This window comes from Campylobacter sp. BCW_4341, assembly GCF_001764255.1.
Classification (GTDB): domain Bacteria; phylum Campylobacterota; class Campylobacteria; order Campylobacterales; family Campylobacteraceae; genus Campylobacter_D; species Campylobacter_D jejuni.
Genome location: NZ_MKAH01000052.1, coordinates 57,672 through 144,485 on the forward strand (window position 1 = coordinate 57,672; position 86,814 = coordinate 144,485).

At 31.1% G+C, this 86,814-nt stretch carries 82 protein-coding genes, 3 tRNA genes and 2 pseudogenes (1 of these 87 cut by a window edge); 46 read left to right on the forward strand and 41 right to left on the reverse strand.

Going from position 1 to position 86,814, the window contains the following annotated elements; genetic code table 11:
* Positions 1 to 271 carry the 5' end (the start) of a riboflavin synthase gene (locus tag AJN70_RS08740; protein WP_070295707.1) on the reverse strand. It extends 341 nt beyond the left edge of the window, so 271 of the gene's 612 nt are visible here — the first part of the coding sequence; it begins with the start codon at positions 269 to 271; its stop codon lies off the left edge, out of view.
* Between the two features lie 9 nt (positions 272 to 280).
* Positions 281 to 2,821, reverse strand: a complete 2,541-nt coding sequence (locus AJN70_RS08745) for a hypothetical protein (RefSeq protein WP_070295708.1) — start codon at positions 2,819 to 2,821, stop codon at positions 281 to 283.
* Between the two features lie 161 nt (positions 2,822 to 2,982).
* On the opposite strand from AJN70_RS08745, the gene groES reads away from it, so the two are divergent.
* Positions 2,983 to 3,243, forward strand: coding sequence for a co-chaperone GroES (gene groES / locus AJN70_RS08750; protein WP_002825273.1), 261 nt, complete (start codon positions 2,983 to 2,985; stop codon positions 3,241 to 3,243).
* Between the two features lie 19 nt (positions 3,244 to 3,262).
* The gene (groL, locus tag AJN70_RS08755) at positions 3,263 to 4,900 is read left to right on the forward strand and encodes a chaperonin GroEL (protein ID WP_002853460.1); all 1,638 of its coding nucleotides are present in this window, start codon (positions 3,263 to 3,265) and stop codon (positions 4,898 to 4,900) included.
* Positions 4,901 to 4,941: 41 nt separating this feature from the next.
* Here the strand turns inward: groL and dccS are convergent, their stop codons facing one another.
* Both dccS and dccR read right to left on the reverse strand, forming a co-directional pair.
* A complete protein-coding gene (dccS, locus tag AJN70_RS08760; protein ID WP_044779060.1) occupies positions 4,942 to 6,132 on the reverse strand; it encodes a two-component system sensor histidine kinase DccS in 1,191 nt (396 codons plus the stop codon).
* On the reverse strand, positions 6,125 to 6,790 hold the full coding sequence (gene dccR, locus AJN70_RS08765) for a two-component system response regulator DccR (protein WP_002870842.1): 666 nt from the start codon (positions 6,788 to 6,790) through the stop codon (positions 6,125 to 6,127). Before dccR ends, dccS begins: the two co-directional genes overlap by 8 nt.
* A gap of 148 nt (positions 6,791 to 6,938) precedes the next feature.
* On the opposite strand from dccR, the gene AJN70_RS08770 reads away from it, so the two are divergent.
* From AJN70_RS08770 to AJN70_RS10085, 3 genes and pseudogenes are all read left to right on the forward strand, one after another.
* A complete protein-coding gene (locus AJN70_RS08770; protein WP_002861919.1) occupies positions 6,939 to 7,538 on the forward strand; it encodes a bacteriohemerythrin in 600 nt (199 codons plus the stop codon).
* A gap of 10 nt (positions 7,539 to 7,548) precedes the next feature.
* A pseudogene (locus AJN70_RS09955) lies at positions 7,549 to 7,788 on the forward strand (ribbon-helix-helix domain-containing protein); the annotation flags it as partial.
* Positions 7,789 to 7,833: 45 nt separating this feature from the next.
* Positions 7,834 to 7,920, forward strand: a pseudogene (locus tag AJN70_RS10085) (CopG family transcriptional regulator); the annotation flags it as partial.
* A gap of 87 nt (positions 7,921 to 8,007) precedes the next feature.
* On the opposite strand, the gene AJN70_RS08780 reads toward AJN70_RS10085, so the two are convergent.
* The 4 genes from AJN70_RS08780 to htrA all read right to left on the reverse strand — a co-directional run bounded on the left by AJN70_RS08780 (position 8,008) and on the right by htrA (position 11,586).
* Positions 8,008 to 8,082, reverse strand: a tRNA-Asn gene (locus AJN70_RS08780).
* Positions 8,083 to 8,173: 91 nt separating this feature from the next.
* Positions 8,174 to 9,421, reverse strand: coding sequence for an ArsS family sensor histidine kinase (locus AJN70_RS08785; RefSeq protein ID WP_004305599.1), 1,248 nt, complete (start codon positions 9,419 to 9,421; stop codon positions 8,174 to 8,176).
* Complete coding sequence (locus AJN70_RS08790; protein WP_002777451.1) at positions 9,418 to 10,092, reverse strand: response regulator transcription factor; 675 nt, start codon at positions 10,090 to 10,092, stop codon at positions 9,418 to 9,420. The genes AJN70_RS08785 and AJN70_RS08790 overlap by 4 nt, the downstream gene beginning before the upstream one ends.
* A gap of 75 nt (positions 10,093 to 10,167) precedes the next feature.
* Entirely contained in the window at positions 10,168 to 11,586 is a 1,419-nt protein-coding gene (htrA, locus tag AJN70_RS08795; RefSeq protein WP_070295709.1) for a serine protease HtrA, read from the reverse strand.
* A 199-nt stretch (positions 11,587 to 11,785) separates the two neighbouring features.
* Here htrA and AJN70_RS08800 point away from each other — a divergent pair, with 199 nt between their 5' ends.
* The 8 genes from AJN70_RS08800 to AJN70_RS08835 are packed head-to-tail and all read left to right on the forward strand — an operon-like array spanning position 11,786 to position 19,475.
* Positions 11,786 to 12,679, forward strand: a complete 894-nt coding sequence (locus AJN70_RS08800) for a DnaJ C-terminal domain-containing protein (RefSeq protein WP_070295710.1) — start codon at positions 11,786 to 11,788, stop codon at positions 12,677 to 12,679.
* Between the two features lie 15 nt (positions 12,680 to 12,694).
* A complete protein-coding gene (gene hspR / locus AJN70_RS08805; RefSeq protein ID WP_002861924.1) occupies positions 12,695 to 13,069 on the forward strand; it encodes a heat shock transcriptional regulator HspR in 375 nt (124 codons plus the stop codon).
* A 6-nt stretch (positions 13,070 to 13,075) separates the two neighbouring features.
* Complete coding sequence (locus AJN70_RS08810; protein ID WP_002859297.1) at positions 13,076 to 14,701, forward strand: cation:proton antiporter; 1,626 nt, start codon at positions 13,076 to 13,078, stop codon at positions 14,699 to 14,701.
* 9 nt (positions 14,702 to 14,710) lie between these two features.
* Entirely contained in the window at positions 14,711 to 15,043 is a 333-nt protein-coding gene (locus AJN70_RS08815; RefSeq protein ID WP_002853180.1) for a hypothetical protein, read from the forward strand.
* Positions 15,040 to 15,660, forward strand: a complete 621-nt coding sequence (locus tag AJN70_RS08820) for an HAD family hydrolase (protein WP_044779052.1) — start codon at positions 15,040 to 15,042, stop codon at positions 15,658 to 15,660. Before AJN70_RS08815 ends, AJN70_RS08820 begins: the two co-directional genes overlap by 4 nt.
* Positions 15,661 to 15,715: 55 nt before the next feature.
* Complete coding sequence (gene glyS, locus AJN70_RS08825; protein ID WP_070295711.1) at positions 15,716 to 17,710, forward strand: glycine--tRNA ligase subunit beta; 1,995 nt, start codon at positions 15,716 to 15,718, stop codon at positions 17,708 to 17,710.
* Positions 17,707 to 18,528, forward strand: coding sequence for a M23 family metallopeptidase (locus AJN70_RS08830; protein WP_070295712.1), 822 nt, complete (start codon positions 17,707 to 17,709; stop codon positions 18,526 to 18,528). The genes glyS and AJN70_RS08830 overlap by 4 nt, the downstream gene beginning before the upstream one ends.
* A complete protein-coding gene (locus tag AJN70_RS08835) occupies positions 18,525 to 19,475 on the forward strand; it encodes an SAM-dependent methyltransferase (RefSeq protein WP_070295713.1) in 951 nt (316 codons plus the stop codon). Before AJN70_RS08830 ends, AJN70_RS08835 begins: the two co-directional genes overlap by 4 nt.
* Here the strand turns inward: AJN70_RS08835 and AJN70_RS08840 are convergent.
* A complete protein-coding gene (locus AJN70_RS08840) occupies positions 19,472 to 20,446 on the reverse strand; it encodes an exopolyphosphatase (protein ID WP_070295714.1) in 975 nt (324 codons plus the stop codon). The genes AJN70_RS08835 and AJN70_RS08840 overlap by 4 nt on opposite strands.
* Before the next feature lie 55 nt (positions 20,447 to 20,501).
* Between AJN70_RS08840 and AJN70_RS08845 the strand changes: the two genes are divergently transcribed.
* On the forward strand, positions 20,502 to 21,290 hold the full coding sequence (locus AJN70_RS08845) for a pyridoxine 5'-phosphate synthase (protein WP_070295715.1): 789 nt from the start codon (positions 20,502 to 20,504) through the stop codon (positions 21,288 to 21,290).
* Entirely contained in the window at positions 21,271 to 22,365 is a 1,095-nt protein-coding gene (gene pdxA / locus AJN70_RS08850) for a 4-hydroxythreonine-4-phosphate dehydrogenase (RefSeq protein ID WP_070295716.1), read from the forward strand. Before AJN70_RS08845 ends, pdxA begins: the two co-directional genes overlap by 20 nt.
* Here the strand turns inward: pdxA and AJN70_RS08855 are convergent.
* A complete protein-coding gene (locus AJN70_RS08855; RefSeq protein ID WP_070295717.1) occupies positions 22,355 to 22,957 on the reverse strand; it encodes a hypothetical protein in 603 nt (200 codons plus the stop codon). The genes pdxA and AJN70_RS08855 overlap by 11 nt on opposite strands.
* A gap of 111 nt (positions 22,958 to 23,068) precedes the next feature.
* Between AJN70_RS08855 and AJN70_RS08860 the strand changes: the two genes are divergently transcribed.
* The 4 genes from AJN70_RS08860 (at position 23,069) to AJN70_RS08875 (ending at position 26,744) form a co-directional block, all read left to right on the forward strand.
* On the forward strand, positions 23,069 to 24,268 hold the full coding sequence (locus AJN70_RS08860) for an MFS transporter (protein ID WP_070295718.1): 1,200 nt from the start codon (positions 23,069 to 23,071) through the stop codon (positions 24,266 to 24,268).
* Between the two features lie 55 nt (positions 24,269 to 24,323).
* A complete protein-coding gene (gene ciaC / locus AJN70_RS08865) occupies positions 24,324 to 24,644 on the forward strand; it encodes an invasion antigen CiaC (RefSeq protein WP_004305615.1) in 321 nt (106 codons plus the stop codon).
* Positions 24,645 to 24,822: 178 nt separating this feature from the next.
* Positions 24,823 to 25,845, forward strand: a complete 1,023-nt coding sequence (gene hemE, locus AJN70_RS08870) for a uroporphyrinogen decarboxylase (protein ID WP_070276689.1) — start codon at positions 24,823 to 24,825, stop codon at positions 25,843 to 25,845.
* Entirely contained in the window at positions 25,842 to 26,744 is a 903-nt protein-coding gene (locus AJN70_RS08875; RefSeq protein ID WP_070295719.1) for a radical SAM protein, read from the forward strand. Before hemE ends, AJN70_RS08875 begins: the two co-directional genes overlap by 4 nt.
* On the opposite strand, the gene AJN70_RS08880 is transcribed toward AJN70_RS08875, so the two are convergent.
* The 3 genes from AJN70_RS08880 to AJN70_RS08890 are packed head-to-tail and all read right to left on the reverse strand — an operon-like array spanning position 26,741 to position 30,228.
* Positions 26,741 to 27,937, reverse strand: a complete 1,197-nt coding sequence (locus AJN70_RS08880) for a hypothetical protein (protein ID WP_070295720.1) — start codon at positions 27,935 to 27,937, stop codon at positions 26,741 to 26,743. The two genes, AJN70_RS08875 and AJN70_RS08880, sit on opposite strands and share 4 nt — an antisense overlap.
* Position 27,938: 1 nt before the next feature.
* Positions 27,939 to 29,741 (reverse strand): excinuclease ABC subunit UvrC, encoded by a 1,803-nt coding sequence (gene uvrC, locus AJN70_RS08885; protein WP_070295721.1) that lies wholly within the window; start codon positions 29,739 to 29,741, stop codon positions 27,939 to 27,941.
* On the reverse strand, positions 29,734 to 30,228 hold the full coding sequence (locus AJN70_RS08890) for a hypothetical protein (protein WP_004305626.1): 495 nt from the start codon (positions 30,226 to 30,228) through the stop codon (positions 29,734 to 29,736). The genes uvrC and AJN70_RS08890 overlap by 8 nt, the downstream gene beginning before the upstream one ends.
* Positions 30,229 to 30,366: 138 nt before the next feature.
* On the opposite strand from AJN70_RS08890, the gene guaA reads away from it, so the two are divergent.
* The 7 genes from guaA to AJN70_RS08925 all read left to right on the forward strand — a co-directional run bounded on the left by guaA (position 30,367) and on the right by AJN70_RS08925 (position 40,133).
* Positions 30,367 to 31,902 carry a glutamine-hydrolyzing GMP synthase gene (gene guaA, locus AJN70_RS08895; RefSeq protein WP_044779041.1) on the forward strand — a complete coding sequence of 512 codons (1,536 nt, stop codon included), beginning with the start codon at positions 30,367 to 30,369 and terminating at the stop codon, positions 31,900 to 31,902.
* Positions 31,903 to 31,987: 85 nt separating this feature from the next.
* The gene (locus AJN70_RS08900) at positions 31,988 to 33,448 is read left to right on the forward strand and encodes a hypothetical protein (RefSeq protein WP_070295722.1); all 1,461 of its coding nucleotides are present in this window, start codon (positions 31,988 to 31,990) and stop codon (positions 33,446 to 33,448) included.
* Positions 33,449 to 33,687: 239 nt separating this feature from the next.
* Positions 33,688 to 34,938, forward strand: coding sequence for a phosphoribosylamine--glycine ligase (purD, locus tag AJN70_RS08905; RefSeq protein WP_002861945.1), 1,251 nt, complete (start codon positions 33,688 to 33,690; stop codon positions 34,936 to 34,938).
* Positions 34,935 to 35,387, forward strand: a complete 453-nt coding sequence (locus tag AJN70_RS08910) for an RDD family protein (RefSeq protein WP_002871012.1) — start codon at positions 34,935 to 34,937, stop codon at positions 35,385 to 35,387. The genes purD and AJN70_RS08910 overlap by 4 nt, the downstream gene beginning before the upstream one ends.
* The gene (locus AJN70_RS08915; RefSeq protein WP_070295723.1) at positions 35,377 to 37,425 is read left to right on the forward strand and encodes an LPS-assembly protein LptD; all 2,049 of its coding nucleotides are present in this window, start codon (positions 35,377 to 35,379) and stop codon (positions 37,423 to 37,425) included. The genes AJN70_RS08910 and AJN70_RS08915 overlap by 11 nt, the downstream gene beginning before the upstream one ends.
* Positions 37,426 to 37,494: 69 nt before the next feature.
* A complete protein-coding gene (locus AJN70_RS08920) occupies positions 37,495 to 39,654 on the forward strand; it encodes a polyribonucleotide nucleotidyltransferase (protein WP_044779118.1) in 2,160 nt (719 codons plus the stop codon).
* On the forward strand, positions 39,651 to 40,133 hold the full coding sequence (locus AJN70_RS08925) for a DNA-deoxyinosine glycosylase (protein ID WP_070233571.1): 483 nt from the start codon (positions 39,651 to 39,653) through the stop codon (positions 40,131 to 40,133). The genes AJN70_RS08920 and AJN70_RS08925 overlap by 4 nt, the downstream gene beginning before the upstream one ends.
* A gap of 35 nt (positions 40,134 to 40,168) precedes the next feature.
* On the opposite strand, the gene AJN70_RS08930 is transcribed toward AJN70_RS08925, so the two are convergent.
* On the reverse strand, positions 40,169 to 40,831 hold the full coding sequence (locus AJN70_RS08930; protein ID WP_070210324.1) for a DUF4230 domain-containing protein: 663 nt from the start codon (positions 40,829 to 40,831) through the stop codon (positions 40,169 to 40,171).
* 17 nt (positions 40,832 to 40,848) lie between these two features.
* Positions 40,849 to 42,033 carry an MFS transporter gene (locus AJN70_RS08935; RefSeq protein ID WP_070295724.1) on the reverse strand — a complete coding sequence of 395 codons (1,185 nt, stop codon included), beginning with the start codon at positions 42,031 to 42,033 and terminating at the stop codon, positions 40,849 to 40,851.
* A gap of 53 nt (positions 42,034 to 42,086) precedes the next feature.
* Between AJN70_RS08935 and AJN70_RS08940 the strand changes: the two genes are divergently transcribed.
* On the forward strand, positions 42,087 to 42,542 hold the full coding sequence (locus AJN70_RS08940; protein ID WP_002871664.1) for a low molecular weight protein-tyrosine-phosphatase: 456 nt from the start codon (positions 42,087 to 42,089) through the stop codon (positions 42,540 to 42,542).
* Between the two features lie 251 nt (positions 42,543 to 42,793).
* Entirely contained in the window at positions 42,794 to 44,071 is a 1,278-nt protein-coding gene (gene porA, locus AJN70_RS08945; protein WP_070295725.1) for a group 1 major outer membrane porin protein PorA, read from the forward strand.
* 115 nt (positions 44,072 to 44,186) lie between these two features.
* Here porA and dnaJ read toward each other — a convergent pair whose 3' ends face one another.
* The gene (gene dnaJ / locus AJN70_RS08950) at positions 44,187 to 45,311 is read right to left on the reverse strand and encodes a molecular chaperone DnaJ (RefSeq protein ID WP_070295726.1); all 1,125 of its coding nucleotides are present in this window, start codon (positions 45,309 to 45,311) and stop codon (positions 44,187 to 44,189) included.
* A 154-nt stretch (positions 45,312 to 45,465) separates the two neighbouring features.
* Here dnaJ and AJN70_RS08955 point away from each other — a divergent pair, with 154 nt between their 5' ends.
* Genes AJN70_RS08955 through recR form a run of 3 tightly spaced genes read left to right on the forward strand, consistent with a single transcriptional unit; the run spans position 45,466 to position 47,941 of the window.
* Positions 45,466 to 46,137, forward strand: a complete 672-nt coding sequence (locus AJN70_RS08955) for a response regulator transcription factor (RefSeq protein WP_002861955.1) — start codon at positions 45,466 to 45,468, stop codon at positions 46,135 to 46,137.
* Positions 46,134 to 47,369, forward strand: a complete 1,236-nt coding sequence (locus AJN70_RS08960) for an ArsS family sensor histidine kinase (RefSeq protein WP_002861956.1) — start codon at positions 46,134 to 46,136, stop codon at positions 47,367 to 47,369. The genes AJN70_RS08955 and AJN70_RS08960 overlap by 4 nt, the downstream gene beginning before the upstream one ends.
* The gene (gene recR / locus AJN70_RS08965; protein ID WP_002861957.1) at positions 47,369 to 47,941 is read left to right on the forward strand and encodes a recombination mediator RecR; all 573 of its coding nucleotides are present in this window, start codon (positions 47,369 to 47,371) and stop codon (positions 47,939 to 47,941) included. The genes AJN70_RS08960 and recR overlap by 1 nt, the downstream gene beginning before the upstream one ends.
* Here the strand turns inward: recR and AJN70_RS08970 are convergent.
* The 17 genes from AJN70_RS08970 to AJN70_RS09050 all read right to left on the reverse strand — a co-directional run bounded on the left by AJN70_RS08970 (position 47,938) and on the right by AJN70_RS09050 (position 67,502).
* Positions 47,938 to 48,474: a HyaD/HybD family hydrogenase maturation endopeptidase gene (locus tag AJN70_RS08970; RefSeq protein ID WP_070261352.1), complete on the reverse strand. Its 537-nt coding sequence runs from the start codon at positions 48,472 to 48,474 to the stop codon at positions 47,938 to 47,940. The two genes, recR and AJN70_RS08970, sit on opposite strands and share 4 nt — an antisense overlap.
* A complete protein-coding gene (gene cybH / locus AJN70_RS08975) occupies positions 48,471 to 49,163 on the reverse strand; it encodes a Ni/Fe-hydrogenase, b-type cytochrome subunit (RefSeq protein WP_052794882.1) in 693 nt (230 codons plus the stop codon). The genes AJN70_RS08970 and cybH overlap by 4 nt, the downstream gene beginning before the upstream one ends.
* 10 nt (positions 49,164 to 49,173) lie before the next feature.
* Entirely contained in the window at positions 49,174 to 50,889 is a 1,716-nt protein-coding gene (locus AJN70_RS08980; protein WP_052794883.1) for a nickel-dependent hydrogenase large subunit, read from the reverse strand.
* 2 nt (positions 50,890 to 50,891) lie between these two features.
* The gene (locus tag AJN70_RS08985; RefSeq protein WP_052794884.1) at positions 50,892 to 52,031 is read right to left on the reverse strand and encodes a hydrogenase small subunit; all 1,140 of its coding nucleotides are present in this window, start codon (positions 52,029 to 52,031) and stop codon (positions 50,892 to 50,894) included.
* 119 nt (positions 52,032 to 52,150) lie between these two features.
* The gene (gene mnmC / locus AJN70_RS08990) at positions 52,151 to 53,992 is read right to left on the reverse strand and encodes a bifunctional tRNA (5-methylaminomethyl-2-thiouridine)(34)-methyltransferase MnmD/FAD-dependent 5-carboxymethylaminomethyl-2-thiouridine(34) oxidoreductase MnmC (RefSeq protein WP_070295727.1); all 1,842 of its coding nucleotides are present in this window, start codon (positions 53,990 to 53,992) and stop codon (positions 52,151 to 52,153) included.
* Positions 53,989 to 55,968, reverse strand: a complete 1,980-nt coding sequence (locus AJN70_RS08995) for an N-acetylmuramoyl-L-alanine amidase (protein ID WP_070295728.1) — start codon at positions 55,966 to 55,968, stop codon at positions 53,989 to 53,991. The genes mnmC and AJN70_RS08995 overlap by 4 nt, the downstream gene beginning before the upstream one ends.
* Positions 55,968 to 57,059 carry a nitronate monooxygenase gene (locus tag AJN70_RS09000; RefSeq protein ID WP_070295729.1) on the reverse strand — a complete coding sequence of 364 codons (1,092 nt, stop codon included), beginning with the start codon at positions 57,057 to 57,059 and terminating at the stop codon, positions 55,968 to 55,970. Before AJN70_RS09000 ends, AJN70_RS08995 begins: the two co-directional genes overlap by 1 nt.
* Complete coding sequence (gene tyrS, locus AJN70_RS09005) at positions 57,056 to 58,261, reverse strand: tyrosine--tRNA ligase (protein ID WP_002881322.1); 1,206 nt, start codon at positions 58,259 to 58,261, stop codon at positions 57,056 to 57,058. Before tyrS ends, AJN70_RS09000 begins: the two co-directional genes overlap by 4 nt.
* An 11-nt stretch (positions 58,262 to 58,272) precedes the next feature.
* The gene (locus AJN70_RS09010; protein WP_070295730.1) at positions 58,273 to 60,468 is read right to left on the reverse strand and encodes a RelA/SpoT family protein; all 2,196 of its coding nucleotides are present in this window, start codon (positions 60,466 to 60,468) and stop codon (positions 58,273 to 58,275) included.
* Positions 60,452 to 60,676: a DNA-directed RNA polymerase subunit omega gene (locus tag AJN70_RS09015; RefSeq protein WP_002853464.1), complete on the reverse strand. Its 225-nt coding sequence runs from the start codon at positions 60,674 to 60,676 to the stop codon at positions 60,452 to 60,454. The genes AJN70_RS09010 and AJN70_RS09015 overlap by 17 nt, the downstream gene beginning before the upstream one ends.
* A gap of 10 nt (positions 60,677 to 60,686) precedes the next feature.
* The gene (pyrH, locus tag AJN70_RS09020; protein WP_002871033.1) at positions 60,687 to 61,406 is read right to left on the reverse strand and encodes a UMP kinase; all 720 of its coding nucleotides are present in this window, start codon (positions 61,404 to 61,406) and stop codon (positions 60,687 to 60,689) included.
* A gap of 51 nt (positions 61,407 to 61,457) precedes the next feature.
* Positions 61,458 to 62,651 carry a murein hydrolase activator EnvC family protein gene (locus AJN70_RS09025; RefSeq protein ID WP_070242765.1) on the reverse strand — a complete coding sequence of 398 codons (1,194 nt, stop codon included), beginning with the start codon at positions 62,649 to 62,651 and terminating at the stop codon, positions 61,458 to 61,460.
* Positions 62,648 to 63,454: an ABC transporter permease gene (locus tag AJN70_RS09030; RefSeq protein WP_002860478.1), complete on the reverse strand. Its 807-nt coding sequence runs from the start codon at positions 63,452 to 63,454 to the stop codon at positions 62,648 to 62,650. The genes AJN70_RS09025 and AJN70_RS09030 overlap by 4 nt, the downstream gene beginning before the upstream one ends.
* Entirely contained in the window at positions 63,441 to 64,106 is a 666-nt protein-coding gene (locus tag AJN70_RS09035; RefSeq protein ID WP_002856386.1) for a cell division ATP-binding protein FtsE, read from the reverse strand. Before AJN70_RS09035 ends, AJN70_RS09030 begins: the two co-directional genes overlap by 14 nt.
* A gap of 69 nt (positions 64,107 to 64,175) precedes the next feature.
* A complete protein-coding gene (gene trmB / locus AJN70_RS09040) occupies positions 64,176 to 65,354 on the reverse strand; it encodes a tRNA (guanosine(46)-N7)-methyltransferase TrmB (RefSeq protein WP_053872704.1) in 1,179 nt (392 codons plus the stop codon).
* The gene (locus AJN70_RS09045; protein ID WP_074470159.1) at positions 65,354 to 66,589 is read right to left on the reverse strand and encodes a fibronectin type III domain-containing protein; all 1,236 of its coding nucleotides are present in this window, start codon (positions 66,587 to 66,589) and stop codon (positions 65,354 to 65,356) included. Before AJN70_RS09045 ends, trmB begins: the two co-directional genes overlap by 1 nt.
* The gene (locus AJN70_RS09050; protein ID WP_070275058.1) at positions 66,534 to 67,502 is read right to left on the reverse strand and encodes an RluA family pseudouridine synthase; all 969 of its coding nucleotides are present in this window, start codon (positions 67,500 to 67,502) and stop codon (positions 66,534 to 66,536) included. The genes AJN70_RS09045 and AJN70_RS09050 overlap by 56 nt, the downstream gene beginning before the upstream one ends.
* 77 nt (positions 67,503 to 67,579) lie before the next feature.
* On the opposite strand from AJN70_RS09050, the gene AJN70_RS09055 reads away from it, so the two are divergent.
* Together AJN70_RS09055 and AJN70_RS09060 are read left to right on the forward strand one after the other, a co-directional pair.
* Entirely contained in the window at positions 67,580 to 68,680 is a 1,101-nt protein-coding gene (locus tag AJN70_RS09055) for an FtsW/RodA/SpoVE family cell cycle protein (protein ID WP_044780131.1), read from the forward strand.
* 53 nt (positions 68,681 to 68,733) lie between these two features.
* Positions 68,734 to 68,810 (forward strand) — tRNA-Ile (locus AJN70_RS09060).
* A gap of 107 nt (positions 68,811 to 68,917) precedes the next feature.
* On the opposite strand, the gene AJN70_RS09065 is transcribed toward AJN70_RS09060, so the two are convergent.
* A tRNA-Phe gene (locus AJN70_RS09065) sits at positions 68,918 to 68,993 on the reverse strand.
* Between the two features lie 140 nt (positions 68,994 to 69,133).
* Here AJN70_RS09065 and AJN70_RS09070 point away from each other — a divergent pair.
* Both AJN70_RS09070 and AJN70_RS09075 read left to right on the forward strand, forming a co-directional pair.
* The gene (locus tag AJN70_RS09070; RefSeq protein WP_044778992.1) at positions 69,134 to 70,477 is read left to right on the forward strand and encodes a TrkH family potassium uptake protein; all 1,344 of its coding nucleotides are present in this window, start codon (positions 69,134 to 69,136) and stop codon (positions 70,475 to 70,477) included.
* A gap of 10 nt (positions 70,478 to 70,487) precedes the next feature.
* Positions 70,488 to 71,138: a potassium channel family protein gene (locus AJN70_RS09075; RefSeq protein WP_002861975.1), complete on the forward strand. Its 651-nt coding sequence runs from the start codon at positions 70,488 to 70,490 to the stop codon at positions 71,136 to 71,138.
* Here the strand turns inward: AJN70_RS09075 and AJN70_RS09080 are convergent.
* The 4 genes from AJN70_RS09080 to gltX are packed head-to-tail and all read right to left on the reverse strand — an operon-like array spanning position 71,135 to position 75,063.
* Positions 71,135 to 71,806, reverse strand: a complete 672-nt coding sequence (locus AJN70_RS09080; RefSeq protein ID WP_070285136.1) for a menaquinone biosynthetic enzyme MqnA/MqnD family protein — start codon at positions 71,804 to 71,806, stop codon at positions 71,135 to 71,137. The genes AJN70_RS09075 and AJN70_RS09080 overlap by 4 nt on opposite strands.
* 5 nt (positions 71,807 to 71,811) lie before the next feature.
* A complete protein-coding gene (gene upp / locus AJN70_RS09085; protein WP_002861977.1) occupies positions 71,812 to 72,438 on the reverse strand; it encodes a uracil phosphoribosyltransferase in 627 nt (208 codons plus the stop codon).
* Positions 72,435 to 73,670: a malic enzyme-like NAD(P)-binding protein gene (locus AJN70_RS09090; protein WP_070287542.1), complete on the reverse strand. Its 1,236-nt coding sequence runs from the start codon at positions 73,668 to 73,670 to the stop codon at positions 72,435 to 72,437. Before AJN70_RS09090 ends, upp begins: the two co-directional genes overlap by 4 nt.
* A 1-nt stretch (position 73,671) precedes the next feature.
* Complete coding sequence (gene gltX, locus AJN70_RS09095; protein ID WP_044780588.1) at positions 73,672 to 75,063, reverse strand: glutamate--tRNA ligase; 1,392 nt, start codon at positions 75,061 to 75,063, stop codon at positions 73,672 to 73,674.
* A gap of 64 nt (positions 75,064 to 75,127) precedes the next feature.
* On the opposite strand from gltX, the gene salC reads away from it, so the two are divergent.
* Entirely contained in the window at positions 75,128 to 75,943 is an 816-nt protein-coding gene (gene salC, locus AJN70_RS09100) for a peptidylprolyl isomerase SalC (protein WP_070295731.1), read from the forward strand.
* 36 nt (positions 75,944 to 75,979) lie between these two features.
* Here salC and AJN70_RS09105 read toward each other — a convergent pair whose 3' ends face one another.
* Together AJN70_RS09105 and accB are read right to left on the reverse strand one after the other, a co-directional pair.
* A complete protein-coding gene (locus AJN70_RS09105) occupies positions 75,980 to 77,311 on the reverse strand; it encodes an acetyl-CoA carboxylase biotin carboxylase subunit (RefSeq protein ID WP_002854112.1) in 1,332 nt (443 codons plus the stop codon).
* Between the two features lies 1 nt (position 77,312).
* Complete coding sequence (gene accB / locus AJN70_RS09110) at positions 77,313 to 77,768, reverse strand: acetyl-CoA carboxylase biotin carboxyl carrier protein (RefSeq protein WP_002861982.1); 456 nt, start codon at positions 77,766 to 77,768, stop codon at positions 77,313 to 77,315.
* 145 nt (positions 77,769 to 77,913) lie between these two features.
* On the opposite strand from accB, the gene dcd reads away from it, so the two are divergent.
* The 10 genes from dcd to AJN70_RS09160 are packed head-to-tail and all read left to right on the forward strand — an operon-like array spanning position 77,914 to position 86,704.
* Complete coding sequence (dcd, locus tag AJN70_RS09115) at positions 77,914 to 78,474, forward strand: dCTP deaminase (RefSeq protein ID WP_002861983.1); 561 nt, start codon at positions 77,914 to 77,916, stop codon at positions 78,472 to 78,474.
* Between the two features lie 49 nt (positions 78,475 to 78,523).
* Positions 78,524 to 79,528 carry a UDP-N-acetylglucosamine 4,6-dehydratase (inverting) gene (pseB, locus tag AJN70_RS09120; RefSeq protein WP_070295732.1) on the forward strand — a complete coding sequence of 335 codons (1,005 nt, stop codon included), beginning with the start codon at positions 78,524 to 78,526 and terminating at the stop codon, positions 79,526 to 79,528.
* Between the two features lies 1 nt (position 79,529).
* Complete coding sequence (gene pseC / locus AJN70_RS09125) at positions 79,530 to 80,660, forward strand: UDP-4-amino-4,6-dideoxy-N-acetyl-beta-L-altrosamine transaminase (RefSeq protein WP_002861985.1); 1,131 nt, start codon at positions 79,530 to 79,532, stop codon at positions 80,658 to 80,660.
* On the forward strand, positions 80,653 to 81,963 hold the full coding sequence (locus AJN70_RS09130; protein WP_070295735.1) for a DUF4910 domain-containing protein: 1,311 nt from the start codon (positions 80,653 to 80,655) through the stop codon (positions 81,961 to 81,963). The genes pseC and AJN70_RS09130 overlap by 8 nt, the downstream gene beginning before the upstream one ends.
* The gene (locus AJN70_RS09135; RefSeq protein ID WP_070292653.1) at positions 81,960 to 82,742 is read left to right on the forward strand and encodes an AAC(3) family N-acetyltransferase; all 783 of its coding nucleotides are present in this window, start codon (positions 81,960 to 81,962) and stop codon (positions 82,740 to 82,742) included. Before AJN70_RS09130 ends, AJN70_RS09135 begins: the two co-directional genes overlap by 4 nt.
* A 1-nt stretch (position 82,743) precedes the next feature.
* Positions 82,744 to 82,968 (forward strand): acyl carrier protein, encoded by a 225-nt coding sequence (locus AJN70_RS09140; RefSeq protein ID WP_002793953.1) that lies wholly within the window; start codon positions 82,744 to 82,746, stop codon positions 82,966 to 82,968.
* Entirely contained in the window at positions 82,962 to 83,870 is a 909-nt protein-coding gene (locus tag AJN70_RS09145) for a class I SAM-dependent methyltransferase (RefSeq protein WP_002788411.1), read from the forward strand. The genes AJN70_RS09140 and AJN70_RS09145 overlap by 7 nt, the downstream gene beginning before the upstream one ends.
* The gene (locus AJN70_RS09150; protein ID WP_070295733.1) at positions 83,870 to 85,432 is read left to right on the forward strand and encodes an HAD family hydrolase; all 1,563 of its coding nucleotides are present in this window, start codon (positions 83,870 to 83,872) and stop codon (positions 85,430 to 85,432) included. The genes AJN70_RS09145 and AJN70_RS09150 overlap by 1 nt, the downstream gene beginning before the upstream one ends.
* A complete protein-coding gene (locus AJN70_RS09155; protein WP_070295734.1) occupies positions 85,422 to 86,483 on the forward strand; it encodes a beta-ketoacyl-ACP synthase III in 1,062 nt (353 codons plus the stop codon). The genes AJN70_RS09150 and AJN70_RS09155 overlap by 11 nt, the downstream gene beginning before the upstream one ends.
* The gene (locus tag AJN70_RS09160; RefSeq protein ID WP_002786077.1) at positions 86,483 to 86,704 is read left to right on the forward strand and encodes an acyl carrier protein; all 222 of its coding nucleotides are present in this window, start codon (positions 86,483 to 86,485) and stop codon (positions 86,702 to 86,704) included. The genes AJN70_RS09155 and AJN70_RS09160 overlap by 1 nt, the downstream gene beginning before the upstream one ends.
* A gap of 13 nt (positions 86,705 to 86,717) precedes the next feature.
* On the opposite strand, the gene AJN70_RS09960 is transcribed toward AJN70_RS09160, so the two are convergent.
* Positions 86,718 to 86,814: DUF2920 family protein (locus AJN70_RS09960; RefSeq protein WP_261670036.1), on the reverse strand; the 97-nt coding region annotated here is incomplete at its 5' end.

Genomic DNA, 86,814 nt, shown 5'->3' on the forward strand with positions numbered 1-86,814 from the left:
CTTGCATAAGATGTCCATCAATTCTATCGCCATATCTTAAAGCAGGTTCTATATGAACTTTATCTTTTAAATTTTCTATAGCTATATGAGTGCGACTTTCACGAGAAAGCTCCACTTCAAAACCTCCCTCATAAAGTTTTGTCACACTCAAACAAGCTCCATTCACGGCTATACTATCGCCAAGATTTGGGCGATATTTTGCTTTTAAACTTAAAGTATTGTTTTGATAAGATTGAACTTTAGCAATTTCTCTTATGAGTCCATTAAACATTTTTTTACCTTAAAAAATCTTATTTAATAATTTATTCACCGCTTTATCTACTTTATCGCCTGTACTTTTAGCACCATCACTCACACCACCACCTACTACATTTTTAATAGAATTTAACACACTTCCTGCATTTAAATTTACTTTAGGATTTTCCGTAGTTCCCGTAATACTTCCTTTAAAATTGGCTCTATCGAGTTTAATATCAAAAGGCAAATTTAAAGCTCCACTTTTAGAATTTAAAGCTCCTGATTGTACTAAAATATAAGAACGATCTGCTTGCATATTAAGATCAAGTTTGATATTTTCTTTTTTAATCAAAGCTTTAGCATTAGCAGTGCGATAAACATCATTTGTAATATCTTTTAGCGTTAAAATTTTTAAAGCATTGGTAATAAGATTTGGTTTTAATTTACCCTCTTTCATATCCAAATTAACCTCGCCTTCTTCGCTTAAAAGATTGTAATTTGCCTTCACATCTGCCTTGCCTTGATAAACATCCATAAAGTCCAAACTTTGAGCTAGACTACTTAAATCCACTCCATTTAAATCAGCAAGCAAAAGGTTATTTTTAAGTGTGCTTTGAAACTTCCCTTCAAATAAATTTGGACTATTTACAACAAAATTTAAACTCTTATCAAAACCTACCTTTCCATTAAATTCTGCCTTACCTTTAAGTTTTCTATCCAACAAAAAGCCTAGTTTTGAAAAATCATTTATCTTTAGACTAAAATCCGAATTTAAAAGCATTTTGCTTATATCAAAACTTCCTTGTAGTTTTGCAAGATCAGCTAAAGATGAATTTAAAACGGAATCAAATTGAGCGATATTTTTTTTAAAATTAATTTTGGTATTTAAATCATAACTTGTATTGTTTGGAAAATTTTTATTTAAAATATTACTTAAAGTTGCAGCATTTAAAATACCTTTAGCTTCTAAATTTGCTTTACCATTAAGGTTGTTAAAATCGATATTATCTAAATTAACTTTTGCATTAACAATCCCACTGGCATAATTTGGCATACCTACTATAACAAAAAGTTTAGATAAATCAAGTTTATCAATGTTTAAATCAAGTTTTTTACCATTTGAATCAACCTTGATTACACCATCTGCCAAATTTGCATTTGCATTTAAATTTTGTATTTGAGTGCCTATAATATGAGCTTTTGCAGTAAGATCTGCCTTACCTTGTAATTTTTGTCCTGCTATAGCACTAAACTGAGACAAGTCATCAATAAAAGCATTTAAATTTGTATTTAACTCACTATTTTTTAAATTATAAGTTCCTTGAAGTTTTTTAATATTAAGCAAATTTGAAGCAAGTAAAGCATTGTAAGAAATATTGCTATTTTTTGCATTTGCTTTAGCATCAAGACTAAAAATTGTATTTGGAAGTTCTATTTTGGCTATTTTTTTAAGCTCATTGGTGTTAATCTTTGCATTGTTTATTTTTGCTTCAAGATCGAAATTAGAAAAATCTAAATCCGCATTTAGAAGTTTAGCATTTAAATTTCCAGAAACCAAAGCTCCGTATCCTGCAAGAGCTAATAATTTTTCCAAACTTGCTTCATTAATATCTGCAAAAATTTTATTATTTTTCAAACTTGCCTTTACCTCTCCACCAAGTCCGATAACTTGAGCATTTAAACTTGATAAGGCATTATTTACAACACTTGTTTGACCTATCACACCCAAACTACCATTTAGTCTAGTTTTTGTAAGTTTTTCAAGCTTTGCAAGAGAAGGAATACTTAAATTAAAATCAGTACTTAAAACATTCTTGCTAATATCATAAAAAGTTTTTTGGGTTTGTAAATTAAGATAATCATTGTAAATTTTACTTACAGCATAAATCTTATCTTCTTTAACATTGGCCAAAATTTCTGCTTTAGGATTAGAATTTAAAGGCAAATCTAAAGAAAAATCTTTTTTTATCGCCTCATAGTTTATATAACTTGTATCAAGTTTTATGATGATATTTCCATCAGGTTTTAAATTCTGTGCTGAAATTTTTGCTTGAGCATTTAAAAAACCTTTAGCGTAACTAGGGTAAGATAAAAGATGAAGTATTTCTTCTACCTTAAGATTTTGTGCATCTAAATTTAAAGCAATAGGATTGTAATTATACATTCTTGCATTTAAAAGTACATTTGAACCTAATAAATAACCTTTTCCATCTAAAGTAAAATCACTTGCTTTACCTTGAATCTTACCGCCAAAAGAAAGGTTTTGATTTAAATTTAAACCTAAATTTTTAGCATAATTTTGATTTAAAGAAATAAGATAGTCAAGATCAAATCCAAGCTTAAAAGGACTCAAAGCTCCCTTAAGATTAAAATCTGCCATATTTGCGATATTTGCTTGCAGTTCAAGACTTGAAAAACGCAAATTAAAATGCGTGATATTTACATCTAATCCCGCACTTTCTTTGATCTTTTTTTGCGCTATATTTACCACTATATTATTACCAAAACTTGTGAAAAGTATGGTATAAATAGCAATTAAAAGCACAACAACAAAAGCTATAACTCCATAAAAAATCTTTTTCATTTTTATCCTTTAGTTTATTTTATAAAATAACTTTAGTCTATAAAACTAAACTTTTATAAATATTTTAATTTAAAGTATTGACAAAATTCATTTTTTATAGTATGATTTTATCACTCTAAATAAAAGAGTGCTAAAATCAATATTTTTAAGGATGGACAAAAATGAATTTTCAACCTTTAGGAAAGCGTGTTCTAGTTAAACGCGTTGAAGAAACCAAAACAACAGCCTCAGGCATAATTATACCAGATAATGCTAAAGAAAAGCCTTTAATGGGTGAAGTAGTGGCAGTAAGTAAAGAAATCACTGACATTGCAAATGGTGATAAAATCGTGTTTGCTAAATACGGTGGAACAGAAATTAAACTTGATAATAATGAATATTTAGTTTTAAATTTAGATGATATCTTAGGAATTTTAAAATAATTTATAAAAAGGATAAAAAATGGCAAAAGAAATTATTTTTTCAGATGAAGCAAGAAATAAACTTTATGAGGGCGTTAAAAAACTTAATGACGCGGTAAAAGTAACTATGGGGCCAAGAGGACGCAATGTTTTAATCCAAAAAAGCTTTGGTGCTCCAAGCATTACTAAAGATGGCGTAAGTGTTGCTAAAGAAGTAGAACTTAAAGACAGTCTTGAAAATATGGGTGCTTCACTTGTAAGAGAAGTAGCAAGCAAAACAGCTGATCAAGCAGGGGATGGAACAACTACTGCAACGGTTTTAGCTCATGCAATTTTCAAAGAAGGTTTAAGAAATATCACAGCAGGTGCAAATCCTATTGAAGTAAAACGCGGTATGGATAAGGCTTGCGAAGCTATAGTAGGTGAACTTAAAAAACTTTCTCGCGAAGTAAAAGATAAAAAAGAAATTGCACAAGTTGCTACAATCTCAGCCAACTCTGATGAAAAAATCGGAAATTTAATCGCTGATGCTATGGAAAAAGTAGGCAAAGATGGTGTTATCACTGTTGAAGAGGCAAAATCAATCAATGATGAATTAAATGTAGTTGAAGGTATGCAATTTGACAGAGGTTATTTAAGCCCTTATTTTATCACTAATGCAGAAAAAATGACCGTAGAGCTTTCAAGCCCTTATATCCTGCTTTTTGATAAAAAAATTGCAAATTTAAAAGATTTATTACCGGTTTTAGAACAAATTCAAAAAACAGGCAAACCACTTTTAATTATCGCTGAAGATATTGAAGGTGAAGCGCTTGCAACTTTAGTTGTAAATAAACTTCGCGGTGTTCTTAATATTTCAGCCGTAAAAGCTCCAGGTTTTGGCGATAGAAGAAAAGCTATGCTTGAAGATATAGCAATTTTAACAGGCGGAGAAGTGATTTCTGAAGAACTTGGAAGAACTCTTGAAAGTGCGACCATACAAGATCTTGGACAAGCTTCTAGCGTAATCATCGATAAAGACAATACAACCATAGTAAATGGCGCAGGTGAAAAAGCAAATATCGATGCAAGAGTAAATCAAATCAAAGCACAAATTGCTGAAACAACTTCAGATTATGACAGAGAAAAATTGCAAGAAAGACTTGCAAAATTAAGTGGCGGTGTTGCAGTTATTAAAGTAGGTGCAGCAACTGAAACTGAAATGAAAGAGAAAAAAGATCGTGTTGATGATGCTTTAAGTGCTACTAAAGCAGCAGTGGAAGAAGGTATAGTAATCGGTGGTGGTGCAGCACTTATCAAAGCAAAAGCTAAAATCAAACTTGATCTACAAGGTGATGAAGCAATCGGCGCAGCTATCGTTGAAAGAGCTTTAAGAGCACCTTTAAGACAAATTGCTGAAAATGCAGGCTTTGATGCAGGTGTGGTTGTAAATAGCGTAGAAAATGCTAAAGATGAAAACACAGGATTTGATGCTGCAAAAGGTGAATATGTTAATATGCTTGAAAGTGGAATTATTGACCCTGTTAAAGTAGAAAGAGTAGCTTTACTCAATGCAGTTTCTGTAGCTAGTATGCTTTTAACTACTGAAGCAACAATTAGTGAAATTAAAGAAGATAAACCTGCTATGCCAGATATGAGCGGTATGGGAGGAATGGGTGGCATGGGCGGAATGATGTAATGTCCTACCCACCTCTTATCAGCAAGGAAAATCCTTGCTGATTACCAATTTAATTTAAAAACACTCCCTTGATTTTCTACAGATTCACAAATAATTTTAATATCATTATCATCACAAACTTTTTTTACTAAAGAAAGTCCTATACCAAATCCTCCTTGATCGGTATTAAATCTTGTATATCTATCAAAAATTTGATTTAAATTGGACTTTGAAATTCCACAACCTGTATCCGCAATACTTAAAAAATTGGCTTTCAAAATTATAGAAATTACTCCACCTTTTTTATTGTATTTAATAGCATTGCTTATAAGATTATCAATCAATTTAGAAATTTGATTTTTAGGGGCAAAAATATTTGCTTGATTTAAATCAAGCTTTAGTGTAATTTTTTTTTGCTCAAAAAATACTTTAAAATATTCCAATCTTTCTTCAAGTAGCATTCTTAAATCAAATTTTTGTTTTTCTGTTTCTAAGGTATTAGGAAAATTATAAAAAACAAGATCAGAATACACTTGAGACAAACTTTTTGCAGCAAGCTTAATCCTTGTAAATTTAGCATTATCTCCTAAATTTTGATGATCAAGTTGTTCTATACTCATCAAAATAATACTTAATGGGGTATTGAGTTCATGAGTTGAATCTTTAATAAAACGATTTAGTGTGCTGATTTTATCCTCTAAAGGCTTTAGAGCAATTTTTACTAGAATATAAGATATTAAGCCCAATATGAAAAAAGCCATAATAGCAAAACCAAAAACTTTCGTTCTAATCCAAAAAAGATCTTTACCAACATCTTCACCCTGTATTAAAATTTGCAAACCATCGTTAGTATTTACTTCTTCATTGCTAGCATGTCTTAAAAAATAATGATCTGCACTCATAGGAGCAAGAAAAAAAACCTTATTATCACAAATACCTCTACCTTTAAGCTCTATCTTTGCCTTTCTTAAATCAAAATCTATATTACTAAAAACAATCTTTTTAGCATCAAATATAGCAAATTTTAATGCTGTGCTTTGAGCAATATTTTTTGCACTTATATCTATAGGGGTAAAACGAGAATTTAAGATGCTTATAACAATATTTCTATGATTTTCTCTCAAAGTGGCACCCTTTAAAACAACCAATTCTTCATATAATTTTTGATACCATAATGCAAAAAAAATAGTTAAAAAAATACCTGTAGTTGTTAGATAGATTAATAAAATTTGCCTAATGACTTTTTTAGCCATAGCAATATCCCCTGCCTCTTTGATTTATAATTTTTTCTTTTCCTAAAATTTTACGTAAATTTTTCACATAAGCCCTTAAACTTAGCTCACTAGGCTCTTCATCATAATCCCAGAGTTCTTCAAAAATTCTCTCTGTGCTTAAAAAGTTGTTTTTATTTTTAAGCAATAAAGACAAAAGCTTAATTTCTTTACTCGGTAAAGTCAAGGCTTTATTATTATAGTAAAGAATTTGTGTAGTAAATTCAAATCTAAATCCATCCCCTAAATCTTCAAAATCTTCATTTTTATGTGAAAAAGCTCTTTTAAGCAAAGCTTTAACCCTAATAGATAGCTCAGCAAGTTCAAAAGGTTTTTTTATATAATCGTCACAACCTGCATCAAAACCTTGTTTTAAATCGTTTGTTGTGTTTAAAGAAGTCATGAAAATTGCTGGGGTTTGCTTTCCGCTTTTTCTTAATTCTTTAAGCAATGAAAATCCATCTCCTAAAGGAACTTTTACATCTAAAATCCAAAGATCAAAATATCTTTCATAAGCTATATCTAAAGCTTCTTGCGCATTATCGCATAAAAATACTTCATATCCTTCATCATTTAAAAACTCTTCAATGATCTCACTCAAACTCAAATCATCTTCTAAAAGTAAAATTTTAGCAGCCATAATTTAAATCTTTCTAACTTCAAATCTCTTAAAATATATATCATTGTATCAAAATTCTTATCAATTATTTAATAAAATTTCATTTTTATTTAATTTATTTTTATCTATAATCCTTTTATATAAATAAATTTTTCCTTAAGGAGTTAAAATGCTTCCAAAATGGGATAATAGCTATAGTGTGCACAATGCTAAAATTGACGAGCAACATAAAAAGCTTTTTGAACTTGCTGCAAAAGTTGAAGTTGTATCAGATAGATCTGTAAGTAAAAATGAAGTCAAAGAACTTTTGGCTGAATTTTTTAATTATATGAAAGATCACTTTAATGATGAAGAAAAATACATGCAGCTAATAGGCTATCCAAATTTAGAAGAACATCGAAAAATACATAAAGAAATCATCCAAACCATGATTAATTTAATTAAAGATATCAAATCAACCAATGATCTTAAAGAAAAACTTTATATAGTGGCTAAAAAGTGGCTTTTAGAACACATACTATACGAAGACATGAAAGTTGAAAAATGGAGAAGTTCTTCTTTATCTACAGATGATGGCAGTGATATTAGCTTTGAAGCAGCAGAAGATGAAGATAATGAGCATCCACAATTTTATCTTTATATCTGTAATTGTCCTGGTAAAATTCACGATGTTCCTTATAATATTCATCAAAAAATAGAACTACAAGGTCACAAATTTACCTGCAAAACTTGTAAGCAAATTATAAAATTTTACAAAAAACATTCTTAAGGAGGATAAAATGAAACACAATGTAAAAACTTATTCTTTTAGAATGCCTTTAGAGCTTAAGGAGCGTTTGGATAATTTAAGTAAAAATCTTTCTAAGCCAAAATCAGCTATAGTAAAAGAAGCTATAGAAGCTTATCTTAATGAAGTTGAAGATTTTTCTTTTGCTGTTAATGCCCTAGAAGAACTTAAAGATGGGGATTATCAAAAGGCAAGTAAAAAAATAGATAAAATTGTCAAAAATCTTCAAGAAGATTCTAATGATAACGAACTTGGTGATTTTGATTTTGCTATTGAAGCTTTAGAAGAACTTAAAGATGGGGATTATCAAAAGGCGAGTAAAAAAATAGATAAAATTGTCAAAAATCTTAAACAAACAAAATAAAAACTTTATCACAATTTTTTGTGATAAAGACTTATTAATTTTTTATGTTAAAATACATTTATGAATATTAAAAATGGAGTTAAAAAGTGGCTCCGGATGTAGGATTCGAACCTACGACCAATCGGTTAACAGCCGACTACTCTACCGCTGAGCTAATCCGGAATATTTAAAAGTAAAATGTAATTATAGTGAAATTAAAAAACTTTGTCAAGGGTTTTTACATAAAAATGCATTTTTTATGCAAAAAATTAATTTACTCCTTAACAATAACACTTTTTAAATTTCTAAAATAAAACAAATTTACCCCATCTTCATATAAATAATCAAGCTTCATTCCATGTGTTTCTAAAATAGTATTTACAATATAAAGCCCTAATCCAAAACTTGATTTTTGTTTTGATCCTTGAGTAAAAGCTTGAGTATAATATTCTAAAGTATTGTTAAGCTCAGGACCACGATTTTTAAAACAAATATAATCGTCTATAATATCAATTTGCACAAACCCATCTTCAGAATGTTTAATACCATTATCTATCATATTTTTAATCGCTGTAGTAAAAAGTTTAAAATCCACATTTACAAAAAAACTTTCTTCCATAAAAATACGTATATTGCTATCATCTCGCATTGCAATTTCTTTGGCTTCATCTAAAACATCTAAAATATTGTATTTTTTTCTATTTATAAAAGCAGCCCCTGAAGTAATTTGCTCAATAGCAGCAAATTCATTAATTAAAATTTCAAGTCTAGTAAAAACCCCATTTAAGCGCTCTTTATATTTATTATCTTCTATCATTTCTAACGTTAATAGCCCTTTAGTAATAGGAGTTTTGAGTTCATGCATAATATTTCTTAAAAAAAACTGACGAGATTGATTTAGCTTTCGAATTTGAACAATGGCTTGATAAAAAGCTTCACTTACTTGTGAAATTTCATCCACTCCAGTGCTTACATCTTCTATATCACTAAGCTTTCCTTGGGCAAATTTATCAATTTGTTTTTTAAGTCTTTTGAGTGGTTTTAATTTTTTAAATATATAAATATAAAGTAATACAAGAATACAAATCACAGCTACAGCTATAGCTTTGATAATAAAATACCTATAGGTTTGATAATCTTGATCCTTATAAAGATAAACCTTTCCATCATAAATAATATTTAAATATACCTGTCTATTATAAGAAATAATCTCGATTAAGCCATTATTAACCTCAACTCTAGCTAAAACATCACCTCTAAAAAGAATTTTACGGATCTGCTTTGCTTCTGTTATCTCATCCATTTTATTATAATTTTTTGTCTGCTCTTCAAATTCTTTTTCACTGATAACTCCTGCAAAATTTAAGAGCCTTGCATTAGCTATTAAAGAATATTTTGTATTTAATTCTCTAGTATAATTTTGCTGATCGTATTCTATAAGCCACAAAAAGCCAAGTATAACACTAACCCCAGCAAAAATAAAAATAAAAGTTATAGTATAAAAAATCGAAGATTTATTCATTGAGTAAGCTTATAACCTATTCCACGTATAGAGTGAATATATTTTGGAGTTTTTGGATCATCTCCCATCTTTTGACGAATTCTACTGATAATAACATCTATACTTTTATTGCTAGAATCCTCACTAATAGAAGAACAATTATAAACAAGCTCTTCGCGACTTACCACTCCACCCTCTTTTTTAATCAAATAGCTTAAAATATCAAATTCAGCATTAGTTAAAGTAAGCTCTTGTCCTTTCATGGTAATAATATGCTTATATTGATCATAAACAAGATCTTTTACACTTTTTGCTATGGCGCTTTTTGTATTTGAAATACGTCTTAAATGACTTTTAATACGTGCTTGTAATTCTTTTGGATTATAAGGTTTTGGTAGGTAATCATCTGCTCCAAGCTCTAAAGCATTAACCTTATCTGTAATATCATGTCTTGCACTTGAAATAATAATAGGCGTATCATACTTTTTACGAATTTCTTCACACACTTCAAGCCCATCAAGACCTGGTAAAGAAAGGTCTAAAATGATAAGCTGATACTCTTTTAATGCAAGCTTAGAAAGACCTATATAAGGCTCATGAGCTATATCAACCTTCATATCAAATTTTTCCAAATATTCAGCTGTAATTTCTGCTAATTCTAAATCGTCTTCTATCATAAGAATATTTGTCATAGTTTTCCTTTATTTTAAACTTAATTTTAATTTTAAACTAAAATTTATAACGAAAGGAAAATCCTTCCGTTATTTTTATTTAAGCACAAGCAAAGTCGCAAAACCATTGCGATATACCCAAACTTTAGTAAATTCTTTTTTATTAACTTGTTTTAAAGCTTGTTCTAAATCTTTTAAATTTCTAATTTCACTTTGTCCAACACCTATGATAATATCACCCTCTTGGAAACCAGAATTTTTTCCTTTGCTCTTTTCTTTAACACTATCCACCAAAACACCATTAACATCTTTTGGAATTTGCAAACGATCCTTAAGTCTTGGATCTAAATTTCTCAAACTCAAACCATCAATCAAATCGCTTTGTACGCCTTTAGGATTTTCTTTTTCACCTTTAAGAGTAAAATTTGCTTGCTTATTTTCTCCATCTCTTTCGTAACTTAATGAAATTTTTTGACCAATCTCTAAAGTTCCTATATAATTTTTAAGATCAATAGGACTTTTTATAATCTTATCATTAACTTTAGTAACTAAATCTCCACGCTTAAGCCCTGCTTCATCAGCACTTGAACCTTTTTGAACATCAGTGATTAAAGCTCCTTCTTGATTTTTGTAAGCTTTTTTAGTATCACCTTGCAAAGCTGAAATAGTCACACCCAAAAATCCTCTATCAATCTTGCCTTTTTCAATAAGTTTTTTAGCTATATCTTTAACCATATTTGAAGGTATAGCAAAACCTATGCCGTTGTTTCCACCTCCGCGAGAAAGAATAGCTGAATTAATACCTACTAAATATCCACGACTATCCACCAAAGCTCCACCTGAATTTCCTGGATTGATAGAAGCATCTGTTTGTATAAAATTTTCATATTGATTTAAACCTATATTGTCTTTGTTTAAAGCAGATATTATTCCACTTGTAACACTAAAACCGACTCCAAAAGGATTTCCAAGTGCAAAAACAACATCTCCTTCCATTAAATCATCAGAATTTGTAAAAGTAATAGCTGAAAGATTATTAGCCTCTATTTTTATAACAGCCAAATCTGTTTTTGGATCTTTACCTATAAGTTTTGCTTTATATTCTGTATCGCTTCCTGGTAAATTCACTGTAATCGTATCAGCATCATCTACAACGTGATTATTTGTTACTATATAACCATCTTTTGAAATAATCACCCCTGATCCCAAAGAACTCACCACTTCTTTATCATTTTTTCCTTTTCTTTGAGGAAAATCAAAATCAAAAAATTGTTTAAAATAAGGATCATTAAAAAAATCATCCAAAGGGCTTGGACGATTTGCTCTTGTAATAGTTTTTGAGGTGGAAATATTAACCACTGATTTTTTTGCATCTTTAATAGAATCATGATAAGAAAGCACTGCATTTCCAGCAGCAGGATTCACACGATTAACCGTTGTAGTTGATTCGTTAAAATTAATACTTGCAGCAAATAAAGCACTTGCTAAACTTAATGATAAAAAAATCTTTTTCATTTCATTTCCTTTTGTTCTTAAAGATAAATTATCTTGTAAAATATTTTACTGTCTTCATAGTATAAAACCGAAAATTTACAAAATTGTAAATAAAACCTTGAGTGATAAAAATTTATAAAACTTGATTGACTTAGGCTAAAGTTTATGTTATAATTTAATCCTTTATATAATCAAGTAAAAATTTTTAAGGAAATATAACATGAATAGTTTATACGAAACTCTTGGAATTAGCAAAAACGCTAGTGCGGATGAAATAAAAAAAGCTTATCGTCGCCTAGCTAGAAAATATCATCCTGATATCAATAAAGAAAAAGGTGCAGAAGAAAAATTTAAAGAAATTAATGCTGCTTATGAAATTTTAAGTGACGAAAAAAAACGAGCTCAGTATGACCAATACGGCGATTCTATGTTTGGTGGACAAAGTTTTCATGATTTTTCAAGAAATGCTGGTGGGGTAAATTTAGACGATATTTTAAAAGATCTCTTTGGAGGAGGCTTTGGTGGACGCTCAAGAGGAGGTTTTAACGGCTTTTCTTCAAAAGGCTTTAGCAGTGGTTTTGGAGGATTTGGAGGTTTTGAAGAAGAAAATTTAGACAGCAATCTAGAGCTTCACATTCCTTTCGAAAAAGCTGTTAAAGGCGGGGAACATAGTTTTAATTTTCAAGGCGAAACCATTAAATTTAAAATTCCACACGGTATAAAAGAAGGCGAGAAACTAAGAATTCGCTCTAAAGGAAAACAAAGCAGAAATGGAGCTAGGGGCGATTTAATCATTATTGTAAAAATAGAAGAAAGTCCTATTTACACAAGAGAAGATGATGATTTATATCAAAAGGTTGATATTTCTTTAAAAACTGCACTTTTTGGTGGAAAAATAAATATAAAAACACTCAAAGAAGGCAAGGAAGAAGCGACAATTAACATAACGCCTAATTCAAAAAATAACCAAAAAATTCGTTTAAAAGGTTATGGGGTGCAAAATAGAAAAAGTGATATTTATGGGGATATGTATTTGATTTTAAATGTTGTTTTGCCAAATTTAGATACCCTTGATGAAAAATTTATAGAACTCTTAAAAGAAAAATTACCTTAAAGAAAGGAATAAAATATGGAACACCATTATGATGAACCTGTATATTTAATCAGTGTTGTGGCTAAAGTTTTAAGCATACATCCACAAACCTTAAGGCAATACGAAAGAGAAGGATTGATAGAGCCAAGTAGAACCGATGGCAAAATAAGACTTTATTCTCAAAGGGATATTGACCGTATTAAACTTATATTGCGTTTAACAAGAGACATGGGAATCAATCTTGCTGGAGTAGATGTTATCTTAAAATTGAAAAACCAACTTCACGAATTTGAAAATTTAATTGATGAACTACGCTTAGAATTAAGCAAACAACAAGATAAAGAAGCGGCTAGCAAAGCCGTTGTTAAGCATAAAAATAGCTTTGATTTGATTTTTTATGAGAAAAAATAAAAAATAATGGATAATTTTTTAGAAATTTTTTTAATCACCGTTGCTATAGCTATAGTTTTAAATGTCATATTTAAAAAATTTGAAATTCCAACTATCATTGGATATATAGCTGCTGGAGAAATCATTTCTGAAATTTATCATTTAAGTGGCAAAGGCGAAATCACCCATATAGCCGAATTTGGTATAGTGTTTTTAATGTTTACCATAGGGCTTGAATTTTCTTTTAAGCATTTAATGGCAATGAAACAAGAAGTTTTTTTAAACGGCTCTTTGCAGATGCTTACTTGTGGCTTTGTTTTTATGCTACTTGCTATAGGAATTTTAGGACTTGGAGATAAAAGCGCTACCATAGTAGGCTTTGCACTAGCGCTTTCTTCAACCGCAGTGGTGCTTAAAATTTTAAATGATAATGGCGATATAAATGAGCAATATGGCAGAAAAGCATTGGGAATTTTGCTTTTTCAAGATATAGCCGTTATTCCTTTGCTTTTACTTGTAGATATTTTTTCATCCAACAATCAAAACATAGAAAAACTCCTTTTTACCACTTTAATTTCAGCACTTATTTTAATCACTTTATTATTTTTCATAGGTAAATATCTAGTGGATAGAATTTTTAGACTCATTATCCACACCTCTTCTCAGGAAATTTTTATTAGTACTGTTTTATTTATGGTTATTGGAGCAAGTTTTTTAGCAAATTATTTTGGATTTTCTTATTCTTTGGGTGCTTTTATAGCAGGTGCTTTGATAGCAGAAACAAAATATAAACACAAAATAGAAGCGGACTTAATCCCATTTAGAGATTTGCTTTTAGGGCTTTTTTTCATAACTGTAGGCATGCAAATTCAACTTGATGTAGTGGCGCAAAATTGGTTTTTAATCATAGTTTTAACCCTTCTTGTAATGGCTTTAAAATTTGGCATAGTTTTTGGCTTTTTATTTCTTTACACTAAAAAAAGAGTAGCGCTTAAAACAGCTTTTGCCATAGCACAAATTGGCGAATTCGCCCTAGCAATTTTTTCTCTTTTACAAGCAAAAAATATGCTTGATATCAAAACTTCACAAATTTTAATTGTTGTTTCTATCTTAACCATGATTATCACGCCTTTTATTTTAAACAATATAAGAAAAATTACCAATGTTGTAGAAGATATAGCACTTAATACCAACGCTGTGCAAAATATTGACAGCAATATCAAGCTTAAAAATCATCTTGTTGTTTTTGGCTACGGACGCTTAGGACAAGAAGTCGTACAAAAAATCAAAAACACAGGTGTACCTTATCTTGTTTTAGAAAGTGATTTAAATTTAGTAGAACTTGGAGTTAGTCGGGGTGAAAATGTCGTTTTTGCCAATGCTGCTCAAGAAGAAACCTTAAAAATTGCCAATATAGAAGAATGTGCCGTAGCTATTATCACAGTTACAAATGAAGCTAAACTTGAAATTTTATGTCAAGTGCTAGCTAATTATCCAAAACCTATAGACACTATCATTCATGTAAATGGAACTTTGAAAAAGATGCTTTTTTCTAGCATAGATGAAAATATACGCATCATTCGCTCTGAAAAAGTAATCGCTAGAAATTTAGTTCAAGAAGCACTAGAATGCCGCATTCATAAAAATACCTAAGGAAGAATTTTGACAAAAAATGAAGAAAAAGCCTTACGCGTAAAATACCTAAGAAATCTTGAAAAATTTTTCAATGGCGCTATATCTGCACTTAAAAAAGAAGATTTTGATAAAACTAAATTTGAAGAAAGAATGTTAAAAAATGCTAAATTTTTTGAAAAAAATCCCGCGGTAAATCTTAACTCAACTTACGCAAAAAATCTTGAATTTTTTGTCAATGCTTGTTTAGATTTTTCCAAAGAAAAAAGCGAACTTTTAAATCTTGCCAATGCTTTAGATAAGCAAAAAAAACAAGGTGAGAAAAAAGAAAAACACAAAAATTATTTAAAGGATTATGAATGATTAATGTATTTTTTGATATGGATGGAACTTTAATCGATAGTGCAAATGCCATTTCTTGTGCAGTTAATGAAATAAGGCAGGATTTAAACCTAGCCCCACTTTCAAGAGAAATCATTATGCAAACCATCAATACTCCCAATATTGACTGGGCAAAAGAACTTTATAATATAGAAAATTTCCATCATTCTAGTTTTAAAGAAGGCTACGAAAAATATTTTGTCAAACACTACGAACAAAGCGTGGTACTTTTTGAAGGAGTGAAGGAACTTTTAGAATTTTTAAAAAGCAAAAATTGTTTTTTAGCTATTGCCACTAACGCCCCTCAAAGCTCACTTTCAAGTATACTTAAAAAACACGATATCATTCCTTATTTTGATAAAATTTTAGGCATAAGTTTAGGCATAGAACCCAAACCTCATCCTATGATGCTAGAGCTTTTAAAAAGCGAGGCTCCACATAAAACAAGCGTTTTTATAGGAGATAGTCAAAAAGATAAAGAATGTGCTAAAAATGCCAATTTGCCTTATTTTCATGCCAAATGGTATCAAAAAGATTTAAAAGAAAATGAATTTAGCAACGCTAGTGAACTTAAAGGCTTTTTGCAAAAGTATTTATAAGTTTTTTAATGAAATTTTAGTTAAAATTAGAAACAAATTTTAAAAAGAGTAAATTATGAGTGAATTATTAATAGAAATTGGCACAGAAGAATTACCTGCTATTCCTTTGTTAAAAGAATTAGCTAATATAGAAAAAAAATGGAAAAATGTTTTAGAAGAATATCGCTTGGTAAGTGATTTTAAATTTTATTATACTCCGCGTCGTTTAGTTTTTTTTCATGAAAATTTTGCAGACAAACAAGAAGATAGTTTTGCTGAATTTATAGGAGCACCTAAAAATGTTGCTTATAAAGATGGAGTTTTAACTCCTGCGGGACAAAGCTTCCTGCAAAAAGCAGGGATCAGTGAAAATGAACTCACTTTTAAAGAAATCAAAGGTAAGGAAGTTTTATATCATCAAAAAGCTATCAAAGGTTTGCAAAGTCAAGAAATTTTAGGAGAAATGGTAGAAAAATTTCTAAAAAGTCTTAGTTTTGGCAAAAGTATGCGTTGGGGTGCAAATTCTTTTGAATTCATTCGTGCGATCCGTTCTATAGCTTGCATTTTAAATGATGAACTTGTTGATTTTCAAAGTTATGGGATAAAAAGTGCTAAAAAAACTTTCATTCACAGAAGTGTAAGTTATGATTTGAAAGATTTTAACAATGCAAAAGAATATTTTGAACTACTAGAAAAAAACTATATCATCCTTGATCCAATCAAAAGAAAAGAAAAAATACTTGAACAATTTAAACTCATAGAAAGTCAAAAAAATATACAAATTGGAGAAGATGAGGAGCTTTTAGCTGAAGTAGTTGCTATCACAGAATATCCTAATGCACTTTTAGGAAGCTTTGAAGAAGAATTTTTAGAAATTCCTAGCGAAGTCATCATCGCTTCAATGAGAGAAAATCAACGCTATTTTGCAGTTTTTAATGACAAAGGCTTAAGCAATCATTTTATAGTAGTAAGTAATGCAGTATGTAAGGATTATTCAAAAATCATACATGGAAATGAAAGAGTTTTGCGTGCAAGACTTAGTGATGCAATGTTTTTTTATCAAAATGATTTACAAAATGGCTTAAAACCTGAAAAACTTGCCAAAATGACCTATCTTGAAGGTTTAGGCACAATGCAGGATAAAAGTTTAAGAGAGATTAAAATTGCTGAAATTTTATGTCAAATGCTTCATAATGATAAAATCGAAAATATCAGCACAGCACTAAAATACGCCAAAGCAGACTTAGCCACACAAATGGTTTATGAATTTACTGATTTGCAAGGCATTATGGGAAGTTATTATGCGCAAAAAATGGGCTTAGATTATGAAATTTGCTTAGCTATCAAAGAACAATATCTTCCTAATTCCGAACAAGCTCCACTTCCAAGTACAGAATTTTCAAGCATAGTAGCCCTTGCAAACAAGCTTGATACCCTTATAGGACTTTTTAGCATAGGAAAAATTCCAAGTGGAACAAAGGATCCTTATGCCTTAAGAAGAGCTGCCAATGGGATCATTAAAATCGCTCTAAATTTAAATAAAGAATTTGATATTCAAATTTTATTAGAAAAACTTTCAAGTCATTACAAAAGCTTTGATATGCAAATTTTAAAAGATTTTATTTTTGAAAGACTTTATACTTTTTATACAGTCAATGCTTCTTTTGTAAAAGCAGTTTTAAGCTCACAAAATACAGATCTTATCCATATCAATCAAAGCGTAAATGCTCTTATAAAACTTAGCAAAAAAGACAATTTTAATGAAAATTTTGCAACCTTTAAAAGACTAGCCAATATCGCCACTAAAAATTCTCATAAAGTTGATGAAAGTCTTTTTGTTCAAGAAGCAGAAAGCAAACTTTACAAAGCTTTTCAAGAAAAAACTAAAGCCGACTCTTTACAAGAAAAACTTGAAAATCTTTTTGCGCTCAAGCCTTTTATTGATGAGTTTTTTAATCAAGTGATGATTAATGCTGAAGATAAAAAACTTAAAAATAATCGCCAAGCTTTGGTTTATGAAATTTATGCGGAGTTTTTAAAAATCGCCGATCTTAAAGAGTTAAGCCTATGAAAGCCTTATGGCTTTTTTTAAGCTTTACTCTTTGGCTTTTTGGAGCTCAAAATTTAGAACTCATCAAAGGTCAAGCTTTATTTTTGGAACTAGATAAGAAAGATTTTTTATCTTTGAAAAATAATGATAAAAATATTCCCACCTTTGCACATCCTAAAAATCAAGAAAAAATTCTAGCTATTTTTTCCTTACCTTACAAAAATCCCCCGCAAAATACAAAACTTATAGCATTTTATAAAGATAGAAAAGAAGAAATTTTCATAAAAACTTTAGAAGGTAATTATAAAAGTGAAAAATTGCAAGTTGAAAACAAAAAGATTTTTCCGCCAAAAACCGTACAAGAACGCATCGCTAAAGAACTAAAAGAAGCCAATGCGATTTATAGTTCTTATACTCCAAAAGCTTTATTTAACAGTGCTTTTAATATACCTTTAAATTCTTTTATCACAAGTGATTTTGGCAAAGCAAGAACTTTTAATGAAAAAGTAGCAAGTTATCATAGCGGAACGGATTTTAGAGCCGCCACAGGAACGCCTATTTATGCAGCCAACTCAGGCATAGTAAAAATTGCAAAAGATCGTTATTTCGCAGGAAATTCGGTAGTGATTGATCATGGTTTTGGAATTTATTCACAATACTATCATCTTTCTAAAATCGATGTTAAAGTAGGACAAAAGATAAAAAAAGGCGAACTTATAGGACTTAGCGGGGCTAGTGGTAGGGTAAGTGGGCCGCATTTGCATTTTGGAATTTTAGCTGGAGGCAAACAAGTTGATCCTTTGGATTTTGTATCCAAATTTAATGCTATTTTTCAATGAAATTTAGTGACTTTTTCCACGCTTGGCTACATGAAAGCTATTATAAAAATGCTGTAAGTATAGGAAAAAACGGAGATTTTTTTACTGCTGTGAGCGTAGGAAATCTTTTTGGCACACTTTTAGCCAAGCATTTTTTAAATTTAATAGATAAAAAAATTTTACAACCCCCTTTAGAACTTGTAGAAATAGGCACTAATGAAGGATATTTAAGTCGTGATTTTTTAGCCGCTTTGCTTGAATTAAGACCTGAAATTTTTTCTCAAATTTCTTTTTTCATCATAGAACCGCATGAAAAATTAAAAAATTTACAGAAAAAGACCTTAGAAGGAGTGGAATTTACTCACAAAAATAGTCTTAAAGAATGCCATTTTAAGAACGCTTTTTTCTTTTGCAATGAACTTTTTGATAGTTTTACTTGTGAACTTATAGATCATGATAAACTGGCATTTGTAGAAAATTTTAAACTTATTTTTAAAAATATGGATGAAAATTTGATCACAAAATGCAAAGCTTTAAATCTTACAAAAGGCGAACTCAGTTTAGAGCTTGAAAATTTTTTTAAAGATTTAGATCAAGCTTGCGAGAGATTTATATTTGCGGGATTTGACTATGGAACTTTGAATCCACAAAATTTTAGCTTAAGGATCTATCAAAAGCACGAAGTTTTTAGCCCTTTTGAAGTATCTTTAAAAGATTTTTTCGGCAAAAGCGATCTAACCTATAATGTTAATTTTACTCATCTTCAAAAACTCATCAAAGAATATGATTTTAAACCTTTAGCTTTTAAAAAACAAAGTCTTGCTTTCATGGATTTTGGTTTTGAAGATTTATTAGAATACACAAAAAATAAAAACATTAAAACTTACGAAAGTTTTTTATCTCAAGCTAAAATTTTATTTTTTAATTTTGATGAAAAATTTCATTTTTTCGAATTTCAAAAAAACTAAAATTTTATATTTTTCATACTTGCTAAACAAACTCCCTCCCTTAAACCCTCATCAATGACTAGAAGTTTATGTTTATCAAACAAAGCATAAAACAGCAAACAACCTGCACTCAAATAATTTTTTCTCATCGTGCCTACTTCTTTTATGGCCTTTTTTTCTTCCATATGAAAAAGTTTAATAGCATAGTTTAAAAAATCCTTATGGCAAAGTTTTTTACCATTTACTCTAGTTGCTTCATACTTTTCATAGCTTATATTTTGTTTTAATGCGCTAAGTGTAGTAGGAACTCCGGAATTTAAAACCACCGTTTTAGCCCCTAAAGAACGAAGTTCCTTTTTAATCATAGCCACCTCATCAAAAGCCATAAAAGCTAAATGCTTTAAATAGGGATTTACAATTAAAAAATGAATTTTAAGTTTTTTATCTTTAATATTGATGATAAATTTAGGATATTTTTTTATCAATTTTTTATAAGAAATACAAGATTTATAATAAGAATGGCAATTTTTTTCATAAAAACCAATAATACCAAAATCAAAACTTTTAAAACTTTTTCTAAAAGAAAGCTCACAAGAAGCCCCTCCTAAATCACAATACGCAAACTCTCCCCAAATTTTAAGCCTTCTTAAACCTGATTGCATACCTAAAACACTGATCTTAGCTTCACTTTTGGCATCTATAAGCTTAAAATCAATCCCAAATTCTTCTTTTAAATGGGCAAAAATTTCATTTGTATTACTTGCCTTTCTAAAAGCTGCAGTCGCTACAGCTCTTGCTTTGCTTAAATCTTGCTCTTTAGCTAAAATACTCAAAGCATTTTTTAATTTTTGTATGGCTTCTTTAGAAATTTCTCCACTTTGATTTAGATTTTTCGCTGCCCCAATAACAAATTCATATTCTTTTAATTTATTTAATTTTTCATCCATTTGTACTGCTCTTAAAGTATTCGAACCAAGATCTATACCTAACATGACTTTCCTTGTTTGATTTTATAGTATAATAGCAAAAAAGTTCTAAAGGAAAAATATGCTTTTAGGTGTAAATATCGATCATATCGCAGTGTTAAGACAAGCTAGAATGGTAAATGATCCTGATCTTTTAGAGGCTGCTTTTATAGCAGCTAAACACGGAGATCAAATCACTTTGCATGTAAGAGAAGATCGCCGTCATGCTCAGGATTTTGACTTGGAAAATATTGTAAAATTTTGTAAAAGCCCTATCAATTTAGAATGTGCTTTAAATGATGAAATTTTAAATTTAGCTCTTAAACTCAAACCCCACCGCGTTACTTTAGTGCCTGAAAAAAGAGAAGAGCTTACTACAGAAGGGGGACTTTGTTTAAATCATGCTAAATTAAAACAAAGCATAGAAAAACTTCAAAATGCAAACATTGAAGTTTCACTTTTTATCAATCCTAGTTTAGAAGATATAGAAAAATCAAAAATTTTAAAAGCCCAATTTATAGAGCTTCATACAGGACATTATGCGAATTTACACAACGCACTTTTTAGCAATATCTCTCATACTGCTTTTGCCTTAAAAGAACTCAATCAAGATAAAAAAACCCTACAAGCTCAATTTGAAAAAGAATTACAAAATTTAAAACTCTGTGCTAAAAAGGGCGTAGAACTTGGCTTAAAAGTAGCCGCAGGACATGGTTTAAATTACAAAAATGTAAAACCCGTAGTAAAAATTAAAGAAATTTGTGAGCTAAATATAGGACAAAGCATTGTAGCAAGATCTGTATTTACAGGACTTAAAAACGCTATTTTAGAAATGAAAGAACTTATAAAAGATGAAAAAACTAGCCATTAGCATAGGCGATATAAACGGCATAGGACTTGAAATTTTAGTGCGTTCTCATGAAGAACTAAGCAAAATCTGTACACCTTTTTATTTTATCCACGAAAGCTTGCTTAATACAGCTTCAAAACTTTTAAATTTAAAACTTTTTAATGCAAAAATCGTAGCTTTCAAAGATGGAAAAGACTATGAGTTTAATTTTATAAAAAAAGAAAATTCTCTTGAAATTTACTCTTTTTGCCTTCCTTTAGGCTTTAAAGTGGATGAAAATTTTGAAATCAAAGCCGGAGAAATAGATGCAAAAAGTGGACTTTATGGTTTTTTAAGTTTTAAGGCGGCAAGTTATTTTGTCTATGAAAAACACGCCCATGCCTTGCTTACTCTACCTATACACAAAAAAGCTTGGGAAAATGCAGGGCTTAAATACAAAGGACACACCGATGCTTTAAGGGATTTTTTTAAAAAAAATGCCATTATGATGTTAGGTTGTAAAGAACTTTTTGTAGGGCTTTTTAGCGAACATGTACCTTTAGCTAAGGTGGGTAAAAAAATCACTTTTAAAAATTTAAGCATCTTTTTAAAAGATTTTTACAAAGAAACGCATTTTAAAAAAATAGGACTTTTAGGTTTTAATCCTCACGCTGGAGATTATGGAGTTATAGGTGGAGAAGAAGAAAAGATCATGGAAAAAGCTATAGCCTTTGTCAATGCCTTTTTACACTCTAAAAAAGATGAAAAATTTTTCAAAAAAGCCTTAAAAGATGAAAATTTACAAAAAGAATTGCTTTTAAATTTTAAAGGCAAGGGCGTTTATCTACCCTATCCTTTAGTAGCTGATACTGCTTTTACTAAGGCTGGTTTAAAAAACTGCAATCGTTTAGTGGCTATGTATCACGATCTTGCTCTTGCTCCTTTAAAGGCCTTGTATTTTGATAAAAGCATCAATGTGAGTTTAAATTTACCTATCATACGCGTTAGTGTTGATCATGGCACGGCCTTTGATAAGGCCTATAAAAATGCTAAAATCAACACTAAAAGTTATTTTGAAGCAGCTAAATTTGCAATCAATTTAAGCCCTAAAGCTTAAATTTAACCCTAGAATCAATCAAATCTTCTTTAGCCAAGCTGTCTATAAAATCTTGCAAATCTTTATTGGTATTTAAACTTTGAGTGAGTAAATTTTCATATTTATCAACTTTATTTTTAAAAATTTGCTCTAAAACTTCTTTAGTCTTTATATCTTTTTTTGCTCTTTGCGTAAGCTCTAATAAAGCTTTAGCATAAGCTTCTTGCATGCAATCACTTGCATTGAGTAAAGGTAAAATAGGATTTTCCCCTGCTTTTGTATTTTGCATATTTTTTATACAAATTTTTCTTTCTTTAATCATCTTTTTTGAAATAGCTTTAAAATCTTTTTTTGTCTTTTTATCTGCTTTTTTTGAAATATTTTGATACAAACTACTATAAATGTTATCTACTAAAGCAAGTTTTTTATTCTCAAATTCATTACGCACGCCAATTTCATTACATATCATAAGCTCATCATCACTTTTGCCATCATCTTTCACCTTAAAACAATCAAAACTAGGTTTTACCTCATCTTTATAAATAAGCTCATCAAAACTCAAAGCCCCTAAACTCACCAAACTTAAACCGAGCAATAAAATAATTTTTTTCATTATTTACCTTTAAAATTTTTATTTTATTTTAACAAAAATATTTTGAATTTTTTAAGGAAATTAAGCCTTTATTTTATTATAATGCGTTTTTATTTTTATAAGGAAATTAAAATGCAAAATTACAAAAAAGCTCTTTTTGCACTAGCTCTTAGTGCTTTTTGTATGGGTGTAACCGAATTTGTCATGGCAGGAGTTTTGGTTGATGTTGAAGCGTATTTTAGCGTAGATGCAAAAACTGCGGGCTATCTTACAACCTTATATGCTATAGGTGTTGTTATAGGTGCTCCTCTTATTACTATACCTTTAAGTCGTTTTCACAGACATACACAACTTTTAATCAATCTTGGAATTTTTGCTTTAGCAAATTTCATTATCTTTTTTAGCCAAAATTTCTATCTTACAGCGTTTGCACGTTTTGTAGCAGGAACACAGCATGGGGTGTTTTTTGTCATTGCTACCTTAGCTGTAAGTGCTATAGTACCTAATGATAAAAAATCAAGTGCTCTAGCTATAATGGTCACAGGACTTACTGTAGCCTTGGTTACTGGAGTGCCACTTGGAACTTTCATAGGGCATTATTTTGGCTTTAAATTTATCTTTTTACTTATTTTTATCATTACAAGCCTAGCATTTTTTGGAGTATGGCATATGATGCCCAAAAATTTACATCCTAGCCCAACAAGTCTTAAAAATTTAATCCCTGCTTTTTCACATCAAAATTTGTTAAAAACTTATACTATAACCATTTGTAGTTGTGGGGCTCAATTCGTTCTTTATACTTATTTACAAAAATTACTTGTAGAAATAAGCGGTTTTAAAGTCCAAGATACAGCTTATATCTTGCTCTTATATGGAATTTGCGCAATTTGTGGGAATTTATGGGGCGGAAAAATAGTAGATAAAAAAGGTGCTATTTTTTCTTTGCGTCTTATTTTAAGCATACAAGTTCTAGTATTTTTAAGCGTATTTCTCACCATGCATTCTAAAATTTTAATCATTTTTAGCATAGCCTTGATAGGATTTTTTGCCTTTTCAACTATACCTGCGCTAAAAATGCTTAGCATTGCTAAAGCTAAACGCCATACTTATAAAGTCATAGACAGCACAGTAAGTGTAAATGAAGCAGCTTTTAATGTAGGCATAGCTTTAGCAAGTTTTTTAGGTGGGATTGTTTTAGCAGGATTGGGCATAGAATTTAATGCTTTATTTTCGGCACTTTTTGTAAGCCCTGCTTTGATTTTTGCCTTACTTTTTGCCAAAGATAAATTAAATTATAAAAAATTTCAAAGAAAAAGTTTAAAAAAGATATAAATTGGAATAGAAATTGCTTGTTTGTTTAATGTAAAGTTAAATAAAGGAGGAGAAAATGGTAGTAGATAATACTCAAAAAACATCAAATGTTATTTTTAGCACCACAACAAAGGTTAAAGAGAAAAATACTTCAGCAGATGAATTTCAAGCCACATTAAATGAAGTAAAAAACAAAGAAGAAAAGGAAAAAGAAAAAACAAGCTCAAGCAAATTTACTAATGAAGACATTGATCTTGGTGCTGTTAGAGAAGATTTTAGATCTTATGCTTGGCAAAAAATGAGAGAAGATCAATACAAAAAAAATGAGGAGACTTTGCTAAATAAGCTTTTTGCTACAATTGACGCAGGAAATGCCACAAACAATACAAAGGCTTAATATACAAATCAAAACTCAAACTACACAAACGAGAATTCCAATAATTCTCGTAAAATTTCTCATAACTCTGGATAAAATGAAAAATTTATTATTTCCTTTATATGAAGCAAATATAGAAAAATTGACCAATTTAATTTATCAAATTCTGTTATAATTTTGCTAAAAACAAAGGAAAATAATGATTTTTATTGATGCTTGCTTTAAAAAACCTACACCCTACACCCCTATTTGGATGATGCGTCAAGCAGGAAGATATTTGCCAGAATATATGGAAGTAAGAAAACAAGCGAGTGATTTTCTCTCTTTATGCAAAGACTATAAAAAAGCTTCTGAAGTTTCTTTGCAGCCTATTAATATTTTAGATGTAGATGCAGCAATCATTTTTTCAGATATCTTAGTTGTTCCTCTTGAAATGAGTATGAATTTACGCTTTGAAAAAGGAGAAGGGCCTATTTTTGATAATCCTATTTCAACCCTAGAAGACTTAGAAAAACTTGACGATCAAAATGCGCATAAAAAATTAAATTATGTCTATGATGCCTTAAAGCTTACAAGAGAAAAATTATCTCAAAACAAGGCTTTAATAGGATTTTGCGGAAGCCCTTGGACTATAGCTACCTATATGATAGAAGGAAGTGGAAGTAAAAATTATGCAAAGTGTAAAAAAATGCTTTATCAAAACCCAGAACTTTTACATAAAATTCTAAACAAACTAACTCAAGTTTTAAAACTTTATTTAGAAGAGCAAATTAAAGCAGGTGCTAATGCTATACAAATTTTTGATAGCTGGGCAAGTGCTTTAGAATACGATAAGTTTTTTGAATTCTCTTTTAATTATATGCTTGAAATTTCAAATTTTATTAAAAGCAAATACTCAAATATACCTGTAATTTTATTCCCTAAAGGCATTAGCGGTTATTTAGATAGAATCGATGGTAATTTTGATGTTTTTGGGGTTGATTGGAGCACTCCGCTTGATTTAGCATGTGATAAACTATCACACAAATACACTCTTCAAGGCAACATGGAGCCTTGCAGACTTTATGATAAAAATGCCATCAAAGAAGGAGTGGAAAAAATACTAAAAACCATGCAAAATAAAGCTCATATTTTCAACTTAGGACATGGGATCTTGCCTGATATTCCTGTTGAAAATGCAAAATATTTTATCAAGCTTGTACAAGAAAGTTCAGCTAAATGAAAATACTCTTTGGTCCTGTTAGCTCAAGGCGTTTTGGAAGATCTTTGGGTATAGATTTAAGCCCTAGTGAAAAACAATGCAATTTTGATTGTGTTTATTGTGAGCTTGATCCAAAAAAAGCCCAAGAAAAACAGGATGAAATTATCAGCATAGATAAAATTATCTCCGAAGTTAAAGCCATGCTTGAAAAAAATGTTGAATTTGATTTTCTTACCCTTACTGCCAACGGAGAGCCTAGTCTTTATCCTTATTTAAATGAGCTTATTTTGTCTTTACGCAGCATTGCTAAAGATAAAAAATTGCTTATTTTAAGCAATGGTACAGCTGTATTAGATGAAGACAAATTTAATGCTTTGCTAAAACTAGATGTGGTCAAATTTAGCCTAGATAGTGCAGTTGCTAAAACTTTTTATCGTATTGATAGAGCTTTAAAAAACATTGACTTAGAAAAAATGATAGAAAAAATGGCAGATTTTAGAGCTAGGTTTAATGGAGATTTGATTATGGAAATTCTAGTTGTTAAAGATCTTAATGACAACGAAGAAGAATTTAAAGCGCTCAATCAAGCTTTAAAAAAAATCATGCCTTTAAGAGTTGATCTAAGTACCATAGATAGACCTCCTGCTTATGCCGTTAAAAAAGTAAGCGAAGAAAAACTTTTAGAACTTTCCAAACTTATAGATTCTACTCCTGTACTCTTAGCCAAAAGGCATTATGAAGGTGAAAAACTAAGCTTCAATGAAGAAGAATTATTAAAAATGCTTCATTTACGCTCACAAAGCGAAATAGACATAGAAGCGAAATTTGATGAACAATCCAAAACTCTCTTAAATCAACTTATCAAAGAAAAAAAGGTAAAAATTCTCGATTTAGCTGGAGTTAAATTTTATAAAGTTTAGACCTTTGGTAAATACTTTCTAAGTAAAGTTATAAGATCATTTCTACTTACATCACTTAAAACTTCACTCACACAATCAAAATCCCTAACTTTTTCCTTTGAAAAAAAGATGATATGGCTTTGTGGATGCTGTTTTTTATAAGCACTTAGCAAATTTCTCATTTGCTCAAGATCAAATTTAATTAATTCATAATCAAGCAAAATCAAACGATAAGTCTCCTTGCTTAATTCTTGTTTTAATTGACTAAAAGAATTTATACATATATTTTTATCGCATTGTTTTTCTATTATATTGAAAAATAAGGTTGCATCAAAATCATTTTGTTTAAAAAGCAATACATTATTTTGATAAGGGGTTTTAAATTTTAAAGTGCAAACCTTATCAAGCTTGTTTTGCAAAATATTTTCAAGATCTTTTTTTTCAAAAGGTAAAGTTAAAAAATACTCATAATGTGTATTTTTATGCCGACCCATCACTATAAAATCATAGTTTTTCTTTACATTTTCATTTAAAATTTTATCCTTGATAAAAATCAAATGAAAGTCATTAACATCAAAACTTAAATTTTTAAAACAAGTACTTTCTATGCCAAAATACGAAAGTAAATTTGCAAGTAAAAAATTTTCAAGCTCATCATTATTAACTATAGCCACATTTGCTTCAAACTGCAAAACCTTTCCATGAGATGTCCCTATAATGCTTTTATGATGCTCTAAAGCCTCATTTAATTCTAATCTAATTTGATCTTTTTGAGAATTTAAGGCATTTAAAATCAAAGAATTAATTTCTTTATTATACCCTTCATTTAAGCAACGCATTGCATTAGATATATTTCCAAGCTGATATAAATTTTCTTCTAATAAATGCAAATATCTGTCTTTTTCATGGGATATTTTAGTTAAATTTTGACCCGTAGTTTCAAATTTTTCCTTTAACAAATCAAGCGCACTATCAACATCAATCTTTTTTTGAAAATTTAAAAAATCATTTTGCATGCAAAAAATTTTTTGATATATTTTGTTTATATTTCTATTTTGTCTAAAAGCAAAAATAAAAAGTGTTAAAGATAAAACAAAAATGCTAGAAAACATACCTATTTTCAGTTGTTCAGCAACACTATCAAGCTTTGAGATATCAATACTTAAATACGCTAAAATTAGATTAAAAATAAAAATTATCCCTGCTAATATCAAATCAATTTTCCTTTATCTTTTGTGCCGCTTTCTTGCCTACAAGCATTGCAAGATCTTTAAAATCAGCCTTATATATAGATTCAAAATTTCCATAATACGCTAAAAGTTTTTGTATAACCCCTGAACTAAGTCCTAAATTTACAAGCTTAGAACTATTCAAGTCCTGTTTTTTCTTAGTATTTTGATGAAAGCTGATAGCAAAACGGTGCGCTTCATCTCTTAATTTCTGTAAGAATTGTAGTTTTTTATCGTTAATACTTAAACTAAATTCTCCTTTTAAGGAATGAATTTTATCCTTAGCACCTCCTTTAGCCCTATGTGCTTTTGCATCGATCTTTTCTTTTGAAATAGCTAAAATATCGACATTTGCCCCACTACTTACAATAATTTCTTTAGCCAAATCAAGCAAAACCTTTCCTCCATCTATAAGCCATAAATCAGGAGGGGGTATTTTATCAAAGTCCAAAGCCCTACGCGTTAAGACTTCACGCATTTGATCATAATCATTTTTATGTTTTAAATGAAATTTTCGATATTTTGACTTATCCCAAGAATTTATTCTATAAGTTACCATAGCTCCAACATTTGCCACGCCTTGCAAATGAGAATTATCAAAAATTTCTATATTATTTGGTAAATTTTCAAGCTCAAAATAAGACTTTAATTCTTTTTGTATAGTAAAATCATGATTTTTTTGCTCTTTTTCTATATTTAAAAGGGCATTTTGAAAAGCCAAATCACAAATTTTTCTTTTTTCTCCTATTTTAGGGATTTTAATACTGATTTTTTTATCAAACCTTTGACTTAAAATTTTTTCTAAAAGTATTCTATCTTCAAATTCTTCATAAACATAAATAACATTTGCAAGTAAAGGAATATCCATGCTAAAATTTTCTAAAATCAGTTGCTTATAAATTTCATTTTTATCCCATTGTATATCATTTTTTATAGGAGTAATCTTAGAATTTGCACTGATAATTTTTCCATTTTGCACCACAAAACGTAAGGTTGAAAGCATGGAATTTTCAAAGGCTAAAGCAAATACTTCAAAATCTTCTAATTTTGCAATATCTATTTCAACCTTAACTTCCAAATCTTTAATCGTTGCAATCTGATCCCTTACTTTAGCTGCTTCTTCGTAATTTTCATTTTGCGCTAAAACAAGCATTTGTTTTTCTAAGTTTTTAAGCAAAACACTAGGATTTAAAAGTGCGTGCATAGCCTCATCTAAAATTTCAAGGTATTTTTCCCTGCTGATGCGTTTATCGCAAGGCGCAAGACAACGAGAAATTTGATAAAAAATACAAGGGGATTTACAACTTGCTTTTTGCTTTAAAGGATAGTATAAATAAAGCGCATCTAAAAGCTCTCTAGCGCCTTTAAAAAAAGGACCAAAATATTTGATTTTGCTTTTTTTTACCAATTTTCTAGTGATCTCAAAGCGTGGGAATTCTTCTTCAAAATCCACATAAATATAAGGATAAGTTTTATCATCTCTTAGTAAAATATTATATTTTGGATGCAGTTGTTTGATAAAAGAATTTTCTAAAATCAAAGCATCAGCCTCTGAATTAGTAGAGATAAATTCCAAATGCACTGTTTCTTCAATCATTTTTTGAATTCTTAAAGAATTTCTTGGACTTGCATGTAAATTTGGAGCAAAAGCAAAATAAGATTTGACACGATTTTTAAGATTTTTAGCCTTACCTACATATAAAAGCTTTCCTTCTTGATTGAAGTATTGATAAACTCCAGCACTATTGGGAAGAGTTTTTAGCTCATTTTCTAAATTCTCTTTAGTCAAGATTAGAACCTTTTTTTATAAGTTCTCTTAAATCTTCAAATTTCTTAAATAATTTTTCATCTTTAAAGCAATTTTTAAATTCACCCTTAGAAAGCTCCAAATAAGAATTTTTAGAGAGTTTTTCATCATTTTTGTTTTTATTTACTGCATAAGTGTATTTTTGGGAAAAGATTTTTATATCTTTTATATCAACAAATCCACTTAAAGGATATTTTTGTCCATATGCTTTTATGAGAAATTTAATATAAATTTTGCTATCATCATGATTTAATTCTTGATAAGCTGCTGGATGTAAGGTTATTATATTTAAAATATGATTTTTTACATAAATTTTAGCAATCAAACGTTGCTTAGCAAGCGGAAAAGAACTTAAAAAATCTTTGCAAAAAAATAAGGTTTTTAAAGGCTTATAATGAGGTTTATCCATCAATTCATTAATAACAGCACTAGCGTTTTTAGTCATCTTAATATTATTTCTTTTTCTCATAAGATGATTTTAGCATTTCTTTTCTTAATTTTCTTCTGTGCTTGCGGATATAAAGGCAACCCTCAATACACAAGCTATGAACAAAATGGTTCGGTAAAAACCATTAAAAAATACGAACAATTACATAGGTGGTAAATAATGAAAAAAGCAGATATTTTAGTTTTAGACTTTGGCTCTCAATACACTCAGCTTATAGCAAGACGCCTAAGGGAACAAGGAGTTTATGCAGAAATTTTACCTTTTAATGTAAGTTTAGCTGATATTAAGGCAAAAGAACCAAAAGGTATTATTTTAAGCGGAGGTCCAGCAAGCGTATATGCAACTGATGCGTATTTTTGCGATAAAGGCATATTTGACTTAGGTTTACCTATTCTTGGAATTTGTTATGGTATGCAGCTTATGGCGCATCATTACAAAGCTACAGTTGCACCTGCAGGACATAAAGAATACGGTAAAGCAAACATAGAAGTTAAAAAAGATAGCGCTTTATTTAAAAATCTTCCAAAAAAGCAAACTGTTTGGATGAGTCATTCTGATAAAGTAGAAAATTTACCTCAAGGTTTTGAAGTTTTAGCCACAAGTGAAAATAGCCCTTTTTGTGTTTTTGGAAATGAAGATAAGAAATTTTTTGCCTTACAATTTCACCCAGAAGTGCAACACAGTGAATTTGGCAAAAATATCTTAAAAAATTTTGCTAAATACGCTTGTAATTGTGAAAGTGTTTGGAATATGGGTTCTTTTGCAAAAACTCAAGCAGAAAAAATCCGTGAAGAAGTAGGCAGTGATAAAGTGCTTTGTGCTGTAAGTGGCGGAGTAGATAGTAGTGTAGTTGCTGCACTTTTAGCCAGTGCTATAAAAGAGCAAGTTATAGTAGTTTTTGTAGACAATGGACTTTTAAGGAGCGGAGAAAAAGAACAAGTTGAATTTATGTTTAAAAATACCTTAGGTATCGATCTTATCAGCATTGATGCAAGTGAAATTTTCTTAAGTCGCTTGGCTAATGTTAGAGATCCTGAGCAAAAAAGAAAAATCATAGGAAATACCTTTATAGAAGTTTTTGAAGAAGAAGCAAAAAAACATAAAGATGTAAAATATCTCGCTCAAGGAACACTTTATACTGATATCATAGAAAGTTCTGTTGTAGGTGCAAGCAAAACCATTAAAAGCCATCATAATGTAGGGGGCTTGCCTGAAAAAATGAATCTTAAACTCATAGAGCCTTTAAAAGAAATTTTTAAAGATGAAGTGCGTGCCCTAGGACTTGAGCTTGGACTTAGCAAAGAAGTAGTTTATCGCCATCCTTTCCCTGGACCAGGGCTTGCTATACGCATTATGGGAGAAGTAAATCGCCCTAGCTTAGAACTATTGCGCAAGACTGATGTAATTTTACTTGAAGAACTTAAAAGCACCGGCTGGTATGATAAAACTTGGCAAGCATTTTGCGTGCTTTTAAATGTTAAAAGCGTTGGGGTTATGGGGGATAACCGCACTTATGATAATGCAGTTTGTATACGCGTTGTAGATGCAAGTGATGGTATGACAGCTACTTTCTCGCATTTACCTTACGAAGTTTTAGAAAACATAAGTCGCCGTATCATCAATGAAGTAGAAGGTATAAACCGCGTTGTTTATGATATCTCAAGCAAACCACCTGCAACCATAGAATGGGAATGATCCATTTTTTCTAGCTCTTATTTTTATTATAAAATTTTTATAAAAATAAGGCTAGAATTTATTCAAGAAATTTCAAGGAAGAAATATGCATGGAAAAATAGCTATTTATATGGATTCTACAGGACGTGGAACCGTTACAAACTCAGCAAATACCTTTTTTGACTTCAATCGCCAAATTTGGAATGATAAAAAAAGTATGCCAAGTGTTGGCATGCTTGTGGAATTTAGAACTCTTTCTAGCGAAAAAAAAGCAGAAGACGGCAAGCCCGTTCAAACAAGCAAAACCATAACGGGTATAAAACCTTCAAAATTTCAAGAATTTAAAGAAGGGGATTTTATCACTGAGCATGATTTTTGGAAAACTGATAATGATGATGAATTAGAAGACTTGCAAAACTCAAGAAGAAGTACTTATATAACAGAACTCTATAGAACAACAGACTTTGACAGTATAGAAAAAATTCCTCTTTCTTTTACTATACCTCAAGCTATACAAAAATATTTTGCCCATGAAATTTTATCCGTAGAAACGCTTCAAGCCAATCTACAAGATGAAAAGGAAATTCCTTGCATACTTGATTATCTTATACTTAAAAGATTTTTATTTAAAGCTTATGATACTTTAATTTTTATGGATAATAGCATAGACCAAACCCAATTTAGCGCGTTAAAAAGCATCATGATGCATTTAGAGAATTCATATAAGCAAATGATAGCTGATCAAAAACCAAATATCACTAAAATTTTTAACGAAACTTTTTTATCTTTGCAGTGTCATTACCAAGCTTTAGTAGCCACCATAGATACAAGAAAAAATCGTCTAGCCTCACTTGAAGCACAAATGAAAACTTTGCAATCTGAAATAAATCTTAAAAGCAATGCGGCCAATACAGACCCTGAAAAACTTAAAGCAAGACAAGAAAGATTGGCTAAACTACAAAAAGAAGCAGAATACTACAGAACAACACTAAAAAGACTTGATGCTATAAGGGAGGATTTTTATAAGAAAAATTACAATATTTTCGAAAATGCTTTTAAACTTTCACGAGAAAAGCTCTTTAAAAAAATTGTCACAGGTTTAAATCTATGCGCAACCATAATGGATGTTAAAATTTGGCACTTATCTTTAAAATCATCAGGGGTTAAAAATTCTTATTTTACCATGAGCAATATAGAAAATTCTTTCTGTTCTCTTTCTTTTGCAGAACATTACTTAAGTCGCTTAAATAAATCCGCTCTAAATCCTTTTGATCAAAAACTTTTAGTGTATATTCAAAAAATTACAAAAGAACAAAGAAAAAAATTTTTAGTTGTCACATCGGATTTAGATTTATTATGCAAATTAAAAATTGAAAACTTTTCACAAAATCCATATTATTTAGTAAAATACGCACCTAAAAAAGTGAATTATCAGTCTTTAATGCGTGATAACACCTTTGATATAGTCTATATTGATGAAAAACATGTTTGGGAAAATGTTGCCGATATTATTTTACAAGGAAAGCATTTTGACAAATCAGGAAAAACCAAATTTAAACTGATTTAAGACATAGAAATTTAAGCTAAATTAAGTTATAATTTCCTTGCCTAAACAGTTTGTGGTATTTAAAGTGATCCAACACATTTTTATTAACTGCGATTGTGTGATTTACCGTGTTCTGTGGCATCGTTTGAGCTTTGAAAAAAGCGAGAAGTTGCAGCCTTTAAAAATTACCTAGCGGTTTTCTTTGACTTTTTGGGGTCAATCTTTGTTAAACGGCTGTTTGGGTTTAAAAGGAGATATAAATGAAAATAATGATTTTGGGTAGTGGCGCAAGAGAATATTCTATTGCTTTAGCCTTAAGAAGAGTAGACAAAAATTTAGAGTTTTATTTTGCTCCTGGAAATGGCGCTACCGAAAGTCTTGGAACAAATTTAAACCTAAAAGATCCAGTAGTTTTAGCAACCTATGCGAAAGAAAAAGGTTTTGATCTTTGTATAGTAGGAAGTGAAAGTTTTTTAGCTGAAGGTGTTGTAGATATTTTTAAACAACAAGGACTTGCTATTTTTGGGCCAAGTAAAGCTGCTGCAATGCTTGAAACCTCAAAATCTTTTATGAAAAGCTTTCTTAAAAAATACCGTATCAAAACAGCCAAATTTTTAAACACAAATGATATTGAAAAAGCAAAAAATTTTATACATAGTTTAACCCCTCCTATAGTAGTAAAAGCCGATGGACTTTGTGCAGGAAAAGGTGTTATCATAGCTAAGACTCATGAAGAAGCTATAGAAGAAACAGCTAAAATGCTGAGCGGAGAAAGCTTTGGAGATGCTGGAAAACTCGTTGTAATTGAAGAATTTTTAGATGGTTATGAATTAAGCATTTTTGCAGTATGTGATGGCAATGATTTTGTTTTACTTCCTGTAGCACAAGATCACAAAAAATTACTCGATAATGATCAAGGGCCAAATACTGGCGGAATGGGTGCTTACGCTCCTAGCTCTTTAGCGAATGAAAGCTTGCTTAGAAAAGTTCAAAAAGATATTATTTTACCGACTTTAGCAGGCATGAAAAAAGAAGGAGCGGAATTTTGTGGTGTTTTATTTATAGGTGCTATGATCGTTGGAAATAAACCTTATGTATTAGAATTTAATGTTCGCTTTGGCGATCCTGAATGTGAAGTTTTAATGCCTTTAATCGAAAATCCTTTGGAGCTTATTTTAGCTGCTACTCAAAGACGCTTAAGACACACAAAAATCAAAATCAAAAAAGAATTTGCAGTAGGGGTTGTATGCGCGAGTGAAAACTATCCTTACAAAAGTTCACCAAAAAGTGAAATTACTGTAAATAACATTCCTGAAAACTCTCATATCTCTTATGCTGGAGTAAGCCTAGAAGATGGCAAATTAATGGCTGATGGTGGAAGAGTTTTGGTTTGCGTTGGCACAGGAAAAAGTATAGAAGAAGCGCAAAAAAATGCTTATAAACTTTGTGATAATGTAAATTTCAAAGGAAAGCAATACAGAAAAGACATCGCTCATCAGGTTCTTAAATGAAAGAAAATTTACAAGACCGCTTAGAGCGTGAAAATCTAAAAATAGCAAGTTTTGGAAAAAGAGTTCTAGCTTTTTTAATCGATGATATGATTATTTCTTTGATTGTGTTTATCATTTTTTATGATCGTCTAATCCAAGCAAAAGATTTATTTGAAACAACTCAAATTATAGGAAATTTTTATCTTGGCTTCATCTTGCTTCATTTTAGTTATCAAGCAATTTTTACTTATCTTTATGGGGCAAGTTTGGGAAAAATATTATGCAAAATTATCATCTTGGATGAAAATCTTCTTGACAAACCCAATCTCATCCAAAGTTGCATCAGATCTGCCATAAGACAGGTTAGTGCTATGGCATTTATGCTTGGATTTGCTTGGGCTTTAAGTAATGATTTGCGCAAAGCTTGGGAGGATTATCTAGCAAGGACAATAGTAGTCGATGTGGCGTAAATTTTCCTTATTGCTAGGAACTAGCATAGCTTTAAGTGCAGCACAAGTTGATATTTACGCTCTTGATGCAAAAAAAGAAGGTGATATTCTTACTGCAAACAATGATGTTATTATTTTTTCTGATTTTTATTTCATCACTGCCAATAAAGCAATTTACAATGAAAAAACCGGAGATGTTGAGCTTTTTGGCGATGTTAACATCCTAAGGGGACAAAACGAAAGATCACATTCTGATTATGCTAAAATCAACCTAAATTCCAATCAAGCCGATTTTAGTAATTTTTTCTTTTCCAATAACAATCTTGAAGTATGGTTTCAAAGCAAAACAAGCCATCTAAATGATAAAGTCTTTGAAAGTAAAATTTCAGCAGTTTCAAGCTGCAATGTTGAAGACCCTGATTGGGAAATTCGTTTTTCAAAAGGCTGGCTTAACCGGGAAACCAATTTTGTTCATCTTTACAATGCAAGATTATATGTTAAAAATACCCCGGTTTTTTATCTACCTTATTTTGGATTTAGCGCTGATACTCATAGACAAAGCGGGCTTTTAATCCCAAAAATCGTTTTAAAAAGTAGCGAAGGCTTATACTATGAACAACCTATTTATATTGCCACTCAAGAAAATTGGGATTTAGAACTTGATCCACAAATTCGAACAAACCGTGGTTTTGGACTTTATTCTACTTTAAGATTTCTTGATTCTCCATATTCAACAGGAGAATTAAATTTTGGTGCTTTTAGGGAAAATAGCTCCTATTTTCACGATGAAAATTTGAAAAACAAAACCCACTATGGAATAGAACTAAAATACTCAAGAGATGATTTAATCAAATCTTTACTCAGTGATAATTTCCAAGAAGGCCTATGGATAGATGCAACCTATCTCAACGATGTGGATTATTTAAATTTAGGAAGTAGGGATTATCGAGATCTTAACTCGCTTGTAACCTCCAAAATCAATTATTTTTTAGCTGATGAAAACAATTTTTACGGAGCTTATGCAAGATATTATATCGACACATCTAAACTTAGCAACAATACAACCTTACAAGAATATCCAAGCTTTCAATATCATAGATTTTTAAATAACCTTTTTGATGAACGCTTGCGTTATTCATTTGATGCTTCATTTCATAATTTTTACCGACCTGCTGGTTCTTATGCAAATGAGCTAAATTTAGACTTGCCTATCTCATATCACAACGCTTTTTTTGGAGACTTTTTACACTTTACTTTTACAGAAAGATTTTATGCTTCTTTTGTAAATTATAGTAACGATCCCGAAAGAAACCATGAGCATTATTTCAGAAACACTCATGATTTTAATCTCTACACCGATCTTTCAAAAGCTTATGAAAATTTCTTTCATACTTTAAATTTAGGGGTGAATTACATTTTACCAGGAGCAAAATCAGGTAAAATCACGCAAGATTATCTTGAAGAATACGACAAAGAAAACGAACATACAAGTCTTTATGCTGTGCAATATTTCTATAACAACGAAGGACAAAAAAAACTCAAACACAGAATTTCACTTGACTATCTCAATAAACAAAATAAATTCTATGAACTTGAAAATCTTTTAACTTATTATTTTAATGCAAACATCAATCTCAACAGCGAAGTGCTTTACTCTTATGAACAAAGTCGCTTTACCAATGTCATCAGCCAAATAGAAGTCAATACAAATTCAAAATTTAATTGGATGTTTTCTCATGCTTATCAAAACGATGAGTATGGAAAATATAGCTTTATTGGCACAAGAGCAAATTATATTACCACACCTAATTACAATTTATTTGGTGGAATTTGGTTTGATACTCAAAGAGCTCATGCAAACATGTGGGAACTTGGCTATACCTACCAAAGAAAATGTTGGAACTATTCTTTAATGTATAGAGAAAGAATCGATCCACAACTCACAAGTGGTGGTATCACAGCTAAAAATCAAAGCGGAGTTTATTTTATTTTCAACTTCTATCCTTTAGGAGGAGTAAAATACGATTTCTCTTTAGCAGAAAGTGAAAACAAAATTTAAAAAGGATGAAATTTGCTAAATATTTTAAAAAATTTTACGAATTTATTATCTGGTAAAAAAGGAAAAATAATGCAATACAGCATAGAAATTAACAAAAATACAGAAATATTTGATATAGATAAAGTCGCCAAACAAGCTGCTGGTGCTGTTTTAATGAGACAAGGCAAAAGCGTTGTTCTAGCTACAGTTGCAAGAGAAGAAAAACAAGTTGAAGAAGATTTTTTACCTCTAACCGTTCAATACATCGAAAAAGCTTATGCCGCAGGAAAAATCCCTGGTGGCTATGTTAAAAGAGAAACCAAGCCAAGCGATGCAGAAACCTTAACAGCACGCATCATTGATAGAAGCTTACGCCCTCTTTTTCCAAAAGGCTATGCTTATCCAACTCAAATCGTTGTGATGGTTCTCTCAGCTGATCCTAAGGTAGATTTGCAAGTAATGAGCTTAAATGCCGCAAGCGTGGCACTTTATCTTAGTGATATACCTATGAAAGCTCCAGTGTGCGGTGTTCGCATAGGAAAGATAGATGGAAATTTCATACTCAATCCAAACAATGAAGAGCTTCAAAATAGCACTCTAGATCTCTATGTAGCAGGTGTAAAAGATGAGCTTTTGATGATAGAAATGAGAGCCTTACCCGATCAAAAAGAAAATGAAATCTTTATCGAAGCTCCTTATGCTGATGTTTTAACTCAAACCACTTCACAAAATATGAATGAACTTAGCGAAGATGAAATTTTAGAAGCTCTAAATTTAGCTCAAAAAGCTATATTAAATGGTTCAAATGCTTATGAAGAAGCCTTTAGCAAACACAAAAAAAATTCTCAAATCGAACTAAAAAATGAGATTGAACATCCTGAAATTTTAGCTTTTATAGAAAATAATTTCCAAAAACAAATCAAAGAAGCCATCAACCAAATGGCAAAAAGCGAAAGAGCAAGCGAACTAAATAAAATCGCTAAAGAAATTTTAAATCTTGAAATCGCTAAAGACTGGAGCGAAGAAAGTATCTTAAATACCTTAGCTAAAGTCAAACGCAAACTTATTCGTGAACAAATTTTAAATGAAGGCAAAAGAGCTGATGGTAGAAGTTTAAACGAGGTGCGTCCTATCAGTATAGAAACCAATCTCTTGCCAAACGCTCATGGCTCTTGTCTTTTCACTCGTGGACAAACTCAAGCTCTAGTGGTTGCAACCTTAGGCGGAGAAAACGATGCTCAAATGATAGACTTGCTTACAGAAAAAAATCCTATAAGCGAACGCTTTATGGTAAATTATAATTTTCCAGGTTTTTCAGTAGGCGAAGCAAGTCCTATCAAAGCTCCAGGAAGAAGAGAGCTAGGACATGGAAATTTAGCCAAAAGAGCACTTTATCCAAGCATAGATGAAAACTATCCTTATGTAATCCGCTTAGTCAGTGAAATTTTAGAAAGCAATGGCTCAAGTTCTATGGCAACGGTTTGTGGCGGATCTTTAGCCTTAAAAGCAGCAGGAGTGCCAAGCTTGAAACTTGTTGCAGGAGTAGCTATGGGACTTATCTTTGAAGATAGCAAATTTGCTGTTTTAACAGATATCATGGGACTTGAAGATCATGATGGGGATATGGACTTTAAAGTAGCAGGAAGCAAAGACGGCGTTACTGCTCTTCAAATGGATATAAAACTAGGCGGAATCGATCAAGAAACACTAAAACAAGCTTTATACCAAGCCAAAGAAGGAAGAATTCACATCCTAAATATCATGGAAGAAGCCGCCAAAGAAATCGTAGTCAATGAAGAAGTTTTACCTAAACTTGAGCTTTTTAGCGTTGATCCTTCAAAAATCGTTGATATCATAGGGCAAGCTGGAAAAACCATCAAAGAAATCATAGAAAAATTTGGCGTTTCTATAGACTTAGATCGCGAAAAAGGTGAAGTAAAAATAGCAGGTAATCAAAACGAGCAAATCAAAGCCGCAAAAGACTACATCATAAACATCACAAGCTCTCAAAAAGGAACTAAAAAAGGCTCTAAAGACAAAGATATATCAGACTTTGAACTTGGGCAAGAATTTCAAGGTATTGTTAAAAAAATCGCTCCTTTTGGAGCCTTTGTGGAACTTAAAAATGGTGTTGATGGTTTATTGCATAGTTCAAAAAGCAAGCATCTTAATTTAAGCGAAAACCAAAGCTTAAAAGTTAAAATCAGCGAAATTAAAAACGGAAAAATTTCTGTGGATTTGTGCGAGTGAGTGAATTTCTAACTCATCCTTTTGAGCCTTTTTTTGACAAGGATTCTAAAATCTTAATTTTGGGCTCTTTTCCTTCTATCAAATCAAGACAAGACGGCTTTTATTATCAACACCCAAGAAATCGTTTTTGGCCTATACTAGAAACACTTTTTGATGTAAAATTAGAAAATATCACAGAACAACAAGTCTTTTTAAGAAAAAAACATATCGCTCTTTGGGATGTACTTCAAAGTTGCAAGATAAAAAATTCAGATGATAAAACCATAAGCTATGCAAAAGCCAATGATTTAAACCTGATCCTTTCTCAAGCCAAAATCCAAGCCATTTTTACCACCGGACAAAGTGCTTATAAATTTTTTACTAAATTTCACTCTCATTTAAAAGCCATAGCCCTACCCTCAACTTCTCCTGCAAATTTAAATTTTTCTTTTGAACAGCTTTTACAAAACTATGAAATAATCAAAAAATTTACAAAATAACAAACTAAGCATCACTCAAGCAAGAAAAGAAAAAGCTAGTTTACATCTAGCTTTTGTGTGTTATCTTTAAATTCAAATTCTACTCTCTTAGCCCCAAAACCTTTAGCAATAGCTTCTAAAGTATCCTTAGCACTTTTATGAATTTTGCTTTCTAAATTTTGGATAAGATTTAAAGACAAGTCTTTAACCTCATCTTTGGCTTCTTTTATGAGTTTGTTTTTATCACTTTCGCTAAAATTAATTCCCGTACTATTGATAGAATCAGGCAGTAAAAAAGGTAAAAATTTAGCATTTTTTTCATCATAAAATTTCATATCTATGATGCTGTGTTTGTATCTACACTCTGGCATGATGATCTTATAAGCATCGTCCCCTAAAGGCAAAATATCAAAGTTTTTATCCCTTAAATCATACAAGAAAGTGATCTCAAATTCAAAAATCAAAGCAATCTGTCTTTCACTCAAAGACCATCCTAAAAGATTTTTCCAAATTCCATTAAAAGCACTATCTTTTTTAGTGACAATCTCTTTGCTAAAAACCTGAAAAACACTTAATTCTCCTATGGATTTAAGCTGCATGATATCGCTAAAACTTTGCGTGCTTTTTTCTTCTATTTTAGGGCTTTTGTACTGCCTAAAAAGCACTATAAATAAAAGCACAAGCAAAATCATCACTAAAACAAATAAAATCATTTCCATTTTAAACCTTTCTAAATTTATAAACCTTGATTTGAAAAGATATATTTTTTCTCAAACGCTAAGAAAATAAAAGCATTAATGATAAAAATCAAACACACAAAAGTAAAAACAAATTCCACGCTAAAATGCGAAGCCATAAGCCCTCCACCAAAAGCACCACAAAAATTTCCCAAAAATTGACAAGTTTGATTAAAACCAAAAATCACACTTAAATTTTTAGCACTCACGCTTTTTTTAAGCAAGGCATTCACACAAGGCAAAAGCCCTCCAAGCCCTATACCTATAAGCAAACGTACGAAAATAAGCATATAAACATTACTTGCTACAGCCTGCAAATAAAAGCAAATTCCACAAAATATCAAAGCTCCAAAAATAATCTTACTAGGCCCTATCTTATCAGCGATTTTTCCAAGTTTTGGTGCGAAAAAAAGATTGCTAATCCCACTTGCAGCCACCACTATACCCGCCCAAAGAGCTAAAGTTCCACCTTGATGAATTTGCTCAACATAAATACTTAAAATCGGCATCACTCCAAAAGTACCAAATTGTATCACAAAAGTAGTGATAAAAAGAACGATGATAAGGGTTTTGTTTTCTTTTACTTTTTGAGTATTTTTCTTCGCCTCTTTTTGAATTTTTCTCCCATAGATGAAAAAATAAATCGTCACAAAAGAACAAGCGATCAAAAAAGCCACCACATCAAAAACCGCACTAATGCTAAAAAATTCAGCCACAAAGCCACCAAACAAAGGCCCAAGTAAACTTCCACTTATAGAAGCCGTAGAAAGAGTTCCTAAAGCATAAGCCACTTTTTCTTTAGGCGCTATCACGGCGATAAACACAACAGCAGCAGAAGTAAAACCTGAAATTATCCCTGTTAAACCCCGTACAAAAACCACTTCTAAAGCACTATGAGCAAAGCTAAGCCATAAGGTTAAAACGGACATTCCAAAACTTGCACGAAGAAGCATATTTTTATAACCATACTTTGCACCCAAAAAAGCCCACAAAGGTGAAAAAACAGCCATAAAAAGCGGAGTGATCCCAAAAGCAAGTCCTGAATAAAACGCTATCTCGCTCGTATCAACATGTCCTAGTTCTTTGATATAAAAAGGCAAAATCGGAGCGATTTGACTAAGCCCCATACTTGTGGTAAAAACACCAAACCAACACACAAGCAAAGTTCTATTGAAATTTTCCATGGATTTATTGTATGATATTTTTTATAATTTTTAATTAAAACTCAAGGATAAAAATGAAAAAAATACTCTTTATATGCTTAGGCAATATATGCCGTTCGCCTATGGCAGAATTTATCATGAAAGATCTTGTCAAAAAAGCAAATTTAGAAAAAGAATTTTTTATAAACAGTGCTGGAACTTCAGGAGAACACGATGGAGAAGGTATGCACTATGGCACCAAAAACAAGCTTGCTCAACTTAACATAGAACACAAAAACTTCACAAGCAAAAAACTCACTCAAAAGCTTTGCGATGAAAGCGATTTTTTAATCACCATGGACAATTCTAACTTCAAAAATGTTTTAAAAAACTTCACCAACACCCAAAACAAAGTTTTAAAAATCACTGATTTTAGTCCTAGTCTAAACTACGATGAAGTTCCTGATCCTTGGTATAGTGGGAATTTTGATGAAGCTTATAAAATTTTATCCCTAGCTTGTAAAAATTTACTTGTTTTTTTATCAAAATAATTTAAAACAACTATATATTACTTCTCGTTTACTTTTTAGGCTTATACTTCTAAACGAACCGAAAAACATTCATAAGAAAAACTCCTTAAAATTACACGCCTAGCTTAAATCCCTTTAGCTAGGCTTTTCTTTAGATGTTTTTATCCTTCGGATTTAAAATTTTTACTATTTTAAGTGCTTCTTAAGAAAAAACTCCAAATTTATGTGCTACAATTACATCGTTTTATTAATTTTTGACAAGGAGAATTCTCATGAAACTAGTTAAACTTAGTTTAGTTGCAGCTCTTGCTGCAGGTGCTTTTTCAGCAGCTAACGCTACTCCACTTGAAGAAGCGATCAAAGATGTTGATGTATCAGGTGTATTAAGATACAGATACGATACAGGTAATTTTGATAAAAATTTCGTTAACAACTCAAATTTAAACAACAGCAAACAAGATCACAAATATAGAGCACAAGTTAACTTCAGTGCTGCTATAGCTGATAACTTCAAAGCTTTTGTTCAATTTGACTATAATGCTGCTGATGGTGGTTATGGTGCTAATGGAATAAAAAATGATCAAAAAGGACTTTTTGTTCGTCAATTATACTTAACTTATACAAATGAAGATGTTGCTACAAGCGTAATCGCTGGTAAACAACAACTAAACACTATCTGGACTGACAATGGAGTTGATGGTTTAGTAGGAACAGGTATCAAAGTAGTAAACAACAGCATCGATGGTTTAACTCTAGCTGCTTTTGCCGTAGATAGCTTCATGGCTGCAGAGCAAGGTGCAGATTTATTAGGACATAGTAATACTTCAACAGCAACACCAAATCAAGTTCCTTTTAAAGTAGATTCAGTAGGAAATCTTTACGGTGCTGCTGCTGTAGGTTCTTATGATCTTGCTGGCGGACAATTCAACCCACAATTATGGTTAGCATACTGGGATCAAGTAGCATTCTTTTATGCTGTAGATGCAGCTTATAGCACAACTATCTTTGATGGAATCAACTGGACACTTGAAGGTGCTTACTTAGGAAATAGCCTTGATAGCGAACTTGATGATAAAGCACATGCTAATGGCAATTTATTTGCTTTAAAAGGTAGCATTGAAGTAAATGGTTGGGATGCTAGCCTTGGTGGTTTATACTACGGTGATAAAGAAAAAGCTTCTACAGTTGTAATCGAAGATCAAGGTAATCTTGGCTCTTTACTTGCAGGTGAGGAAATTTTCTATACTACTGGTTCAAGACTAAATGGTGACACTGGTAGAAATATCTTCGGTTATGTAACTGGTGGATATACTTTCAACGAAACAGTTCGCGTTGGTGCTGACTTCGTATATGGTGGAACAAAAACAGAAGCTGTTAATCATTTAGGTGGTGGTAAAAAGCTTGAAGCTGTTGCAAGAGTAGATTACAAATACTCTCCAAAACTTAACTTCTCAGCGTTCTATTCTTATGTGAACCTAGATGAAGGTGTAAACACTAAAGAAAGTGCTGATCATAGCACTGTAAGACTTCAAGCTCTTTACAAATTCTAAGAAGTTTTTAAGTTAACTTTAAGGCGGGGTTTTGCTCCGCTTTTTTTATGCCTGATTTTTAAAACTTAAATTTATATAAAAAAAGATTTTCCCAAGCTAAAAAGCTTTAGGAAAATTAGGACTTAAACCAATTAGCTATTTTTTCAAAAAGCCCTTTTTGCTCTTGATGCATACCATCTTTGATACCAAAACTTTCACTTAGTCTTTCTAAAAGTTCTTTTTGTTCATCGTTTAAAGAAGTTGGAAATTTGATAGAAATTTGAACGATTTGATTTCCTATGCGAGAACTATGAACATCTTTTACCCCTTCTTTTTCAAGAACAAATCTTTGCCCATCTTTAGCACCCTTTGGCAAATTTAAACTTGCTTCACCGCGTATGGTAGGTACTTTTATACTCTCTCCTAAGATAGCTTGAGTAAAAAACACTGGAAATTCTATATATATATCATCATCATCTCTGATAAAAGTATCATCTTCGGCAGCAATGATCTTAACATACATATCCCCTCTAGTGCCATTTTTTAAGATATTGCCTTTAGCATTGACACGAAGTTTCATACCTGTATCTACACCTTCTGGGATATTAAGTTCTACACTATCTTTGCTTTCATTATAACCTAAACCTTTACAATCGCTACATTTTTCACTAGCTTTTTCTCCACTTCCTTGACAATCAGGACAAGTTTGTGCAAAAGTGATAAAACCTTGAGAAATTCCAACTTGTCCTCTACCTTGACACTTTGGACAAGTTTGAAGTTTTCCATCTTTAGCCCCTGTTCCATTGCAAGTTTTGCAAGAACATTTATAAGTAAAGTCTATATTTTTCTTGCAACCAAAAACCGCTTCTTTAAAACTTAATTTTAAATTAACGATAAAATCGGAAGGGATTTTCTCATCATTTGAACTCTTTCTACGACGCGATGATGAGCCAAAGCCTTCTCCAAAAAAACTAGAAAATATATCTCCTAAATCCTCAAAACCACCAAAACCTGAGCTATTAGAACCAAATCTACCGCCTTTTAAAGCATCTTTTCCATATCTATCATAAATAGCTCGCTTTTCATCATTACTTAAAACCTCATAGGCTTCATTAACAAGCTTAAATTTCTCTTCTGCTTCTTTATCGCCTTGGTTTCTATCGGGATGGTATTTTAAAGCCATTTTTCTATAGGCTTTTTTTATGGTTTCTTTATCAGCACTTTGCGTGATTTCAAGAATTTCATAATAACTTATTTCCACATTATTCCTTTAAAAAATTTAAAATTTTGCTAGAATTTTAATCTTAAAAATTCAAAAATCTAATTTTAGCAAAAATAAAATCAATAATTTATCAAATTTTAAATAAAATTATGCAAATATTATAAATCTTAGATAAAATTTAAAGGATACTAAAATGATTAATGTGTTGATGATAGAAGATGATCCTGATTTTGCGCAATTATTATCTGAGTATTTAGCGCAGTTTAATATTAAAATCACAAATTTTGAAAATCCTAAAAGCGCCTTAAATGTAGGCGTTCAAGGCTATGATTGCCTAATCTTGGATTTAACTTTACCAGGAATTGATGGTCTTGAAGTTTGTAGAGAAATCAGACAAAAAAGCAATATTCCCATTATTATCTCATCAGCTAGAGGCGACTTAAGCGATAAGGTTGTAGGGCTTCAAATTGGTGCTGATGATTACCTACCAAAGCCTTACGATCCAAAAGAAATGTATGCAAGGATTATGAGTCTTATTCGTCGCACAAAAAGAGTTGAACACGCAAATAATGAAAATATTAATTCTGCTTTCAAAATCGATGAGAGAAGGCATGAGATCACCTATGAAGATAAGGTTTTAACACTTACTCCTGCTGAGTTTGAAATTTTAGAATACCTTATCCAGCAGCACGGATATAGCGTTTCAAGAGAACAGCTTGTAAGTCGCTGTAAAAATCTAAAAGATAAAGATTCTAAAAGTCTTGATGTTATCATTGGTCGATTAAGAGTAAAAATAGGAGATAGTTCAAAATCTCCAAAACATATTTTTTCTGTTAGAGGTATAGGATATAAACTAATAGGATGACAAAAAATTATTCTATTTATACCAAGCTAATTATTTTATTTGTTGTTACTTTTTTCTTAGTTTGTGTGCTTTTTATCGTTCTTTTGAAAATAGAAGGAAGTGCTTACAACGAAGAAGAAAGTTTAAAACAAGAAAATCTTATAAAAAATTTACTCATCTCCTATGAAAACACTTCAGGTGCTAAAATAGGATCCTATCTTGAAAATAGCGGTTTTAATACTATACAAAATCCCTATCTTGTAAAAAGCATAAGAAATAATGGACAATCACTTTTTAAAGCAAATGGAGAATTTTGCACCCTTTCTTCTTTAAAATATCATAGCAATCTTTATTTTGATGTTCAATGTAAAGATTTTGATGGCTTATATGAAGAAAATACTAGCGATAGAGTTTATAATCTTTTATTAATAGGATTTTTTTCTTTTTCTTTGTTGGTTGTTTTTATGTATTTTTCGGTATTAAAATCTTTAGAACCTTTAAAAAAATTAAGAAGGCAAGTTGCTAAAGTTGCAAATGGGGAGCAACCTGATTTTTTAGATTATCAAGAAGATGAAGTAGGAAAAATCGCCTTTGAATTTCAAAAAGCTTTTAAAAAAAATCAAGAATTAATCCAATCAAGACAACTTTTCCTAAGAACAATTATGCATGAGTTAAAAACCCCTATAGGAAAAGGGAGAATTATTTCTGAAATGATCAAAGAAGACAGACAAAAAGAAAGACTTATCGCTATATTTTTACGTATGGATTCTTTGATCAATGAATTTGCCAAAATCGAAAATTTATTTTCAAAAAACTACAACTTACACTTTAAACCTAGTCGTTTTAGCACTATACTTGAGGAAGCTAAAGAACACCTTATGAGAGATGATTTTAATAAAGTTGTAAAAGTCGATATCAGAGATGATGCTTTAATCAATGTTGATATGGAAATTTTCTCTGTAATTTTAAAAAATCTTATCGATAATGCCTTAAAATACTCAAACAATGGCACTTGTGAGCTTTTTTGTTGTAAAGAATGTTTTACCATTAAAAATCCAGGCAAGCCTTTAGCAGAGCCTATAGAACATTATCTTGAAGCTTTCGCAAGAGAAAAACACAATCAGGTCAAAGGTATGGGACTAGGACTTTATATAGTTTCAGAGGTATGTAAACTGCATAATTTTGATTTGATTTATTTTTATGATGATGGAAAGCATTGCTTTAAAATTTTCTTTGGAGATAAAGAAAAATAATGGCAAAAGGCCTAGAAAAATTCAACGAACTTGTTGAAAGTTTTGCAAATTTACCTACCATAGGGAAAAAAACTGCCATAAGGCTTGCTTATCACCTTTGCATAAATAATCAAATCGATGGTATGAAACTCGCACACAATATAGAAAATGCTATCCGCTTTATAAAACCTTGTGAGCAATGTGGTGCTTTAAGCGAAAATGAGCTTTGCGAAATTTGCAGTGATGAAGAAAGAAATAAAAACATTTTATGTATAGTTGAAAGTCCAAAAGATATACTAACGCTCGAAGAGAGTCAAAGTTACAATGGGCTATATTTTGTTTTAGATGAGTTAAATGAAGAAAAACTTGAAAAACTAAAGCAAATCATACTTAAGCTAAATATCTCTGAGCTCATTTTTGCATTGACACATAGCATTAATTCTGATGCAACTATCTTTTTTATAGAAGATAAATTTAAAGATTTAAACCTAACTTTTAGTAAAATCGCTCAAGGAATTCCAAGTGGTGTAAATTTAGAAAATGTGGATTTAATCTCTTTAAATAAAGCTATGAATTTTAGAACAAAAATTTAGAAATTTTTATAAGAAATATCGGCTAATTCTTGCAAAGAAAAATCCGCAATCTTTTCATAAATAAAACCTTCCTTGCTTAAAAAATCAAGTAAAGTTTTTTCCATGATTTTAGCCCCTTGTATAAGCTCATCTGAGAGCTTAAAACTCATCGCTTCAATACGCTTTGGCACACAAGCTAAGATGTGTGTTTTAGGCAAATCTCCTGCAAGTTCCATGTATTGTAAGGTTTGAAGCATTTCTATTTCATGAGCACTTCCACTCCAGCTAATTTTATTAGGCATAGCATCATAAGGAAAGAAAAATACATCTCCTATACTCGCATCTTGCGCTTCTATGCAGTCTAAAACGATAAGTCTATCGTACCTAGCGATGATATAGCTAAGTTGCAAAGCCAAAGTTCCACCATCAATAAAATCTAAAGTAAATTCAGGATGAGTAAATTTGTAGTTTTTTTCAAGTTGTTTGCAAAGATGAACGCCTAAGCCTTCATCTGCAAACATGATATTGCCTATTCCAAGGACTAAGAATTTCAATGCTTTTCTTCTTTTACAAATTTATATCCGCTAATAATAGCATCCATAGCACCATCTTTACCTTTTACTGCGTTAAAAATCGCCATGTAAATATGTACTGGTACAAAAATCATAATCACCCACATCAAAATTCTATGATAAGTTCTTACATCAGCCAAACCGCCCATTGCAGCTTCAAGCGGTCTTAAAATATGATATAAAAGCCCACCTAAACCCTCATGGTAAGTATGAGTATAAAGAATAAGCCCTGTAAGAATGATACCTAGCATCACAAGATAAAAGAAAAAATAAGTTACAAATTGCAAAGGATTATAAACCCCTTTTAAATGCGGGTGTTTTCCTAAAAAAATGTAAAATTTTACTTGTTCTATCCATAATTTGATATTAAAAATATCCCATACACTTCTGCGTTCTTTTGCACTTACCTTGTCACAAAAAAACAAATATACTTTAAAAATAATACAAGCGATTAAAACAAAACCCACCGCTTGATGTACTAAACGGTATTTTGCTTGCATAAAATTTACAGGTTCGCCATTACTAATAGGACTTTGAAACACATAAGAAAGATAATACCCTGTGCCAATAAGAATCACTATAGCAATAGCTCTTATCCAGTGCGTTAAACGCAAACCTATGCTAAATTCATATTCAGCTTTTCTTTGCAATTTTTCTTCTTTGTTTTGCATGAAAGCCTCCTTATAAATTGACATTCACTTTATATTCACTTAGATTATTGCCCTTAGTATCCATTATATGCACCGCACAAGCAATACAAGGATCATAAGAGTGAATTTTTCTAATGATTTCAAGCGGTTGTTTTACATCAGCAATTTTAAGTCCTATCAAACATTGTTCATAACTTCCACCTACGCCATTTGCGTCTTTTGGACTTGCATTCCAAGTAGAAGGCACTACAGCTTGCCAGTTTTCAATGACGCCATTTTTAATTCTACACCAATGACTTAATGTTCCGCGTGGCACATGCCCCATATAGCGTCCTTTGTATTCTTTAGAATTATCGATCACATAAGGCGCACAAGTACTCTGATCTACTTTTAAATTTTCAACTAAATTATTAAACGCTTTTAAAGCATTATTTGCAACGATTTTTGCCTCAATACAACGCGCAGCTGTTCTTCCAAGTGTGCTAAATACAGCATTTAAAGGAAGTCCTGTTTCTTTTAAGAACTCATCTACCACAGGAACAACATTTTGATTACCTTTGGCATAATTTACAACGATATTTGCTAAAGGTCCTACTTGCATAGGGTTTCCTTCATAGCGTGGAGCTTTAATCCAACTATATTTACCCTTAGTATCAAACACTTTAGAATGAACATTATTTCCATGATGATCTACGCTTTCTCCATCTACAAGTCCTGTATAATTTGGATTTGTTTTGCCATCATAAGGATGTAAAGGTTCATTGTCTGCATACCAAGAATGAGTTGCCTCTTCAGTAATCTTATCTTCTTCTACTTCATAAACCTTGCTTAAATCTCCATTTTTGATAATACCACTTTCAAAAAGCCATTCATCTCTTCCGAGTTGGAATTCTTTAAAGGTGTAAAGATTATTTACCCCTATATCATTTAAAACACTTGCTTCATGCGCATAAGCTTTTCCTGCCATCACAAGATCAGGATAATACGCACGATTAACAAAGTCTTGTACTTCTTGGAATTTAACCATATATTCACCCATTCTTGCAGGATCAAGTAAATCCATAACGCAAGTTACACCACCAACAGTTAAGCTTTGTGGATGTGGATTTTTAGCTCCAAAAATCGCCATACATTGAGCAATGATTCTTTGGATTCTTAAACATTCTAAATAGTGAGAAAGAACGATTAAATTTTGCTCAGGACTTAAACGATAAGTTGGGTGACCATAGTACGCATTAGCAAAAGGTCCTAAATTTCCTTTATCTACGAAAGTTTTAAGTCTTTGTTGCACTTCAAGAAGTTTATCTGCACCTGTTGCATAAGGATTTGGAGTGTATTTAAAAGCTTCATCGCTTGCTTTTTTAACATCAGCACTTAAAGCACTTACCACATCAGCCCAATCAAGCCCATGAAGTTGATAAAAATGTACAATATGATCGTGTAAGAATAAAGCCGCATTCATTAAAGTTCTTGTTAAAAGGGCATTTAAAGGCGGAGTAATACCTAAAGCATTTTCAACAGCAACTATACCTGCTTTATAATGTGAAAAAGTACAAACTCCACAAATTCTTTGTGTCATAAAACCCGCATCTCTTGGATCACGCCCTTTTACTATGGTTTCAATACCACGCCACAAAGTAGAGCCAGCATAAGCTTCTTTTACCACATTGTTATCATCAACAACAACTTCAACTCTTAAATGCCCTTCAATTCTTGTAATAGGATCTACGATTATTTTTTGACTCATTTTTATTCCTTATCTTTTTGCATGGAAGATATAACTGCGTGCGCTGCTATAGCAACACCTGTGAGCGTAAGCACGCCTATGCCGATTTTATCTGAAACACTATCCGCGCCCAAACCAAAAACAGTATCAAATTTACGACTAGCCATAGGCTCTTCAAAAGGTCCCATAGTATCCCAAAAATCGGGCTCAGAACAACCTATACAACCATGCCCTGCTTGAATAGGCCAAGAAGTGTGCTGGTTAAATCTCTCTCTTGAACAGTTATTGAAAGTATAAGGCCCTTTACAGCCTACTTTATAAAGACAAAAACCTTGTTTTGCTCCTTCATCTCCAAAGGCATGCACAAATTCACCCGCATCAAAATGTCCGCGTCTTTCACAAAGATCATGAATTCTTAAGCCATAAGCCCATTTTGGCCTATTATATACATCAAGTGCTGGTAACTCACCAAATAATAAATAATGAAGCACATTACCCACTATATTTTTTTCACTTGGAGGACAGCCGGGAACATTGATCACAGTTTTGCTTGTTACTTTGCTTAAAGGCTGCGCATTACTAGGATTTGGTCTTGCTGCTTGGATTCCTCCAAAGCTAGAACAGGTTCCTATAGCAAAAATAGCCAAAGCATTTTCACTTGCCATTTTTGAAAGCTCATAGCCTGTTTTTCCATGTGCACCTATGGTTAAAAAATGCTCTGTATCACCCATAGGGATACCACCTTCAACCATTAAAATGTATTTATTTTTATGCTTTTGAATGGCACTTTCTAAATTTTCTTCAGCTTGCCAACCTGCTGCAGCCATCACTGTTTCGTGATATTCTAAAGAAATATAATCAAAAATCAAACTATCAATCGTTGGAGTATCACTTCTTAACAAACTCTCACTACAGCCTGTACACTCAGCCATATGAAGCCACACAACAGGAAGTCTATCAGCAAGCTCAGCAGCTTTTGCTACCATAGGAGTAAAACTCGCTGGTAAAGCCAAAAATGCCGTCATAGCACCTGCCCATTTCATAAAATCCCTTCTAGAAAAACCTGACTTTTCTAATGCTTTTGCAATGCTATCATTGTCTTTTAAAGAAGGAAGCTTTTCAAGAGCCGATAAACGCAACTCTATTTGATGATAATCAATCATTATATTTCCTTTATAACATGAAATTTATTCTCTATAATAATAAAATAAAGGAAGTTAAAATAAAATTAAAAACTTACTCTCATAAGCAAATATTAGTATCAATCTTAATTAAAGTTTAATCATAAGCCTTTTTTGAGTTTGCGAATCAAAAATCTTGCAGGGTGAATAGCGTGGATGTATTTTTTTTCTAAACACAAGGGTTCATTATTTATCAATGCACACAAATACCTTGCCGCTAAAACACTTGTGCTAAAACCCCTTGATCCATGAGCAAAATTAAAATACAAATTACAAGACATTTTAGCTGGTTTTTGCTCCTTGTTTTTTGTCCATAATAAAGCTTTATATTCTTCTTTATAAAACACTTCATCATAAGCATTTCCAACTATCATAAAGCGATCACTCGAATAAGATCTAAAACCTACCTTAGAACCTATGATTTCTAATTTTGTATTTTTATCTATAAATTCGGCTATATTTTCTATATTTTGTTTATCATCTTCTTCTTTTGATTCTAAACTTGTATCAAGCCTATCATAACTTGCTCCAATCACTTGCAAATCATCTTTTATAGGGCAAATATAAGCCTTAGAAGATAAAGGAAATGGAGAGTCTAAAAAAGGTTTTAGATGTGTAACTTGACCTCTTACTTTGCTTAATTTCATCTCATCATAAAAAACAAAATCTTTTGTATCTGCACCCATAGCATAAATCAAAACCGCATAATCACTTTTAACAATATTATTTTTAAATTTTAAAGCAAAACACTCATTTTCAAATTTATAAGCTTGAAATTCATGATTAAAATATATACAAGCTTTACTTTTTTCAAAAAGATTTTTAACCAAATTTTTTGGAAAAATCACTCCACCATCTTCTAAAAAAGCTTGATTTTTTGAAATTTTAAGCAAAACATTTTCTCTTTGTGTGTCAAATCTTTCTTGCATCAAATCATTATGTGCAAACTCGACTACACCCTTAAATTCTAAATCTAAAATTTGTCTATAAAAACGACTTGCCTCTATAAAAGAAAGCTCTGAAAATTCCCCTAAATTTACCTTAGGCTTTAAGATTAAAGAGCTTAAAATTCCACTTTCATTTCCGCTTGCACCCTTGCCTAATTCTAAATGTTTTTCAAAAACATCTATTTCAAAACCCCTTAAACTAAGCTCATAAGCTAAAACAGCACTTGATATACCTGCACCAATAATAGCTACTTTTTTATTTTTTAAAGATGAAAATGTTCTTGAAAAATACGCTTCTTTATCTTTAAACTCAAGTTCATTTTCCAAATAAGCTTTAATCATTTCTCTTTTTCTAAAACCTTTGGTTTTTTCTACTCTAAAGCCATATTTTTTTAAATTTTTTTGTAAAAAACTTGCCGAAGAAAAGGTGCAAATTTGTGTATTTTTTTTAGAAAGTCTTGCCACTTCAAAAATTAAATTTTCATCAAACATTTGCGAGTTTTTATTTGGAGAAAATCCATCTAAATACCAAACATCAGCTTTAAAATCTAATTCTTTTAAAATAGCAATATCTTCAAAAACAAGATCTAAAAAACAATCTTCAAAATAAAAACGATAAATTCCTTCTTTAGCTTTAGGATAAAATTTTAAAAATTGCTCTAAAAACTCTTTAAACTCTTCATAAAATCCTAGTTTTTGATAAATTTCTCTTAATTGTTCTTTTTCGATATAAAAAGCTTCTATACTGATATAAAAAAGTTTTTTGGGACGCTTAAAAGGAGTGGTTTCTAAAAAGCGTTTCAAAGTAAGAAAAAAATTTAAACCTATACCAAAACCACTCTCTGCGATAATAAAATTTTCTTGATTTTTCCATTCAAAAGAATGAGTGTAAACAAATTTGCTTTCATTTAAGCCATCTTTGGAATTAAAATAAAAATCATCAAAATCCAAAGAAAAAGGAGTATTATCCTTAAAAATTAGCTTAGCTTTTTTCATCGGTTGTTATAAAAATAACTCTCAACTCCATCAGCAATACCCTTAACCAATAAATCTTGAAAAGCTTTATTGGCGATTCTTTTACCTTCATTTGGATGTGTGATATAGCCAATTTCAATCAAAATTGCAGGCATTTGCGCACCCACTAAAACCCAAAAAGGTGCTTCTCTTACACCGCCATCTACAATTTTATACTTTTTGCGTGTTTGAGTGAGTATATTTTTTTGTACATCAATGGCTAGTTTATTTGAAGCAACGATTTTTTCACGATTTAAGAAATTTAAAATACTTTGTTTTGAGAAATAATTAATCTCTTCAAAATCTCCTTGATTTTCTTTTTCTGCTGCTTTTTTACTTCTTTCGCTTCTTGCAGGACTTAAAAAGAAAGTTTCCACGCCTTCGCTACTTTTGGCCTTGGCAGCATTGGGTGCTGCATTAGCATGTATAGAAATAAACAAATCCGCTCTTTTATCATTAGCATATTTAGTTCTATCGCGAAGATTGATAAATTTATCCGAACTTCTAGTGTAAAGCACTTTATAACCGCGTTTTTTAAGTTCATTTCCAAGTTTTAAAGCCGCGCTTAAAACTATATCTTTTTCTTTTAAACTTCCTTTTTTATCACTTAGAGCACCGCTATCTTTTCCACCATGCCCCGCATCGATAACTATAAGTTTTCCTGATTTATATCTCGTACTTAAGGTTTTATTAAAGCTTTGAGTTGCTTTTTTATCTACACTTTGACTTGAAGTTTGCGCATGAAAACCTAAAGTGAGATTTTTATTATCCAACTCCTTTAAGAGTTTAAATTCTTTAGGAGCACTCAAAACCACACGAACAGTTTTTGGATTGTATTGAGTAACTGTAATCACATTTTGTCCAAAAGTAAAGCTTTTTCTATTGCCTTCTAACACACCCTTAAAACTTACAACATATCGGAATTTTTGATCTTTGGTATCAAATACTGCTATTTCTTTTTCATCTAAATCATCGCTTAAATTTAACACCACAGCATTAGAAATTTTATCCACATCTAAAACATATAAAGGCTCTTGATTTTCTTTTTCGTTATTGGTTTTTTTATCTTGTTTTTTTGTTTCTAAAACTTTGGTTTTAATTTCTGTTTTTTGATCTTGCTTTTTCTCTGAAATTTTACTAACTTGCTCAGTCTTTTTTTGGCTAGCAGTTTCTTTTGAAAAAATTAATTTTTCTTCTTTAAAAGATATATCAATAGGAATTTTTTCTTTAGCATAAACCACTATGCGTATGGTTTTGGGATTAAATTGTGAAATCACTAAACGATAGTCATCAAATTTAAACTCTTTTTTACCCCCTTCTAAAACCCCATCAAAATCACTAATAAAACGATAGTTTCCTTTTTCGTCTAAAGCAAAACTTTTTAATTGATCCTTATCCAAATCTGCATTTAGTTCAAACTCTACACCTTGGTTTGTTTTACTTGACTTTAAAACATAAATTTTATCATCGCTTTTTGTTTTAGAAACGATACTACTCTTTGGCTCTTGTGAAGTTTTAGAATCTATTTTTTCTATATTTTTTATTTGTTCATTAGGTGATTTTTTTTCACTTTTTTGAACTGTTTTTACAGGTTTAAAAGTTGACTTTTCAGTATCTTGAGAAATATTTTGAACCTTAATATCTTTAATAACAGCCTTTCTTAAAGCATTGATACTTGCTTCACTTATACCACTTTCTTTTAACTCATTAGCATATGACTTGTCATCTAAATTTAAAGTATTTGAACTGATGATCAATCTTTTTAAAATTTCAATTTTAGTTTTTTCATCTTCATTAATAACACTTTGTATATAAAGGCTTTTGAGCTGATGGTGAAATTTTACTTGTACTTCACTTTTAGAACCGATAAAATTTTTATCGAAATTTGCAAGTTCATTTTCATAAGCTCCAAAAAGAGTTGTGAAAACAAATACTAAAAATACAAAAATTTTAGCCATTATTCACCATTAACCAATTTTTCCATAAGTTCTTTAACACTGATAAGCTTATCTAAACGATATCCATTTGCACCTGTAAAGAAAAGTCCTGTTTCTTTTTTACCTGACCACGCATCAAAAAGCCTATCTGCTATACAATACCCTACTTTAGTCGCCTCTTTTCCGCGTCCACAAGGTGCTACACAATTGCTTATACAATTGATCTTTGGACCCATTCTTTTATCTACCAAATTTAAAAGATTGGTTCTAACCCCACGTGCAGGATAGCCCACAGGAGATTTAATAAGCTCTATATCTTCTTCTTTAGAAGCTAGCAAAACGCTTTTAAACTCTTCACTCGCATCACATTCAAAAGTTCCTATGAAACGCGTTCCCATTTGAACACCACTAGCCCCTAAAGAAATAGCGTTTTCTATATCTTTTTTATCCCAAATTCCACCCGCAGCAATCACAGGAAAAGATCCCCAATTTTTAGCCTCTTCTACCACAGGAGCGATTAATTTTTCTAACTGATAATTTGGATCTAAGCACTGTTCATAAGTAAAACCTTGATGACCTCCACTTTTTGGCCCTTCTAAAACCACTGCATCAGGCAAGCGATTGTAACGGCTTTGCCATCTTTTGCAAATAATTTTTAAAGCCTTTGCAGATGAAATGATAGGCACTAAAGCCACATCAGGAAAATCTGCAGCAAATTCAGGTAAATTTGTGGGAAGTCCAGCGCCTGAAACAATCACATTAAAACCAACTTCACAAGCATCGCGTGCTATTCTTGCATAATCATTACTTGCACATAAGATATTACACCCCAAAGGTGCATCGCCACAAACTTTTCTTGCATTATTAATCAAAGCTTGCAAACCCTTGCGTGAGTAAAAATTTTCACTTCCATAAGGCTTAGCATTTAATTCTTTACTTGCATACTTTCTTTCTTCATAATATCCTGTTCCCACAGAAGAAATAATCCCAAGTCCACCATTTAAAGAAACCGCAGATGCCAGTCTATCCCAGCTTATGCCTAGTCCCATTCCCCCTTGAAAAATGGGATATTTTATAGTATGTTTTCCTATTTGTAAGGGTTGTAAATTCATTCTTTTACCTTTAATTTTGCAAATTTTCTTTTACCTATTTGTAAGATGTATTCTCCTTGTTCTAAATGCATTTGCTCGTCGCTAACTTTTTGAGAATTTACACTTACTGCATTAGCACTGATGCTTCTTCTTGCTGCAGAAGTAGAACTTTCCAAACCACATTCAACCAAAGCCTTAGCAAGCCAAATTTTCCCTTGTATTTCAAACTCAGCCATATCACTTGGTAAAGCATTTTGAGAATGAATTCTATCAAATTCAGACTTAGCATTATTAGCCTCTTCTTTGGAGTGAAAACGCTCTGTAATCTCTAAAGCTAAATTTTCTTTAGCTTTTTTAGGATGTAAATTACCTTGTTCTATATCTTTTTTTATCTGCGCAATTTCTTCTAGACTTTTTTGACTTAAAAGTTCATAGTATCTAAACATCAATTCATCACTAATACTTAAAATTTTAGCATACATATCATTAGCTTTTTCTGTAACACCAATGTAATTATTTAAACTCTTACTCATTTTGTTTACACCATCTAAACCTTCGAGTAAAGGCATCATAATCACAGCTTGTTCTTTTCCTATGTTATAAACTCTTTGAAGCTGTCTTCCCATTAAAAGATTAAATTTTTGATCCGTTCCACCCATTTCAATATCGCTTTTTAAAGCCACGCTATCATATCCTTGAAGTAAAGGATATAAAAACTCGCAAATCGAAATAGGGCTTTGCTCTTTAAATCTCTTGGTAAAATCGTCACGCTCAAGCATTCTAGCTACACTAAAAGTTGAAGTAAGTTCTACTATACCCGCAGCTCCAAGTTCATTAAGCCAAGCAGAATTAAACTTAATCTGTGTTTTTTCTTTATCTAAAACCTTAAAAACCTGTGTTTCATAAGTTTTAGCATTGATTAAAACTTGCTCTTTATCCAGCTTTTTACGCGTTGCACTTTTTCCACTTGGATCGCCAATTTGTCCTGTAAAATCTCCAATCAAAAATTGCACAATAGCTCCATGTTTTTGCAAAAAAGCCATTTTTGTTAAAACCACGCTATGGCCTAAATGCAAATCAGGTGCTGTAGGATCAAATCCTGCTTTTATAAAGAAATTTTCACCTTTTTCATAATAATTTTTAATTAAATTTTCTATTCTTTCTTCATCAATAAGCTCTGCACAACCACGCTTAACTTCTGCTAATATTTTTTTTATATCCATAATAAACCTTTTTAACCTTCTTTATAAGCATCATTTAAAGATGTAAAATCTAAAATTTTACAACGAGATTTTAACCTATCCTTGACACTATCTGGGTTGATATTATCAGGAATTTCCATTGTAATCTCAAAATAATCTACCGCCGAATTTAAATCACTTGATAAATTAATTGTTAATAGATTTATCTGCATTTTAGCTAAAAATGCCAAAAATTCCGCTAAAACACCTTTTTTATTTTCCAAAGAAAAAATCAATTTATAAGATTTAGGGATGTTAGAATCCCATTTTATAAATACCATATCTTGATTATTATCTATCATTTTATCAGCTCTATCGCAAAACTTATGATGGACAATAGCGTTACCACCTTTAACAAAAGCTAAAACAGCATCACCTCTTTTTGGATGGCAGCAAAAATCAAAATCCACATTAGCGATTTTATTGTTACAATATAGAGTAAAATTTCCTATTTTTTGCTCTTTAATCTCATATTTATCAAACCAATATGACTTCTTGGCGTATTTTTTAAGACCATTAACTATATCTTTCAAATAAGCACTATCTGTTGCTACTTGTCTAATGCGTCTGGCTAAATTTTCTTTTTCTATCCAAGTTTCAATTCTGTTTTTATCAACTCCAAAAATAAAACTTAACATATTAATAGAACTTGCTAGATTAATCTCTCTGATTTTTTGCTTACAAAATTCCCTTATACTCGCTTTTGCTTTTCCTGTTTTAACACTATCTATCCAAGAACAGCGATAAAATTTATCATTGCTAGTAACCACTCGCACAATATCGCCATTTTTAAGCTCGGTTAACAAAGGTACTTTAATACGATTTACATAAGCACTTTTTGCATGAAGCCCTACTTTGGTATGCACTTCATAAGCAAAATCAAGAACCGTTGCACCACGAGGCAAAGTGAAAATTTCTCCCTTAGGAGAATAAACTGCGACATCTTCAACATAAAGACTATCTTTAGCATATTCATAAAGCTCAATAGCATTATAATCTTCTGCATTTTCAAGATTGTTTATACTTTGCATTGAAATATCTGTAAGCCAATCAAGACGAGGCGCAACCACACTGCCATCTTCTTTATATTTCCAATGCGCTGCTATACCAAATTCCGCAATTTTATGCATATCGAAAGTTCGAATTTGTGCTTCTATAATACTTTTAGCATCAAAAAGTGTGGTATGTATGGTTTGATAACCATTTTGTTTAGGCAAGGCTATATAATCCTTAAAACGCGAAACCAAGGGATTAAAATGTGTATGTAAAATTCCCAAAGCTAAATAACAATCACTTACTTTTTCAACCAAAATTCTTACCCCAAGCAAATCAAGAACTTCTTCAATACCAATGCCTTTTCTTTGCATTTTAAGATAAATAGAATAGCTATGTTTAATGCGTTTTTGAATTTCAAAACTACCTTGTCTAAAGCCATTACTCAAAAATAAAAGTTCGATTTTGGAAATAAATTCATTTAAACCTAATTGCATTTCTTGATTATTGGAGTTGATATAATTGTCAATAAGCTTATACTCATCTGGCATAAGATATTTAAAACTAAGATCTTCCAAATAATTTTTTATGCTTGAAATACCAAGTCTATGGGCTATTGGGGCATATACAACTAAAGTTTCTTCGCTGATTCTTTTTTGCTTATCTTCTCTTAGAATATCAAGAGTAAGCATATTATGCAGCCTATCGCATAACTTCACAATCAAAACCCCAACATCTTCAATACTTGCTAAAAGCATATTTCTGAAAGTCAAGGCTGATTTAGTTAAACTTTTTTTAGATTTTGATGAAATGAGATTATCTTCTCTAATTTCTATAATTTTAGTAAGTCCTAAAACAAGTTTTAAAACCTCAGAACCAAACTGCTCTCTAAGTTCTTCTTCAGTGCAGTTTGTATCTTCAATCACATCATGCAATAAAGCAGCTAAAATATTGCTTTTATTTTCACTTAAAAATCCAACCAGTGTTGCTACTAAAATAGGATGTACCGCATAAGGCTCTCCACTTTTTCTAAACTGCCCTTCATGGCAAAATATACAGTAATCTACCGCTTTTTCAAGAATGGCATCATGGCCACAAATTTCGAAAAGCAAAGCCTTAGCAGCTTCTAAATCTTTACAATTTTTTACATTATCGATTAATTGTTCAAGCAATAATTCTTCATCGATTGGTTTCAACTAAACCCTCTAAAGTGATTTTATTTTCTGCAATTTCATATAAAGCTATATCTGCAAGTTTATTTTTATTTTTATCAAAGTCTACCAAAGGGGTTGCTCCATTCGCCAATTGTTCCGCTCTTTTTGCTACCACTAAAGAAAGACGATATCTATCATTGCCCATTTTTTCCAAAGCTTTTGCCGCTACTTCTTCTATTCTTTTATCCATAATTTTCTCCTTAATTATTTTTAACGATTGAACAAAGGCTAGTATCACCTTGTATAATTTTAAGCAAATTACCCTCTTCAAACATATTACAAACCACTATAGGAAGTTTGTTGTCTTTAGCTAAAGCTATCGCTGTATCATCCATCACTTTAATATTATCTTGCATAGCCTCATCATAACTTAAAGTATTTAAAAATACTGCATCATCAAATTTTTTTGGATCTTTATCATAAACTCCATTAACTTTTGTAGCTTTTATTACCATATCTGCATCAATTTCTACAGCTCTTAAAATAGCTGTTGTATCTGTAGTAAAATAAGGATTTCCAGTGCCTGCAGCAAAAACCACAACACGACCCTTTTCTAAGTGTCTTTGTGCTCTTCTCATAATATAAGTTTCACAAAATGCTTCCATCTGAATAGCACTTTGAACCCTCACTTCAAGCCCAGAGCTTTCCAAGGCTTCTTGAATGGCAATAGCATTGATAACCGTAGCAAGCATTCCCATATGATCGCCACTTGTCCTTTTAATCAATCCGCCCTTAGCAGCACTTACTCCACGAATAATATTGCCACCACCTATAACTATGCCTACTTCTATTTGATTTTTTACAAGTTCTTTAATCTCTGAAGCTATGAATTTTAAAATAGAATTTTCTATGCCAAAGCCATTTTCACCTGCTAAAGCCTCTCCTGAAAATTTTACTAAAACTCTTTTTCTCTCTTGCATTATTTCTCCTTATTTAACTTGAAATTATATTTTAAATTCCATTAAATTTAGCTAATTTAAGCTAATGAGTTCCAAAGGATTGATATGAAAATTTTTTTGAGTTACTTCAAAAGTAAGATCATTTTTTATTCTACCCACTACGGCACCTTTTTTAATATTCTTACCAACTTTAATATTAGGAGCAATCTTATCTAAATGTGCGTATATTGTATGTATGCCATTATCATGTTCAACAATAACAACTCGAGCTAACATACTAGTATCTTTGGCAAAAACTATTTTTCCATCTAGCACATTTTTAACAACTGCATCGCTTTTATTGCTTCTTAAAACTACATTCTCGTTAAAAATTTTAAGATTGTAAACAGGATCAACATAATTTCCAAATTTTTGCTTCACAGTAAAAGAATCCAATGGAGCTATGGTTTTTTTTCCTGTGTAACGCTTGACTGAACCTCCTTGATAGCTTGAACCTAATTGCCTTATTTGTTGATTATTTTTTACTATTTTAGTATCATTTTTGCTTGAATTTACATTTTCTTTATCATTAATAATTTTTAATTGATTTAATGTTTTTCTAAGCTCTTCTTGCTGAGCTTGTAAGTCATCGAGTTTTTTTGCATATATGGTTCGATCTGTTTTTTGTTTGTTGATTTCGCTAATTTGTTTTTGTTTTAAACTTTGAAGCTTGGCTAATTGAGCGTTGTAATCCTTAAGACTATCATTGATTTTCTTAATCTGAGCTTGTTTATCATCAATAAGCCTATTTACTCCCTCATAATCTTTAGAAATTTTTAAAATTTCTTCATTTAAAACTTTGTTTAAACTTCCTAAAATTTCAAAAGCCATAAAACTTTCTTCACTTTCAATATAGCCTTGAGGGATAGGTAAATCATAAGCAAAATCTTTAGCCATTAAAGATATAAGCTTACTTTCCATATTTGATTTACTTTTAAGCAAATCTTCATTTTGGCTTGTAAGGGTGTTTAACTCTTGATTTTGAGCCTTAGCGCTTGCTTCAAGCTTAGAAGTTTGTGAATTTAAGCTTTCAATTTGAAAACTTAGATCTTTCAAACTTTTTTCACCATTTAAAATATCGCTAGCCAAATCTTCAAGTTTTTTATTTAACTGTTCTTGTATGCGTTTATTTTCTTCTAAACTTTTTGTTTTTTCATTTATAGCGTTTGCTAAACTTATATCAACAAACAAAAAAAAACAAAAAAAGATAAGAATATTTTTTCTCATCTTTTAACCTTAAACATAACCGTATTTACACACAACAAGCAAATAAACAAAGTAGCTAAAAAAATTAAAGTCAAATGTAAAATAAAATTAATAGGTGGAAAAATAATATCTACAGCCTTTAAACTTTCTTGGATAATAGAAAGATCAAAAATTTGCGTAAAAAAGGCAAGTAAAATAACAAAAGCAATAAAACAATCAACCACAACCACCTTATAAAGCATAAAAGATCTAAACCAAAACGGAGCTCCAAATAAACACATAATTTCAATACGATCGGTATGTTCATAAAGCCAAATTCTCATCTGTTTTAAAAACAAAACAAAGGCAAGCAAAATAATGATAAATAAAAACAACCAAAAAACAAATTTCATCAAAATAAGCAAAGAGTATATCTTATCATGGGTTTTAGAAAAAGTTTCAACCTTACTAACACCTACAATATTTAAAAGTTGATTTTTAATCGAATTTAGTTCATTTTGATCGGGCAAAGAATTTAATTTTAAAGTATAAAATTTCGGCAGAGAATCTTTTAAAACTTTCAAATTCTTTTCAGAAACATCATTTTTCAAACGATCGATTAAACCCTTAGGATCTAAAGATTCAAGTCCAGCAAAAAATGGTACTTTTGTTTTTACTACATTCTGATCAAGTTCAGTTTTGCTGACAACTATAATATTATAATCTTTATTAACAAGTTCTTCATAATGCTTTAAAGTTGCATTTGTAACCAAAATAAATTCAAAAGCAAACATCATAAAAAGTAAAGGTAAAATTAAAGATAAATGTGTTTTAAAAAATTTCATTCATTTTTCCATTTTCTATATTAAAACGACGATAATCCACTCTTAAATTACTAGGAATTCTATGTGTTACCACTATAACACAAGTTCCTAAAAGCTCTCTAGCAGATTTTAAAAGAGTCCATATAATATCAGAAGAATACTCGTCCAAATTTCCCGTTGGCTCATCACAAAGCAAAAGCTTTGGATTATGAGCTAAAGCCCTAGCCATAGCGACGCGTTGTTGCTCACCACCGCTAAGTTGATTAGGCAATTTATCTGCTTTAAAAGTTAAATTTACATGCTTTAAAAGCTTAGCAGCTTGATCATGACATACTTTTTTGCTATAACCTTTAATCATTAAAGGCAACATAACATTTTTTTCAACACTATATTCTTGTACAAGTTTATAATCTTGAAAAATAATCCCTATTCTTTGACGTAATTTTAAAAGTTCTAAATTTCCAATTTTATTCATCAAAGATCCACATACTTCAAGTTTACCAGAAATAGGTTCTAAATCTCCATAAAAAGACTTTAAAAGCGTACTCTTACCACTCCCACTTTTACCCGTAATAAAAACAAAATCATCATCCTTAAAAGCAAAACTCGCTTCTTTAATAACTAGTTCATCATAACCTAAAGTAAGTTTATTTGCTTGGATTAAATTAGGCATCCTTTTTCCTTAATTTCCCTTTTTAAATTTTTAAATTATGCTTTATTTTTGCTTAATTTTCAAGAAAAATTATATTTTAAACTGAACTTTTAAAATTTCTTTTAATTCATTTATCGCTTTAATATTTTCTTGAATTTTAAATGGCTCTTTAAAAGCAAAATCAATCGTTTTATCAAGATGCAAATAACAATGTTCAGGCTTATTAAAAGCTCCAAAAGCAACCTTTAAAAGCAAATTCTCATCTTGTTTATAGATGCTTTCAAAATGCAAGAAAAAATCATCTTTTTTTATAGTAATATTTTTAAAGTTCTGCTCTATTTTTTTCAAATCCTCTTTAGAAAATTCAACCGATGAGAGATTAAATTCATTTAACTCATAGTTTTTACACTCTTGGTTAAAATTCCACACCCAAAGATCATATATATTTTTTTCTTGCTTTTTCCATCTATCTTCATATTTGCTTGAAATTTCTAAATTTTCATTTTTTCTAAGACTAAATTTTGGCGCAGGAAAAGTCAAAAATTGCTCTAAAGTAAAATTAAAATACTCAAAGCTATCTGTTCTAAGCTCAAAACGACCATTTTGAACTAAAACCCTAGCACATTCTTTGCAAAAATCCTTCCCAATAACTCGCCTATGAGGCTTTTTGTCCCAAGGAACAGGAAAATGTAAAAAAATCTTTTCAACTGATTTTGATTTTAATACACTCAATAACAATCTCGCATCACTTTGGATTAGCAAAATATTATTTACATTTTGCGCCTTAGCAAGTTTAGCTACTTGAGTTAAAGCTGGATTGTAAATTTCCACCCCTAAAATTAAAACATTCGGATTTTCTTTTGCTTGATAAAGCAAATGTCTTCCTGATCCAAAGCCTATTTCTATATAAATTTTACCTTGAAGTCTAGATAAAAGTTCATCAAAGTTATCAACGATAAATGGTGTTTTTTCAATTAAAGCATTGTTTTTAAGTCCAAAAGCTTCATTGATAATATCCTCACAAAAACCTTCTTTAAAGATTTTTAAAGCCTTTTGTAGATAACCTATTTTAGAAGGTTTTGTATGTTTATCGCCTTTAATCACAAAACCATTTTGTGCTTTTTTAATCTGCAGAAAAAAACTCTCTTCTTGAACCTTTGTATAAATAAGACTAACATTATCATTCTTAGCAAGCCAAAGAAATTCAACATCATCCTTGCTATAAGGCAGATTCATTTCTTTGATCTTTTTGCTTCTAAAATTTGGCACTACTGAGCCGCCTTAACTTTGCTTGAAGGTTCTGAACGAAGCCCAGCCGAATCAATAGCAATAACTTCATAACTATATTCCACCCCTGGTAAAGCTTTTACATCTTTTAATCGCTTTTCTTTAATGCCTTTAAAAACTGCATTTTGCTCTCCACCATAGCGTCTTACTTCATATTCAACAGCTCTAGTATCATTATCACTCCATTCTAAATTTATCCCTTCGCTTGTGCTTTGAGCCAAAATAATACTAGGAGCCAAAGGATTATCTAAAGTTCTACCCTCTACACCATCTTTTGGCATAGGACTTTCAAGACCATCTTTATCCACTATTGTTACTTTATAATACTTGCTTTTACCTGCTCCTTCTACTATATCCTCATAAGAATTTTTATCAGTCTTTGCCAAAACACTAAAAGGAAGGAAGCTTGAGCTCGTAGAATAAACTTTATAATAAGAAAAATCTTCATATGTAGGAGCATCCCAAGTTAAAATGATTTTATTAGAACCATCTGTGCTAGCACTTAAATGCTCAACTTGAGGGGGTAAAGCCTTGCTTGTAGAACTTACAACTTGACTTGGCTCACTCTTTATCCCATTAAAACTCACAGCAATAATTCTATAACTTGAATTTTCATTAGGTTTTAAATCACTATCGATGTATTCAGCGTTTAAGCGATTTTTTACTTCTGCAATTTTTTTAAATTCTTTATCATCACCTTTAGTTCTTTCAATAATATAAGAATCAACCCTAAAATCAGGATGCGGACGCCAAATAAGTTTAATACGATTAGGCAAATTGGTCACAGCTTGAATAAAAGGAACAGCTTCAAGTCTTGGAGCTGTGCTCACTTCTATAACCTTGCCATCTTCTGAAATTTGTCCTTGCTCATTAAAGCTTTTCATCATATAACGATACTTAGTACCAGGCTCTAATTTAGTATCTACATAATGAGTTTGAAACTTATCTTTAATAGTGCCTACAAGTTTAAAATCAGGATTTTCATCACTAGAACGATACAAATAAAATCCTTTGATATTTTCATTATATAAAGGCTCCCATTCAAAAGCAATATTACTCATATCACTAAGACTTTTTAAACTTTCAACCTTTGGCAAGCTTTCATTTACGGCAGGCTCTTTACTTGAAGCTAGCGAATTCATTTGCGAAACACTACAAGCGCTAAGCAAAAGAGTTAAAAAACTCAAGTAAAAACTCAAGCGAAATCTTTTCATCATTCTCTCCTAAATTAATTTGTTCAAACATAATGTTTTTAAAATCTTCCATCAAAGGTGCTTTAACAAAAATTTGCTCTTTAGTTTTTGGATGGATAAAATACAAAAAATAGGCATGCAACATTATCCTACAATCATACTTACCCTTATAACCATACAAACTATCGCCCAAAATATGGCGATTTAAACTAGCCAAATGCGCTCTAATTTGATGAGTTCTTCCTGTAAAAAGCTTAGCAGCCATCAGAGTTAAATTTTCAGTTTTTACTACATTTATGAAAGCTGATTTTGCATTTTTACTGAATTTATTTTCCTTATCTATGGCTATTTTTTTAATAGCATTAGAAGGCGAACGCATTAAAAATTTTTCTACTATAATTTTATCTTCTTTTAGTGGCAAATCAATTAACGCAAGGTAAATTCTTCCCATGCTTTTATCTGCAAGCTGTTCGCTTAATTTTTGATGGGTGAAGTTATTTTTCGCTATTAGTATAGCTCCGCTTGTATCTTTATCTAATCTATGAACAAGACCAGCTCTTATCTCTCCTCCTAAATTTGATAAAGTATATTTTTTTTCTATTAACCAATCCACCAAAGTGGCATTTTTAACGCTACTTGCTCCATGAACGACTAAATTTGAAGGTTTATTTAAAACAAGCAAGTCTTCATCTTCGTATAACACATCAATATCAAAATCCACTTCAAACTGAGGTTTTATCTCATTGCAAAGCTTTAAACTTGCAATAGAAATAATATCACCATTTTTAAGCTTAAATGAATTTTTATCTTGAATTTTATCATTAACCTGTACGCAATCTTTTTCTATAAGTAAAGCAACTTGATTGCGACTTTGGTTTAATTTTTTAGCCAAAAACACATCAAGCCTTGAATTTTCATCTACTAAAAAAGTTTGCATTTTTTCCTTGGAGGTTTTGATAAATTTAAAATTTTAGTTTATAATTATAGCTTTATATTACCAACTGAAGGCAAATTTTGTTTAGATTAGATAGAAGAATTTTAACTCATTTTGACTATATGCAACCCATTTTATTTTTACCCATAATTCTTATTTCATTTTTCTTGATCTTTGAAGCTAATCCTTTTTTAGCAGAAAAACAGTTTGTTTATGCCTGTGTGGGATTGTTTGCTTTTATGGTTTTTTTCTTCTTTCCTATAAGGAAATTTATTTGGATTATTCCTGTTGCTTATTGGATTAATATTTTTTTATTGCTAAGCGTAGATATTTTTGGGGTTGAAAAATTAGGTGCTAAAAGATGGCTTGAAATTCCTTTTACTCACTTTACTATACAACCTTCTGAAATTTTTAAACCTAGTTTTATTTTAATGCTTGCCTATCTTATTTATCAAAATCCTCCTCCAAAAAATGGATACAAACTTAAACAATTCATCAAACTTAGCTTTTACATCATCTTGCCTTTTTTGCTAATTGCAAAAGAACCTGATTTAGGAAGTGCTATGGTTTTACTACTTGTTGGTTTTGGAGTGCTTTTTATCATGGGAGTTCATTATAAAATTTGGTTAAGTATTGTTATAGCTATAAGTGTTAGCTCTCCTATTATTTATACACATCTTTTAAAACCCTACCAAAAGCAAAGAATTCATGATTTTATTTCAGAAAAACCAAGTTATCAAGTAGCCCAATCAATGATAGCTATTGGAAATGGTGGTTTAACTGGAAAATCTCAAGATGAAGCTACGCAAACTCATTTTAAATTTTTACCTATTTCAACTAGTGATTTTATTTTCGCTTATATGATAGAAAGATTTGGATTTATTGGGGGATTGACATTAATTATATTTTATATTTTACTTATTTTTCATCTACTTAGTTTAAATTATAAACTTAAAGATGATTATTTTACTAGAGTTGCTATTAATTGTGTTGCATTATTTATTTTTATTTATGCGGCAGTAAATATCTCAATGACTATAGGTTTTGCACCAGTAGTTGGGATCCCTTTGCCTTTTTTTAGTTATGGTGGAAGTTCTTTTACTATTTTTATGATTTTTTTTGGAATTTTACAGCATTTAATCACTTTTAGATATTTTTGGATGGATATAAAGGCTAAATAAAATATTTTTAAGCATTAATAAGATATAATTTTATCTTTTAATTCAACTTAGGCGGATTTATAGCTCAGTTGGTTAGAGCAACCGGCTCATAACCGGTTGGTCGCAGGTTCGAGTCCTGCTAAATCCACCATTCTATTATAAGTTATAGACTCTCTCTTTAAAATAATAATTTTTAGTCCTTTAAATATTTCGGTCTTGTGTAAAAAAATATGTGATGTGATTTTTTGAAAGATAAAGTGGTGGTTAGAGGCAGAATCGAACTGCCGACACGCAGATTTTCAGTCTGCTGCTCTACCGACTGAGCTATCCAACCACTTTAGTTTGATAAAGTAAAAATGTAATTGTATCTTTTTTTCTTTAATTTAAGTTTAAATACAAAAATAAAATTTTATTTCCCTTAAAGTTTTAATAAGATAGAATACCCGCTTTAGATCATTATCAAATGGAAATTTTTTGAAACAATTTGGATTAGATAGACGAACTTTTAAAATTTTACTAGCTGGTTATATTATTATTGCATTGTTTGGGGCTTTATTGCTACATTCAAGCTGGGCACATACAACTCCTATTGATTTTTTAGATGCCTTTTTTACAAGCACATCTGCTGTTAGTATGACAGGATTAGCAGTTAAGAACACTGCGGTTGATTTTACCTTAGCAGGACAAATTATTATCTTAGCTTTGGTACAAATTGGAGGCTTGGGATATATGGGTATAGGTTTGTTTGTTTATATACTCATACGCAAAAAAGTGGGATTTAGTGCAAGAAATTTACTAAAAGAGTCTTTATTTTATCCATCAATGGATGGTTTATTTAAATTTTTTAAAAAGGTTTTACTGTTCATTTTTACTATAGAATTGATAGGTGCTATACTTCTTACCATGCGTTTTGCCCTTGAAATGAATTTTAAGAAAGCTTTATGGTTTGGAATTTTTCATTCTATTAGCGCTTTTAATAATTCTGGGTTTACCATATTTGAACATGGACTTATAGCTTACAAACATGATATAGCAATTAATCTTATTATCACTTCTTTGATTATTATTGGAGGGCTTGGATATTTTGTTTTGGTTGAATTATACTTTTTTCAAAGAAAAAAATTGCAAAATTTAAGCCTACATACAAAAATGGTTGTTGTTGCAAGTATTTTTCTTATTTTCTCTTCAACGCTTATTATTTTTGCTTTTGAATACTCAAATCCTCAAACTATAGGACATTTTTCATTTTTTGATAAAATTTTAAGCTCATATTTTATCGCTATTAATTACCGCACAGCAGGATTTAACACCTTAGATATGGGACATTTGCATGATGCGAGCTTATTTTTTGGATCATTGTTTATGGTTATTGGTGGTGCACCAGGAGGAACAGCTGGGGGTATGAAAGTAACAACTGTAATGGTTTTATTGCTCTATGCTTATTGGAGTATCCGAGATGGAAGAGTTAGAATTTTTGGACATGAAATTCCAAGAGAAACTATATCTAAAGCTTTTATTATAGCTGTAGGTTCAGCTGTTTATATAGTAATAGCTGTTATTTTGCTTTCCTTGCTAGAGTCAAATTTTGATTTTATAGCCTTACTTTTTGAAACTTCTTCAGCTTTTGCAACGGTAGGAATTTCGGTAGGAAATGGTGGAACTTTATCTTTATGCGCTTTGTTTAGCGATCCTAGCAAGGTGATTATCATCATTATGATGCTAAGTGGCAGGATAGGTGTTTTTGCTTTTTTACTCTCGGTATTCAAACAAGACAAAGCTATTCATTTAAAATTCCCTGAAGGAAAGGTTAATTTATAAAGGTAAAATCGTGAAAAATCTTAATTATGGAATTATAGGACTTGGAAAATTTGGCTCAGTTGTAGCAGATGAACTCATTGCTGGAGGTCATACTGTTATCGTTGCGGATAAAGATGAGGAAACTTTAAAAAGTATACAAAATCCTCCAAGCTATGCTTATATTTTAGATTCTACAAATATTTCAGCTCTAAAAGAAGCAGGCTTTCATGATGTTGAAGTTGTTATTGTTAGCATAGGAGAAAATGTTGAAAAATCAATCCTTACTCTTATGGCACTTAAAGATATAGGCGTTAAAAACATCATTGCTAAAGCAACCTCTAATATCCATGGTCAAATTCTTTCTAAGTTAGGCGCAACAAAGGTTATTTATCCTGAAAAAGAAAGCGCTAAAAGACTGGTAAAAGAATTTTTAACCAAAGATGCCGATTATGAAGTTTTTGATCTTTCAGCAAATACTATACGAGCTATTAAGATCAATATAGATGAAAAATTAGCAGGAAATTCTTTAAAACATGTAGCACAAAATATGAAAGTGATTTCTTATAAAAAATTAAATAGCGACTGGGAAATACTGCCTGATTTAGAAACCACTACAGTTTATAGCGGAGATGTTGTAATACTCCTTGGAACAGTTAAAGAACTTAGAGAATTCGAATACTAATCAAGATTTAAAGCCTTGCAAGCCTTTACAAAACGCTTTAAGGCTGTTTTTTCTTTAGTAGAAATTTTATGATATATAACTTCATCTAAATAATATCTAACATCTTTTATATCCAAATCCCTTGTTTTGGCATAATTTTGCAGTATATAATAAGGAATTTTAATCTTTGTTTTTGGAAATTTTTTCAAAATTTGTTTATATAAAGCTTTTTTTTGCACACAAGAGAATCTAGCAAAAACAAAAGGCAACCCTGTTTTTTCGTGCCATTTTGCACATAAATCGATATATTTAGAAGAATCTTTTAGATAAAGCTTTAAAGCCTTATCACCTATAATTACTTTTCCATCTTGTTTTAATACTTTAGCTAAAGCATTTGAAGTTGCTGAACTTGGATCTTTAGCATTTGATGTATTTTTTTCTACTAAAACACTTAAAACTCTTTTATTAGCACAGATACCCAAATCTAAATTTTTATATTTTTTTCTAGCACTTTCTATGCTTGAAATGATAGCTGCATCAATTCTTCTATAAAATAAATCTTTATTTAGCTTACTTGGAACTCCTTTTTTATACTCCATGCTTGCTTTATGACCATTAGGTAAGGGATATTTCTTAAGATATATATGTAAAGGCAAAAGATTAATATAATCAATTTTTCCAAAAATCATCTCTTTTAAAGAGTGTTAAACACTCTATCTCCTGCATCTCCAAGTCCTGGTATAATATAACCTTTTTCATTTAAACCTTCATCAATACAAGCCACAAAAACTTCTACATCATCATGCATTTGGCTAAATTTTTGCAAACCTTGTGGAGTAGCAAGTATGGATATAAATTTTATTTTTTTAACTCCTTGGCTTTTTAAAAAATTACAAGCCTCTATAGCAGTTCCACCTGTAGCAAACATAGGATCTATGACAATAGCGGTGCGTTGTTTTGCATCTTTGGGAAGTTTTTGAAAATAAAAATCCGCCTTTAAAGTTTCTTCATTTCTTACAAATCCCAAAAATCCAACACTTGCATCAGGAATCATCTTAAAAACACTTTCAAGCATTCCTAATGCAGCTCTTAAAATAGGGCAAATCATAATTTTTTCATCAAGTTTTTTTACTGTAGTTTTTTGTATAGGTGTTGAAATTTCAATTTCTTTTAAAGAAAAATCTTTACTCGCTTCAAAAAGTAAAAAAGATGAAATTTCATCGATTAACATGCGAAATTGAAAGGGCTTTGTCTCTTTAGCCCTTAAAATTCCTAATTTATGTTCGATCAATGGATGATTGATACAATGAATATTTTTCATTTTAAGCTTTCAAAATAAGCTTTCTCGTTAAAATTTTTTACCTTAGCCACACCATCTTTTACCGCAACTGCTGCTACAGCTGTACTTACTGCAGCTTTTACTCTTTCATCAAAAGGTTTTGGTATGACATAATCTCTTCCAAATTCTAAAGCGCTTAAATTATAAGCCTTTTTAACCGCATCACTTACAGGAAGTTTTGCAAGATCTGCTAATGCTTTAGCAGCAGCTACTTTCATATTTTCAGTGATTTTACTTGCACGCACATCTAAAGCCCCGCGAAAAATAAAAGGAAAACCTAAAACATTATTGATTTGATTTGGATAATCACTTCTTCCTGTTCCTACAATCGCATCTTTTCTAAGTCTAGCCACATCTTCAGGCATCACTTCAGGGATAGGATTTGCCAAAGCAAAAATTACAGGATCTTTTGCCATACTTAAAACCATTTCATCATCAAGAATTTTTGGCGCACTAAGTCCTAGGAAAACATCAGCTCCTTTTAAAACTTCTTTTAAAGTCTTTTCCTTAGAATCAACAGCAAATTCAAGCTTTTGAGGAGTTAAATCATTTCTATCCTTAGAAACAACACCTTTGCTATCTACTAAAATAATATTTTCGACCCCTAAATTTCTATACATCTTAGCGCTTGCTATACCTGCGGCACCTGCGCCACTTACAACCACCTTAATGTCTTTAAATTTTTTACCGCTTATCTCCATAGCATTCATAAGTCCCGCAGTTGAAATAATAGCCGTTCCATGCTGATCATCATGCATTACAGGAATTCCTAAATCTTGTAAAGCCGCTTCAATTTCAAAACATTTTGGAGCAGCTATATCTTCTAAATTTATCCCACCCACAGTCGGAGCCAAAGCTTTGCAAAAATTTACAATCTCTTCCACACTATGAACATCAATTTCTATATCATAAGCATTAACATTTGCAAATTTTTTAAACAAACAAGCCTTACCTTCCATAACAGGTTTTGAAGCCTGTGCTCCTATGTTTCCAAGTCCTAAAACAGCAGAACCATCGCTAACTATAGCTACCAAATTAGCCTTATTTGTATAAGTATAAGCAAGCTCATTATCTTTAGCGATTTCAAGGCAAGGTTCTGCAACTCCTGGGCTATACGCCAAAGATAGATCATAACTTGTAGCCATTGGCTTACTTGGCACAATATCAATTTTCCCACCTAAATGGTATTTTAAAGCTTCTTCTTTTAAATTCATTTTATTTTCCTCTAACTTTTAAAAAATTTTCTATTCTTTTTTTACACTCATCAACCCCTAAAAATTCTAATACTTCAAAAATACTAGGACTTACCGCACTCCCTGTTAAAGCTATGCGTATAGGCTGAGCCAAATCTTTTAACTTTGCTTCTTTTTTTTCTAAAAAATCATTTGTAAAATCTTCAAAATCTTTACCTGTTTTTTGATCTTTAAGTGTATTAGCAAATGCTTGGAGCAATTCTAAATTATTTTCGTTAACAAATTTTTGCACTGCATTTTCATCATAATTTTGCGGCGTATTAACTATGCTTTTTGCACCATTGATAATATCATGCAAGGTTTTTGCACGCTCTCTTAATAAATCAAGTAAAAATCCTGCCTTTTCATAAACAGATAAATCAAAACCAAGATCTTTAAGCTGACGGTTAATCTCTTCAAAAGGTAAAGTTTTAATATAATGAGTATTAAGCCATTCAAGCTTTTTAGCATTATAACAAGATGCGCTTTTATTAATATGATAAGGATCAAAAAGTTTTTTCAAATCTTCTAGCGAAAATACCTCATCATCACCATGACTCCAACCTAAACGCACAAGAAAATTAAGCAAAGCTTGAGGTAAAATTCCCATTTCTTTGTATTCCATAACATCAGTTGCCCCATGTCTTTTTGAAAGCTTTTTACCATCTTCTCCATGTATCATAGCCACATGAAAAAATTTAGGAATTTTAAAACCCAATGCTTCATAAAGTACAATTTGTTTAGGAGTATTTGAAAGATGATCATCCCCACGAATCACATCACTTACTCCCATTAAAGCATCATCAATAACAACAGTAAAATTATAAGTTGGAGTTCCATCACTTCTTGCAATGATAAAATCATCCATTATATCCTCTGCTTTAAATTTTACCTCGCCTTTAATCCCATCTTCAAAAATAATCTCGCCGCTTTGAGGTGCTTTAATACGCACAACAGGTTCTATACCCTGAGGTGGCGTGCCTTTAAATTCTCTATATCTTCCATCATATCTTGGGCGCTCTTTGGCGGCTTCTTGCTTGGCGCGTAATTCTTCTAATTCTTCTTTACTCATATAACAATAATACGCCTTGTCTTCATCTAAAAGCTTTTTGACATATTCTTTATAAAGATCAAAACGCTCTGATTGGTAAGTTACTTCTCCATCATGTTCTAAACCGCACCATTTAAAAGCTTCGATAATTGCTTTAGTAGCTTCTTTGGAATTTCTTTTTAAATCCGTATCTTCAATACGAAGTAAAAAATTTCCACCATTTTTTCTAGCGTATAAATAATTATAAAGAGCTGTTCTAAGTCCACCTATGTGCAAATACCCTGTTGGGCTTGGAGCAAAACGCGTTGTAAGTTTTTCGTGCATTTTTTGCCTTTTCTTAAATTTTTATTGATATAATGCGATATTTATACTTAAATAAAGGTTTGAAATGAAAAAAATTTTATTAAGTTTTGCATTTTTTGCAAGTTTAGCTAGTGCAAATACCATTAATGCTATAGCTGTAATTGTAGACAAAGAGCCTATCACGACTTATGATATAGATCAAACTATGAAAGCACTTAAAATTGATAGAAATAAAGCTTTAGGCATACTCATCAATGAAAAAATGGAAATTTCACAAATGAAACAACTGGGTATTGTAGTCAATGAACTAGAGCTTGACGATGCTATAAATAAAATGCTTGCTCAAAACAAAACTACTTTAAATGCTTTCAAAGCAAATTTAAAATCCAAAAATCAAAGCTATGAACAATTTCGTGCAAATTTAAAAAAAGATTTAGAAAAAAGAAAGCTTTATGAAAAAATCGTAAGTATGGCAAAAACTGATTTTAGTGATGATGGAGCAAAAAAATTTTTCGAACAAAATAAAGATAAATTCACTTTTTATACACAAATTAATGTAAATATTTATTTATCAAACAATCCTCAAACTTTAGAAAATATCAAAAATACAAAAAAAACAATCCTTAAACCACAAAATGCATCTTTAAACACAAGCAATGCCGATCCAAGACTTTTAGGGCTTTTATCGCAAATTCCTGTTGGAGGCTTTTCCCCTGTTTTAAATGGAAAAAATGGCTATGAACTTTATGAAGTTAAAAGCAAAGATGGAGCACAAACTCCTGAATATGAGCAAGTTAAAAATGAAGTTTTAAACGCTTATGTAAGCGAACAAAGACAAAATTTCATACAGGATTATTTTGATAAACTCCGCTCTAAAATCAATATAGAATATTTAAGATAAAAACTACAATTAAAATTTCCCTTTAATAGGGAAATTTTAATGTCTTGCAAGATAATTTGTATCGTAGTTATTGTTAATAAAATCAGGATTTTCCATCATAGAAAGATGGAAATCTTTGGTTGTTTTTATCCCACTTATAAGTAACTCATCTAAAGCTACTTTCATTTTTGCAATAGCTTTATTGCGATCTTCTGCCCAAACTACAAGCTTACCTATCATAGAATCATAATAAGGGGGCACGCTATAGTCTTGATAACAATGACTTTCCATTCTGACATTGCGTCCTGCGGGTGGAATGTATTTAGTAATCTTGCCTGGACTTGGCAAGAAAGTTTTAGAATCTTCTGCCGTGATTCTACACTCTATAGAATGCCCATTTAATTTAATACTTTCTTGAGATGGTAAGGCATAACCTTCTGCTACCTTAATCATTTGTTCTATGATATCAATCCCACTTACCATTTCACTTACACAGTGTTCAACTTGCAAACGTGTATTCATTTCTATAAAATAAAAGTCTAAATTTTTATCAACTAAAAACTCAAAAGTTCCCGCACCTTCATATCCTATAGCTTTGGCTGCCTTAATAGCAGTTTCATGAAGCCTAGTGCGTGTTTTTTCATCAAGCAAAATCGCGGGAGATTCTTCGATAAGTTTTTGATGGCGTCTTTGCATAGAACAATCTCTTTCACCCACATGAATCACATTACCAAAACTATCTCCTATAACCTGCACTTCTATATGGCGTGGATTTTGAATGTATTTTTCCATATACATAGTTCCATCACCAAAAGCTGTCATAGCCTCGCTTTCAGCTGACCAATACGCTTTTTCAAGATCTTTTTCATTTTCCACCACACGCATGCCACGGCCGCCACCGCCAGCAGCTGCTTTTAAAATCACAGGATAGCCTATTTCTTTAGCAAGTTTTTTAGCTGCTTCAGCTCCTGCTAAAGCCCCATCGCTTCCTGGGATTACAGGCACACCTGCTCTTTGCATTACTTGTTTAGCTTTTGATTTATCACTCATTAAATTCATAGCTTCTACAGAAGGACCTATAAATTTGATGTTATGTTTAGCACAAATTTCAACAAAATTTTGATTTTCACTTAAAAATCCATATCCTGGAAAAATCGCATCTGCTTCAGCAATTTCAGCTGCTGTAATAATAGCTGGGATATTTAAATAACTTTCAGAACTTCTTGCTTTTCCTATACAAATGCTTGCATCAGCGTATTTTAAATATAAAGCATCTTTATCTGCTTCAGAATACACACAAATTGCTTTTTTACCCATTTCTTTAATCGTTCTTAAAGCGCGTAGTGCTATTTCTCCACGATTAGCAATTAATATGCTTTTAATTTCCATTTTATAATTTCTCCACCGCAAATAAAGGCATTCCAAATTCTACAGGCTGACCATCAGCAACTAAAATTTCAGCGATCCTGCAATCAAATTCCGCTTCAATTTCATTCATGATTTTCATCGCTTCGATAATAGCTATAGTATCGCCTTTTTTAACCGTGCTACCCACTTTTACAAAAGGTGCTGCACCTGGGCTTGGAGCTTGATAGAAAGTTCCCACCATAGGGCTGTTTATACTTGGCTTGTTTGATTTTGCATTTTGGCTAGGTTGAGCTTCATTTACAACACTTACATTGATAGGTTGTGGAGCTGGAACTGGAGGACAAACAGGAGCTGGAACATCGCAACACATATCTCTTTCAAGTTCTATTTCAAAACCATCTTGTTCTTTGATCTTAATTTTACTAATATTTGCTTCAGCAAAAAGGTTTACTAACTCTTTAATTTCTTCTTTTGTCATAAAATTCTCCTAAAATTTAAGAACTTAATCTTGTATTATATAAAAAAACTTAAAATTTAACTTTAAAAAAGAAAAAAATCATAAAAAATATAGATTTTTTAGGTTATAATCCTTATAAAAAATTACAAATATTAAAAGGTTAAAAATGGGCTTAAAAGCAGATAACTGGATAAGAAAAATGGCATTAGAATACAAGATGATCGAGCCATTTTGCGAAGCAAATATAGGAAAAGGAGTAATAAGCTATGGACTTTCAAGTTATGGCTACGATATACGCGTAGGGCGTGAGTTTAAAATTTTTACCAATGTTAATTCAACCGTAGTAGATCCAAAAAATTTCGTAGAAGAAAATGTAGTAGATTTTGAAGGTGATGTATGTATAGTTCCTGCAAATTCTTTTGCCCTAGCTAGAACTATAGAGTATTTTAAAATGCCTGATGATGTTTTAGCTATTTGTCTTGGCAAAAGCACTTATGCAAGATGTGGTATCATCGTCAATGTTACTCCTTTTGAACCAGGTTTTGAAGGACATATCACTATAGAGATTTCAAACACTACACCTTTACCTGCAAAAATTTATGCCAATGAAGGCATAGCACAAGTGTTGTTTTTACAAGGCGATGAAAAATGTGATACCACTTATAAAGACAAAAAAGGCAAGTATCAAGCCCAAACTGGCATAACCTTGCCAAGAATTTTAAAATAGGAACACTTGTTGCTTTAATTTTAAAAAAACTTAAGCAAAGGAAGGCAAAATGTTTAACAAAAAAAATATCTTAATCACAGGCGGAACAGGCTCTTTTGGAAAAACCTATACTAAGGTTTTGCTAGAAAATTATAAACCTAATAAAATCATCATTTATTCTCGTGATGAGCTTAAACAATTTGAAATGGCAAGCGTTTTTAACGCTCCTTGTATGCGTTATTTCATAGGAGATGTAAGAGATAAAGAGCGTTTAAGTGTTGCTATGCGTGATGTGGATTTTGTTATACATGCTGCTGCGATGAAGCATGTGCCTATTGCTGAATATAACCCTATGGAATGTATAAAAACAAACATACACGGTGCGCAAAATGTCATCGACGCTTGTTTTGAAAATGGAGTTAAAAAATGTATCGCTCTTAGTACAGATAAGGCTTGCAATCCTGTAAATTTATACGGTGCAACTAAACTTGCAAGCGACAAACTTTTTGTCGCTGCAAACAATATAGCAGGCAACAAACAAACACGCTTTGGTGTTACAAGATATGGCAATGTTGTAGGTTCAAGAGGTTCAGTAGTGCCTTTCTTTAAAAAACTCATCAGCGAAGGAGCTAAAGAACTTCCTATCACCGATACAAGAATGACTCGTTTTTGGATCAGCCTTGAAGATGGAGTGAAATTTGTGCTGAGTAATTTTGAAAGAATGCATGGAGGAGAAATTTTCATCCCTAAAATTCCTTCTATGAAAATCACCGATCTAGCCCATGCTTTAGCTCCTCATTTAAGCCATAAAATCATAGGTATAAGAGCAGGAGAAAAATTACATGAAATCATGATTTCAAGCGATGATAGTCATTTAACCTACGAATTTGAAAACTACTATGCTATAAGCCCGAGTATTAAACTTGTGGATAAAGATAATGACTTTAGCATTAATGCCCTAGGCGAAAAAGGGCAAAAAGTAAAAGATGGTTTTTCTTATAGCTCGGATAATAATCCTTTATGGGCAAGCGAAAAAGAACTTTTAGAAATCATCAATCACACTGAAGGTTTTTAAAATGCTTACTTATTCTCATCAAAACATCGATCAAAGCGATATAGATACACTTATAAAAGCCCTAAAAGATGAAATTTTAACAGGGGGTAAAAAGGTAGATGAATTTGAAGAAGCCCTTTGTGAATATGTGGGCGTAAAACACGCTTGTGTATTAAACTCAGCTACTTCAGCCCTTCATCTTGCTTACACAGCACTAGGTGTCAAAGAAAAAATCGTTTTAACCACTCCTTTAACCTTCGCTGCTACGGCTAATGCAGCCTTAATGGCTGGGGCTAAGGTAGAGTTTATCGACATTAAAAACGATGGCAATATCGATGAAAAAAAACTAGAAGCAAGACTTTTAAAAGATAGCGAAAATATAGGAGCTATTAGCGTAGTGGATTTTGCGGGTAATAGCGTTGAAATGGATGAAATTTCAAACCTTGCTAAAAAATACAATATCCCTTTAATCGATGATGCAAGTCATGCTTTAGGCGCTTTGTATAAAAGTGAAAAAGTAGGAAAAAAAGCTGATCTTTCTATCTTTTCTTTTCACCCTGTTAAGCCTATTACCACCTTTGAAGGTGGGGCTGTGGTGAGTGATAATGAAGAGCTTGTCGCTAAAATCAAGCTTTTAAGAAGCCATGGCATAATTAAAAAAAGGCTTTGGGATAGCGATATGGTAGAACTTGGCTATAATTACCGCTTAAGCGATGTTGCTTGTGCTTTAGGGATAAACCAGCTTAAAAAACTCGATCACAATCTTAAAAAAAGAGAAGAAATCGCAAGTTTTTATGATAAGGAATTTGAAAGAAATCCGTATTTCTCCACGATAAAAATCAAAGATTATAAAAAAAGCTCGAGACATTTATATCCTATTTTGCTTTTTCCTGAATTTTATTGTCAAAAAGAAGAACTTTTTGAAAGCTTACTTCATGCAGGAATTGGTGTACAGGTGCATTACAAACCTACTTATGAGTTTAGTTTTTATAAAAAACTCTTAGGAGAAATAAAACTTCAAAATGCGGATAATTTTTACAAAGCCGAGCTTAGCATACCTTGTCATCAAGAAATGAATCTAAAGGATGCAAAATTTGTAAAAGATACTTTATTTAGCATTCTTGAAAAAGTTAAAAAGGGATATTGTGGATAAGCTAGACTTTAGAAGTCAAGATTTTAGCCAAACTGGAAAGGCTATGTATGAACTAGCTTGTGAACTTTTTCCTATCCCTAGAAGTATCACAGGGCAAGGTTTTAGAGATAGCTTAGAAATTTTAAATAAAACTCTGGGCGGGGGGGGGATACTCAAATTTCACTCTATAAAAAGTGGTACAAAGGTTTTTGACTGGATAGTCCCTGATGAATGGAACGCCAAAGAAGCCTATATCATCACTCCAGAAGGAGAAAAAATTTGTGATTTTAAAAAGCATAATCTACACCTTCTAAACTATAGCGAAGCTATCGATAAAGAAATCGAACTAGAAGAACTTCAAGATCATCTTTACTCCATAGAAGAAATGCCCGATGCTATTCCTTATGTAACGAGTTATTACAAAAGGCGTTGGGGATTTTGTCTCACGCATAATGAAAGAAAAAAACTTAAAAAAGGCAAATACAAAGTTTATATCGATGCAAAACATGATGAAAATGGGGTTTTAGACTATGCTGATTTTATCCTACCTAGTACGCAAAATTCAAAAGATGAAATTTTAATTTCAACCTATCTTTGTCATCCTTCCATGGCAAATAACGAGCTTAGTGGCCCTGTGGTGGCTATTTTCCTAGCAAAATGGCTTTTGAGTTTAAAAGAAAGAAAATATAATTACCGCTTTGTCATCATCCCTGAAACCATAGGCTCTATAGTCTATCTTAGTAAACATTTAGAACATTTAAAAAAACATGTTAAAGCAGGCTTTGTGCTTTCTTGCTTAGGCGATGATCATGCTTACTCACTCATACACACACCTAAAGAAAATACTCTAAGCGATAAAGTTGCACTGCATACGCTTAAAAATAAAGAAAATTTCAAAGCTTTTAGTTTTTTAGATCGTGGAAGCGATGAAAGGCAATACAATGCTCCGCTTGTAAATCTTGGCATAGTAGGAGTATGTCACACAAGATACGGTGACTATGATGGATATCATAACTCAAAAGACGATCTCAATTTTATCTCTGAAAAAGGTTTAATGGGTGGACTTCAAAGTATGCAAGAAATGATTTTAAATCTAGAAATCAACGCCGTATATGAAAACACCATAGTATGCGAACCCAATCTTGGCAAAAGAGGACTATATCATACCCTTAGTACTGCCAATGACATTCCTTTGGCTTGTAATTTTCTAGCTTACTGTGACGGAGAGAATGATATCATCGATATAGCCAATATCTTAAATATGCAAGCTTATGAATTTAAAGAACTTTTGGAAAAAATAAAATTTTATGGACTAGTAAAATGAAATATTTTTTAGAACACAATGGCAAAAAATACTCCGATAAAGATTTAATAGATGCTTTTTATCAACTAGGTATAAAAAGAGGCGATATTTTATGCGTACATACAGAACTTTTTAACTTTGGCATACCTTTGCTTTCTAGAAATGAATTTTTACAGACTATACTCAATTGCTTTTTTGAAGTTATAGGCAAAGAAGGCACTTTGATCATGCCAACTTTTACTTATAGTTTTTGCAAAAATGAAGTTTATGACAAAATAAATTCCAAAACAAAAATGGGAGCATTAAATGAATATTTTCGCAAACAAACAGGAGTAAAACGCACAAACGATCCTATATTTTCTTTTGCTATAAAAGGAGCAAAAGAAGAATTATTTTTAAAAGATACAACAAGTTGTTTTGGGGAAAATTGTGTTTATGAGGTTTTAACTAAAGAGAATGGAAAATATATGCTTTTTGGCACTACAACTGGACATACTTTAACACATCATATCGAAGAAGAGTGTCAAGTGGAATATAGATATTTTAAAAATTTTAAAGGCACACTAATAGATGAGCAAAAAATTAGTTATAATACAAATATAAAATTTTATGTAAGATATTTGGATAGAAATTCTTTACCAAATGTTGATAATATAAATTATATTACAAAACAAACCAAAAATTTTAAATATAATAATTTCGGGGGTGCGACTATATATTTATTTAATGCAAAAGAATACAAACAAGCAATAAAAAATGCTTTAATTGAAAATAAAAACATTTTTATATTACAGGAATAACATGGAAAAACAATTTTATGAAATTTTAGAGAATATACTTGAAACCAAAGTAGATGAAAATACAAATTTAAGCATGGAAAACTGCAAGAACTGGACTTCTTTAGCTCATATTGATATCATCATGAGTTTAGAAGAAGAATTTGAAATCAAATTTAGCAAAGATGAATTAAGTCAGCTAAAATCTCAAAATGAACTTTTAAAAGCTATTAAGGAGAAATTATGTTAAAAAATACTAAAAAACTATTTAAACTCATAGAAGAAAAAAATGCTTTACATAAAAAATGTTTAGATGGATTGCAACTTTCAGATGAAGAATATAATGATTTAGAAAAACTTATCATCTATTATAAAGATACATTAAACATCAATCTAGAAGAACAAGCTAAAAGTTATATAGTTGTACTCAATGACACTCTAGAAGAAACTAAATATTTTATAGAATTTGGAAAATATAGATATAGCACTTTAGCAGAAGTAAAAAATATGGTATATTTCAATGAAAATTATATGAAGCAATACATGGTGGGACTTGCTATATCTTCTTTTATTTGGAATGCTCATATTGAAGTTAGAAGATATTTTGCTAAATATATAGATAAAAAACAAGATCGAAAAAGCACTTATCTTGAAATCGGTCCTGGTCATGGAGAATTTTTTGTTAAAGCACTAAGAAGTCAAAAATTTATAGAATATTATGGAATAGATATTTCTCCTATAAGTTGTCAAATGAGCAAAGATATGGTAGAAAATCAATTTGGAGCAATTAATCAAAATAATTTTAAATGTGATTTTATATGTAAAGATTTCACTAAATGCAATTTCAACAATAAAGCAGATTTAGTTGTAATGGGAGAAGTCTTGGAGCATGTAGAACAACCTTTACAGTTTATGAAAGATGTAAAAACTTTACTGAATGATGGTGGAGAAATTTTTGCAACCATCCCTATCAACGCTCCTGCTATTGACCATATTTATTTATTTTCCCATCCTGATGAAGTTAAAGATTTGCTTAAAAATGCAGGTTTAAAAATCAAAGAATGCGAATATTTTATGGCAAATAATTATTCTTTAGAAAAAGCATTAAAAACAAAAAATGCCATTGTTATGGCAGTGGTTTTGGAAAAATAATGAATCTTTTTTCACCTCATTTAAAACGCAATGAGCTTATAAAATTTGCCAAAGAGTTAGACTTTAGTAAAAGTCAAGATCTTCTTATTAATATCCATAGAAATCATGCTTTTGAAGGAGTGCAAAGCATCATTGCTCCTTTTTTACATTTTGCTAATTTAAGAGCTGAGTTTAATTTCAGCTCTTATGATGATAGCTTGAGTTTTGATAACTTTAAAGAAGCTAGTTTAGAACTTTTATGGCTAGATTTAACCCGCTATAAAAATAATGTGCAAAATTTTATAGAAGAAAGACTTTTAGAACTAAGAAAAATTTCACAAAACCCTATTTTAGTTCTTAGTTTAGGAGAATTTAAAACAGATAAAAAAATTTTAAATTGTGAAATTTTGAACATAGAAAAACTCATAAAAGAGTATTTTGATGAAAAAGATATTTTAGACTTAGCTAAAGAAGAACTTACAGGCTCTAAGCTTAATAATAAAGCCTTGATTTTTTTAGCACAAATTTTAGGACTTAGTCTCATCCCTGCACTTGTAAAACCCGCTCTTAAAGCTCTTGTACTTGATCTTGATAATACCTTGTATCAAGGAATTTTAGGTGAAGAGGGTATAGATAATCTTAATTTAAGTCCTTTGCACAAAACCTTACAAGAAAAAATTAAAACTTTTAAAAAACAAGGGTTTTTACTTGCCCTAGCTTCAAAAAATGAAGAAAAAGACGCAAAAAAACTTTTTGAAATAAGGAAAGATTTCATCTTACAATGGGATGATTTTGATGCTAGAATGATCAATTGGGAGTCAAAAGGTGAAAATATCTTAAAAATTGCTAAAAAATTTAATATAAATACTAACGCTATGCTTTTTATAGATGATAATATCGCCGAGCTTGAAAATACCAAATTTACAGGTGTTAAAACACTTTTATGCGATGAAAATATACTTTATAAAATCAAGCTTTTTCCTAATCTTTTAAAACTTTCAAATACCAAAGAAGATCAAATTCGTGCCAAAGATATAGCAGCCAATGCTTTAAGAGACGAGCTTAAAAGTTTAAGCGATGAAGAATATTTTCAAAATCTTGAAATCAGCTTAGATTTTAGCAAAAATGATCTGCAAAATATCCCTCGCATTAGCGAACTTTTAGGCAAAACTAATCAATTTATCGCTAATTACACACGCTTAAATCAAGAAAAAGTCGCACAACACATGCAAAAAGAGCTCATTGTAAGTGTGAGCATGAGTGATAAATTAAGCGATAGTGGGATTATCGCTATTTTTGTTTTTTCTTGCAAAGAAGGAAAATTATTTATCAATGATCTTTGCATTTCTTGCAGAGCTTTAGGTAGAAAACTTGAAACTCGAATGTTTTTTAAAGCCTTTGAACTAGCTTTAAATTTCTTTGATCTTAAAAACAATAATGCAAGGCTTTATTATCAAAAAGGCGAAAGAAATATGCCATTTTTAAGCTTTTTAGAACAAATTTCTAAAGAAATTGAAAAAAACTCAGCCCTTGTTTCATTTCAAAATTTAAATTTTAAAGGACTTATAATCCATGAAAACTAGATTTGATAAAGCCAAAATTTCAGGCATTTGCGTAAGCATACCTGAACATAAAATTTGCATTGATGATGAGTTAGAAAGCGTTTTTTCAAACGATATCAAAACCCTTAAAAGAATGAAAAAAGTCATAGGTTTAAACACGCGTTATATTTGCGATGAAAACACTTGTGTAAGCGATCTTGGAAAACACGCAGCCAATACACTTTTACAAGGTTTAAATATAGATAAAAATAGCCTTGATGCACTCATCGTAGTAACTCAAAGTCCTGATTTTTTCATGCCTTCTACGGCTTGTTATTTGCATCAGCTTTTAAATTTAAGCTCTAAAACCATAGCTTTTGATTTAGGACAAGCTTGTGCAGGGTATTTATACGGCTTATTTGTCGCTCATTCTTTAATACAAAGTGGCTTAGGTAAAATTTTACTCATTTGTGGGGATACTTTAAGCAAATTCATCCATCCTAAAAATATGAATTTAGCCCCTATTTTTGGCGATGGAGTAAGCGCAACTTTGATTGAAAAAACGGATTTTAATGAAGCCTTTTTTGAACTTGGAAGCGATGGAAGACATTTTGATAAACTCATCATTCCAAAAGGTGCGATGAGAATACCTAAAGCAGATATTTTTAACGATGATTCGCTCATGCAAACTGAGGAGTTTAGACAATTAGAAAATCTTTACATGGACGGAGCAAATATTTTTAATATGGCTTTAGAATGCGAACCTAAAAGCTTTAAAGAAATTTTAGAATTTTCCAAGGTAGAAGAAAAAGACATTGCTTTTCATCTTTTTCATCAATCTAATGCGTATTTGGTTGATTGTATTAAAGAAGAGTTAAAACTTAATGATGATAAAGTTCCTAATTTCATCATGGAAAAATACGCTAATTTAAGCGCTTGTTCACTACCTGCTCTACTTTGCGAACTAGATACTCCAAAAGAATTTAAAGCGAGTTTAAGTGCTTTTGGTGCAGGGCTTAGCTGGGGAAGTGCGGTGCTAAATTTCAAGGATTTATACACAAAAGATATTTTAATTTACACAAAGGAGAAATAATGACAAAAACTGAATTTTTAGAAGAGCTTAAAGAAGCTATGCATAGAGATGAAGACTTAAATGAAGATATGCTACTTGATGATATAGACGAGTGGGATAGTTTGGCTTTTGTATCTGTGATGGTGCTTTATAAAAATCTTTTTGCTTTAAAAATCACAGCCGAGGACTTGAAAAATTGTCAAAAAGTGAGTGATTTAATCGATTTAGCAAAGCTTGATTAAAACCTTTAAGGTTTTAATCTTTTATCGTTAATTCAAATTTATCTCCCACATCTTTAAAAGTAAACACTTTATTTCCACAAGGATAAGAGATGGAATTTTCTTGCATGAAA

Coding starts and splice junctions, on each gene's coding strand:
- AJN70_RS08745 (WP_070295708.1), bottom strand. CDS start 2,821: ATGAAAAAGATTTTTTATGGAGTTATAGCTTTTGTTGTTGTGCTTTTA.
- groES (WP_002825273.1), top strand. CDS start 2,983: ATGAATTTTCAACCTTTAGGAAAGCGTGTTCTAGTTAAACGCGTTGAA.
- groL (WP_002853460.1), top strand. CDS start 3,263: ATGGCAAAAGAAATTATTTTTTCAGATGAAGCAAGAAATAAACTTTAT.
- dccS (WP_044779060.1), bottom strand. CDS start 6,132: ATGGCTAAAAAAGTCATTAGGCAAATTTTATTAATCTATCTAACAACT.
- dccR (WP_002870842.1), bottom strand. CDS start 6,790: ATGGCTGCTAAAATTTTACTTTTAGAAGATGATTTGAGTTTGAGTGAG.
- AJN70_RS08770 (WP_002861919.1), top strand. CDS start 6,939: ATGCTTCCAAAATGGGATAATAGCTATAGTGTGCACAATGCTAAAATT.
- AJN70_RS08785 (WP_004305599.1), bottom strand. CDS start 9,421: ATGAATAAATCTTCGATTTTTTATACTATAACTTTTATTTTTATTTTT.
- AJN70_RS08790 (WP_002777451.1), bottom strand. CDS start 10,092: ATGACAAATATTCTTATGATAGAAGACGATTTAGAATTAGCAGAAATT.
- htrA (WP_070295709.1), bottom strand. CDS start 11,586: ATGAAAAAGATTTTTTTATCATTAAGTTTAGCAAGTGCTTTATTTGCT.
- AJN70_RS08800 (WP_070295710.1), top strand. CDS start 11,786: ATGAATAGTTTATACGAAACTCTTGGAATTAGCAAAAACGCTAGTGCG.
- hspR (WP_002861924.1), top strand. CDS start 12,695: ATGGAACACCATTATGATGAACCTGTATATTTAATCAGTGTTGTGGCT.
- AJN70_RS08810 (WP_002859297.1), top strand. CDS start 13,076: ATGGATAATTTTTTAGAAATTTTTTTAATCACCGTTGCTATAGCTATA.
- AJN70_RS08820 (WP_044779052.1), top strand. CDS start 15,040: ATGATTAATGTATTTTTTGATATGGATGGAACTTTAATCGATAGTGCA.
- glyS (WP_070295711.1), top strand. CDS start 15,716: ATGAGTGAATTATTAATAGAAATTGGCACAGAAGAATTACCTGCTATT.
- AJN70_RS08830 (WP_070295712.1), top strand. CDS start 17,707: ATGAAAGCCTTATGGCTTTTTTTAAGCTTTACTCTTTGGCTTTTTGGA.
- AJN70_RS08835 (WP_070295713.1), top strand. CDS start 18,525: ATGAAATTTAGTGACTTTTTCCACGCTTGGCTACATGAAAGCTATTAT.
- AJN70_RS08840 (WP_070295714.1), bottom strand. CDS start 20,446: ATGTTAGGTATAGATCTTGGTTCGAATACTTTAAGAGCAGTACAAATG.
- AJN70_RS08845 (WP_070295715.1), top strand. CDS start 20,502: ATGCTTTTAGGTGTAAATATCGATCATATCGCAGTGTTAAGACAAGCT.
- pdxA (WP_070295716.1), top strand. CDS start 21,271: ATGAAAAAACTAGCCATTAGCATAGGCGATATAAACGGCATAGGACTT.
- AJN70_RS08855 (WP_070295717.1), bottom strand. CDS start 22,957: ATGAAAAAAATTATTTTATTGCTCGGTTTAAGTTTGGTGAGTTTAGGG.
- AJN70_RS08860 (WP_070295718.1), top strand. CDS start 23,069: ATGCAAAATTACAAAAAAGCTCTTTTTGCACTAGCTCTTAGTGCTTTT.
- ciaC (WP_004305615.1), top strand. CDS start 24,324: ATGGTAGTAGATAATACTCAAAAAACATCAAATGTTATTTTTAGCACC.
- hemE (WP_070276689.1), top strand. CDS start 24,823: ATGATTTTTATTGATGCTTGCTTTAAAAAACCTACACCCTACACCCCT.
- AJN70_RS08875 (WP_070295719.1), top strand. CDS start 25,842: ATGAAAATACTCTTTGGTCCTGTTAGCTCAAGGCGTTTTGGAAGATCT.
- AJN70_RS08890 (WP_004305626.1), bottom strand. CDS start 30,228: ATGAGAAAAAGAAATAATATTAAGATGACTAAAAACGCTAGTGCTGTT.
- guaA (WP_044779041.1), top strand. CDS start 30,367: ATGAAAAAAGCAGATATTTTAGTTTTAGACTTTGGCTCTCAATACACT.
- AJN70_RS08900 (WP_070295722.1), top strand. CDS start 31,988: ATGCATGGAAAAATAGCTATTTATATGGATTCTACAGGACGTGGAACC.
- purD (WP_002861945.1), top strand. CDS start 33,688: ATGAAAATAATGATTTTGGGTAGTGGCGCAAGAGAATATTCTATTGCT.
- AJN70_RS08910 (WP_002871012.1), top strand. CDS start 34,935: ATGAAAGAAAATTTACAAGACCGCTTAGAGCGTGAAAATCTAAAAATA.
- AJN70_RS08915 (WP_070295723.1), top strand. CDS start 35,377: ATGTGGCGTAAATTTTCCTTATTGCTAGGAACTAGCATAGCTTTAAGT.
- AJN70_RS08920 (WP_044779118.1), top strand. CDS start 37,495: ATGCAATACAGCATAGAAATTAACAAAAATACAGAAATATTTGATATA.
- AJN70_RS08930 (WP_070210324.1), bottom strand. CDS start 40,831: ATGGAAATGATTTTATTTGTTTTAGTGATGATTTTGCTTGTGCTTTTA.
- AJN70_RS08935 (WP_070295724.1), bottom strand. CDS start 42,033: ATGGAAAATTTCAATAGAACTTTGCTTGTGTGTTGGTTTGGTGTTTTT.
- AJN70_RS08940 (WP_002871664.1), top strand. CDS start 42,087: ATGAAAAAAATACTCTTTATATGCTTAGGCAATATATGCCGTTCGCCT.
- porA (WP_070295725.1), top strand. CDS start 42,794: ATGAAACTAGTTAAACTTAGTTTAGTTGCAGCTCTTGCTGCAGGTGCT.
- AJN70_RS08955 (WP_002861955.1), top strand. CDS start 45,466: ATGATTAATGTGTTGATGATAGAAGATGATCCTGATTTTGCGCAATTA.
- AJN70_RS08960 (WP_002861956.1), top strand. CDS start 46,134: ATGACAAAAAATTATTCTATTTATACCAAGCTAATTATTTTATTTGTT.
- recR (WP_002861957.1), top strand. CDS start 47,369: ATGGCAAAAGGCCTAGAAAAATTCAACGAACTTGTTGAAAGTTTTGCA.
- cybH (WP_052794882.1), bottom strand. CDS start 49,163: ATGCAAAACAAAGAAGAAAAATTGCAAAGAAAAGCTGAATATGAATTT.
- AJN70_RS08980 (WP_052794883.1), bottom strand. CDS start 50,889: ATGAGTCAAAAAATAATCGTAGATCCTATTACAAGAATTGAAGGGCAT.
- AJN70_RS08985 (WP_052794884.1), bottom strand. CDS start 52,031: ATGATTGATTATCATCAAATAGAGTTGCGTTTATCGGCTCTTGAAAAG.
- mnmC (WP_070295727.1), bottom strand. CDS start 53,992: ATGAAAAAAGCTAAGCTAATTTTTAAGGATAATACTCCTTTTTCTTTG.
- AJN70_RS08995 (WP_070295728.1), bottom strand. CDS start 55,968: ATGGCTAAAATTTTTGTATTTTTAGTATTTGTTTTCACAACTCTTTTT.
- AJN70_RS09000 (WP_070295729.1), bottom strand. CDS start 57,059: ATGAATTTACAACCCTTACAAATAGGAAAACATACTATAAAATATCCC.
- tyrS (WP_002881322.1), bottom strand. CDS start 58,261: ATGGATATAAAAAAAATATTAGCAGAAGTTAAGCGTGGTTGTGCAGAG.
- AJN70_RS09015 (WP_002853464.1), bottom strand. CDS start 60,676: ATGGATAAAAGAATAGAAGAAGTAGCGGCAAAAGCTTTGGAAAAAATG.
- pyrH (WP_002871033.1), bottom strand. CDS start 61,406: ATGCAAGAGAGAAAAAGAGTTTTAGTAAAATTTTCAGGAGAGGCTTTA.
- AJN70_RS09025 (WP_070242765.1), bottom strand. CDS start 62,651: ATGAGAAAAAATATTCTTATCTTTTTTTGTTTTTTTTTGTTTGTTGAT.
- AJN70_RS09030 (WP_002860478.1), bottom strand. CDS start 63,454: ATGAAATTTTTTAAAACACATTTATCTTTAATTTTACCTTTACTTTTT.
- AJN70_RS09035 (WP_002856386.1), bottom strand. CDS start 64,106: ATGCCTAATTTAATCCAAGCAAATAAACTTACTTTAGGTTATGATGAA.
- AJN70_RS09045 (WP_074470159.1), bottom strand. CDS start 66,589: ATGATGAAAAGATTTCGCTTGAGTTTTTACTTGAGTTTTTTAACTCTT.
- AJN70_RS09050 (WP_070275058.1), bottom strand. CDS start 67,502: ATGCAAACTTTTTTAGTAGATGAAAATTCAAGGCTTGATGTGTTTTTG.
- AJN70_RS09080 (WP_070285136.1), bottom strand. CDS start 71,806: ATGATTTTTGGAAAAATTGATTATATTAATCTTTTGCCTTTACATATA.
- upp (WP_002861977.1), bottom strand. CDS start 72,438: ATGAAAAATATTCATTGTATCAATCATCCATTGATCGAACATAAATTA.
- AJN70_RS09090 (WP_070287542.1), bottom strand. CDS start 73,670: ATGAATTTAAAAGAAGAAGCTTTAAAATACCATTTAGGTGGGAAAATT.
- gltX (WP_044780588.1), bottom strand. CDS start 75,063: ATGCACGAAAAACTTACAACGCGTTTTGCTCCAAGCCCAACAGGGTAT.
- salC (WP_070295731.1), top strand. CDS start 75,128: ATGAAAAAAATTTTATTAAGTTTTGCATTTTTTGCAAGTTTAGCTAGT.
- AJN70_RS09105 (WP_002854112.1), bottom strand. CDS start 77,311: ATGGAAATTAAAAGCATATTAATTGCTAATCGTGGAGAAATAGCACTA.
- accB (WP_002861982.1), bottom strand. CDS start 77,768: ATGACAAAAGAAGAAATTAAAGAGTTAGTAAACCTTTTTGCTGAAGCA.
- dcd (WP_002861983.1), top strand. CDS start 77,914: ATGGGCTTAAAAGCAGATAACTGGATAAGAAAAATGGCATTAGAATAC.
- pseB (WP_070295732.1), top strand. CDS start 78,524: ATGTTTAACAAAAAAAATATCTTAATCACAGGCGGAACAGGCTCTTTT.
- pseC (WP_002861985.1), top strand. CDS start 79,530: ATGCTTACTTATTCTCATCAAAACATCGATCAAAGCGATATAGATACA.
- AJN70_RS09135 (WP_070292653.1), top strand. CDS start 81,960: ATGAAATATTTTTTAGAACACAATGGCAAAAAATACTCCGATAAAGAT.
- AJN70_RS09140 (WP_002793953.1), top strand. CDS start 82,744: ATGGAAAAACAATTTTATGAAATTTTAGAGAATATACTTGAAACCAAA.
- AJN70_RS09145 (WP_002788411.1), top strand. CDS start 82,962: ATGTTAAAAAATACTAAAAAACTATTTAAACTCATAGAAGAAAAAAAT.
- AJN70_RS09150 (WP_070295733.1), top strand. CDS start 83,870: ATGAATCTTTTTTCACCTCATTTAAAACGCAATGAGCTTATAAAATTT.
- AJN70_RS09155 (WP_070295734.1), top strand. CDS start 85,422: ATGAAAACTAGATTTGATAAAGCCAAAATTTCAGGCATTTGCGTAAGC.
- AJN70_RS09160 (WP_002786077.1), top strand. CDS start 86,483: ATGACAAAAACTGAATTTTTAGAAGAGCTTAAAGAAGCTATGCATAGA.